The organism is Halogranum amylolyticum (assembly GCF_900110465.1).
Classification (GTDB): Archaea; Halobacteriota; Halobacteria; order Halobacteriales; family Haloferacaceae; genus Halogranum; species Halogranum amylolyticum.
This window is the reverse complement of record NZ_FODV01000005.1, coordinates 53183-161822: the sequence shown is the minus strand read 5'-3', so window position 1 is coordinate 161822 and position 108640 is coordinate 53183. Positions and strand designations below refer to the sequence as shown.

Sequence of the window (108640 nt, the reverse complement as noted above, 5' to 3'; positions counted from 1 at the left end):
CCGACACCGTCCGCGTCATCGAGGGGTACGCCGACGCCATCGTCCTCCGCCATCCGAGCGAGGGAGCCGCGAAGTTGGCGACGGAGTTCGTCGACGTCCCCGTCGTCAACGCTGGCGACGGCGCGGGTCAGCACCCGAGTCAGACGCTCTTGGACCTGTTCACGATCCGCGAGAACGCCGGGCTCGACGACCTCACCATCGGCATCATGGGTGATCTGAAGTACGGGCGGACGGTCCACTCGCTGTCGATGGCGCTGACTAACTTCGACGCTCGTCAACACTTCATCAGCCCCGAGAGCCTTCGTCTGCCCCGGAGCGTCCGTTTCGACCTCCACGAGGCGGGCGCACAGGTCCGCGAGCACACCGAACTCGACGAGGTGCTCTCGGAGCTGGACGTGCTCTACGTCACCCGTATCCAGCGCGAGCGGTTCCCCGACGAGAACGAGTACCGCCAGGTCGCCGGCGAGTACCAGATCGACCTCGACACGCTCGAGGCCGCCAACGACGACCTCACGGTGATGCATCCGCTGCCGCGCGTCGACGAGATCGCCCCCGAGATCGACGAGACGACGCACGCGACGTACTTCGAACAGGCACACAACGGCGTCCCGGTCCGAATGGCGCTGCTCGACTCCCTGCTGGAGGACGACCGATGAGCGAACACGAACTCCGCGTCTCGAAGATCCGCAACGGCACCGTCATCGACCACGTCACCGGTGGGCAGGCACTCAACGTCCTCGCCATTCTCGGCATCGACGGCGCGTCCGGTGAGTCCGTCAGCATCGGGATGAACGTTCCCTCCGACCGCCTCGGCAAGAAGGACATCGTCAAGGTCGAAGACCGCGAGTTGAGTCAGTCGGAGGTGGACGTGCTCTCGCTCATCGCGCCGGAGGCGACCATCAACATCGTCCGCGATTACGAGGTCGTCGACAAACTCCGCGTCGAACGCCCCCAGACCGTGACGGGCGTACTCTCGTGTCCGAACCGCAACTGCATCACACAGGCGAACGAGCCAGTCGTCTCGAAGTTCGACGTCGTCGACGACGGCGTCCGCTGTACGTACTGTAGCGAGATCATCCGCGAGGACATCGCCGACCACCTCGACGTCGCCTGAGCGCCCCGAGCGCCGTCGGCCGTCCCGACGCGTCTGCCTCTCGGCCGTCCCGACGGTGTCCGGCTGACGGCCGTCTGACGCGCTCCAGAAACGTTTTGACGATGTACTCCCTCAACTCGCCCATGTCTCACAAAGCGAAGTTCGTAGTCGTACTGGCAGTCGTCGCGATGGCGTACGTGTTCACAACCGCCGGGGCAGAACCGGTCGAGGTCGAAGTCGAAGCGTAGTCCGAGACGCCCTTTCTCACGCGGTCGACGCTCGTCGGGAACGAACGACTTAGGCACGGGGCTCTCCAAAGCCACGATATGTATGGGGTCGTCACGCGGAACGCACCGGAGGTCGAGTGGTCCGAGTTCGACCGCGGTTTCTACGAGGTCAAGGACGTCACCGGCCGCGCGGCCGCGCCGCTACCGAACGCCGTCAACATGGTGTCGTGTTTCGGGGACAACGCCGCCGCCAACGAGGATCCGGAGCTCGTTCCCGTCGACGACGCGGGCGAACTCGCCACCCGCGACCGGACCTACTTCGACTGGGCGTACATCTGCCCGACCCACGAGAAGTACCGCGAGGGACTGCTCGAGATCGTCGAGGACTGCGCCGAAGAGAACGGCGACGTCCGACTCGACGACGTCGGCTTCCCGCGCGAGGAGTACTGCCACTGCGAGCGGTGTGCGCGACTGTTCGCGGAGAGCGACTACGAGGACCGCTTGGCGTGGCGCGCGTCGGTGATCTCCGACTTCGTCGCCGAGGCGGCCGACCGCATCCCCGGGCGGACCTACCTCACGCTCTACCCCGACCCGTATCCGGGCCATCTCTACCGGCGGGCCGGCCTCGACGTCGACGCGCTCTCGGAGTACGTCGACGAGTTCGTCGTCCCGCTGTACGACACCCACTACGGGACGACCTACTGGCTCGAGACGATCGCCAAGGGGTTCCAGAGCCTGTTGGGCTGGACGCCCGAGCGTCCCGACGAAGGGACGCCGTTCTCCCTCGAACTGTACGCCGTCGACGTCGACATCGACGACCTCGTCCACGCGACGGAGGTCGCAGACGCCTACGCGAAGGACGTCTTCTTCGGCTACGACGCGAGCAACGCGGCGGCGACGCTCAGACGGATGAAAGCCGACGAGCGGGCGGGGAAGACGTTCGGCGACGACTCGTAACCTCCTCGTTCACACGGCGACTCATAAAAGACACAGAATGTTCGGGAAGGGGTTCGGAATGAATCATTGCGCTTGCGTCCGTCGGTTTCGGTAGTGCTTCGAGGCCAAACGTGTCTCGGAGTATGGGCCTTCGTAAGTAGGCCCCGAACAGACCGTTCCGACCGTCGTATGGCGGTCGAACGTCGGGGACGGATGACACCACGCCTCTCACGTCGGCTTCCCCGACGATGAAGCGGGGGGAGTCCACCGACAATTAAAGTGGTATGAGACGGCGTCGAACGAAGACCACGAGTCGGAAAACCACGCAGGAAACCCCTCCGTGTGCCCGACCTGCCATCGTGCAACCCGCCCTCGACGGCGGATGAAGTCGTTCGAGACGGCGTCGCCGTCTCGTGATGACGGAAGACGCACCGCGTCTTCCGAACCATGTGGGACGAAACCCCTTGCGGGGGAAAGCCCATGACTTCAGTCGTGGGTAACTTACGCGCCGCCCGAGAGGAACCAGACGACGACGATACCGAGAATCGCGACGAGGATGGCGACGGCGAAGAGACCGTACAGCAGTCGGCGTTGACCGGCGGTCGGTTGGGCCATACTCGTGCCAAGTGCGGGAGTCGCTTAGTTCGTGCGGTCAGCGTTCGTGTAGCCGGTGTGTTCGTCGGGGCACGCCGACCGCGCCCGACGAAACTTCTATGAACGATTGTGATAATTGTTATCACATGGCGACCAAAGCAACTGCTCCGAACCTGTCGAAGTGTCTCAAATGCGGCTTCACAGCACCGGCGGGCGGCACCGAGTGGGACCACGTCGAGTCTCCGCCGCTGGGTCGAATGACACGTTGTCCGGAGTGTGGGTCGACGAACGTCCTCAGCGGACGGTGAGTCGGCGAACGTTCTCGGCAGACGGGAACCGCGAACGTCCTCAGCGGACGGTGAAGGGGGGTTGTAGGGCGTAACCCACTTCAGCCCCCGCCGAGACTCAACCCCTATGAGCGACGAGTCACGCCGCGTCGTCGTCGACACCGACACCGCCGGCGACGACACCCAGGCACTCCTGATGTCTCTCACCTCTGACCGCGTCTCGGTCGAGGCGGTGACGATCGTCGGGGGGAACGTCGAGTTCGAGTACGAAGTCGAGAACGCGAAGTACACGCTCGAACTCGCCGACGCCGCCGACGAGGTCCCCGTCTACGAGGGCGCACGGGGGCCGCTCGTGAAAGACCACGAGTTCGCCGACCACGTCCACGGAGAGGGCGGACTCGGCGGCGACCTCTTTCCCGACACCGACGTCCCCTCGGCGGACGGCTACGGACCGGACGTCATCGTCGAACAGGCACGCGAGCACTCCGGAGAACTCACCTTACTCTGTATCGGGCCGCTGACCAACGTCGCGCTCGCCTGCCGGCGGGAACCCGAGTTGAACGACCTGCTCGACGAGGTGTGGGTGATGGGCGGCGCCGTCAACACCCTCGGAAACGACACCCCGAGCGCGGAGTACAACTTCTGGGTCGACCCCGACGCGGCGAAGGTCGTCGTCGACGAACTCGACGTCACGCTGGTCGACTGGGGACTCTGCATGGAGGAGGGGACGTTCGGTCCGGACGTCCTGGAGCGTATCGAGGCCATCGACACCCCCTACGCCGAGTTCTACCGCGAGATCACGACCCACGTCCGGGAGTACACTCGCGAGAAACAGGGTGTCGACGCGGTCACCCAACCGGACTCGCTGGCGGCGGCGCTCATGCTCGCGCCGGAACTGCGCGGCGAGGTCGGTCACTACTACGTCGACGTCGACGAACGCGAGGGGATGACCCGCGGCTACAGCCTTGTCGACGAGAACGGGATGCTCGGCGAGGAACCGAACACCCACGTCGTCGAGTCGATCGATACAGAACTGTTCACGGAGATGTCGATAGCGATGCTGAAGGGCGAGACGCCCGAGTCGGTGCTGTAGCTACAGTTCCTCGAGCGGTTCGGCGTTGTCGAACGACGGCGTCGGCCCGTCGCCTGGCGCGGCCCACTCGGCGGCATTCGCGAGCACCTGTTTGATCTCGTCGCGGTAGTAGATGGGGTACGTCTCGTGGCCCGGTCGGAAGTAGAAGACCCGTCCAGACCCGCGGGTGTAGCAGCAGCCCGAGCGGAACACCTCGCCACCCTCGAACCACGAGTTGAACACGAGCGTCTCCGGCGCGGGGACGTCGAAGCGTTCGCCGTACATCTCCGCCTCCGGCATCTCGACGTACTCGTCGAGCCCGTCGGCGATGGGGTGGCTCGGTTCGACGACCCACAGCCGCTCCTTCTCGCCCGCCTCGCGCCACTTCAGCGAACAGGTCGTCCCCATCAGTTTCTTGAAGATCTTCGAGTAGTGCCCCGAGTGGAGTACGAGTAGCCCCATCCCGTCGAGGACGCGTTCGTGGACGCGCTCGACGATGTGATCCGCCACCTCGTCGTGGGCGCGGTGCCCCCACCACGTCAGCACGTCGGTGTCGTCGAGGACGCCCTCCGTCAGCCCGTGTTCGGGGTCGTCGAGCGTCGCGGTGTGGGTGTCGAAGCCGTGTTCCTCCAGTCCGTCCGCGATGGCCGTGTGGATACCGTCGGGGTACACCTCGGCGACCTCGTCGCTGTGTTTCTCGTGTCGGTACTCGTTCCAGACGGTGACGCGTGTCATCGGTCACATCTCTCGGGGGGAGGTCAAGTGGGTTGTGGACCCGGCCGGGTTCCGCGTCGCCGTCGTTCTCGATACTCGTACTGGAGTTAACAAAAGTATATAGACAGTCACTCCGTTTACACCCGGTGAGTTGTCAGAATGGGCGTGCCGAAGAGAGAAGGTGTAGTCATCACGTTGCCACTGCAAATCGATTCGCCCTGACGCGGGAGGTGAGTGTGTAAGAGAGGATGCGGACTCGATTCACCTCAGCGCTGGTTCCTCGGCGACTAGCGCGCTGAGGAGCTTATTCTCTCCCGCCCGAAGATGCTGGTGGAAGGTGGCGGGTGCGATGTTCATCGACTCGGCGATCTCCTCCCCAGTACTCGTGCGGGGCCATTCGAAAAAGCCCGCATAATAAGCAACCTCGAGAGCGGTCCGCTGGCGGTCGGTGAGGTCGTCAGTGAAGACTTGATGGATACGTTCAGTCGTCTGGTCGCGCTGGGGGACCTGTCGTTGAGCGAGCAGCTCGGGGGCAAGGTACGTGTCTCGGACGATGTCAGTCATCTGTCGGACATCCATGCCTAGAGGCACTTCGACGATCAGCCGGAAGTCACCGTCCTCGATTGTCGCCGTCTGGATGCGGCCGCCATGCGCCGCAACGGTCGAGAGAACCGGAGGCTCGACGAGCCGTAGCTTGTAGCGAATCTCGTCGGACGTCTCGGTCACCACGGTGAGTTCTGCGAAGTGGGGGAGTTGGTCGGCGAGTGCCTCCAGCGCCTCGAAGGCGTCCCCGGTGGTCGTGCCGTACATGAGGAACTCATCGTCGCCGAGAGGAACGGCCTGGTCGAAGGTGATCCGGCTCTCCTCTGGGGCGGAGACACCGAAGTCGTCGAGGACGTCGTGTGCCAGGAACTCCAGTTCGACGGCTTCATCGCTCATCAGCGCCTGCCTGCGCTCGTAGGCGTTGATGGCGTGGCCGACGACCTCGCCGAGCTGTCCGACGATACTGCGTTCGTCTTCGGCGAAGGCGCCGACCCGCTCGGAGTAGACGCCGAGCACTCCGTAGAGGGTGTCCTTGTGGACGATCGGAATCGCGGCGAACGAACGGAACCCGTACGTCTCGGCAGCGTCTCGCCAGGGCTCGAAGTCCGGGTCGGCGAAGACGTCACCGGAGACCTGGAGTTCGCCGGTCCGGAACGCCTGGCCGATCGGCTCGTGGAGGGCCGACGAGAGTTCGACGTCATCCAGATAGCCCTCGACTCCGGCTTCCACGCGCGGGGTTACCTGCTCTGTGGTCGGATCGACCGCGGCGATCCACGCGAACTTGTAGGAGTCTGACGCGACGAGCTGCTGGCAGGCCGCCTGCTCGATTTCCTCACGAGTGGATTCCTCGATGACCGCGTCTGCGATCTTCCGAACGACCTTGTTGAAATCGTTGAGCGCGGCGAGCTGTTCACGCTGACGCTTGAGTTCCCGCTTGCGCTCGACCCGCTCGGTGACGTCGTGGGTGTAGGCGACGATTCCCTCGATTTGGGGGTCGTCGAGCAGGTTGCGCCCGCGGGCCTCCAGCCAGCGCCAGGAGCCGTCGGCGTGGCGGAGCCGGAACTCCGCAATCGGGCGGTTCTCGCCCTCGTCGACGGTCTCGGCGACCCGCTCCCGCATCGTCTTGCGATCCTCGGGGTGGATGTACTCGAAGACGTTATCACCAACCAACTCTTCGGGATCGTAATCGAGGACGTATCCGACCGAGGGCGTAATATACTGGATCGTCCCGTCAGGGTCCAGCACCGCATTGACGTCGGTCGATTCCTCGAACAATGTCTCGTAGCGTTCGAGTTCCCGTTCGCGTTCCTTGCGCTCGGTGATGTCCCGGAAGTACACCGACAGCCCCGTCTCGGAGGGATAGACGTTGGCCTCGACCCAGAACGCCAGGGGTTCGAAGTAGATCTCATAGTTGGTCGGTTCGTTGGTCTTCAGGGCTTCGTGGAGGCTCTCCCAGGCGGGCGTCTCGGTGGCCGACGGGAACTCCTCCCAGACACTTTCACCCAGCAGTTCTTCTTCGGTGTGCTGGAGTAATTCTTCGGCCTGCTCGTTGACGTACGTAAACCGGAAGTCGGTGTCGAGCGCGTAGAACGCGTCGTCCACCCGCTCGAATACGTCGTCGATCTCGTGTTTGAGGTGTTGGGCCTGCGTTTTCAGTTCAGTGATGTCGGTTATCAGTCCCTCGAGTATCGGTGGCTCCTCAGATCCATCCCCGACGGCGCGGCCACGCTCCCATACCCAATGAGTTTCGTCGTCGGCTGTCCGGATGCGGTACTGAACCGTAAACTGCCCGTCGTGTGCGAGGTCCTCTTGAACGGTGTGCCAGACGTGATCAACATCGTCTGGGTGGACGATGTCGTCGCCAAAGCTGATTCGGCCGGTCTCCAGCGCCTCTGGGTCGTATCCCGTCAACTGGCGACAGCCGTCGCTGACGAACTCCATCGGCCACCCTGTCTCGTTCCGGCACCGATAGATCATCCCCGGCACGTTCTCAACGAGTGTCGAGAACGACCGCTCAGTCTCGGCGGCCCGCTTGGGGGGCCGCCACCAGACCTGTTCTTCTGTTCCGACCGTCTTGGTCCTCAGGAATCCCTGATCGACCAGCTCGTCCAGTCGGGCGGCACCACGTCGCTGCGAGACATCAAGGCGCTCGGCTACTTCGGTCGCGGTCAGCGGTTCGCCCAGATCAGCAGATTCCTCAAAGACCGTGAGAGTGTCTCGTAAGCCATCCGTTAACACGTCCGAGACCATTACTATCACAACTACCTCCGCAGGGATGAAAGCACGGATAGGTCAGTTGCATCCTCCGGCAACCGTACCACCTCTCTCTCTCTTCTCTGCAGTTCCGCTTGCTGAACGCAGCCTCTGTAGCTACCAATCCGATTCTTCTATAGTATAGTAGCTCGGGTGAGTGATGACTTACACTCGTTACTGTAGCTCGTGCAACTATCTACACCCCCGACCGCACGACAGCGGCCGGTCAGGTGTGTGATGGCTTGCACTCGTTACTATCGACACAGGATGGTCTGTGACCGACTTACGCTCTCTATTCAGCACGCCGATCTCGGCAGGTAAGACTCTTGTGACGTCATAGAGTACGAAGACTTCCGTTACTCGCTATTGGGGATCCTCGTGGGAGTCAGTAGTTCGCTCCCGCAAAAATCGACGACGACCCCTTTCTACCGCCCGTCGCCTCGGTGGGTCAGACAGAACACTCCGCGGAATCCGTAACAGCGTTCAATAGCCGAGCGGTCGTCTCTCTGGTGTCGGGCGACGACCCTCCGAGCGACGACACGTCGCGACGAGAGGCGTCACTCGCAGATAGGTGAAAGACGATGGTACAAACGTTCGATATCACAGACGACGAGGTCGGAAAGAAAGTAGTCGACGCCGACGGGGAAGCCGTCGGGATGGTGACAGAGGTACGACACGGGACGGCCTACGTCGACGCAGAGCCCGGTCTGAAAGACAAACTGATGGCCAAACTGGGCTGGGAGCACACCGACGAGGACGCCTACCCGCTCCAGAAGTCGGAGATCGATGCGATCACCGACGACGAGATCCGACTCCGTCAGATGTGAGCGACACGACTCCCGGGAGTCGCGACTCGCGTTCCGGACACCGACGTCCGTTTTTTCCCCGATAACCGCCCGTCGAGCGGATCGCCCGTCTCGCCCGCGAGTCAGACGTCCGCCGTCTCCGAGGATGTCGTCTCCGTCTCTACGTCTGCCTCCGCCGCATCGTCCGACTCGCGTACCACCAGCACCGACACGTCGGACCCGCGGACGACGCGCTCGGTGACGCTCCCCAACAGGTAGCGGTCGACGCCGGTCCGCCCGTGGGTCCCCATCACGACCAGTTCGATCCCCTCGTCCGCGACGTAGTCAAGGATCGTCTCGACGGGGGTGCCCGTGAGTACGGCCGTCGCGACGTCGACGCCGCGGTCGGTCGCCGCCCGTTCGATTCGTTCGACTGTCTCCGTTCCTTCGCGTTCGAGTGCGGCGGCGACGAGCTCCGATCCGCTGCGCAGTCCGGCGATGGCCGACTGGTTGACCACGTAGAGGGCGTGGAGTCGAGCACCACACCGTTCGGCCAGGGCGAGGGCGTGGTCGAGCGCCTCCGCCGCTGCGGGGCTGCCGTCACTCGGGAACAGTATCTCGTCGTACATTCCTGCTAGTACGGGCGCAACACAGTAGAAACGACCGGTGGGACGGAGCGATCGAGTAGGCGGCCGAGGGTTCGACTACGTGGGACGCGGGTTACGCGCTCTCGCCTCGCTCGCGCGCCTCGCGAGCCGTCTCCTCGCAGGTCCGTAGCGCCTCGTACCGGTCGGCGTCGTCGAGCGAGACCGTCTCGACCACCGTCCAGCCGTCGTCGCCGAGCAGCAGCGCCTTCACCCACGCGTCGGTCGCGAGCAACACCGCGTCGGTGGGACCGTCTTCGTCGACGGCGATAGCCAGTTCGACGGCGTCCGAGCGGTTCAGCGCGGTCACCTCGCCCTCGTCGAGCGGTCGCGGTGGCAACGAGTCCAACAGTGTCATATCGGAGAGGGCGGGTGCGAGCGTGTTGACGCTTGCGAACTGCGTCTCGCTGGCTGGTCGTCGACGACGAGACGACAGATGGATGATCGGCGCGACTGCCGCGCCAGAGTCGCTCTCGTCCTCGAAGTCGAAAGCTTTCTGCCCCGGGGCGGTGGATGGCCGGACATGTCGCACGCTGACGACTCGGCCGACCGCGCCGGGCGAGTCACCCTCGCTGTCGTCGCCCTCACCCTCCTCGCGCTGGCCGTTCGCCTCGTCGGACTCGGAGCCCGGTCGTTCCACTGGGACGAGGGACGGGTCGGTTACTGGACGCTCCGGTTCGCGGAGACCGGCGCGTTCGAGTACCGACCGGTCGCCGGCGGTCCCTTCCTCTATCTGGTCGATCAACCCGTCTTCGCCCTGCTCGGTCCCTCCGACTTCTCCGCCCGCCTCGTGGTCGCGCTCGTCGGCGGACTGCTCCCGCTCGCCGCGCTCCTCTTCCGACGCCGACTCGCCGCGGACGAGACCGTCCTCTTCGCGGGCGTCCTCGCACTCAGCCCCACGCTCGTCTACTACTCGCGGTTCCTCCGCGGCGACCTTCCGCTCGCGGCCTTCTCGCTGGTCGCCTTCGGCTGTCTGGTGAGCCTCGTCGACACCGGTCGTCGGCGCTACCTCTACGGGGCGACGCTCGCCGGTGCACTCGCGCTCACCACCTCGGGATTCGTCGTCGGCTACGTCGCCTGCTGGCTCGTCGCCGGCTGGCTCGTCTTCGACCACGTCCGCGTCTACCGCGAGGAGGGTGGAACCGCACTCGACCGCGTCTCGCGTTACGGCCGGACGCTCGTCGCGTGGGCGACGCCGCTGGCGCGGGCGTTCCTCCTCGCCGTCGGCGTCGTGCTGTTCTTCTACGCCCCGCGGAGCGCCGACGGTACCGGCCCGGATCTCTGGAACCCGGCGACCTTCCCGGCCGTCCTGGAGGAGGCGTTCTACGGGTCGTTCCGGAAGTTCGTCGGCGTCCGTCTGGAGTACCGCGACGGCCACGAGTTCATCTCGTACCTCGTCGCCCACTTCGAACTGGTGGTCACGCTGGCCGCGCCGATGGTCGTCCTCGGTCTGTTCGGGTTCGCCGTCGAACGATACGCGGGCCAGAACCGGCCGGTCGTCGCCTTCGCGAGTTACTGGACCGGGGCGTCACTGCTGTTCTTCCCGGTCATCACCGAACTGACCGCGCCGTGGGTCGTCGTCCACAGCCTCGCACCGCTGACGCTGCTATCGGGGGTCGGCGCGGCGAAGGTCGTCCGGTTCGCGCAGGCGGCCGTCGGCCACCGCAACGCCTCCCGAACGGGCGTCGCCGCGCTGTTACTGCTCGCGGTCGTCGCACAGGCCGGCGCGGTCACCGCGTCGAGCGTCTACGGCCCGAGCGACCGGGACAACCGGATGGCGCAGTACGGACAGCCCGCGGGCGACCTCGGAGCGATGGCGACCAACGCCTCCGCGGCGATCGCGGGCAACGACGGGACCGACGTCGTCTACGTCGGCGAGCGGTTCTACCTCACCGACGACGCGTCCGCGGACTACCCACCGGTGCCGGAGTCGTGGGGGAACCGCCTGCCGCTGCCGTGGTACTTCGAGCGGATGGACGCCGAGACGTCGAGCGTCTCGAACGCGACGCGACTCGACGCGCTCGACGAGACGCCGCCCGTCGTCGTCGCCGAACCCAAGTTCAGAGCGGCGCTCGACGCTCGACTCGACGGCTATCGGGTGACCGAGTACGAACTCGCGCTGTGGAACCGGGAGATACTCGTCTACACGCGTCGGTGAGTACCGTCGGAGTCGCGAACGGCGTGCTCGTCGCTCGTGGCGCGGCCGAGAGAGGAGAGAAAGAGAGTGTAGCGAAGCGACGGTCGACCCGGTCTACCGGAACCCCATCGCCTCGATCTGTTCTTGGTACCGATTGCGGATGGTGACCTCGGTGACCTGCGCAACGTCGGCGACCTCGCGTTGCGTCTTCTTCTCGTTGCAGAGCAGCGAAGCGGCGTAGATGGCGGCGGCGGCGAACCCGGTCGGCGACTTCCCCGACAGCAGTCCCTTCTCCGCGGAGACGTCGATGATCTCCGTCGCCTTCGCCTGCACCTCCTCGGAGAGGTCGAGCGCGGAGGCGAACCGCGGGACGAACTGTTTGGGGTCGACGGGTTTGAGTTCGAGCCCGAGTTCTTGGGAGATGTAGCGATACGTGCGACCGATCTCCTTCTGCGGGACGCGCGACACTTCGGCGACCTCGTCGAGACTGCGTGGAATTCCCTCCTGGCGACAGGCGGCGTAGAGCGCACTCGTGGCGACGCCCTCGATGGAGCGTCCGCGGATGAGGTCCTCGTTGAGCGCGCGTCGATAGATGACCGAGGCGACCTCTCGCACGGAGCGTGGCACGCCGAGCGCGGAGGCCATCCGGTCGATCTCCGACAGCGCGAACTGGAGGTTGCGTTCGCCGGCGTCCTTCGTGCGAATGCGTTCCTGCCACTTGCGCAACCGGTGCATCTGGGAGCGCTTCTCCGAGGAGAGCGACCGCCCGTAGGCGTCTTTGTCCTTCCAGTCGATGGTCGTCGTCAACCCGCGGTCGTGCATCGTCTCGGTGATGGGCGCGCCGACCCGGGACTTCGACTGCCGTTCCGAGTGATTGAACGCACGCCACTCCGGGCCTCGATCGATCGACTGCTCGTCGATGACCAACCCGCAGTCGTTACAGACGAGCTCCCCTTGATTGGCGTCCGTGATGATGTCAGTCGAATCGCACTCCGGACAACGTACGGTCTCGTCCGCTTCCTGTTCGACCTCTTGCGCTTGCTGACGCTGACGAGTTGGACGCTCCATTATAAGGTTTGTGGACGAGAGCGAATTTAAACCTTTGTACCACTCGGCTTCGACACACGTATTTTTCGGAATTTTTTGCCGGTAAGTCGGTCCAAGAATAGAAACCTGTCGGTGTGTGACTCGGGATTTATATAGTGGGATTCCGAACGGTTCCGAACGATGGCTCGCGCGCGTCTCCTCCTCTGTCTCACACTCCTCGTCGTCACGGCCGGTTGTGCCTCGCCGACGACTTCCGACCCGTCGACGGCTACCAGTCCGTCGACGGCGACGTCGGTCGCGTCACCAGTCACCGAGACCACGGCCGGAACGACTGGGTCGCCGGTACCGTCGACTCGCCCGGTCGCCACCGCCACCGTCGTCGACGTCGTCGACGGCGACACGATCAAGGTGCGGTTCGAGGACGGCACGCGCGATACGGTCCGCCTACTCGGCGTCGACACGCCCGAGGTGTACTCCGAGAACACGCCCGACGAGTTCGAGGGCGTCCCCGACACCGACGCCGGTCGACAGTGTCTCGGTCGGTACGGCGAGCGTGCGAGCGAGTTCGCGACCGACCGACTGGCCGGCGAGACCGTCCGACTCGGCTTCGACGAGAACGAGGGACGTCGCGGCTACTACGATCGGCTGCTCGCCTACGTCTACCTCGACGGCGAGCAGTTCAACTACCGTCTCGTCGCCGAGGGCTACGCCCGGATGTACGACAGCAGTTTCGTCGAACGCGACCGGTACGCCGACGCCGAACGAGCGGCACAGGAGGCGAACCGGGGGCTCTGGAGCTGCGTGACCGCCGTCGCCGACGGCGGGACCACCACGACCGCGAGCGACGGCGAGACGGCCGACTTCGGTGACGCACCGCTCGACGTCACCGTCCACGCCGACGCCGCCGGTCCGGACGGAGACAACCTGAACGACGAGTACGTCGTGCTGACGAACACCGGATCGACGACGCTCGATCTCGGCGGGTGGACTGTCGCCGACGCGGCCGACCACGTCTACACCGTCCCGGACGGAACGACGGTCGCACCCGACGAGTCGGTGACGATTCACACCGGTGAGGGAAGCGACACCGCGGGAGAGCTCTACTGGGGACGAGCGTCCCCGGTGTGGAACAACGACGGCGACACGGTGACCGTTCGTGACGGAGACGGAACTGTCGTGACGACCGAGACCTACAGTTAGGAGATGTGTACACTACGCTCGTAAGGGGGGAGGGGAGCGTGTGACTCCCCTGTTGTGGTATGTGACAGGCCCACATTAGTCACTAGCATTATTGACGTTGTTTTTACTCAGTAATGATACGTTTCCTTCCGAGATATAACTTACAGACATTCACAAACACTTTTGTATAACCTCGAAATATGTATGAGTAGCATGAGCACGACCCATTCTCCAAAGGTGGAACGGGCGGTCTCGGCGTGTCGGCCGGCGGACGTCACCTCGGTGCGACTGGACGCGACGGCACTGGAGTCGACGGCGCCGTCGTACCTGCGCGATCTGAAGGCCGAACTCGCCGACGAGGGGTATCAGCCGGCGACGCTGGCCGTCACGGCCTGCTTCGACGAGGACTGCTCGCTCGCGACCCAGACGGAGGCCGACCACCTCCGCGAGTACGTCCGCGCCGCCGCGTTCCTCGGTGCGAGTCGCCTCGCCGTCGACGTCGACACCGTCGCTGCCCCCGAGAAGGTACGTCCGGCGCTCGACGCGCTCGCCGAACGCGCCGACCGGGAGGGCGTCCGACTCACACTGACGGACGACGCCGACCTCTCGCTCTCTCCCTGATGGCGACGAAATCCGCGCTCGAGGCACAGCTGTCGGTCGTCGCCGGCTTCGAGAACCCGCAGGCCGCGCTCGAACAGTATCCGACGCCGCCGGAGCTCGCCGCCCACGTCGTCCACGTCGCGGACCTCCAGGGGGACGTCGAGAGTCGGACCGTCGTCGACCTCGGGACCGGAACGGGGATGCTCGCGCTCGGTGCGGCGCTCCGCGGCCCCGCCCGCGTCGTCGGCGTCGAACTCGACCGCGCGGCGCTCGAGACGGCCCGCCAGAACGAGAAGCGGGTCGGGACGGCGGCCCCGATCCACTGGATACAGGCCGACGCCACGCGCGCACCGCTCTGTCTCGACGACCCCGTCACCGTCGTGATGAACCCGCCGTTCGGCGCCCAGGACGGTCACGAGGGGGCCGATCGGGCGTTCCTCGTCACCGCCGCCGCCGTCGCCGACGTCTCGTACTCCGTCCACAACGCCGGGAGTCAGGAGTTCGTCGAGGCGTTCGCCGCCGACAACGGCGGTGACGTCACTCACGCGTTTCAGGCGACGTTCGCGCTCGACCGGCAGTTCGACTTCCACGAGGCCGACCGCCGGGAGATCGACACCGAGGTCTACCGGATCGACTGGACCTAGTTGTACGTCTCTTTGGTCGCCACGCGAACCGTCGTCCCCGTCTCGGTCCGAGCCATCACCTTCCCCCCCTCGTTCGTGAACTCGACGTTCGCGAGCGTCACCGACTCGTTCGTCGCCGGGAGCCGACCGCGCGCCGTCTCGTTCGCGCTCTCGACCAGGAGGGTGTAGCCGTCGTCGTCGGCCGCGAGCGAGACGTTCCGTCCGGCGAGCATCGGTTCGGCCCGCCTCGACTCCGAGGCGAAGACGGGTGTCTGCTCGCCGTCGACCCCGAGGCTGACGCGGTAGACCGACCCGTTGCCGACCACCTCCCACCCCTCGCGAGTGGCCACGACGGTCTCGCGCCAGCCGAGCCCGCCGACGCGGACGGGGACGGTGCCGTCGAACGCGAGTCGCGACTTCGGGACGGCAGTGATCCAGATGTCGCGGTCGGCGCTCCGGACGATGACGCCCGAGGTGTTGACCGTCGTCGTCTCGCCGAACGCCTCGACGTCGGCGACGGCGACCATCCGGTTTTGGACGTTCTCGGCGTAGGTCACGTCGTAGTCGCGGACCGTGACGCGTTGCTCCGAGAGGTCGTCGTCCGCGACGGTGAGGAGGTTGACGCCGGCTCCCGGTCCCGCCAACGACGCCGTGACGAGAATGAGGGCGACGAACGTCACCTGTCGCCGCGAGAGCCGTGAGAACGACCCGCGAAGCGAGGTCGCTCGTCCGACACCGGCGGCGTCCCAGCGGGCGAACGGACCGTCGTCCGCACGGACGGCGAGCGTGACGAGCGTCGCCAAGAGGACGACGAGCGCCAGTCCGCCGGCGCGATAGAGCACGAACTCGCCGTTGCCGCGGAACCAGTAGACGGCCCACAGCGACTGCGAGACCGAGAAGAGCAGCACGCCGGTCCACAGGCGGAGCGCCGACGGGTGGTCGTCGCGACGGCGCTCCGAGAGCCACAGCGCGACGACCACGCCGAGCAGGAAGCCGAGTGCGTGTCCCTGCAGCGCGATGTCGGCGAACCACGGCGTCGAGAACACCTCCTGGCTCGACACGCGGGAGACGGGACGGAGGAACGCGCCGTAGGTGAGACGGAGCACTTCCCCGGCGACGAGCGCCAGCACGGTGCCCAGCGGGTAGTAGACGAGCGCGAACCCGGCGAACGCGAAGACGACGCCGGAGAAGCCGACGACCGGACCCAGTCCGAAGAACGAGGTCGCGAGTCCGACGAGAACGACCGCGACGGGAAAGAGGACGAACGCACGAACGTAGGGGTTCGTCCGCCACGACGAGAACGACGACTCGCCGCGTTCACGCGGGAAGTGGCCCCACGCGTACTCGACGAGCGGCGCGAACGTGAGTGTGCCGACGAGGTTGCCGACGAGGTGACCCGGTCCGGAGTGTGAGAACGGCGCGGTCACCATCCCGAGCAGGTAGGTGTAGGACCACGCGGTGAACGGGATCACCGTCGGCGCGTACCAGTGGTCGAGCCCGCCCTGCACGAAGAGGTAGACCGCGAGAACGAGACCGCTGCTGACGACCGTCCCCCACGGGACGCCGGCGACGAACCGCGAGCGGAGCTGTCGCCCCCAGCGCCCTGTCGGCCGGTCGAGCCACCAGACGACGCCGGCCGACAACGCGAGTGCGACGACGACCGCCGCCTGCTGGACGGGGAGGGTCTCGAGAGTCGGGACCATAGCTGACACTACGGCCCCCCGTTCTTGAATATCGCGGTGGGAGAGCGACAGCGACGGCTCTCGACGGCGTCGTCGCGTCGGGCGGCGACTGTCGCCACCGACAAAGCACTCCGAACTACAGTTTGGACTCGGCGTCTTCGGCGAGTTCTTCCATCCGCTTGCCGACGCGGCCGGCGCTGGAGAACTCGTCTTCGCTCATCGCGCTGGCGAGCGCGTTTCCGAGCACGAAGACGGCGTGTTTGTGCTCGCTCTTGGACTTGTGGACGTGCGAAGGGTCGACGCTGAGTTCCTCGTACGGTTCGAACAGCGAGCTGTCGACGTTCTCCTGCGACCGGAAGTACTCCATGATCGTCACCATTTGCTCGTGTAGTTCAAGCAGGTCGTCTTTATGCATAGGGAGCGATACGCACTTTGTCGTTTTAAGAATTGTTGCGTCCCTCTGCCACGGGGCAGAGAGAGGTCGTGTGCAGTCGTCTCACGGGTCAGAAGACGTACTCGTCTTCGTGACCCATCATACCGTCGTCTTCGAACCCCGGTTCGTTGTTGTCGTCCATAGGGCCGCTCGTCTTGTACGCCTTCATCCCGGTCGACAGGAGGTCTTCGATGGCTTCCTCGCGGTTCAGGAACTCGCCTTGTTCGACCATCTGGGCGATCTGCATCTCGAGATGTTCGGGGATGTTTAACTCTACTTTCGGCATCTGAACGTCCGACGCTTTGGATAGGGCGTATTTATAATTGACGGGCGGCGTCCCCTGTGAGTGGTCGCCACGAGAAAGAATGTTTCCGCCTGGCAAATCTGAGTTCACGAACCGGTTACGCACGATACAGGATGGAAAAACTCGTGGGAAGTCGTTAACCATAGGTAAACTGGGACCCAGGCTTCGATATGGCCGAGAACGTCACCGACGTCTATCGGGAGTTCGGCGGAGACAGACTGCCGCCGGGGCAGCGAAAGACGGACCGATTCCCCGTCCTGTCGAAGAGCGGGACCCCGTCGTGGGACCGCGAGACGTGGCGCTTCGAGGTGTGGGGCGCGGTCGACGACCGACTGGAGCTGACGTTCGAGGAGTTCACCGACCTGCCGACCGAGACGCAGGTACAGGACTTCCACTGCGTCACCGGCTGGAGCAAGTTCGACTGCGAGTTTACGGGCGTCTCGTTTCCGACGCTGGCGGAGGCCGCCGGCGTCACCGAGGACGCCGAACACGTGATGTTCCACGCGCTCGACGGCTACACCACCGACCTGACGCTCGAGGAGTGCATGCGCGACGACGTACTGTTCGTCTACGAGTACGACGGCGAGCCGCTCCCGTCCGACCACGGCGGCCCGCTCCGCGTCGTCACCCCGCACAAGTACGCCTACAAGGGGGCGAAGTGGGTCTCGGGCGTCGAGTTCCTCACCGATCACGAGTTGGGATACTGGGAGAAACGCGGCTACTCGGACACGGCGAACCCGTGGGAGGAGGAGCGGTATAGTTAGGGTAAAGGGCACGCGGCCCTGACAGCTTTTTAATGGGAGCGCCGCAACGCGACCCGGCGACCGTCGGCGAAGGGTTGGTCAGTCGGGCCGTGCAGATTCAGACGCCGCCGTTCCGAGCAGTTCTCGGCGACGCAGCCGCCCCTCGGACGGTCTGGAGCGCACCTGATGAGGCGACCGTCGTCGGCAGCGAGACCGCAGCGACGCTCACCGCCGAGGGACCCGACCGGTTCCACCGCATCCGCGACCGGGCGGAGCGACTGTTCGAGACGGGCAACGTCCACGCCGGCACCGAGGCCGCCTGTCCGCGACTGTTCGGCGGGTTCGCCTTCCACGACGACGGGGCTGAACGCCCCCCGTGGACCGACTTCCCCGGCGCACGGTTCGTCCTCCCGCGGGTGCAGGTGACTTACGCCGACAACGGGACGTGGCTCACCGTCAACGCCGTCGGCCCCGACGCCACCCCCGAGGCGGTCGAAGCGCGTCTCGAACAGGAACGCGAACGCCTCGCGAACCTCCCGGACCCCGGTCCCGTCGCGGACCCGCCGGGCGTCGTCGACCGCACGCGAACGACGGAGCTCGACGACTGGCGCGCCAGCGTCGAAGCCGCCGTCGACCGTATCCGCTCGGGCGAACTCCAGAAGGTCGTGCTCGCCCAGGCGCTGGAGTGCTCGCTGTCGGCCGACCTCTCGGTGCCGGACATCCTCGATCGCCTCGCCGAGAAGTACCCCGACTGCCACCGCTTCCTCGTCGAGCCCGCCTCGGGCGCGGCGAGTTTCTTCGGGGCGACGCCCGAGCGACTCGTCACCCGTCGCGGCCGAACCGTCGAGACGGGCGCACTCGCCGGCACGACCGGCCGCGGGGAGACCCCTGCCGAGGACGAGTGGCTCGCCGAGGAGCTGATGGAGTCGGAGAAGAACGTCCACGAACACGAACTCGTCGCCGACGCCATCCGCGACCAACTCGCCCCGTTCGCCGCCTCGATGTCAACCGGGGAGCGCACGGTCCGCCGACTGGCGACGGTCCAACATCTCTGGACGCCGATCACCGCCGAGCTCGCCAGCGATTACCACGTGTTGGACCTCGTGGAGGCGCTCCACCCGACGCCCGCCGTCGGCGGCCTCCCGCCGGAGAAGGCGCTCGACACGATCCGCGACACCGAGCCGTTCGACCGCGGCTGGTACGCCGCCCCCGTCGGCTGGATCGACGCCGCCGGCAACGGCTCGTTCGCGGTCGCACTCCGCTCTGCGGTCGCCACCGAGGACGTCGCGACGCTGTTTGCGGGCGTGGGTGTCGTCGCCGACAGCGACCCCGACCGCGAGTGGGACGAGGTGCAGTTGAAGTACCGACCGATTCTGGACGAACTAGAGCGCTAGAACCCCTGTTTGTACTCGCCGAACTCGTCGCGCAGGACGTTGCAGATCTCGCCGACTGTCGCGTAGGCTTTCACCGCGTCGACGATGTGCGGGAGGAGGTTCGCGTCGCCCTGTGCGGCGTCGCGGAGCGAGGCGAGCGCCGCGTCGACCGCCTCCGAATCGCGTCGCTCGCGGACGGCTTCGACGCTCTCGATCTGCTTCTGCTCCTCTTCTTCGGCCACCTCCTCGATGTCCATCTCCTCCTCCTCGTCGACTTGGTACTTGTTGACGCCGACGATGATGCGCTCTTCCTCTTCGATCTCGCGCTGTCGGTCGAAGGCGACGTCCTGGATCTGCTTCTGGACCCACTGGTTCTCGATGGCCTCGAGCATCCCGCCGCGCTCGTCGATCTCGTCGAGGATATCGAACGCCTCCGCCTCGACCTCGTCGGTCAGCGACTCGACGTAGTAGCTGCCGGCCAGCGGGTCGATGGTGTCGGCCGCGCCGGACTCGTGTGCGAGGATCTGCTGGGTGCGGAGCGCCGTGCGGACGGACTGCTCCGTCGGCAGCGACAGCGCCTCGTCTTTCCCGTTGGTGTGGAGACTCTGCGTTCCGCCGAGCACCGCAGCCAGCGCCTGGTAGCCGACGCGGACGACGTTGTTCTCGACCTGCTGGGCCGTGAGCGTCGACCCGCCGGTCTGGGTGTGAAACTTCAGCTGCTTCGACTTCGGGTTCTCCGCGCCGAAGCGGTCCTCCATGATCTTCGCCCACATCCGTCGGGCGGCGCGGAACTTGGCCACCTCCTCTAGAATGTTGTTGTGTGCGTTGAAGAAGAAGGAGAGTTGCGGAGCGAACTCGTCGACGTCGAGACCCGCCTCGATGGCCGCCTCGACGTACTGAATGCCGTTCCCGAGCGTGAACGCGATCTCCTGAGCCGCCGTCGACCCCGCCTCGCGGATGTGGTAGCCCGAGATGGAGATGGTGTTGAACTTCGGCGTCTCCTGAGCGCAGTACTCGAAGATGTCGGTGATGATGCGCATCGACTCCTCGGGCGGGTAGATATAGGTGTTGCGCGCGACGTACTCCTTCAGCACGTCGTTCTGGATGGTGCCGCGGAGTTGGTCGCGGTCGACGCCCTGCTTGTCGCCGACGGCGATGTACATCGCGAGCAGCACCGAGGCGGGCGCGTTGATCGTCATGCTCGTCGACACCTCGTCCAGCGGGATGCCCTCGAACACCTGTTCCATATCCTCCAGCGTGTCGATGGCGACGCCGGACTTCCCGACCTCGCCGGCGGCCATCGCCGCGTCGGAGTCGTACCCCATCTGTGTCGGGAGATCGAACGCCATCGACAGCCCGGTCTGTCCCTGATCGAGCAGGTAGAGGTACCGCTCGTTCGTCTCCGCGGCGGTGCCCATCCCGGCGTACTGCCGCATCGTCCACAGTCGGCCGCGGTGCATCGTCGGGTAGACGCCGCGCGTGTACGGTTCCTCGCCGGGGAAGCCGACGTCCTCGAGGTAGTCCTGATCGGCGACGTCGTCTGGCGTGTACAGTCGATCGACCTCCTGACCGCCGGTGTCGGTCGTGAACTCCTCTTCGCGCTCCCCGAACCGCTCCAAGGTGGGTTCGAGCGTCTCTTCTTCCCACTCCTCTTTCGCGGAACGAATCCGTTCCAGGTCGTCGGGGTCGAACATTGTCGAAGATGAGGATTGGGCGCTACTTAACTGTTGGATGACGGCGACGTGACTGGTTCGCCCGCCGTGACGTCTCGACTCGAGACCGACGTAGTAATGAGGTTCCCGTTCGTTCCGTTCGGTGATGAGTCGTTCCCGCCGACGGTTCCTCGAACTCGCTGGCGTCGGAACGGGACTCGTCGTCGCCGGCTGTACCGGTTCGACCGACGGGTCGACCGAGACGGCGACGTCCCCGACTACCGACGCGACGACCCAGCGACCCGAGGAGACGGAGACGAACACCCCCGAATCCGAGCCAACCATGAGCACAGTCTTTCACTTCGCGAGCGACGTCGACGAACAGAATCACGCGGTTGCAAACGTGGCGAACCTGCTGGCGGACGAGTCGACCGACGTCGAGAACGTGGTCCTCGTCGCCAACGGGAGAGGGATCGAGCTGCTGACCGAGTCGGGGTCGGAGGAGGTCGACCGGGTCCGAGAACTGCTCGACGAGGGCGTCTCCTTCCGCGCCTGCGAGAACTCGATGAAGGCGCTCGACGTCGACGAGTCGGAGCTCATCGACGGCGTCGAGACCGTCCCGGCGGGCGTCGGCGAACTCACGAAACTGCAGGTCCGCGACGACTACGCCTATATCGAGACGCCGTGAGCGGTCAGTCTCGGTTCGAGACGCGAACGTCGGTATACTTGTGTTTCGAGAACCCCGCAGCGCCGGTCTTCGGCACGTCGACCCACGGATAATAGAAGCCCTCACCGATGGGGTGGTACTTCGGGAGGAGGACGACGTCCTTCCAGTTTGCTTCCTCCATCGTTCGGCAGGCCTCCGCGCGGACGGCCTGGTCCGACTCGCTCGCCGTCCGGTGGGCTTCGATTCGTTCCCACGCAGCCTGTGCGCTGTCGGCGGCGGTGGATCCCTCCCAGTGGGTGAACGCCTCTGCCCCGTTCGACGGTGCAAGGAGTTGGACGAAGTTCTCTGCCGCCGGGTAGTCCATCCCCCATCCCCACGAGAACATCTCCAGTGATCCCTGCTCGCCACGGGTTCCGAGCGTGTTGAACGGCGCCTGTTCGAGTGTGAGCTCCACACCGACGCTCGCCAGTTTGTCGCGGAGGCGACGACTGGTCGCCTGCCACGCCGCGCTCTCGTAGGTCGTGAACGTCACCTCTGCGGGACTCTCGGGCGTGTAGCCAGCCTCGGCGAGCGTCGTCCGGGCCTCTTCGAGTCGCGTCTCGTCGGCACCGTAGGGGTACTCCTCGGCGTGCTTCTCGTAGCCAGCGACTCCCTCCGGAAAGAGGTTCGGCGGCGTGAGGTGAGTCGCCGTGATGCCACGGTTCTCGTGGACCTGGTCGAGGTCGGTCTGCTGGTTCAGCGCGTACGCGACCGCCCGTCTGACGGGTCTCTCGACCCGCGCTGCGTTGAACCCGATGTAGAACGTCGTCATCTGCGGAACCTGTAGATACTGAACCGTCGCACCGTTTCGCAGCGGACCGTAGTGGCCGACTCGACGTCCCGCTTCGTCGACCGTGTCGACGGTGACCTTCGTCTGGTCGAACTTCTCGTCGGGGATCCAGAAGGCGTCGGCGTTGCCGTTGAGTGCGTAGGTGAATCCGCTCGTCGGATCGCTGATGACCTGCCAGTGGATTCCTGCGACGACAGGACCGCTCCTGTGGTAGTCGCTGCGCGCACGGACCCGGTACTCGGTTCCCTGCTCCCATACGTCGAGCGTGAACGGCCCGGCGCCGACCGGCTCGGAAGTGGCGAACGTCTCCTGTGGGATTCTCCCGTCGTATCCCTCGACGTCGCCGACGGTACCCTCGGGAACGACGCCGAAGGCGGGATGCGCGAGGACGGCGAGCGTATCGTAGAACGGTTCTGTGAGTCGCATCCGGACCCGGTGGTCGTCGAGTGCATCGACGGCGAGACTGTGAGGAACGTACTCGTCGCGAGTCCCGTCCGCCGTCTCGACTGTCCGTGTTTCGTGGCCGATGCCGAGGAGATCGAGAACCGTCGACCGCCACTGGGAGTGTGGCGAACCGGCGAGTCGCTCGAACGTGTAGACGACGTCAGCTGCGGTGAGCGTCGAGCCGTCGCTGAAGGCGACGTCGCGTTTCAACTCGAAGGTGTACGTCGTCCCGTCGGCCGAGACGCCGACGTCCTCGGCGAGGAGAAGCTCCGGTTCGAGCGCAGCCTTCGGATAGTGGACGAGTCCGTCGTACAGTTGGGAGACGAGTTTCGTCGACGCCGAATCACGCGCCTGAGCCGGGTCGAGGGTGCGGAGGGGTTGTCCGATCATCTGGAAGGTCCGGGACGTGGACTCCTCGGCTGTCGGTGCGGATCCGAGACAGCCCGAGAGCGAGAGTCCAGAGACGAGACCACCTGTCGCTTTGAGCGCCGTTCGACGCGAGAGGGCCGTTCGTGTCATAGATGTAGGGGACCGTACGACGGCCACGACCGTTCGACTGCTCCGACGTTCGCGGCGTCGCAGGTTGTCCGCCGAGTCACCCTACGTGGTGAAAAGTCTCGCTAAGTTCGGTTCGGTGTCCTCCATTGAAATCAATAGCCTGCGCGGGGATAGAGTGGGAACTACACACACGAGAGTCAAGATCACGGCCCCATGTCATCATGGCGCTTGGAAAGCCTTGAAGCACGACTCGGATGAGTGTTCACACATGACCGTACTCCCAGACGACCTCGCACGGTTCGTCCGCGCCACCGGCCCCGCCCACGACGAGATCCAGGCAGAGATGGCCGACCACGCCGACGAACGGGGGTTCCCCACCGTCGGCTCCGAGGTCGGCGGCACGCTCCAGCTCCTCGCACGTCTCACCGACGCGCGTCGCGTCTTCGAGTTCGGGTCGGGGTTCGGCTACTCGGCGTACTGGTTCCTGCGCGGGATGGACGACAACGGCGAGGTCGTGCTCACCGAGGTCGACGCCGACGAGTTGGCGATGGCCCGCGAGTTCTTCGAGCGCGCCGGCGTCGACGACCGCGCGTCGTTCGAGGAGGGCGACGCCATCGACGTCGTCGACGGTTACGACGGCCCGTTCGACCTCGTGCTCGTCGACAACGAGAAGCATCGCTACGTCGAGGCGTTCGAAGCGGTCCGTGAGAAGGTGCCGGTCGGCGGTGTCGTCGTCGCCGACAACGTGATGGCGGGTCCCGTCGACTTCGAGTCGCTCCTCGCGCACGTCGACGGCGACGGGCTGGGTGACGCCGACGACGCCACCTGCGGCATCGCCGACTACCTCGACACCGTCCGCGACGACGAGGCGTTCGAGACGGTGACACTGCCGCTCGGCGAGGGGATCGCAGTGAGTACGCGCGTCCAGTAGTTCGGGGTTGCTTGTATATACAGCAATCAAGCATTTACGCTAGCCGGGATGAATTTTCATTGTCTCGGTTCGATGGGCGCAACTCCCGTTAGGAGGGGGTTCACATCGACGTATATTATGAGCAACAGCATACGCGATAGCTACGCTTCGGTCGTACAGAACATAGGAATTTCCGAGTTCTTCCGGAAGTACGGGCTCGCCTTCGTGATGGTCGCCAGTTACTTCGGGTCCGGGTCGGTCTTCATCGCCAGCTCTGCCGGGGTACGGTACGGCTACGGCCTGCTGTGGGCCGTCGTTGGCGCCGTCCTCCTCGGGTTCATGGCGCAGGACATGAGCGCCCGGCTCGGCATCTTCGGCGAACCGCTGATGGTGTTCGCCAGACGGAAGTTGGGGAGGACGGTAGCGACTGCGGTCGCGGTCCTCCTCTCGGTTGGGTGTGTCGCGTGGACGCTGGAACTGACCGCTGCCGTCGGGAAGGGGATCTCGGTCCTCGCAAACGGCGCAGTAGGCTGGCAGCCGCTGGCGTTCGTCGTCGGTGGGGCGGCTATCGTCGTCGGCATCCTCGACTACGGATGGGTCGAGCGAGTGATGACCGGGATGATGCTCGGACTGCTCGTCGCCTACGTCATCGTCGCGGGAGCGGCGTCGCCGTCGCTGTCGTCGGTCGCCACCGGGTTCGTCCCGAACGTCCCCGACGTGGGTGCGGTGACGCTCGCGGCCGGTATCCTCGGCACGACCGCGCTCTGGCCCAACTTCTTCCTCGAGTCGAACCTCGTGGGACAGAAGGGATGGGACGACGAGTCGGACGTCTCGTCGATGCGAACCGATCTCGGTATCGGCTACGCCGTCGGTGGGCTGACGACCATCGCCATCGTCGTCGTCGCCGCCGCGGTGCTCCGTCCGGCGGGTATCACGGAACTAGCGACGTTCCTCACGCCCGGTGAGGCGCTCGCCACGGTGCTCGGTGACTGGGCGATGGTCGCGTTCATCGTCGGTGCCGTCGCCGCCGCGTTCAACAGCATCATCCCCATCATGTGGGCACCCGCGTACATGATTCCGCAGGCGTACGGGATGGAGGTCACCGCCAACGACCGCGCGTTCAAGATCATCTACGCCGGCCTGACCGCCCTCGGCAGTCTCTCGCCGCTCGTCCATCTGACGCTCGGACTGAGCGTCGTCGACATGATCATCCTCTTCCCGGCCTACAACGGTGTGGTCGGTCTACCAATCACGGCCGCGCTGCTCCTTTGGGCCGTCAACGACAGCGAGACGATGGGGAAGCACAAGAACGGCTGGAAAATCAACGTCGCCAACAGCCTCCTCCTGATACTGGCCGTCTATCTGGCCTACTCGTCCGCAGAAGGCGTCTTCTCGGCGATCTTCTCGGGGAGCTTCTAACGACCACTCGTTTTCTTTTGGGACGATGATACTCGGATTCAGTGTGGGTCTCGCGGCCGTTCTCGTCGTCGTGGCGTTTCTCTCCGGTATCGGCATCACTGCGGTCGGTCCGGGCGGCATCTTCCTCACCGTGGCCCTGTTCGCGCTCACGTCGGTTACGCCGGCGACGGTCGTCGGCACCGCCAGCGCGACGTTCGTCGCCACCGGTCTGCTCGGGACGTTGACCTACATCCGTTCGGGCGAACTCTCGTCGTCGAGCGGCTGGCGACTGGCGACCGTCCTCTCGGTGACCGGCATCGTCGGCGCGCTGCTCGGCGTCCGGTTGAACGGCATCCTGCCGACGGAGCTGTTCGGCGTGCTCCTCGGCGTCTTCGTCTCGGCGACCGGCGTCCTCATCTGGTGGCGGACGCGGACGACCGTCGAGGCGACGCTCGACCCGACGACCGTCCGCGGCGTGGCCGTGGCGAGCGTCCTCGGACTGTTCGTCGGCACCGCCGGCGGACTGCTCGGCGTCGGCGGTCCCGTCCTCACCGTCCCGCTGCTCGTCGCCACCGGCATCCCACTGCTGGCGGCGCTCGGCGCGGCACAGGTGCAGTCGGTGTTCATCGCTGGGTTCGCCACCGCCGGCTACTTCGTGCAGGACGCCATCTCGGTCGAACTGGCCGTGTTGGTAGGCGTCCCAGAACTCGTCGGCGTCGTCGTCGGGTGGCGTGTCGCTCACATGGTCGACGAGACGCGACTGAAGCGGGTGTTGGCGGTCGTCCTCGTCGTCGTCGGTCCCTATCTCGCGCTCTCGGGGTAGCGTGACGTCACCGGTTCACTCGGTCTCCTAACCGCCGCCGTAGCCGAGTACTCCTTTTCCGCGCTGTGAGAGGGCTCTCCCGATGAACAGAAACAGAACTGTCACGCCGATGCTGGCTGCGACCTCCAGCGCGCCCGCACCGCCGGACGACTGCACCACCGACCAGACGAGCGTGAGGGCGTACAGGCCGGTCGCTACCGCGGCGAGATAGAACGCGAGACCGAGAAAGGCGAGGAAAGTTCGGATAGGGCCCATCGTCCTGACTCGTCGGCGAGGTCGGGAAACGTTTGTGGCCGGTCGACCCTCGGGCTGCGCTCAGGCGCGCTCGTAGTCGACGACCGTGACCGAGTCGTCGAGGGTCAACTCGAGGACGTCTCCGTCGAGCTCGATGCGGAGGTGGAGTCGCGGTTCCTCGCCGTCGACGAGGGTCTCCTCGGGATCGAGTAGCGGGAGCACCTCCCAGACGTACGTCTCCCGGAGGTCGATACCGGCGTCGAACAGAAACGACGTGACGGCCGGGTGGTTCATCACGACGCCGCCGACGTTCAGGTTCGTCCGGTCGCCACACTGCTGGCAGGTGAACCGAACGTCGAGTGCGTCCCGATACGCCGCCGGCTCGTCGTCCGTCAGCGCAGTGAGCCTTGCGTCGACGTGACCGTGACAGCGCTTACAGAATCCAACGCTGAGTTCGTGCGTCATCGTCAACAGGTGGTTGCTGAACACCTCCGGCATCCGATCCGGTTCGACGGTCGAGACCGAGACCGGCGAGATCGGCAGTTTCGCGATCAGTTCCTCGCACTCGGTGCAGGTCACGACGACCTGTCCCTCGTCGTACCGTGCCGCCAAGTCTCCCGAACAGAACATACAGCATCCGGCAGGAACCGGGCCGAGATCCAGCGTATCTGCCTCGGTGAAACTCCCCGACACGGCAACTCCGATCGCCTCTCGTCCGGCGTGGGTGAGCCGGTAGCCGTCGTCGGTCTTGCGGACGAACGACGGATGGAGGACGTTCAGATGATAGTTGAATCGGCCGGAGTCTCGGATACCGATCTCCGAATGCAGGTCGGCGAACGTGATCGGATCCGGATACTGTTCCCAGAGTTCCAGCAGGATCTCGATACGCAACTCGTTTGCGACCAATCCAAACACTTCTTCGAGTCGCTCGATAGGGACTTGTTCGTCTGCGACGCTGTCTCGGCGCTCGTCTCGTTTCATCAGTGCTGTCCTCTCCGACGCCTTTCCTATCGGATAGGATTCATAAAATCGTTTCTGAGAACACTTACACTGTCACGTCCGCTGGTTCTGACACGTGTCCGGTCGCCCTGCGACGGACGCAGTCCCCACTGGCCGGAGCGTGTGACCGACCGAGACCGGCGACAGCCGCTGCTCCGCGCTCGCGTCCGTACGGCGACCGCTGACCACCGCTCGCCAAAGATCATGAGTGACAACACTGAGACGACAGACGACAAGTCGAACGGAGCTTCGCAACCGGGCGACGAGATACGAACGGACGGCACGGGTATCGTCGCTCCCGACGACGAGACGCCGACGTGGCGCGAACGGAAGACGCGAAAGGCCGGTCTCCCCCGGTTGACGTACGAGTACTTCGAGCGGTCTCGCCGCGAGGACCAGGACCTTCGAACAGAGTCTGATTACGTCGAACGGGACGTCCTCGGCTTCCCGGCGTGGCCTCACGAGATCATCCGGAACCTCTCGATCGCCGCGTTCTTCGTCGGCATGATCTTCTTCCTGTCGGCGACGATGCCGCCACACATCGGTGAGCCCGCGAACGGCAGTGTGACCCCGAAGATCATCCTCCCGGACTGGTATCTCTACTGGTCGTTTGGGTTGCTGAAGCTCGGGCCGCTCAACCCCGGACTGGCCGCACTCGGCGGCGAGAAACTGCTGGGAGACCGTCCGTACGGCGTCCTCGCGAATCTCGTCGTCGTCGGCGCGATCGCCGTCGTCCCCTTCCTCAACAAAGGGTCCGCTCGGCGGCCGGTCGAACAGCCGTTCTGGTCGGCGGTCGGAGTCGGCGGCGTCGTCTTCGCCTTCACACTCAGCGTGTACTCGGCGAAGAACCTCGTCCCGATGGACCCGAGTCTCCTGTTCGACCTGACGTTCATCCTCCCGGTTCCGGCCGCCCTCATCAGCTACGCAGTGCTGAAGACGATGCGTGAGGGGTATATGTACGACCTCAACCGTCGATACTACCGGCTTCGACCGCCGAAGTAGCGCGCGGTCCGGCGTCCGAGAGGTCGTGGGTCGCGTTCCCTCGCAAACCGTGAGCGAAGAGACCGCCGGTTACTGCTCGAACCCGTCCTCGAAGACGAACCGTCCGTCACGCTGGACGACGTCGCCGTCGAGTTCGATGAACGAGTCTTCGCTCATGTCGACGATCATGTCGGTGTGGATGGCGCTGTCGTTGCCCTCCTTGCCCTCCGGGACGTTCTCGTCGATGGCGCGACCGATGGCCATGTGGACGGTGTCGCCCATCTTCTCGTCGAACAGCATGTTCTTGGTGAACCGGTCGATACCGCGGTTCATCCCGACGCCGAGTTCGCCGAGGCGACGCGCACCCTCGTCGGTGTCGAGCATCGACGTCAGCAGGTCCTCGTTGCGGTCGGCGCTGTGTTCGACGACTTCACCGCCTTCGAAGACGAGTCGGACGTTCTCGACTTCGCGGCCGTCGGTGACGAGCGGCATGTCGAACAGCACCTCGCCCTCGACGCTCTCGGGGTTCGGCGCGGTGAACACCTCGCCGGCGGGCACGTTGTGCTTTCCGTGGTCGTTGGCCGCACGCATCCCCTCGACGCTCATCCGGACGTCCGTCGTGTCGCCGCTCACGATGTGGACCTCCGACGCCTCGTCGAGCAGTTCGGTGAACTGCTCCTGGTGGTCGTACTGCTCCTGCCAGTCGCGGTTGATGGCGTTCCAGACGAACCCCTCGTAGGCGTCCGTCGACATCTCCGCGGCCTGTGCGTCGGCCTCTGTCGGGAACTGAGTCAACACCCACCGCTTCTCCATCCGAATCTCGTGTGTCTCTTTGTTCTCGCGTCGAATCGCGCTCATCTTCTCGGGGGCGACGTCGCTCAACTCGTGACTGTTGCGGTTCGCACGGATGGAGATTACCGCGTCCATCGCTTCGGTCATCGCCCGGTCGACGGCGTTCTCCGCGATGTCGTCCTCGTCGATGGCGTTCAGGTACGCCCGCATCGCGCGGGAAGATCCGAGACTCCGCGTCACGTTGGCACCGCGTTCACCGAGTTTCGCCGAGATGGCGACGACGAGGTCCTCGGCCTCCGGCGGCGCGGTGACGACGACCTCGTCGCCCCGCTCAGCTTCGATGCTGTAGTCGACCAGAATCTCCGCGTGTCGTTCGATTCGGGGATCCATACTCGGTGGTCTCTACCCCGACGTTTCAGTCTTTTCAGAAGCCGGTTTCTGTCGGAGAGCTGTCAACGAATGCGTCGAAAAGAGAGGGCCGAAGTCGGCGGGTCGACCTAGTTGTTCTGGACCAGTTCCACTCCGAACGACTCGCTGGCCGGTTCGTCGTCCGGCGAGAGGTAGCCGAGTGCGAACGCGCTGTAGACCGCGCCGCCCTCGAGCGTCACGTCGACCGTCGTGACGACCTCGCCGTCGTTCGAGTCGGTGTCACCGCGGATCTCGAGGGTGTAGTCGCCGGCGGGGACTTCCGCCGTTCCCGTCTCGCCGAACGCGACGCCGTCGAAGACGACCGTCTCGCCGTCGCCGGCGGTGACGTCGACGGCGGGTGCGTCGGGTGAGGCGTGGACCAGCGTCACCCGTGCGGACTCCGAGGCGGGGTCGCTGAGGTCGTCCTCGACGACGAGCGGCTGGAACTCCGTATCCTCGCTCGTCAACTCGCCGATCGCGGCGACGGTGTACGCCCCTGCGCCGACCTCGACGTCGCCCTCGAAGGCGACCGTCTCCTCGTCGCCCGCGGCGGTGATGGTGACCGTCCGCGTCCCGGTCGGAACGTCGAGGTAGTCGCTCACCGTGCGGAACGGGACGTCCTCGAGGACGACGTCGCCGTCGACGTAGACGTCGACGTTCGGCGCGTCCGGTGAGGCGTGTGCCACTCGCACCATCCCGGTCTCACCGTCCGGCGTCCCGGTCTCCGTCTCCGTCCCCTCGGGCGTCCCCGTCTCGGTGCCCATCGGCGTCTCCGTCTCGGTGCCCGCCGTGGTCTCTGTCGCTCCGTCTCCACCGTCGCCACCCGCACAACCGGCGAGTCCTCCGACGAGGACGAGACCGCCAGCAGCCTTGAGTACGTTTCGTCTTTGTGAGTTCATGTCGTCGACTCGAGTATAGTCGCTCTTGGAATCTGAAGGTTGTCCCAAATTCGGCCCGAAACAGTTCTGAATACCGTGACTAACTGTGTGGGTAAATACACAGTCTTTAGAAATAAACAGTCTCGAGACGGAGGTTTTCTCTCGTCGACCGCTCGGAGCGAGTGAACGCTCACTCGACCGTCGGGACGAAGTTCGGAGGACGCACACGCGGTTCGCCAGCGACGCGCGCGTCCGCGCTCTGCTGAATCACTCGACGTGTGGCTTCGGCATCAGATCCTCGAACGGCTGGGCGTCGACCCACTCCAGTAGCTGCACCAGTTGGGCCGTCGCCGCCTCGAACAGCCGTTCGCCCTTCTCGGCCGACGCGTCCCGCTGGTCGCCGAGGACGCCGTTGTCGGTGTTGTCGATGGCGTCGTAGAACGTGCTCGCGCCGTGGCGGATGGTGTCGGCGTCCTCGGGAAACCGCCGACAACCCCCCGTCGCGGCGTCCTCGATGCGGTCCTCTCGGACGTGTTCGCGGTCAAGATGCAGCAGCATCGACGTCTCCTTCGGCCCGCCGTGTGGGCCGGGCGTCTCGAACAGCTCCTCGACGAGTTCCGGGATCGACTCGTCCCACATCCACTCGACGCAGTACGCCTCGCGGTCGTCGCGGAGGCGGCGGCCGACCTCGCGCAGATGTTGGACGTTGCCGCCGTGAGCGTTGACGTAGACGACCCGGTCGACGCCGTGGTACGTCAGGTTCCGGGTGAGCGACTCGACGTAGTCGCGGAACTGCGGCGCGTCTACCCACATCGTCCCGTGAAACTGGCGGTGGTGCGGACTGACGCCGACGTTGACCGTCGGCGTACAGAGGAACCCGGTACGGTCGGCGACCTCCCGCGCCAGCGACTCGGCGATGACGTGGTCGGTCGAGAGCGGTAGATGCGGTCCGTGCTGTTCGGTCGACCCCAGCGGGACGACGGCGACGGACTCCGATGCGACGTAGTCACCGAGATCCGGCCACGTCTGGTCTGCGAGATACATGGTCGAAACTCGGAACGAACCTACAAGAAGGTGGGTCAGTCCGACGGGTTCGCCGGGTTCGTCGTCGCGTTCGATGCTCCCGCGGCGTTCAGACCGCTTCGTGCACGGTCGACGAGCAGTCCGAGCGCGACGGCGTGGAGCGTCCCGGCGACGGTCGTACTCAGCGCGGGACCCACCACGGGAACGAGCGCCGAGAGCGAGTAGACGACGCCGAGCGCCACGAGGAGGCCGAACACCGACCAGCCGATACCCGCCACGAGCGTCCAACTCCGCCGCGCGGCGGTCCGGAACCCGTCGCCCCGGATCAGGAGCGCCGGGAGGGCGAACAGGCGGACGCTCACGTAGTACGCCGGGACGAGGAGCACCAGACCGACGACGGCGCTCGCGCCGGAGAAGTTCACCGACGGCACCGCCGCGAGCGCGACGACGAACGCGCCGTACCGGACGACGCTGCCGACCGACAGCGGGACGTCGGTGACCCGGGCGACGACGACGCCGCCGGCGACGACCACCGCGAGCACGGAGAGCAGTTCGAGGCCGACGACCCACGCGAGATACTGCAGTTTCAGATCGACCAGCGCGTCGAGCGCCGTCGTCGTCCGCGACGTCCCCGTCGGGTACAGCGACGCTCTGACGGTGAATCCCTCCGAGAGCGAGTAGGGGGTGACCTGCACGGGGACCGGGTCGCGGACGCGGAGGTAGTCGACGCCCGCCAGCACGAGACCGGCGACGAGGAAGGGAAGGAGGAGCACAGGCGAACGCCCCGCCCGCCGGGCCGCGTCGCCGAGGAGTCCCGTCGCGGTGAGTCGCCGGTCGCGCGGCGTGGTCGGCGTCTGGGCATCGACGTCGGTCGCACCGTCGTCGACTGCGCTCATCGCCCCGCCTCCAGCGCGTAGACCGACCGATAGCCGCCGGCGAGGAACAGCACGCCGTCGCTCACCGCGGGTGTGCCGACGCCGTACTCCGCCTCGAAGCGCCAGTGGACGTCGCCGGTGTCGGCGTCGACCGCCACGAGTTCGTCGTAGCCGCGTGCAGAGACGTAGACGACGCCGTCGGCGACGACCGGGACCGTCTCGCCGGCGACGTTCGGCGTCCGCCACCGCTCCTCGCCGGTCTCCAGGTCGACCGCGTGGACGAACCGCTCGTCGGTGTTGGAGGTGACGAAGACCGTCCCCTCGGCGACGGCGACGGCCCCGTCGGTGACGTTGCCGCCGTGGTCGTACCGCCACCGTTCGCTCCCGTCTTCGCGGTCGAGCGCCGTCACGCCGGTTCTGTCGGGGACGAGGACTCCCTCGGCTGTCGCAGTCGGGGGGAGGACGCTCTGCTCTTTCACTTCGCTACGCCACAGACGCTCGCCCGTCTCCGTGTCGTACGCAGCGGCGCTGTTGGGCCAGTAGCTGACGTAGAGCGTGCCGTCGAGGACGGCGGGACGGCCGGGGTGGCCGCCGTAGCTCTCTCTCCCGACCTCTGTCGACCAGTGCTCCCGGCCGTTGCTCGGGTCGACGGCGGCGAGTCTGTCCGCCGAGGCGTCCGCGACGTAGACGACGCCGTCGACTGCGACGGGCGGCGAGGCGGTGGGTGGGCCGAACGTGGAGAACTCGGGTTCGTCGCCGCCCTGCCACCAGCGCTCGAAGCCGACCCGTCGGCCGAACAGTTCTCTGCCGCCTCGCGCGTTCAGACCGACGTACCCCCGAGCGCCGGCGAGAACGAGCGTCTCCGAGGTGTACGCCTCGGCAGGTGCGACGGCGGGACTCGACCGGTAGGGGCCTTCGTGGTGAAAGCGGACGTCGCCGCGTTCCGGGCCCAGCGCGGCCACGCCGCCGCCGACGACGTACAGCGTGTCGTCGACGAGGATCGGCGAGGCACGTCCGCCGCGGAAGTCGTCGAGTTCGACGCGCCACTTCTCTCGTACGGTCGGTCCCGGTCCCGTCGCATCCGGGTCGTAGCCCGTTCCGGCGGGGTCGCAGCGTTCGAGCGGCCAGTCTGTGAACGTCGACTCGGACGTAGCCGACTGTGCGTCGCCGGTCGTCGCGAGCAACGAACTGGAGAGACCGCCGGCGACGACGGCCGACCCGACACCGAGGAGCGACCGACGGGAGGGAGAATCGAGGACCATATCCCCGGCTACAGAGCAACCGGACAAATAGCTGACGTCGGCGGCGCCGAAAGCCGCGGGTTCGTCACCCTTTTTGTACCGGCACCCGACTCTCCAGGTATGTTTGGAGGCGGCGGTATGAACCCGCGGAAGATGAAGCAGATGATGAAGCAGATGGGCATCGACGTGACGGAGCTCGAAGCCGAGGAGGTCATCATCCGAACCGAAGACGAAGAGCTCGTGTTCTCCGGTGCGCAGGTCACCCGGATGGACGCGCAGGGACAGGAGACCTACCAGGTCGTCGGCGAACCCGAGTCGCGCCCCCGGGGTGCGGGCGGCGACGCCGGCGGCGCGAGCGCCGTCGAGGCCGGCGAGCAGGACGAGAGCGCATCCGAGGCAGATTCGGAGATCCCCGACTCGGACGTCCAGATCGTCGCCCAGCGCGCGGGCGTCGGTAAGGACGAGGCGCGCGAAGCGCTCGAAGCCGAGAACGGCGACCTCGCGGCCGCCATCTCGCGACTGGAGTGATCCTCCTCGTCCACGGCGACCGGGAGTATCTCCGTGCACCGGGTGGGGAGCTCCACACCGACCTCGGCATCGTCGACATCCCCGAAGACGTCGAACCCGGACAGGTGCTGGAGTCACATCTGGGCGACGAGTTCGTCGTCCGGGAACCGCGCGGACCGGACCTGTTCAACCACTTCGAGCGCACCGGCGCGCCGATGATGCCTCGCGACGTGGGTCTCGTCGTCGGTCACACCGGGGCGGCGATGGGTGACCGCGTCCTCGACGCCGGCACCGGGACGGGCGTCCTCTCGGCGTACCTCGGGCGTCTCGGCGCCGAGGTGACCACCTACGAACGCGACGCCGAGTTCGCCGACGTCGCCCGCGAGAACATGGAACTGGCCGGCGTGGCTGACCGCGTCGACGTCCGCACCGGCGACGTCACCGACCACCTCGAGGAGCTCTCGGGGTTCGATCTGCTCACGCTCGACACGGAGAACGCGCCGGAGGTCGTCGAACGCGCGCCGGACCTCTTGGTCTCCGGCGGCTTCGTCGCCGTCTACTCGCCGTTCGTCGAGAACTCCCGCGCCTCGGTGGAGGCGGCGCGCGAGGCGGAGCTGACGGACATCGAGACGTTCGAGACGATCCAACGACAGATGGACTTCGGCGAGCGAGGGTCGCGCCCGTCGACGGCGGGCGTCGGTCACACGGCCTACCTCACGTTCGCTCGCTACGAGTAGAATACAGACTATCGTCAGCAACAGACTTTCTTTCATTTGTCTGTAGTTGGCAAATAGTTATGTTCTCTGCTCACCTACTCTTCTTTGACCATGAGCGTCAACGACACGTCATCCGACTCTGAATCGATGTCTGGAGCGACCCGAACGTGGCCCGAACTCGCCGAGGGACTGTACGAGCGACTGACGGGCAGAGAAGCCGAGATCAGCTACGAGTTCGAAGAGATGGAAGTCGACGTCCCCAGCCACGCGGGTGACGATGCCGACCACGCCCATTGGCGACTGAACGGAACACTCCGAATCCGAACGCGTGACCAGAGCCAGAAAGGCAAGCGCGGCCAGTCGTGAGTATCGACGAGCGCTCGCGTTCCGAACGCGCGCTCGACGTCACCGCCGATCTGACGATCAGCCTCGCCGGCACTGATGTCCACATCACGGGGTACGGTGACCTCGTCGTCGTCGACGCACCGGACCTCCGAACGGCTCTAGAGTTGCTCCGTGGGACCGACAACGTCCCGTCACAGCTCGTCGAACGAGGGTTGGTCCGAAGTGACGTGACTGTCGACGTCAGAGTCCGCGGTGGCAGCATCGCTCGCGCCGGTCCGGATATCCGACCAGGCCTCGTCTCCCGCGTGCTCGGCGTCGACCCTGCTCGGGTGGACCTCGGGGGCGTCGTCTTGGCGGCACTCGGGCGGTGAAGGTGCGGTCCACGAAACGAACGACGGCTAGTTATCCAAGACAGCTAGTTATCCAGACAGTGACCAGCCTCGAACCGTTCGTCTGCGAGGAACACTGTTTCGTCACGGACTTCCACCTCGATCGCGTCGAGCATCGATCCGCGGCACGGCCCGCGAGTACAGAAGCCGTCGTCGCAGTCGAAACGAGCACCGTGTTTGTGGCAGACGAGTTGTCCGTCGTTGACGAGCGCGCCGAACCCCTTGTCCAACCGAACCTCCGGTTCGTGCGGACAGGAGTTCTCCCACGCGAGAACGTCGCCGTCGGTCCGCTGGAGAATGCCCTCGACGCCGTACTGTCCGTCGTACACCTCGAATCGGAGCGTTCCGTTCGTGGGGATGTCTTCGACCGCGGCGAGATAGTGGGGATCGCTCTTGGGGTCGGTGGTCTCCTCGCTGGCGAAACTGTCGGTGTCGTCGACACCGTCCCCGTCTTCGCCGCTCGTCTCTGAAGCCGTCTCGTTCCCTCGCACTGCGAACCGGAACGTGGCATCGTCGACGTCGAGTTCTCCTTCGTCGTCGTGAACGCGGACGGTCCGCTCGTCGTTCTCCGTCTCGAGTGTCACTCGAGCAGGGTCGCGCATGAGGCAAAATTGTTAGGCCGGCCTAAAATAGCTGTCGTCATCACGGAACGCGTCGTTTCGAACGACGCGTCGCTTCGAACGGCCGGTTCCGAGCGGGCGCTCAGTCCTCTTCTTCCTCTTCTTCCTCTTCTTCCTCTTCTTCCTCTTCTTCCTCTTCTTCCTCTTCTTCCTCTTCTTCCTCTTCTTCCTCTTCTTCCTCTTCGACCGCGATCTCCGCTTCCACCTCGATGGACACGCCCTCGGCGTCCAGTTCTGCCTCGACCTCTTGTTTGCCGCTCGTCTCGATCTCCAGTTCCTCGGTGTCGACTTCGACCTCGACTTCGAGGTCGACGGTCACGTCGCGCTCGGTCATGGGAGTTCGTCACCGTTCGTGAGTGATAGGTGTGTCGGCCGCGGCGAACGTTCCAATGCCATCGATAGTCACGCAGTTCTAAGACGGTTGCCGCCGTACCATGTGTGTGATGAGCAAACAAGCAAAGGTCAGACAACAGGCAGGAACAGTCGAAACGAGTCCGGCGCTCCGACTCGATCAGGAGAAGGCCGAACAGCTCGTCGACGCGCTGAACACGGACCTGGCGGCGACGTACGTGCTGTACCACCAGCTGAAGAAGCACCACTGGAACGTCGAGGGTGCGGAGTTCCTCGAGGTCCACGAGTTCCTCGGGGAGGCCGCCGAAGAGGCAGAAGAGGCGGCCGACGAACTCGCAGAGCGCGTGCAGGCGCTCGGCGGCGTCCCGATCTCGGGGATGAAAGACCTCCAGGAGGCGGCACCAGTCTCGCCCGAGGACAACGACGTCTACGACGTCCGGACCTCGCTGTCGAACGATATGGAGATGTACGGCGACATCATCGAGACCGTCCGCGAACATATCGAACTGGCGACGAGCCTCGGCGACCACGCCACCGCCGAGATGCTCCGTCTCCACCTCGTCGAACTCGAAGAGTTCGCCCACCGAATCGAACACTACCTCGAAGACGATACGCTCGTGCTCGAAGAGGCGACGCACTGAGACCGGACGGAGAGGTCGATCCGCTCACGGGCGTTCGACGGCCCGGATCAGCTCGAACAGTTCGTCGCGGAACCGTTGCGGGGAGAGCTGCTCTCGGACGGCGTCGGTCGTCTCGCCCGCGGGGTCGTGAACGTGTGTCGGATACGCACCGCCCGCCAGGAGGAAGTCACCGTCGACCTGCCAGACCGCGAGCCACCCTTGGACGCGGAGTTCGACTCCGTCGCCGAGCGGATACGCTCCCTCGTAGGCCGCGAGTCGCGCGTCGGCACCGTCGACGGAGAAGGATCGCTGGCTCGTCTGCTCGACGCTCGTGAACCCGCGGTCGCGCAGTCGCCCGGCGAAGTCTTGGGCGACGCGATCGGTCACCAGCCGTCGGAGCGCCTCCGACTCGGGTGGCTGCGGCCGGAGAACGACGTGACTCGTCAGGAAGAACCGTCCCGGCCCGTCGACTCCCGTCTGCTCGCGGAGCGCCGCCGCGAGGTCGGGGTCCTCGTAGACGGTCGTGTGTGCAGTCACCGTGACGAACGTGACGTCGAACGGCGTCTCGGTCCGCTCGTCGACCAGTCGCCAGCCGTCTAACAGTTCGGTAGGGACGGCTGGCGTCGACGACATCTAGTGGTCGTCCTCACGCCACTTGTGTTCGCACTCGGTACAGACGAAGAAGCGTGTCTCCGACTCGTCGGCAGAGCGGATCTGCTGCATGTACCAGTACGCGCGGTCGTTGCCACACTCCGGACAGTGGACCGTCGTCGTTGGCAGCCCCTTGTCCTCGGCGTCGCTGACGTCGACGACCTCGCTCTCTTCTTGCCCCTGCGTCGTCACCATCTGTGCCTCCTTGGCGCTGTCGCGAAGCTTCTCGTACCCACAGCTCCCACAGACCCACTTGTCACCGTTCGTTTTCATCATTGAACCGCACTCGTCGCAGAATTCCATATTTGGCTAATCACTCTCCTCTCGCACTTAAACCCCCGGATTCGGTCGTGTCACGGACGTCGGACCGGACGACCGCTCAGGCGTCACCCTCTGACTGTCCGGGTTCGCCCACCGCCTCGATAGGGAGCGTGTTGTTCAACTCGGCGTACAGTTCGTCCGGGTTGTGGAACGACTCCGCCCGTGCGTCCGAGACGAGTTCGCCGAGGTTGGCCTCGCCGTCGGCGAGCTGCACCCGCGTGTCCGAGAACTCGGCGGCCGCCTCCTCGCGCGAAACGGGGTACTGGAGGGTCTCAAAGAGCGATTCGACTCGGCTGAGCTTCACCGTATTCATAACGATTTTTTATTCGGGTCCCGAACACTTAGCTTCGCCGGTACCATCAGCCTGTTCGGACTGTCAAACCGGCTGAGACGATCCGAGACCGGCGATCTGACGGATCTCTCTCATCCGGTCTGCCGTTCGTCGGACCTCTCGTCCACCCACGTCCGTTCGCGGGTCTCGGTCTCGACGGAGAAACTCCCACAGACCGGACAGACGTGATACTGGACCCGGTGGCGTGTGCCACATCGCTCACATTCGTAGGCTGCGTCCGACTCGCTCCCGAGCCGACGTGCGAGCAACGTGATGGGATTCATGGCTCCACATCGGACAGTTTCGTCTTTGTTATTCAGATGGTAAGTCTACTTTCTCGACTCGAACTCGGCGTCGCGAGAGGTAACCCGTGGCTACTCGAACTCGGGATCGCGGTTCTCGACGAACGCGGCGGTCCCCTCCCGCTGGTCGTGCGTGCCGAACAGACCGCTCCACGCCCGGCGTTCGTAGGCGAGGCCAGCAGCCTGCGGTTCTTCGTGGACCAGATTCAGCGCCTCCTTCGCGGTCTGCATCGCGTACTTCGGCTTGGCGGCGAGTTCGCTTGCCATCTCGGCGACGTGGTCGTCGAGTTGGTCGTGAGCGACGACCTCGCCGACGAGTCCGTACTCGTAGGCGTCGCTGGCGTCGATACGCTCGCCGAAGAAGACGAGTCGCCGTGCGCGCTCGTCGCCGACGAGTCGCGAGAGTCGCTGCGTGCCGCCCCACCCGGGGACGATACCGAGGTCGATCTCCGGTTGGCCGACGACGGCGCGCTCGCTCGCGACCCGGAGGTCACAGGCCAGCGCCACCTCACAGCCGCCGCCGAAGGCGTAGCCGTTGACGGCGGCGATGACCGGGGCCGGGAACGACTCGATTCTGTCGCAGACGCGGTGGCCGAGTTCGGCGTACGCCTGCGCCTCCGGCGTCGTGAGGTCCTGCATGTAGCTGATGTCCGCCCCCGCGATGAACCCCTCGTCGCCCGCGCCGGTGATGACGAGGACGCGCGCTCCCCGCGACTCGGCCTCGTCGAGCGCCTCCTCCATCGCCTCGAGCGTCTCGACGTTGAGCGCGTTCAGTTTGTCGGGGCGGTTCACGGTTAGCGTGGCGACGCCGTCGTCGTCGACGTCGAGTGTCAGGGTGTCCCAAGACATGTGCGAGCGGTCGTCGGGAACCGTCATAACCGTTGGGCAGGCGGCGGTCACTAGATACGGAACTCGTAGTCGAGCGTCGACCGGAATCTCCCGAGCGCGTCGGTAGCGGCGTGCAACTCGTCCGACGTCTCGAAGCGGAGTCATGTCGGCGGGTCGGTGCCGACGTGTTCGAGGACCCGCCGCACGAGTCGGTGGGTCGGGGAGGGCGTCGTCGGTGGGAAGTCATCGGTTGCAGCGCCGTCGGTCAGGTTGACCGTTCCAGAACGTAAATATGTCCTCGACGCAGACACGCAGACAATGGCACTCACCGAGGAGGAGGAAGAACGGCTCGGCGACATCGTCCGCCTCCAGCCGACGAAGAACAAGGAGCTCCAGAAGCGGTGGGAGTTAGAGAGCGGCAGCGAGGTCCACCAGTACCTCGAGAACCACCTCAAAGAGTACTACTACCGCGACGACAACAGCCTGATCCGGGCGACCGCGGAGGCGGCGGAACTGCTCGGTATCGACCCCGGCGTCGAGAGCGAGGACGAAGAGGAGGGCGGCGTCCCGAGCGTCATCCGCGTCCCCGAACTCGAGTCGCAGGTGTTCCAGGTCGTCGCCGGCCCCGACGAGCGCTCCGAGAGCGTCGTCAGCGTCCTGAACAAACTCCGCGAGCGGTTCGACGTCGACCCCGAGGCACAGGAGGTCCGCAGCGCGCTCCAGAGCCTCCGCCGCAAGGGCGTCGTCGAGGTCGTCTACCGAACCGTCCCGACGTTCAAACTCGCCGTCGAACGCGACGCGGTCGAGGTCGAAGTCGTCTGAGCTGTCACTCTACCTGCCCCGTCCGGATCCCACCCACACCCAGCGCCGCAAGTCCCCGTCCACAGGCGTAGCCGACGACGAACAGTGGTGCGAACGAGAGATACGCACTCCAAACGCCAGGCTCGACGACGTCGTCGAGACCGCCGAACTCTCCGAGTATCTGACTGTAGAACGTGAGAAACACGCCGATGGCGGTGAGCGCGACGAGACGTCCGACCGACTCGCGGCCGCCGAGGAGAACGTTACGGAACGGGTTCGAGGGCATGCGGGCGGCTTCTCGACAGGGGACTAACCGCTTTACGTTCCACTCACTCGACGTCCCGCTCCCGAACCCACTTACGTCGCCGTTCCAACAACTGCTTGATACCCTTCCCGGGACCGCCCTCGATGGGCCACCCCTTCGTCCGCCACTGCGGCGGTTCGGGCGAGAACTCCGGACAGGACCCCGAACACTCCGCGGCCGTCTGCCCGCGCTCTTTCGCCGCGCACCACGGCACTAGCGCATGGCCCTCGCGTCGCAGTTCGAAGTGGCGGCAGTCCGGCCGCATCGTGTCGTGGAACGACCGCCAGCCCTTCCCGTAGGCGCGTTCGGCGATGGCGAGTCGCTTCTCGGCCTTCTCGTCGGCCTCGAATCGCTCGCCACCCGTCGTCGGGTCCAGTGAACTCGGATACCACGCGACGTCGCCCACGTCGGCGTGGACCCCCTCGGCGAAGTCGAGTGTGAGAATCCCCACTTCGACGGGCATCGACTCCAGCAGTGCGGGTTCGACGCTGTCCTCCGTCGCCGTCGTCGCCACCCACACCTCGTCGGCGAGCGCCGTCTCGACGTCGTGGGCCAGTTGGTCGGAGAGCGCACGGGCGGCGCTGGCGTCGAGGTCCGGTTTGTGCTCGACGGCGACGATCCGCTCGACCCAGTCGGGGTAGGGCGCGACCCGCCGGATCTCGACCTTGTTGCCGTTCTTGCGCTTTTCGACGACGCCGCGGGCCGCCGCCCGGTGGACCGCCGCGAGAACGTAGCGCCACGGGTAGCCCGGGTGCGGGAGCGCGTCGCGGTACCACGCCCACTCGGTCGGGGCGTTACGAACGACGTGCAGCAGGTCCGAGTCCAGTGCGTCGGTCCCGAACTGTCGGCGGGCAGCGAGCGCTTCGGGGTCGGCTTCCACGACGACGGTGTCCCAGCGTCGCTTCTGTGTGCCCAGTTGTCTGGAGACGACGACGGCCGAGTCGCGTCGCTCCTCGGGCGGCCACGCCAACTCGGCCCAGCGACACGCGAGGAGTTCGAAACCGAACTCCGCGTCGCCGTAGGTCACGGGCGGGTCCTCCCGATATCGAGAGCGCCGTCGCTCGTCGCGGCGACCGCGAGGGGTGGCGAACGCGACATGGCCCGGTCAGCCGAGGTACGTCTTCGACCCGTCCTCTTCGTCCTCCTCCATCAGGTCGTCGAGGTACTCGTGTGCCTTCTTCAGGATGTCGCGCGGTCCGTCCTGCGTGATGGTGTTGATCGCCTGTTCGTAGTCGCGCCACTGGAGGTCGCGGTGCTCCTTCGAGAGCTCTGCGCTGGCCTCGAACGAGCGGGCGATGAACAGGTGGACTGTCTTGTGGATCGTCTTGCCGTTCGCCTCGAACACGTAGTCGTACTCCTCGCGGAAGCCGTCGATGAGGCGGAAATCGCCGATCCCTGCCTCCTCTTTGACCTCTCTGATCGCCGTCTGCTGAAGCTCCTCGTCCCCCTCGACCCCGCCTTTCGGGAACTCCCAGTCCCCGGGACGGCTCTTCAGGAGCAGATACTCCCGTCGGCCGCGGGTATCGCGGAAGAGGATGGCTCCAGCACTGACCGCTTGTACCGTCATTGCCGGATGTAATTCGCGGGACGTTAAGAGAATATCGGACTCTCGACCCACGACACGGGGTGATTCCAGAGACTGTCTCGCATGGACCTATGTGCTGGTGTCACGACCCCGGACGGTGTAGATGCGTTTTTGTGGCTGCGTGACCGCAGTTGATGGTAGTTACCCAGCCTATGACCTTCGTAACCAAACTCAGTTTTCAGAGCGGTGACCGCGCCGTCCTCGACGACGTGGTGTCCGACCTGAAAGCCATGATCGAACGCAAAGGCGCGGAGTGTAAAGGACCGCACTCTGAACCGCCAGAGCGGATCCGCGTCCCGCAGTACCGAGATCTCGGAGTCGGCGACGAGTTCTCCTCGTGGGACTACACAGTGTACGCCCGCAAGCTCGAGATCCACGGCGCCGACCACATCGCCCGCGAGGTGGGCCACATGGAGTTCCCCGCGAGCGTCCACGTCGAGATCGAAGTCGAACAGAAGAAACCGCTCGGCCACCGGCAGAACTGACTTCCCGTTCTTTCGAGCGCTATCGCCCGGGCCAGCACGAGCGCTATCGCCGGATTCACGACCGCCGACCGAGACTGCGACGACACTCGCGTGATCTGGGCGGTGAGGAGGTCGGCGGGAGCGACGTCGAATCGGACTGGGAGTCGTGGTCGCCGGAGACACCCCGGTGTGTCCGCGTCCTACCGGACGACCGTCACTGGAACAGGCGACCGACGGAAGACCGTCCTCGCGACGTTTCCGATGAACAGTCGGTCCGCGAGGCTCCCCCCGTGGCTCCCGATGACGACCGTATCGAAATCTCCGGCCCGACCGACGATTGCGCGCGCCGGGTGACCCATCTCGACGGCGGTGTCGACCTCGATGTCGTATTCGGCGGCTACCGCTTCGGCACGGTCGAGCACGTCGCGCGCGTGCTCTTCGGCCGCCGCTTCGATGTCGTCCGCCAGAGCGATGCTGGTCGCTCCGCCCAGCATCGTCGACGGTTCGCCCACCACGTGTATGACGGTTATCGCGGCGTCCGGGTGGGCCTCGAGCGCGTATCTGAGTGCACGCTCTGCCATCTCAGAGTCGTCTATCGGGACGAGAACACGCGAAATCATACGGTATCTACAGTGGATGCGAGAATAAGCTCTTGGTACGTCATCTCGTCACACACGACGACACCCGAATCACCACCAGAACGTAAAGAGTACCCAGAAGGTGACGTACGCACCACCCGTCGAGAGGACCGGGACGAGGTTCTGCATCAGGATCACCCGTCCGGTCGTCGAGGGGTCGAACAGGTCGGCAGCGGCCGGAATGTCCTCCGGTTCCTCTTCGCCGATCTGGGGGGCCGCTTCACCGGGATGCTCGGCTGCCAGCGCCCCGACGGAGACGTCCGGTTCCTCCTCGCCCCGGATCGCCTCGGAGACGGTCACCGTCCGGGTCGCTCGCCCCCAGCCCAGTCCGATGATAGACATCGTCGCGATAATCACGAACGAGGCGGGGATACCGACCGCCGAGAGTCCGATCACGATCCCGGAGGCGACGACAGCGACGACGATCGCTGCCGTCAACGGGAGGTCGGTGAGGTCGTTTCCGAGGGTGTCGAGCGTGCGGCGAGCGATCGTGAGCGCGCCGACGGTGACGGCGGCAGAGCCGAGCAGAATCAACGGATTCATCTCGACTCCGGCGCCGTACAGCGGTGCGATCGCGTTGGCGATGTTCGAGGTTCCCGACGAGAAGGCCATCAGACAACCGATGGCGACGAGGATTCCGGTGCCGACGAGTTCCCGCTTGGTCGTGTTCGGCCCTAGTGTCGGTACCGGAACGGCTCTCGAACGGTCGGCTTCGAGCAGTGCACCCTCACTGGTCGTGACCGCGATCCAGCGGTTGAGAGTCGGGTAGACGTATCGGCCGATCATCACCGACAGCCAGAATCCGACGAGAGGTGCGACGACCCACCAGACCGCGATCTCGCCCATCACGGCCCAGTTGAGTTCACCCGTCGCGACCCCCAGACCGGCGATCGACCCGACTGCAGTCATCGACGTCGACGCGGGGACGCCAGCGTAGTTACCGACGAACAGCGCTCCACCGATGAAGAAGAGCACGACGATGCTCGTCTCGACAGTGAAGACAGCCGGGTCGTACATGAGGTCCCGTCCGAGCGTGTTGACCACTCGCCGACCGATGGTCCACGCACCGACCAGGAAGAAGACCGACATAAGCATCCCGGCGACCAGTTTCGAGAGTACACCCGCGCCCACTGCCGGTCCGAACGCTGGACCCGTAGTCGACCCGCCGATGTTGAACCCGACGAACAGCGCTACCACGACACCGATGCCGATGAGGATCTCGACCATGGTCAGGAGCGTGCCCCTCTCCCGTTGTACGTCTCGTCACTGTCACTGCCCGTCGAACACGTCGATCGCAGTCCGCGGCTCACTCTCATCCGGTCTCATCTCCCGACTCCGCGTTGCTCTCCGTTTCGTCGCGTCTCTCGTCCGCTGGACGACCTCCCTCCTCGCCGACCTGCTCTTCGATCTCGTCTTTTCGTGGTCGTCTATCGATCCGTTCGTTGACCGCTCTGAGCTGTTCGACTATCGATTCGATCTCCTCGGAGAGCGTCTCCTCGACGTTCTCGGTCACTTCCTGTGTGACCTTCTCTCCGACGCTCTCTGTCACCTCTTCGGCAACTCTCTCTTCGACACTCTCGGTTACTTCTTCGGTAACCTGCTCTCTGACGTTCTCCCTCACTTCCTCGCTGACTTGCTCTCCGACGCTCTCGGTCACCTCCTCGGTGAGAGTCTCCTCGATATTCTCGGTCACCTCTTTGGTCATCCACTCCGGGTCGAAGCGTGCCATCTTCCAGACGACGTGGATGATGTAAGAGACGAGGGCACCCAGCCCGAACGCGATTCCCACACTGGTCCCGACGGTGAGGATGAGCACGATCGAGAGGAAGAGTACCACCCCGTACGAGAGGTCGATGATGAAATCGACGCGGTTGGGATTCATCACATCACACCCGGTGATTTGCTTAATTTTCGCCCGTAGAATAACTAAACTGCGGAAGAATGTGCCTTTTCGGGACTAAATTCAATCGTTCGCGACGAGAGAGAAGCCGATCCGATGGTCGTCACGGAGACACTGACCGTCGTCGGACGACCTCGCCCGACTGCGGGCATACTTGTGTCTCGCCCGTCGAGTAGAGGTATGGCTGCCTCACACGTGCTCGTTCCGTTGGATGGGTCACCGCTGGCGGACGAGGCACTGGTTCGTGCACTCGAACTGTTCGACTGCCGGATCACCATGTTGAACGTCGTCACGCCGCTCGATAGCTCGATGAGCGAGAGTGGGGTAATCGACACAGACACGTCTCGGCGCGAGACTGCCCACGAACGGGCCGACGAGCTGATTGCGAGGGCGAAGCGACGGGCCGCAGACGAAGACCGGAGTATCGAGGCGACGGTCGAGACGGGCACTCCAGCCGAGACGATTCTGGCCTACGTTGACGACCACGACGTCGACCACGTCGTCATGGGGAGTCACGGCGGCCCACAGACACTCGCCAGCCGTCTTCTCGGGACGGTCGCCACGACCGTCGTCAGCGAGGCACCGGTGACGGTGACCGTCGTCCGATAGGAACTACACGACGAGGACCGACGCGAACAGTCGATAGAGACCGAACCCCAGAACGACCGACGCGACGAGCGTGAGGAGCCAGAAGACCAGCGTGGTCCCTATCTTCCGTCGAGAGACGCCTGCGGATCCGCCGGCGAGTCCGCCACCGATGACCCCGGAGATGATGATGTTGTTGAACGAGATGGGGATGCCGAGTACGATGGCGATCTGCGCGACGATGAACCCCGGGACGAGCGCAGCGATAGAGCGCCGGATGCCGAGCTGTGCGTACTCACGAGACGTCGCCTGAAGAAGCCGCGGGGAACCCATCCACGCACCACCGAGAATGCCCACAGAGCCGACTGCCAACAGGAGGATTCCCGGCAGTCCGAGTTCGGTCTGATAAAGGTTCTCCAGCGGACCGGTTGCCAGCCCTACCTGACTTCCACCGCTGGTGAACGCGACGATGCTCCCGAGGACGAGCAGGAACGTCTTGACGCCACGGTCGACAGAAGCCTGCGTCCGCCGGCGGATGACCCGAAAGCTCGCCGCCGCGGCGAGGAGCGTCGTGACGACGGCGACGACGTCGACCTCGGCGACGGGCGGGACTCCCACGACACGCGAGACGAACCCGGCTATCGAACCCTGTTCCGTACCGGCGGGAGCGGGAATGACGCTCAGTCGGATGTTCGCGACGATACCGCCGACTACTGCTGCCAACAGGGGAATACTCACGGTCTCGGGAACGTCGTCGCGCCGCAACAGGGTGGCCGTGGAGTACGCTAGCCCGCCGGATACGGGCGGGACCAGCAGCCAGAAGACGGCGATGCGGCGGTAAGTGTCGAACGCGGGCGCACCACCCAGCGACAGACCGACGCCGACCATCGCGCCCGTCGTCGCAAACGCGGCTGGAACGGGGTATCCGGTGTAGATGCCGAAGGCCATGAACGCTGTCGCGGTTAGCAGTCCTGCGGTCGCTGCCAGCGACGTGATGGCGACGCCGCTGATGAGTCCCGCACCGATCGTCTCGGAGATACTTCCGCCCTGCGTGAGCGCGCCCAGCGCGGCGAGAATGCCGATGAGGAACGCAGCTCGCATCGTCGAGATCGCGTTCGCACCGATGGCGGGTGCGAACGGTGGTGAGTTACTGTTCGCTCCGAGTGCCCACGCCGTGCCGAGGCTGGTGATCGTGGCTAACAGGAACAGCGCCCAGAACGTCACCCCGACCATCGCCCTACCGTTCCTCCGCGCCCGTGGTTCGACCCACCGACCACGTCGCCTTCGGCGTACGACGTGCTGGTGCGGTCGTGCGGACGAACGGTCGATAGCCGACGCTGTTGCACTCGTGGGCGGTCACTTCATCTGCGGACATCCCGACTGTGGAGACGCGGGCCCCCGAGCTATCGTTCGACTGATGTATATCGCCACGGATGCGCCGTACAGCCATAGCCTGCTCCTTGGACCCGTCGACTAAAGTAGTTAGTCGAAGTCGAAGTCAGGTCACGACGACCGTCCGCCCGGCACTGACCGTCGAGACGGGATATCGAAAAGCGGCGTCCGTCGCTACTCTTCCTCGTCGAAGACGGAGAGTAACTCGCCGCTCCCCTCGTGTCGCTGGGTGTCGAACTCGGTGACGCGGATTCGGACACGCCTGTCGACGAGGGGGCGTCCGTCCTCGACGTCCAGCAGGCTGATGACCGTGTCGCCGATGCGGACGATGGGCGTCGATCCGTTCGTCCCGGTGACGAACACGGTGAGTTCGTCGCCGACCGCGTAGTCGGGCGTGCTCGTTCGGAACGTCCAGCCGGCCAGCAGTTTGTCGAAGTTCATACGCGACTCACCTCCTCGCTCTGGCGGTCCGGAACGTACTCGCGGCCGAAGCCGGTCCACGCGGCGATGATAAAGACGCCGACGAGGAACCAGCCGTGGAACACGTACGGAAACACCGACGCCGGGTTCACCAGCATCTCCTGGGTGAACCACGGCGTCGCCTGCGAGTTGACGAGGTTCTGCATCGCGCCGTAACCGGCGAGCAGGCCGCCGCCCCACGGGAAGATGTACCCCAGCGCGGAGGTGTTGGCGTCGAGGATGTTCGCGCGGCGGTAGCCGTTGATGTTGAACCGTTCACCGAGGTTGCGGATGTACGGTGCGATGGCGATCTCGGCGGCGGTGTTGATGGTGACCGTCGCGTTGACGAGCGCCGTCCCGAGCACCATCGTCAGCTCCGCGCGTCGGACCGTCGTGGCGACGCTCTGGACGAGGAAGTCCTGGATCGCGTCGAAGCCGCCGCCGGCGCGCATGATCTCGGCGCTGGCGACCAGCAGGACGGTCAGGACGATGAGTGGGAAGAAGCCCGACGCACCCGTGTAGAGGCTGCCGCCGACGCCGGCGTCGGCCGGCGCGACGGGGACGATGAACGCGCCGACGAGAGGGATGGCGTCGAGCTGCGACACGAGCGCGGCGTTCTCGGGCGCGTTGAACGCGATCATGTCGCTCGGACCGGCGAGACCGAGCACGAGGTTGAGCACTACGGAGACGACGAGTCCCCACGAGACGGCTTCGATGATGTGTCGACCGGCGACGGCCGTCGCGATGACGACAGCGATGGAGAACAGGTGGACGAGACCGACTGGACCGACGCCTGCGGCGACGTCGCCGCCGACGTTCATCGGCTGGCCGGCCATCTGCGCGCCGGCGACGAGGTAGCCGACGAACGCGAGCGCGGCGGCGACGATGGCGTACTTTACGCGCGAGGCAACGACGCCGCCGATGTCGGCGTTCTGCGTCACCGCCGAGACGATCGTCGTGTCGCTCACCGGTGCGAGGTTGTCGCCGAAGACGGCTCCCGAGAGGATAGAGCCGAACATGAGCACCGGGTCGGCCCCGATGAGGATGCCGGCCGGGAAGACGAGACCGGTGAAGGCGATGGCGGTCCCGTAGCCGGTGCCGATGCCCGTCGCGAGCAGGGCGGCGAAGAGGAACGTCAACGCCGGGAACAGGGCGGCTCCGACGCTCAACGCCGTCGCGGCCCACACCAGACCGTCGACGAAGCCACCGACCTGGATAGTCTGGGCGAACATACCGGCCCAGAGCCAGGCGACGATAGCCGTCGCGGCCACCCGTCGCGTCATCCCCTCGAAGATGACGTCGGCGTAGTCCTTCCACGGCCCCTTTACGAGGAAGAGCCCGACGATAAGGCCGACGAGCATCCCGATGACTAGTCCTGTCGTGTCGCCGATACCGAGCAGCCCAGACTGGACGATCGCCCAAACGATGAAGAAGGTGATCGGCAGGGCGCTGACGAGTCGCCCCCCGCGGAACCTGAGCTGCGTTTCGGTCGACGGATTGGATTCGACGTCGCTCATCTATTGGTGGAAATACCGATGACTGTATAAAACCGTGCGGAATTCAACTTTTGTCGCTCGGAGATGCACTCCCGTCTGACGACGTGTACGAAACGTCGACACCTCGCCGTCACTCGTCCACTGGGACGTCACTACTTTTGACCGCCTCTCGAACCCGAAGACGGGGTATACGCTCGTATCTTTATCACCGAGGGCACCATCCCACCAGCCATGAGTCAACTCTCCGAGGAACTCGTCGAGTTCCGTCGCGACCTGCATCGACATCCCGAACCGGCCTGGCGAGAGTTCTACACCACCGCTCGCATCGTCGACGAACTCGAGAGACGCCCGCTGGACGAACTCTACGTCGGCGCGGAGGTGCTCGGCGGCGAACGACTGTCGGTCCCGGACGACGCGGAACTCGCGGAGTGGCTCGAACGGGCCCGCGCTGCCGGCGCACGCGAGGACGTCCTGACCAAACTCGAGGGCGGGTACACCGGTGCCGTCGCCGTCCTGAAACGCGGCGAGGGGCCGACGGTCGGCCTCCGCGTCGACATCGACGCGCTCCCGATCCGCGAGTCCGACGCGGACGACCACGCGCCCGTCGCCAGCGGGTTCCGCTCGGAGCACGAGGGCTACATGCACGCCTGCGGCCACGACGGCCACGCGACGCTCGGCCTCGGCGTCGTCGACGCCGTTCTCGACAGCGACTTCGAGGGGACGCTGAAACTGTTCTTCCAACCGAGCGAGGAACTCATCTCCGGTGGGAAGCCGATGGCCGAGAGCGGCCACCTCGACGACGTCGACTATCTGCTCGCAGTTCATCTCGGCCTCGACCACCCGACCGGCGAGATCGTCGCCGGCATCGACGGCTTCCTCGCGGTGCATCACTTCCGTGCGGACTTCTCCGGTCACCCGGCGCACGCCGGAGCCAAACCCGAGGAAGGCGACAACGCCGTACTCGCGATGGCGACGGCGATCCAGAACCTCTACGGTATCTCGCGACACTCCGACGGGGCGACCCGGGTCAACGCCGGTCTCGTGGGCGGCGGGACGGCGACGAACATCGTCCCCGAGGAGTCGTTCATCGAGGGCGAGGTGCGCGGCGAGACGACCGAACTGATGGAGTACATGCGCGAGAAGGCCGAACGCACCCTGCGCTCGGCCGCCGAGATGCACGGCTGTGAGGTCGAGGTCACCACCGAGGGGATGGCTCCGAGCGCCCGCAGCGACGACGCCGTCAGGAACGCCGTCGCCGACGTCGCCGGAACGACCGAGGGCGTCACCTCCATCCTCCCAACCGACGCCCTCGGCGGCAGCGAGGACGCGACCTACCTCATGCAGCGCGTACAGGAGCACGGCGGGAAGGCGGCCTACGTCGGCGTCGGCACCGACCACCCCGGCGGCCACCACACGAGCACGTTCGACGTCGACGAGGACTCGCTCGGCATCGGTATCGACGTGCTCTCGGGGACGATTCTGCGACTAGCCGAGGAGCGTCCCTGAGTCGGAGGACGGCCTCCAGAACCTGTCGTCCGGTTCGCTGTTGTACGGGTCTCAGTCCGACGAGACGGCAGTATCCGAACATCTGTGCCACAGAGACTCTCGTCGCCCCGGCCCGTGGTAGTAACAGCAGCTTACGGTATGGTTAGAAATATTACAAGTATGTGTGGGGTGAGTAATGTATTTCTAACTAATAGAGGTCAGCTATGACAACAAAGTATGATGAGGTTCTATGAGGACCCAAAGCTAGCGATACTACAACGAGTGCTGTGTTCTATAACTTCGGAACAGTCGTCTAGTACGACGAACGACGGTGTCGCCTCGCGCATTCACAGACGTGGATACAGTGAACAGCATGAGCATTGAGATCACCAGAACCGACCCGGCAGAGCTAGACGAGTGGAACTCTTACGTCGATCAATCGCCACACGCGTCGGTATTCCATCACGGGGAGGCACTGGCGATTCTCGCTGAGCAGTCGGGGGCGACTCTCCACCCCTTGATCGGCTACAAAGGCCAGGAGCCGGTCGGTCTCTTGCCACTGTTCGAGACTACCCTCGGACCGTTCACAGCCGTGTACTCACCGCCGCCGCATCTGGAGGTGTTCTCGCTCGGACCGGCTCTTCTCAACTTCGAGAAGCTCAAACGGCGGAAGTCCGAGCGCCGCCACCGCCGGTTCGTCGAGAGTATCCTCACCTGGCTCGACGACCATCTCGATCCAGACTATGTCGATATCCGCACTGTCGATCGGTACGACGACGTACGCCCGTTCAAATGGAATGGCTTCGATGCAACACCGACCTACACCTACATCGTCGACATCACTCGAGACGAGGAAACCCTGTTGACGAGTTTTAGCCGGGACGCTAGAAGTAACATCTGTAACACCGACGAGGATGCCTACGAGATAGAGGAAGGAGACGCCGATGCAGTGGACTTCGTTATCGAGCAGATTCGTGAACGCCACGACGAGCAAGACAAAGAGTATCGCGTCACGTCTCAGTTCGCTAAGTCGCTCTACCACCGGTTACCAGCGGAGACAATACGACCGTACGTGATCTCCGTCGAGAACGAGCGAGTCGGAGGCGTGTTGGCGCTAGAGTGGGGCGATACTGTCTACCGCTGGCAGGGCGGTGCGAAACACGACGTGGACGTGCCGGTCAACGATCTGCTCGACTGGCACGTCGTTCGGGAGGCGAAGTCGCGTGGACGGAAGCGCTACGATCTCGTTGGAGCGAACCTCCCTCGACTCTGTAAGTACAAGTCGAAGTTCGGCCCAACAGCGTCAGCGTACTACACCCTCCAACGGCGATCGTCGCGGATGTCGATCGCCACCGAGGCGTACCAGCGGCTTCCAGACAGTTTCCGGGTTCTCGCTGAGTGACGGCCACCCGCGACTGAAATCGTGTGGCTCCCACGAGCGGAGGTCAGGTAACATCGTTCGAGGCTACCCGCGAAGTGAACGAGCGGCTTTTTCGTCCAGCGGAAGGCGCTCCGAGCCCTCCGAGCTTGGCGGTGAAACCGCGAAGACGGGTTTCTCGGGGGTCGAGGCGGCCGACGTCGGCGTCGGGTCCCGACCACCCGGGTGGCCACCACACGAGCACGTTCGACGTCGACGAGGACTCGCTCGGCATCGACGTGCTCTCGGGCGTGATTCTGCGGGTGGCCGAGGAGCAGCCCTGAGTCCGTCGACACGTCTCGTGTATCCCCACTCTCTCGGGAGATGCGCGGTCGGGCTGTTCTGGGGGATCCGTGCTTCGGTGTTCGGGCTCGGATGCCTGTTTGGTCCGTCCCTGTGCCGTGCGAGAGGGGACGAACCCCAGTACACCCGCCGATGCGACGAGACCGAGAACGGATCGCCGGTCGTAAGTCATGTGGCGAACACACCTCGAAGAGGTATAAAGAACGTTGAAAGATAGTAAAAACAAACGTTCGAACCTATCGAACTGGTGGCTAGTCGGCGGCCTGGTTTCCTGCTTTCGGCTACTACCGTCGAACTCTCAACGGCGGTCCTCTACTGTACCACGAGCGAAACGAGTCTCGCCGCCTTTTCGATCGAAGAAAGACGCGAAGCGTCTTTCGAGTCTTCATGGGAGGACCGTGAAGACTGCATCTTTTCGAGGTGGGCGAGACGGCAGCACCGTTTCGCTTCCAGACGGGGCCACTCGTGGGTCGCCCGCGAAGAGCGGTACGTGAATCGAACCGACAAAGAGGTGGGGTTCCTAGTACTTCGCTTCCGCGCCCGTCGTCTCGTAGATCCGGTCCATCAGGTCGTCACGGTGGGTCTGCCAGCCGGCGAGCGCGCTCGGGCGACCCGGATAACGGTTGTAGTGGTCGATGAGTTCGTCGGCGAGTTTCCGCGTCTTGTAGAAGTCGTAGATGACGTCCCAGTAGTCACGGCTCTGGATCGCCGTCTGCAGTTTGACCTTCCAACCGAGGCTGGTCTTCCCGGAGTAGAGCCCCTCGGCGAGTTTCTCGCCGGGGAGCACTGCCAGCAGGCTCTCTAGATCGTCGACTTCGCCGGCGGTGACGAGGATGTTGTAGACGTCGAGCCCGGCGTAACGGCCGCCGAAGTGGTCCATCACGCGCTCGTTGTAGCGCCACAACATCTCCTCGCTGACGTCGCCCGCGGCGATGGCCTCCATCGCCTGCTCGGCGGCGTACTTCCCGGCGTAGGCCGCACCGGCGATACCGCCGCCGGTGGTCGGGTTGACGTGGCCCGCGGCGTCGCCCGCGGCGATGAACCCCGGCGCGACCGCCGAGTCGTAGGGGCGGCGCGTCGGCAGCGCCGCGCCGAGTTTGTCGGTCACTTTCGCACCCTCGAACTCGGGGCGGTTCCGGAGGTCCTGTTTGAGGTCCTCGACAAGCTTCATCGGCTGTTCGTTCATCTGGAAACCGAGGCCGGCGTTGATCTCCGTCGACGTGCGAGGGAAGTACCAGATGTAGCCCGCCGCGCGCTTCGTCGGCTTGAACACGAGCGCGTCGTCGTAGTCGACGGGTTCGTCGACGTGGAGAACCTCGCGGTAGGCCGAACAGAACTGCGAGTACGAGACGTTGGTGTCGAACGTCGCGTTCGAGAGGTCCGCCTTGTCCTGCAGGAGCGAGAGCGCGCCGGCGGCGTCGATGGTGATCTCGGCCTCGTACTCGACGACGTCGCCCTTCCGCTTGCCGCGGACGCCCGTCACGCGACCGTCTGCGGTCTGCTCGACGTCCTGAACGACGGTGTCGTAGTGGAACTCCACGCCGGCCTCCTCGGCCCCCTCGATGACGAGTCGGCCGTACTCCCAGCGGTCGAGGACGGCGAGCTCGCCCGGTATCGGAATCTCCAGGGCGGTGTCGTGGCTCGGGATCTCGAAGCGGCCGTGGGTGACGCCCGTGTTGGTGAAGGCCGGTTGGATCTTCGACTTCGGAATCGCCTCCGGGAAGGCGTCGGCCCCCTTCAGCGCGTCGCCGCAGGCGATGTGCCCCGCCTCTTCCTCGTCTTTCCGCTCGACGACGACGACGTCGATCCCCTCGTTTGCGAGCGTCGCCGCCGCGTAACAACCGGCGGTGCCCGCGCCGACGACGACGACGTCGTACTCGTGAGTAGTCATGCCTCTCACTCCTAATCCCGGAATCAAAACTCTTTATCACCGAATCGGTCGGTCGCGCGTCGACGGATTCGAGCGGTGGGCGTCCAGTCGTTCGAGCCACCGGCGCGACGGCCACGCCCGGAACCGACCGTCAGTCGTCGCCCGACTCGTAGTGTTCGCCTGCGGCTTTCGGCAGTCGGGTCTTCCCGAACAGCGCGAGGACGACGATGACCGCGACGTACGGGATCGTCCGCACGAGCGACTGCGGGACGGCGATGATCGCCGCCGCCTGGAGGCGGAGTTGCAGCGCGTCCAACCCGGCGAAGAGGAACGTCGACAGCAACGCGCCGACCGGGTTGTAGTTGCCGAACAGGTAGGCGACGATCGCGATGAACCCCTTGCCGTTGACCATCGTCTGCCCGTTGCCGACGAACTGGCCGAGGCCGAGCGACAGCGCCGCGCCGCCGATGCCCGCGAGCAGCCCCGAGATGAGCACCGCCGTGTAGCGGACGCGAGTGACGTCGACGCCGGCGGTGTCGAGCGCCTTCGGGTTCTCGCCGCTGGCGACGACCCACCGGCCGAACGAGGTGCGGGTCAGCGTGTACCACGACACGGCCGTCGCGACGAACATCAGGTAGACCATCGGCGTCGTGTCGAACAGCGCGCCGAAGAAGGGGATGTTCGCGAGGCCGGGAACCGTGATGGTCTCGAACGTCTCGACGCTGGCGGTGTTCGGGCCGCCGTAGATCACCTGCGAGGCGAACGGTGCGAGGCCGAGTGCGATGAGCCACACCGCGAGGCCGGCGATGATCTGGTCGGCGCGGAACTCGATGCAGACGACGGCGAACACCGCTGCCAACAGCACGCTGACCGCGACGCCGACGACGAGGCCGCCCCAGATGTCGGCCGTCGTCGCCGCCTGTTCGCCGGCGAGGGTGTCGGTCGCGAACACCGCAGTGAACGCCGAGATGATGAGCAGCCCTTCGAGACCGATGTTGATGACGCCGCTCTTCTCGGCGAAGATCCCGCCGAGTGCGGCGAAGGCGATCGGGACCGACAGTCGGAGCGTCGCCGACAGGGCGCTCTTGGTGAACATGACCCGGAGGATGCGCCCCGGCGTCGACGCGGGTGCGACGATCCCCCAGAGCAGGAAGACGGCGACGGCACCGAGCACGGCGATGCCCGCGACGCGCCGCGTCGAGAGCTCGGAAGTGCGGTCGAGTGCGACGTTACTCATCGGAGCCACCTCCGGGCGTCGCGGCCGACTCGTCGGCGTCGACGCCGCCGTCGGTCGCCACTGCCTGTGGCTCTCGGTCGTCGACGACGAACTTCCGCCCGAGGAGGCGGAAGAACTCCGGCATCGCCACGAAGAGGATGATGAGCCCCCGGAGTACGCCGACGAGTTGCGGCGGAACGTCGGTGCTCACGTCGACGATGATGGAACCGCTCTTCAGGATGCCGAAGAGCAGTGCCGCGAAGCCGACGCCGAGGGGATTGTTGCCCGCCAGGATCGAGACGGTGATTCCGTCGAAGCCGTACGCCGGGACGCCGGTCTGGTAGTTGCCGAGGATCATGATGACGTACATCGCGCCGCCGACGCCCCCGACAGCACCCGACAGCGTCATACTCGAGACGATCGTCTTCGCGGCGTCGACGCCGCCGTACTCCGCTGCCTCGGGCTGGATCCCGCTGGTTCGGATGTCGTAGCCGAACGACGTGTGTTCGAGCAGGTAGTACGACGCGACGACGAGCGCCAGTGCGATACCGAGCGCGACGAGCGAGAAGCTGTCACGCGGATCGAAGAGGATCGGTGGGATGGAGGCGTAGTTGGGCAGCGCGACCGTCTCGTTGGCCGCGCTCTGCGGGTCCTTGAACGGGTTCGCCACGAGATACAGCGCGACGCTCGTCGCCACGAAGTTCAGCATGATCGTCGTGATGACCTCGTTGGCGTCGGCGTACGCCTTCAGCGCACCCGGTATCGCCGCGAACAGGCCACCGGCGAGCGCGCCGACGACGAGACCGAACGGGACGAGCACGAGCGTTCCGAGGACCCCCGAGACCAGCGACGAGGCCCAGAGGACGGTGAGCGCCGTCGCGAGCGCGCCGACGACCAACTGCCCCTGCATCCCGATGTTGAAGATTCCCGCGCGGAACGCCAGTGCGACGCCGAGACCGGTGAAGATGAGCACCGTCGTCTCGCGAAGCGTCACCGCCATCTGGCTGTTCAGCGGCGACCAGCCCTCGCGGAACGGCGGCCGGATCTGACCTTCGAGCGGTCGGAACAGCGGGTTGATGGGGTCGCCGAGTGCGCCCAAGAAGAGGCTGTCGTAGACGGCGAAGGGGTCGTAACAGAAGCCGACGCCGAAGAACGTCGTCGCCGCCGTCGTACACGTCGTCATCCGTCCGGCGGCGAGGATGAGGAGGACGCCCACGAACATCGAGAGGACGAGCGCCGCGGTGCTGATGAGTATCCGTTCGAACGCCGACGCGCGGACGAGTCGTTCGAGCGCGCTCCGCCCACGCGCCCGCCAGTCGTCGGCGCTCATCGCTCACCACCTCCGGCGGTGATGCCGGCGTCGTCGCTCGCCGTCTCCTCGTTCGAGGCGTGGCCGCCCGCGGGGACCTCACGGAGACTCACCGCGGTCGACTCGTCGGGCAACGGTTCGCCCGCCATCAGGAGCCCGATCTCCTCCTCGGTCACCGTCTCGGGGTCGACGACGTCCATGATCTCGCCGTCGTGCATCACCGCGAGGCGGTCCGAGAGCCCCTGGACCTCCTCTAACTTCGAGGAGACGAGCAGCACGGCCTTCCCCGCCGATCGGAGCTCCAGCAGGCGGTCGTGGATGAACTCCGTCGAGCCGATGTCGACGCCGCGGGTCGGGTGGGTCGCGACGACCAGCGAGGGGTCGCGTTCGAGTTCGCGGCCGACGATGAACTTCTGCTGGTTGCCGCCGGAGAACGATTCGGCCGTCGCGTCGCGGTTCGGCGGGCGAACGTCGTACTCGTCGATGATGTCCTGTGCGTGGCTCCGTGCACGGTTCCATTCGATGCGACCGTGTTCCGCGAACGGGGGGCGATGCTGGCTGCCGAGGAGACCGTTCTCGGTGAGATCGAACTCCATCACGAGGCCGCGTTCGTGGCGGTCCTCGGGGATGTACGCCATCCCTTCGTCGATACGGCGTTGCCGTGGCCACGACGTGATGTCGTCGCCGTCGAAGGCGACGCTGCCGGTGGTCGGTCGGCGGAGACCCGTGATCGACTCGATCAGCTCCGACTGCCCGTTGCCGTCGACGCCGGCGATGCCGAACACCTCGCCCTCGTGGACCGTGAAGGAGACGTCGGAGACGGCCTCGACGCCGCGTTCGTCCTCGGCGGAGAGACGGTCGACGGTGAGAACTGACTCACCCCGTTCGACGTGCGGTTTGTCGACCGTCTCGAGCACTTCGCGGCCGACCATCATCTCCGCGAGCTGTTCGCGCGTCACGTCCCCGGTGTCGACGGTGCCGACGTTCTTCCCGTCGCGGAGGACGGTGACGTCGTCCGCAGCGTGCATCGCCTCCCCCAACTTGTGGGTGATGAAGATGATCGTCTTCCCCTGCGCGGTCAGTTCATCGAAGACCGAAAAGAGGTCCTCGACCTCCTGCGGGGTGAGCACCGCCGTCGGCTCGTCGAGGATCAGGACGTCCGCGCCGCGGTAGAGCGACTTCAGGATCTCGACGCGCTGTTGGACACCGACGCTCACGTCGGCGACGGTCGCGTCGGGGTCGACGTCGAAGCCGTATCGGTCGCAGAGATCGACGACGTCTCGGCGGGCGCGGTCGGCGTCGACTGCCAGTCCGCCCCACTTTCGCGGTTCGTTTCCGAGGGTGATGTTCTCGGTGACGGTCATCGGGTCGACCAGCATGAAGTGCTGGTGGATCATGCCGACACCGGCGTCGATGGCGTCGCCGGGCGAGTCGAAGCGGCGCGGCGCCTGCGTGTATCGGTGTGCCGCGTCGTCACTCGCCGTCTCGAGTCCATCGCCGTCGACGTACACGTCACCGTCGGTCGGGTCGTACAGTCCGTAGAGAACGTTCATCAGCGTCGTCTTCCCTGCACCGTTCTCGCCGAGGAGTGCGTGTACCGATCCCCGCTCGACGAGCAAGTCGACGTCGTCGTTGGCGACGACGCCGGGGAAACGCTTGGTAATTCCGTCGAGATGGACGGCTGGTTCCATTGGTTGTGGGCTTGTCGAGTGTATGCTTAAGAGCGTGGATTTATCACGGTTCAACTACCGAACCGGTCTCGAATCGGGAGACCGAACGACTAGTTCAGGCTCGAGGGATCGGTCGGCACCGAGATCTCGCCGTCGATGATCGCCTGCCGCGTCTCGTCGACGCTGGACTTCACCTCTTCGGGGATCTCCGAGCCGAGCTGGTCGCCGTAGACGGCCGCGACACCCTCCTGTTCGAGGCCGAGCGTCGTGGTGCTACCGCCCCCGAACGAGTCGTTGACGACGTTCTCGATGGAGGTGTACACCGCGGTGTCGACTCGCTTGACCATGCTCGCGAGGATCACGTTGGCGTAGCCCGACTTCGTCAGCGACTGATCCTGGTCGACGCCGATGGCGAACTTGCCGGTGTCCTGCGCCGCCTGGAAGACACCCGTTCCGGCGTTGCCGGCGGCGTGGTAGACGATGTCGACGCCGTCGTTGTACATCGCTGTCGCCGCCTCGTTGCCCGCCTGCGTGTCGTTGAAGTTGCCGACGTAGCTGACCTGTACCTCGACGTCCTCGCTGGCCTCGGCGACACCCGCGCGGTAACCCGCCTCGAACTTACCGATGAGATCGCCCTCGACGCCGCCGACGAAGCCGACCTTCGACTGGTCGGGCACCGTCTCGCCGGCGCCGGCGCTGAACTGCTGTTGGGTGAGGAGCCCGGCCATCTGGCCGACGAGGAACGAACCCTGCTCCTCCCCGAACACGTAGCTCGCGACGTTCGGTTCCTCGACGACCTCGTCGACGAGCATGAAGTTCTGGTCGGGGTACTCCGGTGCGTTCGACGCGAGCGCCTCCTTCTGCAGGAAGCCGATACAGCAGATGAGGTCGTAGTTCCCCGACTGCGCGAACTGTTGTTGGAACGTCTCGAACTCGTTGACCTCGCTCGGCTGGACCTCGTTGTGAGAGACCCCGAAGTCGTCGCCCGCCTGCTGGACGCCGGTCTGCGCCTGGTCGTTGAACGACCCGTCGCCGAGGCCGCCGGTCGCGTACACCATGCCGACGTTGATATCGGACGACGCCGACCCCCCGCCGCCGGACTCGTTGCCCGACTGGTTGCCCCCCGCACCGCCGTCGCTCTGGTTGCCGTCCCCGCCGTCGCCGCTCTCCTCCGGACCACCCGTACAGCCTGCGAGTCCGGCAATTCCTGCGACTCCTGTCCCCTTGATGAAAGTGCGTCTATCCATATCTATGGACACCTTAGGTGTCACAAGGCGGAGTAGTGGCCATAAACCCGTCGCTCTGGGGTCGACCGAACGGTGACCGAGACGAACTGTCGGTAGTCGAGACGGCTGTTCCGGACGAGCGACGGCTACGACGCGTCGGCGACCGCCTCGTCGACGACCGCTCGGACGTCGGCGACGAGCGCGTCGACGTCGTCGCTCTCGGCGTAGATACGGACGTAGGGTTCGGTCCCGCTGGGTCGGACGAGCGCCCACGAGGCGTCGGAGAACTCCAGTCGGACGCCGTACTCGGTGTCGACCTCGGCGTTGGGGAACGCGGCCGGGAGCGTCGTCTCCAGCGCCGTCATCGTCGACGCCTTCGCCGCGTCGGGACAGGCGACGCTGACCTTTCGGTACGGGCGTTCGGTGACGGGTCCGCGGAGCGCGTCGAGTCCACCGTCGGCGACGAGGCGGGCGACGACGGCCGCGCTGGCGACGCCGTCGATCCAGCCACCGAAGGCGGTGTGGATGTGCTTCCACGGTTCGGCCGCGAAGACGACGTCGGCGCCGTCCGCACGAGCGGCAGCGATCCCCTCGTGGAGCGCGCCGAGACGGACGCGCTCGACGCGCCCGTCGGCCGCCCGGACGCGCTCGTCGATCCGTGCCGAGGCGTTCGGCGTCGTCACGACCACGGGGTCGTCGACGTCGGCCGTTCGGACGTAGTGTTCGGCGAGTATCGCGAGGACGGTGTCTTCGTGGACGACGTCGCCGTCGGCGTCGACGATGACGATGCGGTCGGCGTCGCCGTCGTGACCCAGCCCGAACGCGAAGTCGCCGTTGGCGACGAACTCCCGGAGATCCGAGAGCGTCTCCGGCGTCGGTTTCGACTCGCGGCCGGGGAAGTGACCGTCGACGTTGGCGTTGAGCGCGACGACCCGCGCGCCGAGTTCGCGCAGCACCTGCGGCGTCGCCAGCGCGCCCATCCCGTTGCCGCAGTCGACGGCGACACGGAGACCGTCGAGGTCGGCGCCACGGCTCTCGGCGAAGTCGGCGACCGCCTGTCGGTACTCGACGAGCGGCTCGACACGCTGGCTCTCGCCCCACTCGTCCCAGGCGACCGGGCCGGTGCCGGCGTCGACGCGGGATTCGATGCCGCGCTCCGAATCGCGGTCGTACTCGACCCCATCCGTGAATACCTTGATCCCGTTGTCCGTCGGCGGGTTGTGCGAGGCGGTGAGCATGACGCCGCGGCGCCCCTGTGAAGCGAACGCGAGTGCGGGCGTGGGTAGCATCCCCGCACGGTGGACGGTCGCTCCGGCCGACTCGAGGCCTGCCTCCATCGCGGCGGCGAGCGCCGGACCGGTGACCCGGCCGTCACGGCCGACGACGAACTCGTCTCCGTCTGCGGCCGCGGCCCGCCCGACGGCGAGTGCCAGTTCCGGCGTCACCGTCTCGGTGACGCTTCCCCGGATTCCGGCAGTTCCGAAGAGTTCCATATCTGCTCGTTTCGCTGGCGACACTTAGAGTACCGCGGTTCGGGAACTGTCTTGAGGTTGATGAGTCAGGGCCGGGGTTCAAGTAGGATGCCGTGACCAGCGCGTCACGTGACGTAGTCAGCCACCGCGAGGCGACCTGCGGACGTACGGCACATCGCCTCGCGTCGCCACACCCCGATCTGCCGTCTGTTCGCCCCCCTGCCAGAGTCGACGGCGGCCGGATTTTTGACGCCGGCCAGTGTACGCTGACCCATGTCCGACCGAACGCGAGCGCACGTGTACGTGACCGGAACCGTACAGGGCGTCTTCTACCGTGCTAACACTCGGGAGACCGCCGAGGAACACGGCGTCGACGGCTGGGTACGGAACCTCGACGACGGCCGCGTCGAAGCCGTGTTCGAGGGACCCGAGGCAGCGGTCGAGTCGATGGTCGAGTGGTGTCACACGGGGAGTCCGGCCGCGAACGTCGACGGAGTCGACGTCGAGTACGCTGAACCCGAGGGGGAAGAGGGGTTCCGCATCCGCCGCTGACGCCGGGTACGGAACCTCGCGCCTCCGTCGACCGTCAAACGACTCTCGGGTGGACCCCCGGCCGCGCAGAAATCTTCTTTACGACGGTTTCCATTCGGATAGCCACACAGTCTCGAACTCATGAACATCGTCGCCATCCCGTGGCTGTCGCTGACCGCTCTCGGCCTCCTGCTGACGAGTGCGACGGGGTATCTGATCGTCCGCGGCCCGTTCCTCGGTGGCCCGACGCTCGGTGCGCGCCTCCTGCTCGTCGCACTCGGCGGCTTCGTCGTCGGCCTCGTCGTCCTCGCACTCGGCGGGTCGAAACTCGCACGCGTCTACACGGGGTTCTGACCGATCGAGTCGTCGGAGTCACTCCCCCCAGCCTCCCCCTACAAGACTGTTCGGCGTCGGTGCGCGTCCGACGCCACGGTGCGAATCCCATTACAGACACCTGCACAAACGGGGAGGCGTGACACTCGACGGATCCGACGCACCCGACTTCACACTGCAGAGCACGGCAGGCGAGGAGGTCTCGCTCTCGGCGACGCTGGAGAGCGGTCCGACTGTCGTGTTAGTCAACCGCGGCGCGTGGTGTAGCTTCTGTGCCGAGCATCTCCAGACGTTCAGCGAAGTCTCCTACGACCTCTGGTTCAACGACGGCGTCGACGTGCTCCCAGTCGTCACCGACGACGTCGGCGCGCTCACCGACATGCGCGACCGGTTCGATCTAGATATCCAACTGCTCGCCGATCCCGACGGCGAGGTCGCAGAGCAGTACAGCGGCACCGAGCAGACCAGTCACGGAGTGACCGGTATCGCCGCGACGTACGTCGTCGACGAGGACGGCGTCGTCCAGTACGAACAGATCGCCGACCACCCGGCCGACCGCACGTACGGCAACTGGGTGCGCTACTTCGTCCGCAACGACTACGAAGACGTCTTCGCGTAAGACGAAGACTGTCCGAGTTCTCCCTTCCTTACTCGTTGTCGGCGCCCCCGACAGAGCTGTGACACCTCGGGGTCGTCGAGTAGTTCCCCTGCTTTGCCCTCGTAGGCGACAGTTCCCCGATCGAAGACGTCGTCACGGTCGGAGATCACCGATCCTCCGCGGGCGTTCTGTTCGACCATCAGGATGGAGGTTCCGAGTTCGTTGACCGTCTGGACGTTCCGGAACACGTCTTCGACGATCGACGGCGCTAACCCGGTCGACGGCTCGTCGACGAGCAACAGTCCCTGTTCTATCACGAGCGCACGCGAGAAGGCGAGCACCTGTCACTTGCCGTCGGAGAGCGTCCGCACCTTCGCGGCACGCCTCTCGTCGAGGATCGGGAACCGGTCGTCCAGTCGACCGACGACATCGTCGAGACCGGAGTCGCGGGTGTCGAGGCGGTCACCCGTTGGGGTCGAGCAGCTTCGCCTCCGCCTTCCGCAGATGCTCGAGCAGCGTCGTCTTCGCGACCCCACACTCGTCGGCCAGTTCGCGGGTCGAGACCCCACGGGGCCAGCGGTAGTAACCGCGGTCTCTCGCCAGGTCGAACACCTTCCGCTGGGTCGTCGTCAGCGTCCGCCGTCGCCGCTCGCGTTCGGAATCGCCTCGCTCCGCGGCGGTGATGCGGACGACGTCGATCTCTGCGGCGGCGGCCTCGCGAACGTCGTCCAAACGTGGTTCGACGTCGCGCCTGTCCCCGGCGAAACACACTTCCCAGAACTCCCGACCGCCCTCGATGCGGACCGGCGCACCGTGGACGAACCCCTGTTCCCGCAACACCGGACAGATCATGTCGCGGGGGTCGTACTCGAGGAAGAACTCGCGGACGACGCTCCCCGGCGGACCCCCCCGTCCGTGTCCGCCGAACCGCTCTTGTAACTCCCGGACCGTCCCCGCGTGGGGCGACTCGCGGACGGCGTCCAACAGTGCTTCGACCTCGACGTCGCTGTCGGCGTAGGCGGTGAAAAGCCCGTTCACCAACCCGTCGGCCGTCGTCGGGGTGGAGTAGATAGCGTGTGCCAACACGCTGCCGTCGGCCCGAGCGGTCGCCTCGAGCGCCCAGCAGTTCGGATGCCACAGCTCCAGCGTGAGTCTGGTGCCCGCGGCCTGGCCCTGCTCGCTCATCGAGGTGTCGTTCGTGGGGTAGCGATATGTACGTGTCTATTTGACACGTTAACGACAAACGCACGTTCGCTCACGACAGCCATCGAGTCCGTCTGCGACGTCGCCCCGAGTCACCGTCTGCCGTGGACGTCTGTGTCGATGTGTGCACCGGACTTCTCGCACCGATGGCCGACGACGCGCCAGCCGCCGGTGGCGTACCGCGACGTCAGCGACTCGCGGGCACCGCAGTCGGGACCCTACTCGTCGAGCCCGTCAGGGTCGACGACGGACATGATGCCGCCGCGGATGATCTGCACGAGGACGGCCGCCATCGCCGTGTCCGTACTCCAGATAGCCGTCTCGTCTCGCACGTCGGGGAGGGCGGCGTCGGCCAGCACCGACAAGAGGACGGTGGCGTCGTCACAGAGCAACACCCGTCCCATGAAGTCGGTCGGCGTCTCTCTGACCGGTTCGACGACGAGGATCGAGTCGGCGGACGCCGCCTCGAAGTGGGCCCGGACGTCGGGGTTCTCGCTCACGACGACGACGTCGACGCCGGCGGCCGCCCGGTCGCGGAGGACGTCGAGCAGGTCGTCGGGGACCGACGACAGGTCGACAGCCGCGAAGAGAATCCGGTCGGTCGCACCCCCGGCGAGATCGACGGTCCGGTCGTCGACCGACTCCCGCCCGCGGACGGTCCACACGTCGTCGCGCGTCTCCTCGCCCCGCTTCTCGCGTTGGACCGTCTCGAGGTAGTCGAACGCCTGCTTGCGTTCGCGTTCGAGTCGTTCTTCGAGTCGGTTGCGGGCCGCCTCCAGGCTCACGGGACGGTAGCGCTTCGGAGTCGACTGCTGGATCTCGACGAGGCCGCGCTCCTCGAGTTCGTCGGCGGCCCCGTACACCTGCGACCGCGGGATGTCGGCGACGCGGTGGACCTCTCGGGCGGTTCCCGTTCCCAGCTTCTGCAGGGCGACGAACATCCGTGCCTCGTAGTTCGAGAGGCCGAGCCGTTCGAGCGACTCGACGGCGGCGTGTTCGCTGTCGGTCATTCGCTCCCTCCGTCGGTGGCGACCGTCCGTCCGGCCGTCGGGTCGTCGGTGGGCGACTCGTTCGGGTAGCCCATCGGGACGCTCGGGTCGTCGTTGGCGAAGCGGTCCCAGACGACGAGCGCCGAGGGGAGGACGAACAGCGACGCCACGAAGGAGTAGACGATACTCAGCGCCGTCAACACGCCGAACTGGCCGAGCACGCTCAGAAGCGAGAGCACGAGCACGCCGATCCCGAACGTCGTCGTCAGCATGCTGCCGGCGAGCGCACCGCCCGTCCCGCGGACGGTCCGGTCGAGCGCGGTGAAGAGATCGTGTTCGCGGCGCTCGTCGGTGAACCGGTGGACGACGTGGACCGAGTAGTCGATCCCCAGCCCGATGGTGAGCGAGAGGATGGTCGCGGTGAAGGCGTTGAACGAGATGCCCAGCAGGCGCATCGTTCCCGCGACGAACGCGACGGCGACGGCGATGGGCAGCGTGTTGACCACGCCGAGCGACGGCAGCCCCTCCAGTATCCAGTAGATGACGATGAGGAACACCACCGTCGCGCCGAGCGCGAGCGCGAGGCTGGTGACCGCCGACTCGAAGATGAGGTCCGAGACGGCCTTGAACACGACGGTGTTACCGGTGGCGACGGCACCGCCGCGGAACCGGTCTGCGACCATCCGGCCGTCCTCGGTCACCTCGGACTGCGAGGCGTCCGCGGACACCGAGTAGACGACGCGCGTGCTCCGGCGGTCCTCGGCCAGGTAGTTCAGCGCCTGATCGCGGGCCGGCGACTCCAGCAGGCGGTCGTACACCTTCCCGAGGTTATCGTCGGGGACGCCGTTGCCGTTACGGTCGTTCCGCTGGACGAGGCGACGGAACTCGGGGTCGCGTTCGGCCTGCGACTGGACGACGGTGACGATGCTCTCGGAGTCCGCACGGCGATCCTCGCTGACGAACGACTCTGGTGGATCCTCGCCCGCTCGATGGATCTCCTCGAGGGCGGTGTCGCGTTCCATCCGTGTCTCGTAGTACACCGTCACCGACCCCCCTTGAGTGGTCTGGAACTTCTCTTCGAGGAAGTTCAGCGTCGCGACGACCGAGTAGTCGCTCGGCGCGAACGGTTCGGGGAGTTGCTGCAGGTAGCCCGGCACCTCCTCGGGCGGGAGGAAGTCCTCCTGCGTGAACGTCGTGTCGACGTCGGTGGCGTACCAGCCGGCACCGGCGCTAGCGACGAGCGCGAGCACGAGAAACAGCACGGGAGTGTACTTCGCGACGACGACGCCGCCGCGGAGCACCTCGCCGAGGCGCGACCCCTCCGCGCCGAGCGGCGACTGGCTGAACACCGGCAGCGGGTAGGCCTCCGCCTTGCGGTCGAGCCACACTTTCGCCGCCGGGAGGAACACCCCGAAGATGAGGAAGGTGAAGACGATCCCCACCGCCGCGACGATACCGAAGTCCCGAATCGGGGGGAGGTCGCTCGCGAGGTTCGAGAGGAAGCCGATGACCGTCGTCCCCGTCACGATGAAGAACGCGACCAGCAGCTGGTCGGTCGCCTCGGTCATCGCCTCGTCGATGCCGAGACCGTCCTGTCGGTCCTCGCGGTAGCGGTTGACGGCGTGGATACCGAAGTCGATACCCACTGCGAGCAGCAACGGCGGGACCGCGATCATCATCTGACTGAACGGGATGCCCGCCAGTCCGAGGAACCCGAAGGTCCAGACGATCGCCATCAGCAGCGCGAACGACCCGAGCAGCAGGTCGAGCAGGTCGCGGTAGGCGACGACGAGGAAGAAGATGATGAACAGCACGGCCGCGGGCGTGACGATGAGCAGCGAGTCGGTGATGACGTTGCTGAACTCGGCGGCGGTGATGCCGCTGCCGAAGACGGTGATGTCGCCGCCGACCGTGTCGACGACGCGCTCCGACTGTAGCTGGATGTCGGTGAGCGGACTCGACCCGCTCTGGCCTGCACCACCGCCCCCACCCGCACCGGGAACCTCGTGGGTGACGACGCCGATAGTCGCCGACGCCGAGGCGGATCTGCGGTTGAAGTCGTTGCTCAGCGTCCCGGTGAAGCCGGGGTTGTCGGCGTTCTGCCGGACGGCCGAGCGGATCTGTGTCGGCGTCGCCCGCTCGACGGCGTCGATCTGCCCTTCGAGCGTCGTCGCTTCGGGGTCGAGCGTCTGCGCGACGATCCTCGCGGCGCTGGAGGTGCTGCTCACGCGGAGGTCCTCCTTCTCCTGGAGTCGTTCCTGCGCGCGGAGCATGTACAGCAGTTGGTCCTTCGCGAGGACGTTGTCGCCGCGCTGGATGAGCTGCGTACTGCCGGTGTCGGCGGCGAACGACGAGCCGAACTCGTCGTTGATCGCCTCCAACGCGTCGTTCGCCGGGATGTCCGAGGCGAACTGCTCCGTGCCGGCCTCCGTCGAGACGTTACCGAGACCGACCGCGAACACGCTCGTCAAGAGCAGGAAGGCGACGATGACCCGCCCGGGGCGCTCGACGATGCGTTCGTCGGTCCAGTCGATGAGTCGCTGGTAGTCCATCTACGAGTTCCGACTGTAGAGGTAGCCGACGACACCGAGCAGGCCGAAGACGACGACGCCGACGACGATCGGCAGCGGGATGCCGCCGTCGTCTTCGGCTTCGGTCACCGTCACCGGCACCTGATACGTCTCGGAGATGAACGTGTCACCGTCCGGCGTGTCGTAGCGGAAGTCGAGTTTGACGGGGTACGTCTTGGCGATGGCGTCGCCGCCGACGCTCGTTCCGAAGACGATCGTCTCGCTCTCGCCGGGTTCGAGCTGCTCGATAAACGCCTCGTCGTCGCTGGCGGAGATGGGTGCGTCGACGAACAGCTTCGCGGAGATGTCCGACAGCGTCTCCGCGCGGTTGTTCGTCACGGTCATCGTCATCTCGCCGTCGTCGCCGGCGGCGAACGTCGTGTTGACGCCCTCGACGGAGAACTCCTTCTGTTTGCCGTCGACGGCGGCCTGCACGTCGAGCGGGTCGCTCGTGCGGGACTCGCCGTCGGTGTTGCGGTACTCGACGGTCAGCGTGAACTGCCGAGGGCCGGCCGTCGCGGACTCCGAGATCTCCGTGTCGAAACTGAAGTTCGCCCGCTCGCCCGCTTCGACGGTGCCGAGGGCGTACTCCGTCTCGATCGGGTTGACGTTGGGGTTCTCCGTCTCGAAGCGGAGGACGGCGTTGCGGACGGCCGTCTCGCCCTCGTTGACGATTTCGCCGCTGAGCACGCCCTCCTGTCCGACGCGGAGCGTGCTCTCGGTGTTCTCGACGGCGAACGACTGCTCGTCGCGCGGGGTCACCCCGAACGAGAGTGCCTTCGAGGACTGCGCCGCGCCGTCGCCGTCCTCGTAGTTCACCGTCGCCGAGAGCGCGTAGTTCCGCGGTGACGCCCCGGGGGCGACGGTCGCGTCGTAGGTGAGCGTCCGCGTCTCGCCGGGCTCCCACGAGCCGACGTAGTTCGACGCCGTGTTCGACTCCGAGAAGGTGAGATCGGCGTTCTCGGAGGTCACCGCCACGTTGGCGTCGCTGGCCGTCTCGCTGCCCGTGTTCGTGATGCTGACCGAGACGGGGCCGCTGTCACCGACGGCGAGGTCACCGCTGGCCTCCTCGATCTCGAAGCGCGCGCTGTCGACGACGTTGAGGTTCACGTTGACCGTCCGGCGCTCGGTCTCCTGGTCGTAGTCGCCGCTCTGCGGGTCGTACGACTCGGTGTAGGCGTAGGTGATCCGGACCGGGATCTTGTAGTTGCCGGGGTCGGCGTCTTCGTCGACGTGGATGGAGAACGTCGCCGGCACCGACTGGCCGTCGGGGATGCTCCCGATGGCCTGCTTGTTCGTCTTGATCGTGATGGGCGGGTCCTGGTTGCCGAAACTCCCCTCCTCGCGGAGTTCGGCGGTGACCGCCTTCGCCGTCGTCACCTGACTGTTGAGCGACGGGTTCGAACTCTGGCTGATGTCGCCTTCGTTCTGGAGGTTGACGGTGAACTCCACCTCCTCTCCGGCGACGACGCGGTTGTTCGGTGCGGTGGCGCTCAGATTCGGTTCCCCCTCGACGACGGCGAGTGCCGACGTCGGGACCAGTACGAGACCGACGATAAGGATGGTGAGTAGCTGTGTCTTCTTCATGTTCGCTCCGCCCGCGACCGAGGAGTGTCGGACCCGGGCTGATTGGTGGCCACTGAGTCCACCTGTGGCCGTTACTCGCCTCCTTGTCTTTCCTCCCATATAACGTGTTGTAAATTTCTACAAACAGGACTGATGTTGCTCTCGAACATCGCTACCGTCCGCGTCAGTCTCCGGTTCCGACCGCTCAGAAGGGGGAGACGCATCCGTCGTCGCGGTCCCCGACACCGTCGGAACCGGCGTCGCCGCCGTCGAGACTAGTGTCGACACTCTAGACGAGCAGGACGGACGAAGTGCCGTCGCTCCAAAACAATCGTATCAGCCGGCACGGACGGACGCTGGTGTCCGCCTCACGCCGGCCGAGAAGTTCTCTGGTGGGCGCGGCCGCGGGGTGGTTGTGGCTCACACATGACAGGCTGGTTCACAGGGCGGGTCGCGCCATCGATACGTACCGGACATAGTGTTAAAAATCCTTTGGACTAGTGGATATTAAGACGCTATATTGCCGATTCGGGTAACAAACGCCGGAGTACACTCGGTGAGAGTGTCGCTTCGGCCACTGAAACTCTCCGCGTCGACGGCCTTCCGTGTCGACGACCGTTCGTCTGCAGAGGACTCCCCTCCGACCGACTGACGTCGACGTCACCTGGTGACGTTCGTGTCCGATAACGGATATATTCGTGGGCGTCCTAACGGGCAGTATCGGACACCGAATCGCCGCCATCGACACGTCTCTAAGATCACGACTTCAACGCCATTTATGACCGACGCACCACCGACCACCGGCCTGCATCACGTGACGAACATCTGCACCGATATGGACGAGACCCAGGCGTTCTACGAGGACGTCCTCGGCTGGCACACCGTCAAGCAGACCCAGAACTACGACGACCCGGGGACGAAGCACTACTACTTCTCGTCGACACCGGCGGGCGAGCCGGGGACGACCGTCACCTACTTCGAGTATCCCGACTCCCGCGGCCGACCCGGTCCCGGCGCGAGCCACCACTTCGCGTTCGGCGTCGAAGACGAGGAGGGGCTCCGGGAGTGGCGCGAACGCTTGGTGGACCACGGCGTCCGCGTCTCGACCGTCAAAGACCGCACCTACTTCAAGAGCATCTACTTCACCGACCCCGACGGACTCGTCTTCGAGTTCGCGACGGCGGGGCCGGGGTTCGGCGTCGACGAGTCCGAACCGGGGACGACGGAGATCGACCCGTTCGCAGACGAGGAGACGAACGCGGGCGACGGAGGAGACGCGTAGATGGAGGGGAGTCCCGACGAGTTCGGTGCGTACCGACTGCTCGCCGGCGGCGTCGTCCCGCGCCCCATCGCGTGGGTGTCGAGTCGGAGCGCCGAGGGCGTCGACAACCTCGCGCCGTACAGTTTCTTCAACGTCGTCGCCTACGACCCCCCAGTCGTGATGTTCGCGCCGGTCGGCACGGGCGATGATCTGAAGGACACGCCGCGGAACGTCCTCGACAGCGAGCAGTTCGTCGTCAACGTCGTCACCGGGGACCTCGTCGAGGCGATGAACGCGACGAGCGCGACGCTCCCGGAGGGCGCAAGCGAGTTCGACCACGCTGACATCGAGGCGGCGGAGGCGACGACCGTCGACGCCGCACGCGTCGCCGACGCGAAGGTCGCCTTCGAGTGTGAACTTTACGACGCCGTCGAGGTCGGCGGGTCGACGATGGTGCTCGGCGAGGTGGTGTACGCTCACGTCGCCGACGAGGTGACGGTGGACGGCAAACTCGACGTGACGAAACTCGACGCCGTCGGTCGTCTCTCCGGCAGTTACTACGCGACGACCCGCGACCGGTTCTCGCTGGAGCGGCCGGACTGACTACTCTCGTCGCGTCGCCAACCGTTCGATGCGCCGCAGTGCGCGCTCACAGACGACGGCGTACCCGGCGGCGAGGAGCGGCACCTCGAACACGGCCCGACACCGATGCTCGCCGAGCGGGTCGACCCGGTGACCCGTCGCCGGAACCGTCGCGACTCGCCACGTCCAGCGGTAGTTCTCGTCGTCACAGCGGTCGATCTCGAACGGGATCCACACACCCGCGACGCGGACGCGACCCGTCGTCCCGGTCCGAATGCGGTCGGCCGCGCAGTCGACGGCGGCGACGCTCGGCCCCCACTCGGACCACTGGGAGGGGTCGATGAGGACCTCCCAGACGGTGTCGGCAGGTGCGTCGACGGTACGGGCGACCTCGAGACGGCGACCGTCGGGCGTTCGACGGAGGGAGACGTCGGTTCTGCTCACGTCCGAACGTCGTGCGGCCGGCGTGTAACTCTGTCCTTAAGGAAATATGTGTGGTAATAACCCTCTATATTTCCTTCGAGAAAGAGTTAATATGTCGTCCGTGCTAACGAGTTGCACGATGACGGAAGAGAACACCACAGAGACGATGAAAGACGTCAGCCACACACCGCCGGCCGGCGTCTCGGTGACGAACGTCTGGCAACGAGGCCGAACACCCGAAGCGACCGACGCAGCGACCCCCGCAGACGACTGATCGCGACGCGGCGACGCCTCGGGCACGTCGCCGTCCCTTCGGACATCTCTCGTTTCTCGTGCCGTTCACCGAAACTCTGGAGCGGTCGGTGCGACCGCTCGAAGGGCCGACGCAGGCACTCGGAGCGAGCAACCCGAACCGAGTCACGCGGCGACGACGTCGACGACAGTTTCCGCATCGACGACGAGGTTGTACGCCTCCTCGTCGTCGTTCCACAGACAGAGCACGTTCTGGAAGCCCAACACCGCGCCGTAGGGTGCGAACTGTAGCTCCTCGTTCAACACTGACTGCCGGGTGAGTACGGCGTAGTGTTCCACCTGTTCGCTGCCGTCGCCGATCTTGAACACCTGGTTGCCCCCCTCGGAGAGGTCGCGGCTCAGTTTCACGGCGAGGAGATCGATGCGTTCGGTGACGTGTTTCTCCATGTCGGCCATCCGGGCGTGTCGCGTCCCGTCGGCGCGAATCTCGAACCGACGCTGCCCGTCCTTGCGGAGGATCGAGTGGGAGAACTGCACGTCGACGTTGACGAACGTGCCGGAGTCGTCCTCGGCGTCGCGGTCCTCCGCTTCGTCGAGGCGACGCTGGAACCCCGGCACCGCGAGGTCGTCGCGGACGTCGAACGACCAGCCGCGGTCCGACGGTTCGTCGCCGTCCCAGAGACGCAGCGTCGGCGCGTAGACGGTGACGCCCGACCTCGGACCGGTGACGGCGCGTTCGACCTCGCGGAGTCCGGTCGACGTGTTCAGGTCGGCCGGTTCGACGGCGACGAGCGACCCGTCGTCGGCGACGACGCCGAGGTAGTTTTCGACCACTGTTTCGGGGTCCTCCAGTTCCGAGAGCACGTTACCGAAGAACACGAGGTCGAACTCCTCGAACTGGCTCGTGTCGAACGCCTCCGCCGTCTCGCGGTGGACGGTCGTGTGGAAGTTCTCCCCCGTCTCCTCCAGCAGATGTTCGAGCACGTCGGCGTTCGCGCTCGGTTCGAGCGCGTGGTAGTCGACGAGCGCGTCGTCGCCGACGTAGTCGTGCAGGCCGAGCGCCGGTCCGCCCGTCCCCGCACCGACGTCGAGCACGCGGAGTTTCCGGGGGAGCAGTCCCTTCTTCGCGAGGTCTTCGAGGACGTAGCCGACGACGGCGTAGTTGTCGGGGAGGTGGTAGATGGCGTAGCCGAGTGCAGCCACCTCGTCGTACTCGACGGGATTCTGATAGAAGTAGTCGGTCTTCAGTCGCCGAATCGACTCCCGAAGCGCGTCGCCCGACTCACCCATGTGCCAGTTCGCGCCGTACTCACGGACGAGCAGATCTTCCAAGGCGAACCCGTAGTCGTCGGGGAACGCTTCCGGTGCCCACCGCTGGACGGCGATCGCGTCGTCGTCGACAGGGACGAACGTCCCGTCTTCCCGTTCGAGCAGGCCGAGGTCGAACGCCTCCTCACGGAGCGTCTGTTTGACGACGGCAGGGTGGGGGTTGCCCTCGACGTACTCGGCGATCTCCTCGGGGTCGATGGGGCGGACCTGTCGGAGATACTTCGCGTTGTCGCGGACGGCTTCGCGATCGATCATCGCTCTGCCCCCGGAGACGGGGTGAACCGCTCTGCGACGTCGTGATACAACGCCTCGAACTCCTCGTCGTCGGCCGCGGCGAGTTCGGCGGCGGCAGCGGCGACGTCGTCGGCCCCCTCGAACACCGACTGGATCTCGGCGTACACCCGCGGCGACCCGTCGGCGACCGTCTCGACGAGCTCTCGGAGACCCGCAGAGATGGGCGTGGTGAACTCCTCGCGGACGTCGCCGGCGGCGAGCGCGTAGGCCAACACGGCCGTGTGTGCACCCGCCTGTACCGTCTCCATCGCCTCGTCGTGTTCGTCGACGGTCGTCTCGAAGACGTGGTTGTCGGCGGCGGCCATCCGTTCGCGGACCGTGTCGGTCACCGGACCGGGTTCGTCGGCGACGACGGCGACGTTGCCGGGGGCGTTCCGCGGGGCGAAAAGCGGGTGGAAACTGACGCGCTCGCAGTCGGGCGCGTGCTCCCGCATCGCGGCGACCGGAGCGGCCATCACGCCGGTGACGTCGAAGACCGCTCGCTCGGCCAGCGGTGCGTAAATCTCGACAGTGTCGATGACGGCTGACATGGGGACCGCGAGGCAGACGGCGTCGAACCGTTCCTCGGTGTCGACTGGGACGACGCGTCCCGCGACTGCCTCGGCCGCCGTCTCCGCCGTGTCGGCGTCGCGGTCCAGAAAGGCGACGTCGGCGTCGACGGTGTCGGCGACCCAGCGGCCCATCGCACCCGCACCGACGATGAGCAGGTTCATTGCGCGAGGATAGCCCGTCACGTTTCAAAAGGAGTTCGGTGCGGGCGGACCAGTCATCCGTGAGACGGCCAATCTCGTGTGCGTTTCTCCCTCACAACTATCGAAGAGAAGACATATGGGGTGGCCGGATGGAGCGTTCCTCATGGTCGTCCTCCAATCGTTCTCGACTGCCCTCCAGTCGGTCGGTCGTCGGCCGACGCTCGCCGTACCTGCCGCAGTGCTCGCCACGATCTCGGTCGCGAGTACCGTCAGTCAGGGCTCGCTCTGGTCGCTCGTCACCTCGCTACTGAGCCTCCTCGTGACGCCGTTCGTCATGGCTGGTTTCATCGCACTCGTCGACGACGCACGAACCGGTGGCCGACGCGACGCAGACTTCTTCGCAGCCGGGCGGCACTACTTCCTCACGTTACTCGGTGGAAACCTACTCGTCGGACTCGTGATGGTCGTCATCGGCGGAATCATCGTCGCCGCGGGGGTAGCCGTACTGGGCGGTTTCGCTGCCGTTCTCGGCGGTGACGTCACACTCACGCCGGTGACTGTCGCGATCGTCGGCGTGCTCGCGGTCGTCGGGTGGCTCGTCTCGCTCCTGTTTCGGTTCTTCGCACCGGCCGCCGTCGTCGAGGACCGGCGCGTCGGCAGTGCCATCGGCCGGAGCGTCGAAGTCGTCACCGACAACTTCCTCGCCGTCGTCGGCTTCGCCCTGTTCTCGGGGCTCGTCTCGCTTGTGCTGAACTTCGGTCCGATGTGGTACTTCGTGTTCGACGCAACGACCGTCGACGGGGTTGTCGCCGCGGTGCAGGCGGGCTATCCCGGAGCGACGGCACCCGTCGCACTCGTCGTCCTGTTTCTCACGTCTACGGTGTCGACGCTGCTTCTCCAGTCGTACCTCGTCTGTTTCTTCGGTGCGTGTACGAGACGCGCCCACGACGGCTGACGCCTGCAACTGTCACGACTTCGCAATTCGGCGACTTCGACGGTCACGACTTCGCTACGACGTCGTAAACTCTCCGCGCGTGGTCGCGCGTGCACGAACGGTCAAGTAACCCCCTGTCGAACGCGTGGACATGGCTGACACACCACTCGATGGACAGGTCGCGTTCGTCACGGGGACGAGTCGCGGTATCGGCAAGGCGCTGGCACTCCGCCTCGCCGACGCCGGCGCGAAGGTCGTCTCCACCGGCAAGAGTGTCGAACCCCACGAGAAGCTTCCGGGGACGATCGTCGAGACGACCGAGGAGATCCGCGAGCGCGGCGGCGAGTCCATCTACCGCCAACTCGACGTCCGCGACGAGGAGAGCGTCCAGCGCGCCATCGACGCGACCGTCGACGAGTGGGGGCAGTTGGACGTCGTGATCAACAACGCCGGCGCGATCCATCTCGCGCCGTTCGAGGAGACGCCGCCGAAGCGGTTCGACCTCCTGATGGACGTCAACGCCCGTGGCGCGTACACGACGACACACGCCGCGCTACCGCATCTCCGTGAGAGCGACCACGCCCACGTACTGACGATGTCGCCGCCGCTCGGGATGGAGGCCGCTCCCGGCAAGGCGGCCTACGCGCTCTCGAAGCTCGGGATGACGTTCATCGCCAACTCGCTGGCCGAGGAACTCGCGGGCGACGATATCGGCGTCAACAGTCTGTGGCCCGTCGCCGCCATCGAGACCGAGGCGACGAGACAGTTCGACCTCGGTCGACCCGAAGACTGGCGTACACCCGAGGTGGTCTGCGACGCGACGATGGAGATCCTCACCCGCGACCCGACCGAGTGTACGGGCAACCAGTTCTACGACGAGGACCTGCTCCGGGAGGCCGGCGTCGAGGACTTCTCGCAGTACGCCGTCGTCGAGGGGACCGACCCCGGGCCGACGTCGGCGTGGCTGTTCGACCCCGAGTACGAACGGCCCGAGTAGTCAGAAGAGACCGAGAAGGCGACCGTTCGACTACCGACGACTACCCGACGACCAGTTCGATTGGGTAGTCGGTCAGGTTCTCGTAGCCGTCCTCCGTGACGACGACGAGGTCCTCGATGCGGACGCCGCCGACGTCGGGGTCGTACAGGCCGGGTTCGACCGTGATGACGTGACCGGCTTTCAGTTCCGCGCCGTTCGTGCTCACGTGCGGCAGTTCGTGGACGTCCAGACCGACGCCGTGGCCGGTGCTGTGAATGTATCCCGTCTCCGTCGTCGGGTCGTCCCGGAGCGTCGGTAGCCCGGCGTCCTCGTAGACGTCGCAGGCGGCGTCGTGGACGTCCTCGCCGGTCGCGCCGGGTTCGACCGCCGCGAGCGCGGCGTCGAGCGCCTCGTGGGTGAGGTCGTACCACTCGCGAACCGTCTCGCTGGGGTCGCCCTTGCAGAAGGTGCGCGTCATGTCGGCGTGGTACTTCGTCGCCTTGTTCCGCGGGAAGATGTCGACGATGATGGGCTCGTTCGCGTCGAGCGGGCCGCTGCCACGGTTGTGGGGGTCGGCGGCGTCGGTGCCGCAGGCGACGATGGTCTCGTCGAGCGCACAGCCCTCGCGGAGCAGCGTGACCTCGATCTCCTCTTTGACGCGCTCGCTCGTCAGCGGTTCGTCCTCGTGGTGGAGGACGCCGTCGACGACGTCGGCGTCGGCGACGAGCTCTTCGGCGGCTTGCATCGCTCTCTCGTTTGCCTTCTGCGCCTGGCGGACGTGCTCGATCTCCTCGTCTTGCTTGACCGCGCGGATCGTGGTGACGACGTCTTCGGTCTCGGCCTCGACGTCGACGCCGAGGTCACGGAGTTCGTCCGCCGACCCGAGCGGGAAGCGCCGCGGGGTGACGACCGACTCGACGTCGTACTCCGCTAAGAACTCCGCACGCGCGCGGGCCTCTGCCTCGTAGCGGCCGTACTCCTGCATCTTCTCGCGCATGTCGAAGTCGGAGCCACGTCGAACCTCGTCGGCGCGGGCCTCCTTCTTGGCGCGGCCGTACTCGAGGCCGGAGACGAGGAGGTACGTCCCGTCGGGCGTGTAGAGCGTGAAGAACGGGTCGGGTGCGTCGAAGCCGGAGACGTAGCGCTGTGTGGAGTCGTCGCTGGCGGCGTCGACGAGATAGCCGTCGGCGTCGACGTCCGCGAGATAGTCGTCGAGTGCGGAGAAGTCCGGTTGCATGGTTCGACGTGGCACGCCGCGTGCGTAAATCGGTTGCTGTCCGTCGGTCGCGGTGAGCGGTTCACCGTCGTCACGTCCGGCAGACTCACCGCCTTCGGTAGCCTGATACGGGTACACACTGACACACGGGTATGGATATCGAACTCTCACAGTCTCGCGTGCACGGACGCGCACGCGCACCGCCCTCGAAGAGTTACACGCACCGAGCGATCCTCGCCGCCGGCTACAGTGCCGGTGCCCTCGTCTACGACCCGCTGAACAGCGCCGACACCAAGGCGACGATGCGAGCGGTCGAGGCGTTCGGCGGCGACGTCGACCGCGACGCGACGGAGGACCGACTGGACGTCACCGGGTTCAACGGTCGTCCCGACGTGCCCGCGGACGTCGTCGACTGCGCCAACAGCGGGACGACGATGCGGCTGGTCACCGCCTGCGCCGCCCTCGCCGACGGGATCACGGTCCTCACCGGCGACTCCTCGCTCCGGTCGCGTCCGCAGGGACCGCTGCTCGACGCCATCGACGACCTCGGCGGTCGCGCCGAGAGCACGAGAGACAACGGTCAGGCACCGATCGCCATCAGAGGTCCCATCTCGGGCGGGTCGGTCTCGATCCCCGGCGACGTCTCCTCGCAGTACATCTCCGCACTCCTGATGGCCGGTGCCGTCACCGAGGAGGGGATCGACGTCGAACTCGAGACCGAGCTCAAATCCGCCCCGTACGTCGACATCACCCTCGAGGTACTCGAGGCGTTCGGCGTCGACGCCGAACAGACCGACGACGGGTTCTCGGTCTCCGGCGGTCAGTCGTACGAACCGACGGACGGCGAGTACCACGTCCCCGGCGACTTCTCGTCGATGTCGTATCTCCTCGCCGCCGGTGCCGTCGCCGCCGAAGAGGGGAAAGATGTCGTCGTCGCGGGTGCGTACCCGAGCGCACAGGGCGACAGCGCCATCGTCGACGTGCTCGAGCGGATGGGTGCGGACGTCGAGTGGAACCGGGACGACGGCTACATCACGGTCCGTAAGTCCGATCTCTCGGGCGTCGAAGTCGACGTCGGCGACACGCCGGATCTCCTGCCGACCATCGCCGTACTCGGGGCCGTCGCCGAGGGGGACACCCGGATCGTCAACTGCGAGCACGTCCGGTACAAGGAGACCGACCGGGTGAGCGCGATGGCCGAAGAACTCGGTGCGCTCGGTGCAGCCGTCACGGAGGAAGCGGACGTACTGACGATCCACGGCGACGAGTCAGAGCTGGAAGGGGCCGCCGTCGACGGTCACGGCGACCATCGCATCGTCATGTCGCTCGCCGTCGCCGCGCTCGTCGCCGACGGGACGACCACCGTCGCCGGCGGCGAACACGTCGACGTGTCGTTCCCGGACTTCTTCGACGTACTCTACGATCTCGGGGCGGACGTCCGACGTACGTAGACCAGTTCAACTCTCTTTCCCTTCTCCTCCGTCGAGGACGGCCGTCCGCTTGCGTCTTCTGCAAACGCTAAATGCCCGGAACCCACACCCACGAGTAATGAACGGAAATCGCTTCGGTCGACTGTTTCAAGTCACCACCTACGGAGAGAGCCACGGCGAGGCGATGGGCGTCACGGTCAGTGGCTGTCCCGCCGGTCTGGAACTGAACGAGGAAGACATCCAGCGCGACCTCGACCGCCGGAAACCCGGACAGTCCATGATCACGACCTCCCGCGGCGAACCCGACGAGGTCACCATCAACTCCGGTGTACAGGACGGCTACACCACCGGCACGCCCATCGGGATGGTCATCCAGAACAAGGACGCCCGTTCCGGCAAGTACGAACCCTACGTCACCGCGCCGCGACCGAGCCACGGCGACTTTACCTACTCTGCGAAGTTCGGGACGCGCAACTGGGGCGGTGGCGGGCGCTCGTCGGCGCGCGAGACGGTCAACTGGGTCGCTGCCGGCGCGATCGCCAAGAAGATCCTCGCCGAACACGACGTCGAGATCAAAGCGCACGTCAACCAGATCGGCGATATCGAGGCTCCCGAGGTGACGTGGGAGGAACTCCTCGAACACTCCGAGGAGAACGACGTCCGCTGTGCGCACCCCGAGACGGCCGAGGAGATGCTCGACCGCATCGACGAGTACCAGTCAGAGGGTGACTCCATCGGCGGCAGCATCTACTTCGAGGCCCGCGGCGTTCCGCGCGGACTCGGCGCACCGCGTTTCGACTCCTTCTCGGCCCGCCTCGGTCAGGCGCTGATGTCGGTTCCGGCGGCATCCGCCTTCGAGTTCGGTCTCGGGAAAGAAGCCCGCGAGTGGACCGGCAAAGACCGCAACGAGGATTGGGAGTTCGACGCCGACGGTGACCCGGTCCCCGTCGGCAACACTCACGGCGGGATTCAGGGCGGCATCACGACGGGTCAGCCGATCTACGGCGAACTGACGCTCCACGCACCGACGTCGATTCCGAAGAAACAGACGACGGTCGACTGGGAAACAGGTGAGGAGAAGGAGATCCAGGTCGTCGGCCGCCACGATCCGGTACTGCCGCCCCGCGGCGTCCCGGTCGTCGAGTCGATGGTCCAACTCACTGTTCTGGACTTCATGCTCCTCGGCGGGCACATCAACCCCGACCGGATGGACGGCAAAGTGGGAGAATACCGAACGGACTACCACCCGCGCAGTCCGGACAACGTGGAAGAGTAAGTCAGGTCAGCTTTCGTTTGAGACCGACGACTCCGAGGAGGGCGACCCCGAGACCGGCGTAGAACTCCTGGGTCCAACTCAGCCCGGGAACGACGCCGGTCTCGTCTGCACCTGTCTGTACCGACTCGTTCTGATACTCGTAGTTGTCCGTGCGCCACGGTGCCTTCACGGGTTCGTACGACTCGTTCCAGACGATGGTGTCCTCACCCGCCTGTCCGACGAACTCGACTTGGTCCATCGCCCCGTCGGGCCGCGAGAGGTTCTCCGTGTAGAGTCGCGCCTCTCCCGCGACCTTCGCTCCGCGCTGGTCGAGCAGTTCGACGGTGATAGTCCGGTTCTCGCCGGGTGGCAGCGTCGCGTCGTAGAAGCTCCCGTCGGTGCCTTCGGTGAAGACCATGAGCTTCGTCCCGTACGCCTGGATGCTCGGATTGGAGACGGAAACTTTCGCGACTGCGGAGGGCTCTCCGTCAATCGTGCCGTCTGTGACTTCGACGTTGGTGATGTGGGGTTTGGGAATCGACTCGTAGAGAATAGTTCATAAAGGTTTATTTGGTAGAAAAGGGAATCCGAATCTATCGGCTATCGCTGCAGATGGTTCGAGACCCCTAGATTCATCATTATCATTTCTTGCTAATCCATAGCAAAGTCTTTAGTCTGACCCTCGTAACAATCGGACACTGTGGCCCGACACGGCGGGCCGTGACATCAAATATGACTGAAGACGAACTCATCTGGCGAATCGCAGGAGGATCCGGTGACGGGATCGCCTCGACGAGCCAGAACTTCGCGAAGGCCCTGATGCGAGCGGGGCTCCACGTGTTCACCCATCGACACTACCCCTCGCGCATCCGCGGTGGTCACACGTACACCGAGGTACGTGTCTCCGCCGACGAAGTAAAGTCACGCGGCGACGGCTACAACTTCCTCCTCGCGCTCGGCGACTCGTTCGCTCGGAACCCGCAGGAGAACGCCTACTACGGCAACGAGGAGATCAAGCCGTTGTCGGAGAACCTCGACGAACTCCGCGAGGGCGGAGTCATCATCTACGACTCGGGTCTGCTCGACGCGAGCGAGATCGAGGACTTCGACGAGCGCGTCGAAGAGAACAACTGGCACGTCTACGACCTCGACCTCCGCAGTATGGCTCGTGACCACGGTCGCGAGGTCATGCGGAACACGGCCGGTGTCGGTGTGACGTGTGCGCTCACCGGCATCAAGCTCGAATGGATCGAGGATCTGATGAGCAGCTCCATGCCGGAGAAGATCCTCGAACCCAACATCGAGATCCTCAACGAGGCGTACGAGATGGTTCAAGAGGAGTACGACGTCGACGCACACGACGTCAAGGTTCCCTCCGGCGAGCACGACGAAGAGCAGGTGCTCCTCTCGGGGTCCGACGCCATCGCCTACGGCGCACTCGACGAGGGCTGCCGGTTCATCGCGGGGTATCCGATGACCCCCTGGACCGAGGTCTTCACCATCATGTCGCAGAACCTCCCCGAGGTCGGCGGCATCTCTGAGCAGGTCGAAGACGAGATCGCGGCGGCCGCACTCGCGATCGGTGCGAGCCACGCCGGCGCGAAGGCCATGTCCGGGTCGTCCGGCGGCGGGTTCGCGCTGATGGGCGAACCGCTCGGCCTGGCCGAGATGACGGAGACTCCCGTCGTCCTCGTCGAAGCCATGCGCGCGGGTCCGTCGACGGGTATGCCGACGAAACCCGAGCAGTCCGACCTCGAACACGTCCTGTACACCTCGCAGGGTGACTCCCAGCGCATCGTCTTCGCGCCCGGAACCGCCGCAGAGGCGTACAAACAGACGCGCAAGGCGTTCGAGATCGCCTACGAGTACCAGATCCCGTCGATCATCCTCTACGACCAGAAGCTCGGCGGCGAACTCGCCAACGTTCCCGCCAGCGTCTTCGACGAGGAGCCGAACCCGTCGCTGGGTTCGACACTGACGGAGGCGGAACTCGAGGACGCGCCCCACAGCGACACGGGCAAGTACAAACGCTTCCAGCACGACGTCGACGACGGCGTCAGCCCGCGTTCCATCCCCGGCCAGAAGGGTGGGCGCTTCCTCGCCACGGGTAACGAGCACACGCCCGAGGGACACATCTCGGAGTCCGCCGAGAACCGCGTCGCGCAGATCAACCGTCGGACCCAGAAGAAGGAGGCTATCCGCGCCGAACTCGACTCGGCGAGCAAGGACGACAGCCACCAGACCTACTACGGTCCCGACGACGCCGACTACGGGCTCATCACCTTCGGTAGCCAGCAGGGTACCGTCGAAGAGGCCGTCGACGTCCTCAACGAGAACGGTCACTCGGTCAAGGCGCTCGGCGTCTCCGACATGATGCCGTTCGCAGAGGAGGAGGTCGCGGAGTTCATCGAGAGCGTCGACGAGGCGCTCGTCGTCGAGATGACCGCGTCAGCCCAGTTCCGTGGTCTGATGCAGAAAGAGCTCGGACTGTACGGCGAGAAGCTGTCCAGTCTCCTGAAGTACAACGGCAACCCCTTCGAGCCGGCAGAGGTCGTCGAAGGGTTCGAAGTCAACATCATCGAGGGCGACGAACTCGACCACAACCGGACGAAGTTCGTCCCCGCGGCAGGTGACTAAACATGAGTGCATTCAGCGCAATCGGTGAAGAACGCGAGATCGACCGTGAGGAGTTCACGCCGGGCCTCGAACCGCAGCCGACGTGGTGTCCTGGCTGTGGTGACTTCGGTGTCCTAAAGGCACTGAAACAGGCCCTCCCCGAAGTCGGCCGCACGCCCGACGAGACGATGCTCGTCACGGGTATCGGCTGCTCGGGGAAGCTCAACAGCTACCTCGACAGCTACGGGTTCCACACCATCCACGGCCGCTCGCTGCCCGTCGCTCGGGCCGCGAAGCTCGCCAACCCCGGCCTCGAAGTGATCGCGGCCGGCGGTGACGGTGACGGCTACGGCATCGGTGGGAACCACTTCATGCACACGGCTCGTGAGAACCACGACATGACCTACATCGTGTTCAACAACGAGATCTTCGGCCTCACGAAGGGCCAGACCTCGCCGACGAGCCCGAAGGGTCACAAGTCGAAGACGCAGCCGCACGGCAGCGCCAAGGAGCCGCTCCGCCCGCTGTCGCTGTCGCTGACCTCCGGCGCGTCCTACGTCGCCCGGACGGCGGCCGTCAACCCGAACCAGGCGAAGGAGATCCTCACCGAGGCGATGAACCACGACGGGTTCGCCCACGTGGACTTCCTGACGCAGTGTCCGACCTGGAACAAGGACGCCCGCCAGTACGTCCCGTACATCGACGTACAGGACTCCGACGACTACGACTTCGACCCGACCGACCGCCGCGAGGCGGCCGAGATGATGCACGAGACCGAGGACGCTCTCCACGAGGGGAAGGTCCTCACCGGTCGGTTCTACGTCGACGAGGACCGCCCCTCCTACCAGCAGGAGAAACAGCGCATCGGCGAGATGCCCGACGAGCCGCTCGCGGAGCGCTACTTCGACGGGGACTACGAGTGGGAACGCTCGTACGACATGTTCCTCGACAAGCACAAGTAACGCCACGCGGCGTTCACGGTGTACCCTTTCTTTCGAGCACGGAGAGTCGCTGTCCTCCATCGCTGAGCGAGAGCCGACCTGTTTTCCGGAGGGAGACAACGCGTTTCCGGTTCGCAAGGTATTTTTTCTGGCAACAGAAACTGGTTCGTATGAGCTCCGTCTCCACAGAGGACCGCATCCTCGCCGCCCTCGAAGCGGATGCGCAGGCCTCCTACGCCGACATCGCCGAGAGTGCGGGGGTGTCCAAGCCGACGGTCCGCAAGTACATCAACAAACTCGAAGACGACGGCGTCATCGTCGGCTACTCCGCCGACGTCGACCCGAAGAAACTCTCCGGACAGTCGATCGCCCTCGTCGGTATCGACGTCGAGAGCGAGCGCTACGTCGAGGCGACGCGCGCACTGAAGGACCTCGACGCCGTCGAGACGCTCTACACCTCCTCGGGGGACCACATGCTGATGGCCGAGGTGCGCGCTTCCGACGGCGACGCCCTCGGCGACGTCATCAGCGGCGACATCCTCTCGATCGACGGTGTCACCGCCGCCCACCCGTCGTTCCTGCAGGAACGGCTGAAGTAAAGTGACGTGTGGTGACGCCGCTCCGGGCGTTCACTTTCACTCCGCACCCCGAAGTTTCAGCATCCCCGCCCTCCCAGAGACAGACGATGAGTGGAGAGACGCTGCCCGGCACGCCCGGCGCCGACGAGCGGCGCATCGTCCTCCACGTCGACATGGACTGTTTCTACGCCTCCTGTGAGCGACTCCGAGATCCCGAGCTGGCGGACGAACCGCTCGTCGTCGGGATGGGATACGACGCCGACGAGACGCACGGTGCGGTCGCCACCGCGAGCTACGAGGCGCGGGAGTTCGGCGTCGAGAGCGCCCAGCCCATCTCGACGGCGCTCGAACTGCTCCCGCGACGCGACGAGGAGCGACTCGACGACGGCGACGCCGACGCGGGCTACTACCGCCCCGTCGATCTGGAGTTTTACGAGGAGATCGCCGACCGGGTCAGGGAGGTGTTGCACGACTGTGCGGACGTCGTCCGCGAGGTGAGCATCGACGAGGCGTACCTCGACGTGACGGGTCGGACGTCGTGGCAGACCGTCGACGGCGACAGTCGGACGCTCGCAGAGGGGTTCGCCCGTCACGTCAGAGAACGGATCGACCGCGAGGTCGGCGTCCCGGCGAGCGTCGGCGTCGCCCCCAACATGAGCACCGCCAAGGTCGCCAGCGACCACGACAAGCCCGACGGGCTCGTCGTCGTCGAACCCGGCGAAGTCCAGCAGTTTCTCGCACCGCTCCCGGTCGAGTCGGTCCACGGCGTCGGCCCCGTGACCGCGCGCGAACTGGGCGAGTTGGGGATCGAGACGGCGGGCGACCTCGCGGCCGCCGACCCGACGGAACTCCGGAACCGGTTCGGCGAGCGTGGCCGAGAACTGTACGATAGGGCTCGAGGGTACGACGACCGAGAAGTGACGCCGACCGGCCGCCCCAAGAGCCTCTCGCGGGAGTCGGCGTTCGTCGAGGCGACGGACGAGACCGACGCGAAGCGCGAGAAGGTCCGTGCGCTGGCCGCCGACGTCGCCGAGCGTGCCCGACGGCGCGGGGCGATGTACCGGACGATCGGCGTCAAGGTCGTCACCCCTCCGTTCGACGTCAACACTCGCGCTCGGTCGCTCTCCGGGCCGGTCGACGACCCGGACCTCGTCGAGTCGGTCGCACTCGACCTCCTCGCGGAGTTCGCCGACGACGAGGTCCGGAAACTGGGCGTCCGCGTCTCGAAGCTCAGTTTCGCGGCCGAAGAGCAGGCCAGTCTCGACGGCTGGGAGGGGTCGAAGCCGGCACAGACGTCCGAGGGGAACGCCAGTCGGTCCGACGACGCGGCCGAGGTGACCGAGACGACAGGCGACCTCCGGCAGTGGCTCGACGCCGACGAGCACGACGACGCGGCGGCGGCCGATTCCGGTCCCGGACGACAGCGGAACGGACAGGCGTCGTTGGGTGAGTTCGAATGAGCGACGGGATCTTCTACTGGTGGGTACAGGACGCAACTGTAAACAGACGGTCCCTGCTCGTCCTCCTCGGCGGCGCGGCAGTCGGGTGGACGGGTGCGACGGTCGCCGACGGCGACGACGACGCTCCCTCCGACGGTCGTAGTGGTGGGAACGCGACGGCGACCCCCCGATCGGCCGGGGCGGCCACGCAGTCGCCGACGACCCGTGACCCGACCCCGACAGCGACCGACCGGCCCACGTCGACGCCGACACCCGAACCCACGCCCACCGCGACGGAGTCGCCGACGCCGACGGCCGAACCGACCGCGACGACGAACCCTGACCTCCAGCGCAACCTCGACGTCCACTCCCGCGGGTTCGACGACGACGACGCCTACCGAGTGCTGTACAGCGTTCGTAACGAGAACGACGTCGCCGTCTCGGTGACGTTCGAGGCGACGGTGCGGTTACAGAACGGGCGGCGACTCCGGAGCGAGCGGACGGCGACCGTCGAACCGGGACAGGCGGCCACCGACGAGTTCGTCTTCGACGAGTACTCCTCGTCGCCGTCGGGCTATCAGTTCCGACTGCGTCGCACCGTCGAAGCGTGAGCAGTCGCGAGACGACAGCAGGAGTTATGGGGCCACGGTCGGAGTTGCCACCAACCGAATGACAGACGAGGAAACTATCACCGTAGCGGAGGTGAGCGACGGCCCCGGCGGGGACGGCGACGACCCGGTCGGAACGCCCGTTTCGCTTCCGGTCGTCGAGATTCTCACCGGACGTGGGTTCATCACCGGCAAGTCGGGAGGCGGAAAGTCTAACTCGGCGAGCGTCGTCATCGAGAACCTGCTTGACTCGCAGTTCCCGGTGCTCATCGTCGACACCGACGGCGAGTACTACGGGCTGAAAGAGCAGTACGAGATCCTCCACGCCGGCGCGGACGACGAGTGCGACATCCAGGTCAGCCCCGAGCACGCAGAGAAGATCGCGAACCTCGCGCTCGAACAGAACGTCCCCATCATTCTCGACGTCTCCGGCTACCTCGACGAGGCCGACGCCGAAGAGATGCTGCTGCAGGTCTCCCGACAGCTGTTCGCCAAGGAGAAGAAACTGAAGAAGCCGTTCCTGATGCTCGTCGAGGAGTGCCACGAGTACATCCCCGAGAAGGGTGGGATGGGCGAGGCCGGCAAGATGCTCATCAAGATCGCCAAACGCGGCCGGAAACACGGCCTCGGGGTCGTCGGCATCAGTCAGCGTCCCGCGGACGTCAAGAAGGACTACATCACCCAGTGCGACTGGCTGGTGTGGCACCGCCTGACTTGGCGCAACGACACGAAGGTGGTCGGACGGATCCTCGGCAGCGAGTACGCCGACGCCATCGAGGACATGGGGAACGGCGAGGCGTTCCTGATGACCGACTGGAGCGAGTCGCTCCGGCGCGTCCAGTTCCACCGCAAGCAGACGTTCGACGCGGGCGCGACGCCCGGACTCGACGACTTCGAGCGCCCCGAACTGAAGTCCGTCAGCGGCGATCTCGTCTCCGAACTGCGGGACATCTCCGACGAGAAGGCGCGTCGGGAGAGCGAGATCGCCGACCTGCGACAGGAGTTAGAGGAGAAGGAGGCCACCATCCGCCAGCTCAGACGCGAACTCGAGGAGGCACAGGACATGAGCCGCATGGCCGACACGTTCGCGCAGGCGATGCTGCAGCGTGCGGAGGCACCGTACCGGGGCGGCGACGGACGAAACCTGAACCGGCCGGAGCACCAGCGCGGACTGGGCGACTACGAGGGGGACGCGGCAGACGAGCAAGAGGCTCCGGCAGCTCCGGACACCACGGACGAGCGAGACGGTACAGAGACGCGAGCGGTCGAGACGCCCGCGGACGTCGACGGTGCCGACGATGTGGGCGACACGCCTGCAGCCACCGAAGCGACCGACGCGACGGAGGCGTCGTGGAGCGGCTGGCCGGCCGACGACCGGGGAGCGGCCGGCGAGTCCGACGACCACGAGGAACCCGACGGCCGTGGCTACCCCGGGTTCGAGGAGGAAGCAGAGCGATCCGGGAAGACGGAAGTCGACGAGACGACCGACGAGGGGCCGGTTCGCGACCAGCGGGACGTCGTCAGAGAGCTCACGAGCCTCATCGAGTCGCTCGACCCGGTCTCGCGGAGGATGCTCCGTCACTACCGCGAGCAACGCGTCAGCGACCCGGTCGACGCCCACGTCGCCGCCGGCGGCACCGGCGACAGTCAGCGTGCGTACGGCCGGAACCGACCGCTCCGACAACACGGGTTCGTCGACCACGCCGGGCGGGGGCAGTACGCCTACGCGCTTCCGGAACTCGTCCGCGAGGAGTACGCCGACAGACTCGACGCCGACGAGTTCGGCGAGACGGTCGACGCTATCGAGGCGGCGTTCCTCCCTGCAGACGACTCGACGTCGAGCGACGTCGACGACGTCGGCGATGGACCCGACGTCGACGGTGACGACCCGACGCCGTGGCCCGAACGCTGAGTCGACGCCACGCCGACGTCGACGGCACGTCGAAAACGAGAGACCGCTGGTTTTCCGTGTTACAGTCCGGAGACGAGGTCTTCGAGCGCCGCCTTCGGGTCGTCGGCCTTGGCGACGCCGCTGGCCAGCAGGATGCCCGTCGCACCGAGATCCTGCGCCGCGACGACGTCATCGCCGCTAGAGACGCCCGCACCGCAGAAGACGTCGACGTTCTCGTCGACGGCGGCGGCCGCGTCGACGGCGTCCTCGACGATCCCCGGATCAGCCGTCGACACGGAGACGTCGCCGCCGATGAGCTCCGGCGGTTCGACGGCGACGGCGTCCGGCGAGAGCGCCGCCGCGGCGCCGACCTGCGTCGGGTTGTTGGCGCAGACGATCGTCTCGAGGTTGGCCCGGTCTGCCGCGTCGAGCGACGCGTCGATGTCGGCGAGCTTCATCCGCTTCTCGGAGTGGTTGAGCAGCGTCCCGACTGCGCCGGCGTCGGCGACGGCCTCGGCGAGCGTGCTCCCGGTGTTGCTCCCGTGCTCGTTGGGCGAGACGTGCTGGGCCCACGTCTCGACGCCGGTGTCGGCTACCTGCGAGAGGTGGGACGCCTGTGGCGAGACGGCGATCCGGACGCCGGCGTCGTCGGCAACGTCGCGTGCGGCGGTCGCGACCTCGAGCGGGTCACAGGGGTACGCCTTCAGGTTCACCAAGATGAACATACCGAGAGATTCGACTGCGGCGGTAAATAGCTTGATTTACCCGCAGACTCCGTGTGGTTGCGGCCTCGCGTTCGCGACTCGGCGTCCCGACCCGGAGCCGTCGGAGTCGGTACTGAGCGAGGTGAGGACAGAACGAGAGTGACGCCAAACGGACGCGTGGGATGACAGGCGAACGGACACCTGCCGAGAGACGACGTGTCGCCGACCGGCGGTCGCGTTACGCGCTCTCCTCGGTGGTGGTGGTCGTCTCGTTGCCGAGCAGGGAGTCGTCTTCGGTCGTCGTCCCGTTGCCGGTCGTCTCGTTCGCAGTCGTCGTCTCGTTGCCGAGCATCTCGCCGTCCTCGGTCGTCGTCTCGGCCGTTTCCGTCTCCGTCTCCGTCTCCGTCTCCTCGGGCGCTTCGGTCGTCTCCTCTTCGCCCATTCCCGGTTCGGTCGTCTCTTCCCCGCCCGCTCCGGGTTCAGTCGTCTCCGTGTCCTCGCCGCCGTTACCGGCACAGCCCGCGAGGCCAACGAGCGACGCGGTCGCGACCGCGCCGAGCCCTTTCACTGCCGTTCGACGGTCGAGTGTGAACGTCGTATCGTCTTTCATATAGGGGTCTCCAGGCCGCGTTGGCCTGTCGCAGAGAACGGTCTACAAACGAAAAGGCGTTCTAACCGAACCGTCGAAACCCTCTGGCGGTGCCGTCGTTCAGTCGTCGGCCGGGAGGTCGGCCGGACTCCACCTGCGTCGTCGGTTCTCGACGCGGCGCCGGACGTCGTCGGCGAGTCGCGTGAGGACGGCACCGCCGTCGCGCTCACGGTCGACCAGTCCGTCCTCGGCCAACCGCGAGATGTGGTGCGACACCGTGCTCGGCGCGCGGTCGAGTTCGGCCGCCAACTCGCTGGTACTCGCGGGTTCGACGCGGGCGATGGCCTCGAGGACGTCGACGAGGACCTCGTCGGCGAGTGCGGCGGTGAGCGCCGGGTCGTCGTGGCACCTCGGGAAACACCGATGTCTCCCCCTGATCTTCTCGCCGAACACCGCCCCCTCCCGTTCGAGTACTCGCACGTGGTAGCGAATGGTCGACCGGGGGATGTCGGTCTCCTCAGCGAGTGCCGCGACGTACGTCCCCGGCGAGTCCACGATGGTTCGGAACACCGTCGACCGGACCTCGTTGTCGAACCTCTCGCCGTCGATGCGGATGTGGCTCCCGGTCACGAGCCAGACTGCAGGCACCAGCACGCCGAGCGTCGAGCTCCTCGCGACGGCGTTCGCGAGGACCTCCCCGATCACGGAGCGCCCTGAGACTACGCTCGCCGAGAGATCACGCATGGGTCCTGGGCGCGCGGGACGTGGCGATATCCGTCGGTCCGAGAGGTCCGCTGTCACCGGCGTCGCCCGAACGACGGTGGAGGGGCAGGCGGTGTCTCATCACTGAGATATCACTATCCTCCCACAAATGGGCGTTGGCCGTTCCGCCGGAGGGTCGTGACCGACGGACAAACGGCTCGAGCGATGAAAACGGGGTCCGGGTACGAAGAGGGGGAGTCGCGAGTCGAGAAGCGTCGGCGATCCTCTTTCGTCCGCGCGTTCAGTCTTTCCGCTTGACGACGTCGCCGAGCGTCGTCGTCGTCGACGATCCTCCGGACCAGTCGGCGTCCTCGTCGCTCGACCCTTCGGTGAGCGAGATACCGAGTTTCTTCTCCAGTTTCTTCTGGACGTCGTCGCTGGGGAGGGTATCGCCGCGTTCGAGTTTGCGGATGAGACTCGCCTTCTCGTTCAGCTGACCGGCGAGGTCCTCCTGGCTCAGACCCTGCTTCTCGCGGGCCGCTCGGATCCGCTCGTCGTAGTCCGCCGCGATTTCGTCCATGTCGTCGAACATGTCGCGGCGACGGCGCGTACTACCGTCGGACGACGAGGACGAACTCCCCGACGACCCCGAGGACTGATCCGTCTTCGAAGACGACGTCGAGTACTTCGTCGACGTAGAACTCGCAGATTCAGTGCGGACCTCGGTCCCGAAGTCCTTGCAGCTGTCACAGAGCTGCAGTTCGGCACCTTCGACTTTCGTAGTGGTGAGTGACGGCTTGTCGGCACCGCACATCTCGCACTGGGGCATGGTCTGTGGTAGAGGAGCCCGAGGTATAAAACGCACGCCCCGCCGCCGTCACGCGGCCGATTCTCAGATGTCGCGGAGTCGACGACGGCGTCGACCTAGAGATCCGACCACGCACCCCAGAACCGCTGGAGTGCGGTGACGTGGCCGACGACCGCGAACAGCACGAGCAGGAACCCGACGAGCGTCAACCCCGCGACGAGTTCGCCGGGAGCGATCGCGGCGAGGGCGCCCGTCACCCCGACGAGCGCGAGGCGGTCGGCGCGACCGAGCAGACCGCCGTACTCCCGACCCAACCCCACGGCCTGGATCTGCGTGCCGAGGTACGAGGTCATGAGGACGCCGGTGACGGCGGCGAGGCCGAGCGCGTAGTTGTCGATCCCCGCCGCCAACCCGGCGAGGATGACGATGTCGGCGTAGCGGTCCAGCACGTGGTCGAGCAAGTCACCGCCGGCGGAGGCGACGTCCTGTTCGCGGGCGAGCGCGCCGTCGACGAGGTCGAGCCACCCGTTGCAGAAGACGAAGAACGCCCCGAGGGCGTACCAGAGCGGAGTGGCGACGTAGAAGGCCGCGCCGGCGGCGACGGCGAAGCCGAAGGCGATGACGCTCACTCCGTCCGGCGAGAGACCGGCGCTGTCGGCCAGCGAGACGAACGGGCTGAGCAGTCGGTCGGCGACGGAGCGGTACTGGTCGAGCGTCATAGATAGTCGAGGAAGTTCACCGTCCCGGCGCTCGGTTCCCGCTCGTCGTCGAGGACTGCCCGGATCTCGGCGGCGACCGCCTCGGGCGTCCGGTCGGTGGTGTCGATCTCGTACACCGACTCCTCGCCGTGGAACTCGACCGCCTCGGAGAGGATCACGTCGAGCGCTTCGCTCTCGGCGTTTTCTTTCGCTTTTGTTTCCGACTCGCCACGCTCCCGAAGCCGTTCTTCGAGCACGTCGGGACGACAGCGGAGGACGACCACCTTGTCGGCGTCGAGGTGGTGGGCGAGGTGGGACTCCACTAACCCGTCCCAGTCACCGAGCCACTCGCGGACGGCGTCGAGGTCGGTGACGAGCGTGTCGCGGTCGGCGTCGCGTTCGGTCCACAGCTCGTGGTCGCGGATGGCGTCGTTGAGGTGAACGATCCGCTCCTCTGTCTCCAACGCGTCCACCGCCGTCGTCTTCCCCGTCCCTGGCGTCCCGGTGACGACGACCCTCACGCCTCCGCCACCTCGGCGAGGATTCCGTTGAGCACGTCGACGGCCTGCTTCGTCCCCTCCTCGGTCCCACAGGAGATGCGGATACAGGTCGGGAGGCCGAAGCTCGAACAGTCGCGGACGATGACTCCCTCGCGCTGGCTGGCCTCGGCGACGGCGGTCGCGTCGCCGACCTCCGCGAGGACGAAGTTGCCCGCGCTGTCGTAGGTGGGTGCCTCGAGGTTGTCGGCGAGATACTCCCGTGCCCACCGCGCCTGTTCGACCGTCCGCTTGACGTGGTCCTCGTCGTCGAGGGCGGCGAGGGCGGCCCGACAGGCCACCTCGTTGGCGGCGAACGGGGTGTTCACGCGCGCGTAGGCGTCGGCCCACGCATCGGGCACCGCCGCCCACCCGATGCGGAGACCGGCGATCCCGTACGCCTTCGAGAACGTGCGTGTGATCGCGAGGTTGTCGTACTCGCTCAGCAGGCCGATGCTGCTCGGGCGCTCGGAGTACTCTCCGTACGCTTCGTCGACGACGACGAGCGTCTCGTCGTCGACCGACTCGGCGATCTCGCGGACGGCGTCGCGAGAGAACTCGGCGCCCGTCGGGTTGTGCGGCGTCGTCAGATAGACGATCCGCTCGCCGTCGTAGTAGTCGAGCACCGTCTCGGACGTCTGTGCGAAGTCGTCCTCGGCGGTGAGCTCGTACGTCGCCACCTCGCCGTGGTGGTAGCGGGCGCTCATCCCGTAGTAGGAGAAGCCGGGCGTCGGCACGAGCACGCGGTCGTCCGGTTCGAGCATCGCCCGCGAGAGGTAGTCGAGCGCGCCGTCGGCGCCGGCGCTCACCCACACCTGTTCGGGGGCGAGTTCCCACTTCGCGGCCAGTTTCTCGGTGAGGTCGGCGTGCGAGGTAGTCGGATAAACGTCGATCTCCGGGGCCGCCTTCCGTGCCGCCTCGACAGCCTTCGGACTCGGTCCGAACGGGTTCTCGTTCGACGACAGTTTCGTCAGCGCCTCGGGGTCGATGCCGAGTTCGCGGGCGACCTCCTCCGTCCCGCGGCCGGGAACGTACGGAGCGTGGTCTGAGAGGTCCCGTGGTTGCATAGTCGTGGGATGCAGGCGACGACTCTTAAGGGTGCTTACACCGACCGACCGCTACTCCTGTGGCTGAATAACCTCGACGACGTAGCCGTCGGGGTCGGTGACGAACGCGACGTAGAGGCCGAACTCGTCGACGGCGAAGGGGCCGCGTTCGACGCGGTCCTCGCCGAGTTCCTCGACCAGCGCGTCCACGTCGTCGACGTCGACGGCGAGGTGGTTCAGTCCCGAGGGGTCGACCTCGCCCTCGGCGGGGACGAACTGGAGTTCCATCTCGTCGCCGTGGCCGTAGAAGACGTTGGTGACGCCGCCGGCCTCCAGTTCGGCGACCGGTTCGAAGCCGAGGACGTCGCCGTAGAACGCGCTTGTCGCTTCCATATCGGTGACGTCGATCGCTGCGTGCAGTAGGCTCATACGCCGAGTCGCTCGGCTTCGGATAAAGGTCTACGCGCTGGGGCAATTGTCGAAAGGGGACAACAGAAGAGTTCGGACGTCGAGTCGGTGTCCTCTTCGGTCGTCGTCAGCAATGCGTTGCTGAATAGCGAGCGCATGTCGGTCATCTATCGACTGACCTCTCCCAGTCAGACGACCTGCGAAACGCGTAGATATTTGTTAACACACAGCATATCCGAACGGGGGTTACCAACCCATGGCGACGGCCGCACAAGAGGTCGAACAAGAGTATCGAGAGTTGTGGAACGGACTTCTCGAAACTCGAGGTAGTCTCCGAATCGATCGACGTTTCCGTTCCCTCGATGTCCGACGGCGAGGTTCACGGACGCGACGCGTTCGAAGCGTACCTCCGTGATCTCCGGACGGGGTTCCCCGACTGGCACGTTACGGTGGACAACATCCTCGCCAGCGACGGGGTGGTGATGAAGGAGTGGACGGTAACGGCAACTCACGAAGGAGAGTACAACGGGATTCCACCGACCCACCGCCGGATGGAAATCAGCGGTATGGCGAAGATACTAACTGAGAACGGGAAAGTGCAAGAAGACCGGCTCTACTACGATCTTCAGGAAGTGTTCGACCAACTTGGCCTCACCAAAGAGCAAGACTGACCCTCTGCTGACCACAACCTCTCTATTCAGCACGCCCCCAGAACCCTACTTTCGTATTGTCAGAGTCGGCGTGCTGAATAGAGAGTGCATCTTAGTAGTCGAGATGGAACCGTCCGTACAGAGGACCAGAAGTACTGTTCACTCGGCTGGTTCGATGTTCTGGTTCAGCCTAAACCGGTTCTCCGGATCCCACTCTCGTTTGAGTTCGCGGAGCCGATCGTATCGTTCTCCGTACGCGTCCGGGACCCGTTTGGAGTCGTCCCGGTCGAGGAGGTTCACGTACACTCCGTCGGAGGCATACGGTTCCAACGCCTCGTGGAAGTCCCGTGCCCAAGCGATGTGCTCGTCGTCCCGTGTCGGATCCTGCCAGCGCATGCCAATCGTGAACGAGAACGCCTTGTCTCGGTGGGGGAAGGCCGTCGCGTCGTGGTCGGGACGGCTGATCGCTCCGCCGAGCCAGCCATCGGTGAACACCGACGTGAACGGTGCCGACGAGTCACAGTACTCGACTATGGTGTCGATCGCCTCGTCCGTGAGTTCGTCGAAGAACCGCGACTTCCAATAGTTGCGAGCGCCCTCCTCCCACCGGTCGTCGACGAAACTCTGTAACGCCGTGTATGGCATGGGTTGCACTGCGTCGGCGATCGGATCTCCGAAGTTCTGGAGCGGGGCAAGTACCTCACTTCCCTCGTCGATTTCGCCTGCGTAGGAGGGGAACAGGACGAAGATGGTCTCACCATGAAGCGATTCAGGGAGACCCAGCTCGGCAGAGCCTTTCGAGAAGAACGCGTAGCATTGGATCTCGTCTCGCGCCTCGCGCATGAAGTCGCGGTAGAAGCGGAAAACATCGGCAGCGTCCTCGTAGCGGTAAATGATCGGTCCGGCCAGCACTTCGGGACCAACCTCGTGAAGGTCGAACTCGAACGACGTCACGATACCGAAGTTACCGCCACCACCGCGAACCCCCCAAAACAAGTCTCGATTCTCGTCTTCACTCGCATGGACCAACTCACCATCGGCGGTCACGATCTCTACGGAACGAAGGTTGTCGGAAGCGAGACCGTACTTGCGGTCGAGGTGGCCGAGTCCGCCGCCGAGCGTCAGTCCCGCCACGCCTGTCGACGAGACGATACCTCCAGTGGTAGCGAGACCGAACGCCTGAGCCTCGTGATCGAACTCACCCCATGTCGCTCCACCCCCGACACGAGCGGTTTGAGAGTCCGGATCAACCCGTACGTTGTTTATAGCCGAGAGATCGATTAGCAGGCCGTCGTCGCAGACGGCTTTGCCAGCGATGTTGTGACCTCCACCCTTGACTGCAGTCAGGAGACCGAGCTCTCGGGCGAAGTTCACTGCCCTGATCACGTCGGCAGTTCCCTCGCATTTCGCGACGAGTGTGGGCTCTTTGTCAATCATCGCATTCCAGACCGTGCGAGCTTCGTCGTAACCCTCGTCGCCTGGTTGCAGGACCTCTCCACGAAGTTGATCCCTGAACGATTCGACGGTCGATGTTTCGAGATCGGTGGTCGCAGCCATGATTACGCTCCGTTCTGCCTCTGATGTGGGTCGGGAGAACTATCGAATTATCCCGTGAGAATTCTCCCACGCCGTGAGTGCACCTCCAGTGTACGAACATTGATACCATATAGCACGAAACAGTAGCCTATGCTCGAGGACGCCACTAACCATCCAGACGACGCTCTGGAAGACATGGCGCACCTTTCGCGGTCGGCAAACCGTCTCCAACTCCTGAAGGTGATCGCGACAGGGTCGTACACTCCTCGGATTCTCTCCGAGTCGACCGATATCCCACGTTCGACCCTTCGCCGAATACTGACCGAGATGGTCGAACGTGGATGGGCCGAGCGAACGGCCGACGGCGAGTACGTGGCCACCCGATCGGGCAAATACGTGTCGGTCGAGACTGAGCGATACGTTCGAGCCTTAGACGCGATTCGAACACTCGGGGAGGCGGTGTCTTGGCTGCCGGAAGAAGAACTGACCATCGGCCTCCACCATTTCAGCGACGCGACCGTCCGAAGGCCAGAGCCGAACGCCGTCGGTGCAGGCGATACACGACTAATCGATCTGTTTCGGGTCTCCGACGTGTTTTCGTGCCTCGTGAATACCGCGCCGACCGTGGGTCTGGAACAGGCAATGGTCGAGAGTGTAGTCGACGGTGACCTGCAAACAAAGCACGTCATCACTGCCGACGAACTCGACGTCCTCCGCCAGGACACAGACAGGTCCACTCGTTGGAAAAAGTACGTGGGGGCAGGCGCCAACCTCTACTGCTACGATGGCTCCATTCCCTGCATCCTGTTTATTTTCGACGAGACAGTACTGATAGGGAATCGTCGACTCGAGAGCATCGCGTTCGTCGAAACCGAAAACGAGGTGGTGCGTTCGTGGGGTCACGATCTGATCGAAGCGTATCGGAAGCGTTCTGAATCGCTCGACACAGCCGCGTTCGATACTGACTCAGCAGGTCTATCCGGAAGTGAACCGTGCTGAACACACCCTCTCTATTCAGCACGCAGCTCTCACCAGGTGGGGTCTCTGCGACGTCGAGAGACGAGGGCTTTCGCTGATCCCTGCGAGAACGCGGTCAGACCGACGACGGTCGCCGACTCCCCGTTTCGGGGTTGACGTCTTCACCGTCTCCGACCGGTGCGATCCAGTCGAGGAACGCCCGGAGTGCGCCGGTGAACGTCTCGGGGTCGTCGAGGTTCGAGGCGTGGCCCGCTCCGGGGATCTCGACGACGTCGACGCGGGCGAGGTGGGCGGCGAGTCGCGCCGCGTGCTGCGTGACGAACGGGAGTTCCTTCTCGCCGTAGACGACGAGCGTCGGGACCGAGATGGCCGTGAGGTCGACGGTCACGTCGTGGAACCGCGTCATCGAGCGAACGATCTTGACGAACTCGTCGGTGGTGACCGTCGGCCCCGCCGCGCGCAACGCTTCGACCTTCTCGTAGTCACCGCCGGCGCCGCCGAAGAACCGCTCCGTCAGCCACACGTTGGCCTTCTCGACGCGTTCGAGGCCGAGGAGTCGGACCGGCGGGATCAGCGCGTTCAACACGACGCGACGCAGGAACCACTCGCCGCGCGTGAGGATCGGCGGCGTGAACGTGTCGGCGAGCACCAGACCGGCGATCTCGTCGGGGTACGTCGCCGCGTACGTCTGGGCGATCAGCCCGCCCAGCGAGAGGCCGCAGAGCACCGGTCGGTCGAGCTCTAGCGCTTCGACAAGCGCGCGAAGGTCCGCGGCGTAGAGCGTCGTCGAGTACTCCGCGAGCGGCGACCCGCCGGTCCGTCCGTGGCCGCGGACGTCGTAGACGACGGTCCGGTAGTCGTCTTCGAGCGCTGCGACCTGCTCGTCCCACATCGCGTGGTCGACGAGCGCGGCGTGGACGAACACCACAGGCCGTCCCTCGCCGCGCTCCTCGTAGTACGTCTCGATCCCGTTCGTCTGCACTGTCGGCATGAGAGGAGAGATACGCGCTCTGACGTGATGAACTCGCGGGCGACCAGCACCCCCGTCCCGCTGTCCGCTCTACTCGTTCACCCCGTTTTGCTCACGTCCGTGGCCTTCGAACGCGCTCTCTCGATGACTGCTGGCCGACCGACGAGATCGAAAGTGACGGTCTCGCCGTCGTAGTCGACGTCGGCGACGCTCCCGTGGTCGTGTGCCCACGAGAGCAACGCTTGGGACTTGCCCGTGTTCGGGACGGTGAGCGTCGCCTCGGCGGTCGGAACCGCCGACCGGACGCGGGCGAGGAGCTCGTCGACACCGGTCCCCTCGGTCGAACTGACGGCGACCGGGTCGGCGTCGAACCCCGAACACAGCTCGTGGAGTCGGTCGACGTGCGCGGTCGAACACTGGTCGACCTTGTTCAACACGGGGAGGATCACGCCGTCGGCGTCGTCGAGCACGTCCCGGCAGGTGTCGACCTTCTCGCGGACCTCCGAGCGGGGGTCGCTCGCGTCGACGACGAGGAGGACGACGTCGGCGTGGTAGACCGCCGACAGCGTCGACTCGAAGGCGTCGACGAGCCACGGCGGCAGGTCGCGGACGAATCCGACCGTGTCGGTGACGAGTAGCCGTCGACCGTCGGTCGAGACGCCGCGAGTCGTCGTCTCCAGCGTCTCGAACAGTCGGTCGGCGGTCGCGGCCGTCGTCGCTTCGTCGGGATGATCGGGGTCGGTCGCTCCGTCACCCTCGACGGCGAGGTCGTCGGCGAGTCGTCGCAGAAGCGTCGACTTCCCGGCGTTGGTGTAGCCGGCGAGTGCGACGAGGTCGCGACCCGCGTGTCGGTGGTGCGCTCGTCGGTCGCTCTCGACGCTGCCGAGCGAGTCGAGTCTCCGTTCGACGCGCTGGATGCGTTCCTGGATGTCGAGCACACGGCGGTGCTCCTTCTCGTTCATCCCCGCAACCGTTCGGCGTTCGTTGGCCGCCTCGGCTTCGAGGCGGATCTCCTGGCGGACTCGGGGCAGCTCGTACCGGAGTTCGGCGAGTCGGACCTGCAGTTTCGCCGCTCTCGTCCCCGCGCGCTGGGCGAAGATGTCGAGGACGAGTCGGTGACGGTCGACGAACGGCGTCCCGTCGGGCGCGAGTGCGCGGAGGTTGTGTGCCTGCTGCGGCGAGAGCGGGTTGTCGACGAGGACGGTGTCGACCTCGTGCTCGGCGACGCGGCGAGCTAGCTCCTCGGCCTTCCCGCGGCCGAACTGGTAGGCGGCGTCCTCGGGGCGGGTCTGAGTGAGTTCGCCGACGACGGTGTACCCCGCCGTCTCGGCGAGGGCCGTCAGTTCGGCGGTCGTTCGTTTCTCTCTCGGGTCGTGTCGGGCGGCGACGAGTGCTGGCTGCTGTCGTGACTGTTGCATACGCGTCTGTGGTGCCGACCGCCGTGACGAGACGAACGTGACGGAGCGTCCGAACTGCCCGCCGGCCGGCCGCCGCGGTCAGGTGCGACGGCGAGGGTCGGAGACCGGTGCGTGGTCACACGGGGTGACCGAAGACGAGGGGTCGAGTCGCCGTCCAGCACGAGGGCTGTGTCCGTCGAGCGACGCGACCGGAGGACAGTTCAGTCGAGGAGCATCGGGCTCTGGAGAGTGATTGGACGGGTGACACAAGAGTGCTGTGGTGGTTCGACAACCGGTGGCGCACCGTGGAGTTGGGGAGAGGCGAGTCAGAGCGTCGTCTCGAGCGCGTCAGCCGCCCGAAGCGACAGTGCCGCGATCGTCAGCGTCGGGTTCATCGCGCCGCCCGTCGGGAAGACGCCGCTGCCGACGAGCCAGAGGTTCGAGAGGTCGTGCGTCCGGAGGTCGGCGTCGACGACGCTCTCGGCCGGGTCCGTCCCCATCCGCGTCGTCCCCATGTGGTGGAACGCCGGTCCCGTCTCCGCCGGGCCGACCGACCACTCGACGTCGACGCCGAGCTCCTCGAACACGCGTCGCTGGATCTCGTTCGCTCGCTCTATCGCCGCCTCCGTCTCGCTGTCGACGGACCAGGTGACGTTCGGAACGGGGTTGCCGTGGTCGTCGGTCCGCGAGTCGTCGAGCGTGATTGCGTTCTCCTCGCGCGGGAGCTGTTCGACGAGCGCACCCATCGCGACGTGAGAGCCGTACGACTCCCGTAACTGCCCGAGCAACTCGTCACCCCACGTCTTGCTCCGCAGCGCCTCCATCACGGGCGAGGGGCCGGCGTAGTTGAGAAACTCCAGTTTGAGGCCGTTCACCGGCTCTTCGTCGTCGTAGAACTGGTGACATTCGCTGGTGTTGAACCCGACGTGGTTCTGTCGCGTCGGTCGGTCGAGTCGGCCGCCCATGCCAGCGAAGACGTGGTCCATGAAGTACCGGCCGACGAGCCCCGAGGAGTTCGCGAGGCCGTCGGGGTACTGCGGCGACGCCGAGAGCAGGAGCAGTCGCGGCGTCTCCACTCCGCCGCAGGCGACGACGAACTGGTCTGCCTCCTGCCGGTGCTCGTCGCCGTCGGGTGTGCTGTAGATGGCGGCCGTCACCGACTCGCCGGCGTCGTCGTGTTCGAGTCGCTGCACCGGGACGCGGTCGACGACTCGCGCGCCCGCCGCCTCGGCCTTCTCGACGTGGCGCTCGGCGGTGTACTTCGCACCGGAGGGACACACCGGTTTGCACGTGCCGTAGCCGACGCAGGCCGACCGACCGTCGTATCCTTCTGAGTTTCGGGCGTTCGGAACCGAGTGCATGTCGATGCCGAGTCGCTCGCAGGCCGCCGCGAAGATGCTGTCCGAGTGCGACGGCGGGAACGCCGTCATCGGGTACGGTTCCCCCCGCGGTGGCGCGTAGGGGTTGTCGGCCGCGCCCGCGACGCCGAGTTCCCGCTCGGCGGCGGCGTAGTAGGGTCGGAGGTCGTCGTAACCGACGGGCCAGTCCGCGCCGACGCCGTGTCGCGACGCCATCTCGAAGTCGCGTTCGTGGAGTCGCATCACCATCCCCTGCCAGTGGAGCGTCGTGCCGCCGACGCCCTTGACGCGGGCGGCGTTGAGCGGGTAGTGGCGCTCGCCCGACGAGGTGAACGCGTCGCGCTCGCCACCCATCTCCCAGATGGGCCCACCGTTGGGGCGGACGTGTGCCTCCAGTTGCTCGACGCGTTCGTCCATCTCGAACCGTCGCCCGGCCTCCAGCACCACCACCTCGTGGCCCGCCGTCGCCAGTCGGTGGGCGAGTATCGATCCGGCGGGGCCGCTGCCGACGACGCAGACGTCGGGCCGGTCCGAAGGAGTTCGGTCGACGCCGTCGCCGTCAGCCATCGTCGTCATCACCGTCTTCCGGTTCGCCTTCCATCGACGCCCGCTGGTAGCTCTCGTGGCCGCCGGGGTGGCCGATGGGGTTCTCGATGCCGACGAGTCGACCCCCTGTCGGCGACGAGTAGAAGGCGTACAGCAGGTCGTCGACGACGAACTGTCGAACGCGCTCGGAGATCGGTCCCTCCGGGTCGGGGTCGGCCGTCTCGACGCCGAGTTCCCGCAGGAGTCGGTCGCGGACGACCGGGTCGAGCTCCGAAAACGGTGCGTCGTACCAGCTGTCGGCGAGGCCGTCGAGCTCCCGCGTCGTCTCGACCATCCCCTCGAGGTACGACTGGCGTCCCTCGATGCGCCCGAGCACGAACGTCTCGACGAACGGTCGGTGGCCGTCAACCTGCGAGGGGTACAGCACCTCCGCGGCCGCCGTGAGCGTGTCGAGCACGACCGGCGGTGGCGTCTCCTCTGGGTCCGGAGGCGCCGTCGACGGAAGGTCGTCGAACGACAGGTCGAATCGCTCGTCGACGGCGACACCGGCACCGACGCTCCCGGCGGCCGCGAGCGCGACGAGCGCGTCACGGCGTGTCAGCTCCATCTGATCGCGGATTAGGCTGGCCTAAACTTAAGCACTGTCGTTCGGGGACGAGCCCCCATATGAACTCGTTGTAATTACAGCCACGCTGCTTAGAGTTGGTTCCAGCGAAATGACGAATCCGGGAGACGGACCAAGAGCCGTAACTCGGAGTTCACAATGACATTAGGACTCGAGGTGGAGTACTGGGTCGTCGACGAGAGCGGTCATCTCTGTGATGGCCGTGACCTCGTCGACTGCCACGAGCACGTGAAACCCGAGTTCGTCGGGCCGCTGCTCGAAGTCAAAACTTCACCGCACGAGAACGTGACCGCGCTCGGACGAGAGTTACAGGACACTCTCCGGACCGTCCTGGATGCGGCCGAAGCGACCGGGCGGCAACTCGTCCCACTCGGGACGCCGCTCACCGAACACGACACCCCCGCGACGACCGACAGGGGAGAACTGTACGAGGAGATCTACGGTGAGAACGTCACCAGTCCGAAGAACTGTGCGGGGACTCACATCCACTTCGAGAAGACCGACGTCGCACGGCAGATCGATCTGTTGACCGCGCTCGACCCCACCGTCGCGCTGGTCAGTTCCTCGCCCTACTACTGTGGCTCTCGGACGGCCGCCTGTGCGCGAGCGCAGGCATACCGGAAAGCGTGTGGCGAACGGTTCCAGCAGTACTGCGACCTGTGGCCCTACCCCGACGACGTCGACGCCTGGTGCGAGCGGGTCCAGGAGAACTTCGACGAGTTCGTCGACATCGCCACCGACCGCGGTGTCGACGAGCAGACGGTACGCGAGCACTTTTGCCCCGAGGACACGGTACTCGCGCCAGTCCGCCTCCGACACGAACTGCCGACCGTCGAGTGGCGCGCACCCGACGCCGCGTTGCCGAGTCAACTGCTCCAACTCGCCGAGGGCGTCGACCGACTGATGACACAGACCCAGACGAAGCCCGTCACGCGGGGTGAACCCGGCGTGTTGGCCGACCAAGTTCGCGTCCCTCGCTTCGAGGAGCTCCGTTCGCTCAGCGACGAGGCGATCCACCGAGGGCTCGAGTCGACGCGCGTCTGCGAGTACCTCGATGCGATGGGGTTCGACACCGAACGCTACGACCCCCTGTCGGCGAAACTGTCCGGACCGGACGAGATCGGTCGAGACGAGACGCGGCGACTCCGGCTCAACTGTGCGGCTCGACTCCGTGCGGACGTCGAGTCGCTCGACGAGCAGAGTCGCTCCCATCCGTCGAAGCCGCGAGTTCAGTACTCCGCACCCTGACGCGCCGTCTCGACGTTCCGCTCAGGGAATCCGGACTGCGTGTTCGAGCGTCCCGACGCCCTCGACCTCCACCTCGACGCGGGCGCCGTCTTCGAGCGGTCCGACGCCTGCAGGCGTCCCCGTCGAGATGACGTCCCCCGGTTCGAGCGTCATGTAGGTCGTGATCTCCTCGATAAGTGTCGGCACGTCGAAGAACAGCTGGTCGCGACTCCCCTCCTGGCGGAGTTCGCCGTCGACCCGGAGACGGACCGCGGCGTCGTCGGGGACGTGTTCGGGGTCGGCGACGACCGGGCCGACGGGTGCGGCCCCGTCGAACGCCTTCCCGCGGACCCAGTTGGTCTCTCTGTTCTGGTCGTCGCGGTTCGAGATGTCGTTCAGACAGGTGAAGCCGGCGACGACGTTCATCGCGTCTTCGGAAGCGACGTGACGACACTGTTCACCGATCACGACCGCGAGCTCCGCCTCGTAGTCGAGACGCTCCTTCCCGGCGGGGAGCGTCACCGTGTCACCGTGGCCCGCGAGCGTGTTCGGGGGTTTGAGAAAGAGCAGCGGGCGGTCGGGGACGTCGTTGTCCATCTCGGCGGCGTGGTCGGCGTAGTTGCGGCCGATGCAGACGATCTTCGAGGGTTCGACCGGCGGGAGGACGTCGACCTCGTCGTGGTCGTAGCGCTCGCCGCCGAAGGTGATAGCGTCGTCGTGCCACTCGCCCCGTCGGACCGCCCCTGCGGGGTCACGGAATCGAACGTGATGCATAAACGTGGCTGTGTCTCCCACATCGCTTAGTCCTTGTTACCACGGCGAAGGCGTCGTCCTCGACACGGCGATAGTGACGAAGGCGACGCGGACGACGATAGCGGGGGCGACGGCGCAGCCTCGACATCGGGACCGCCGAACGGCCAGAACCCTCATTCGACGTGCCACCGAACTGTGAGGTATGCTCGTGTACCTGCATCAGTACAGCGAGGACGAGACCAAGGAGACGGTCCGAGAGGGTGACGAGGTCGTCGACGTCTCGACCGACGAGTACTTCGACACCGACAGCCTGGCGGTCGACGAGTGGGAGCGCGTCGACTACGGCGAGCAGACCGTCCTCCGGAAGCCGACGACCTACGAGGACGTCACGCGAGTGTCGCTCCCGGCGGACGTCGAGGAACCCTCGGCGCTCCCCGGTGAGACGATCCAGCTCCGCATCGACGGCGAGACGACGTACGTCGAGAACGCGGAGATCATCGAGATCACCGACGAGACGCCCTGACAGACGGACGACCGTCGACGACCTCCGGCAGCACTGTACCGCTCGCTATCTTTTAGTGACAGCCGGGTGTATGGTCGCACGAACCATGGAACTCACCTGGCACGGTCACTCTACCTGGTACGTCACCGTCGGCGAGACGTCGCTTCTCATCGACCCGTTCTTCGACAACCCGCAGACGTCGATGGACCCCGAGGAGATCGACGACCCGGATTACGTGCTCCTCACCCACGGCCATCAAGACCACGTCGCTCACGCTCACAAGTTCAGCGACGCGACGCTGGTCGCCACGCCGGAGCTCGTCGAGTACGCCAAGGAGAACTGGGACTTCGAGGACGCCGTCGGCGGCATGGGGATGAACCTCGGCGGCACTGTCGAGTGCGGCGACGCGTTCGTGACGATGCACCGCGCGGACCACTCGAACGGCATCGACACGAGCTACGGGACGAGCGCCGGGATGCCCGCCGGGTTCGTCGTCAGCGACACGAAGCCGACACAGGTCGCAGACGAGGAGAGCAACACGTTCTACCACGCCGGCGACACCGGGCTGATGACCGAGATGCGCGAGGTGATCGGTCCGTATCTCGAACCCGACGCCGCCGCCCTCCCGGTCGGCGACCACTTCACCATGGGGCCGTGGCAGGCCGCCGTCGCCGCCGACTGGCTCGGCGTCGACTACGTCTTCCCGATGCACTACGATACGTTCCCGCCGATCGAGATCGAGATGGACGACTTCGAGCGCGAGCTCGACGCCGCGGGTGTGAGCGCCGAACTGCACGCGCTTGACGGCGACGAGTCGTTCACGCTGGAGTAGCGTCCGAACCGCAGACGGTGTTCTTTCGGTACACACGAGCGACCACCGCTTGGGTTACCTTTAGTACGGTAGCAGACGACGTTTCGCCTGCAATGAGCGACATCGAAACCACCACCGTCAGCGAAGAGGGGTTCGGATGCAACAGTCAGGTCGGCGACTTCGACATGTCGATCGACGCCACGGGTGAGACCGGCCCGGACCCGAACTCCGCGCTCGTCGCGACGTACGCCTCCTGTTTCCTGCCCGCCTTCCGCGTCGGCGGCCAGCAGCGCGGTGAGGACGACCTCGGCAAGATCCAGATCGACTCCAGCGCCGACCTCGACGACGACGACGATCTGACGGCTATCCGCTTCGACATCCACGTCGCGGCCGACCTCTCCGACGAGGAGCTCGACGAGATCGTCGAGCGCGCCGAGGACATCTGCCACGTCCACAGCGCACTCCGTGAGGGGCTCCACGCCGACATCACCGTCCACGGCAACGCGTTCTAACTGGACGCCGTCGACGCAGCTCACAGATTCTTTGACCGTCGTTCGACCCGAGAGCGACGCCGAAAAGCAGCGTTATCGTCGGTAGCTTCGATACGTCATCGCCTCGCCGTCGACGATGACAACCTCGCGCTCCTCGTCGTCGTAGCTCGGCGACGGCTCCACCTCGTCGCGGAAGGCGTACGGCATGTTACGTTCTTCCATACCACAGCTATGAGGAGGGGTGGTATAAATATCTTCGTCAGACAGCCGACAGCCGTGTGAGAGAACGGCGACGACCGAAGGCGACGTTCCGGGACTCATGACAAATTTAAGATGGCTTGTCGAGACCGTGCTGAACTCAGAACGCGTATGTCCCACCAGAACTGATATCATGGCAACATAGTCGGCCCCGAACTCGTTGTTCGGCGTTCTCTCCGTGGAGGGGTAGGAGAACGACAAAATGAAGATGAAGTGAGACGCCACGAAGGAGAGGGACAGATGCCGACAGACCGATATCGAAACCAGCGGTTCCGAGCCGTCTGGTTACAAGAGCGCAGATAGAACCCATGAGCAAATCTCTGCTCGGCCCAGGGGAAGGGATGGCCGGGCACGTCTTCGGCCTCGATATGACACGGCGTGTGAGTGGTGACGATACGAACGGGGCGTACTTTGCCCTCGAATTCGAGTTACCACCGGGTGAAGAAATTCCACCCCACATCCACCACAACGAGGAAGAAATCCTCTACGTCATCGACGGTGAGATCGAAAGCCGGGTCGGCGAGGAGACGCACAAAGCACTAGCGGGAGCGTGCCGTGCGATTCCACGAGGAACCGTCCACGCCCAGGCCAACCACGGGCGGGACCCTGCCACACTGCTCGTCATCTTCTCACCACCCCATCTCGAAGAGCTCTTCGAGAGGAGTGCTGAGGTGACCCCGGAAGAGTTCCAGGAACTCGCCGCGGACTATGGCATGGAACCGGTCGAATAACTCCTGAGAGCCGTCCGACAACGGTCACAGATCCGTGTCGGTCTCAGGGGTTTACTTGCGCACTGTTTGATTGCGAAGTGCCATTCTCTACATCGGTCGCGATGATACTGACAGGGTTCGGGTAGACCGAGTGCGAGCCTGCAAGATACACAGCGCAAGTCGGTTACTTGTCAGTTATCTGTTGGCAGTAGTTCTGAGTGACGAACATGAGGTAGGAGCTCAGCGGTTGTTACTTACTTTCTGTCACCCACTCGCCATCCACCTCCTCCTCTCGGATGACCTTTGCTCGGGCTGTAAATTGCTGTTCGCCGTAAAACGAAGAGTCTGTTGTGAACGGGAGCGCGATGGTACGCTTAGTAAGATCTGCGAGGATAACGAAGGTTTGCCTAGTCACGTGATTGTACGCGTCATCAATAAGAAGTTCTGCTCTGATGGTGACGTTTCCGGTGGTATCTCCTTGTTTTTCAACGACCCCCACTACGAGGGCAGTCTCTTCATCAGCTAAGTACGAGCGAACGTCCCGTAGAGTAAATCGCGGCTCTGGTTCGGTCTGAGTGAATAGGCAACCAGCAGTGCCCATACTAAGGATAATTCCAATGGTGGATAGGGCTGTACGCCGGTTCATACCAGACAGTTGAGATAGAGTTGATAATACTGTTTCTGAGACAGACCGGTATTTTCCACCTTTTCACCCATAACTTGTGGTGTATTTGCCCCTTCAAACGTGAAATAGAGTGCAGTAGGTTGCTGAATTCACTCTGTGTGTTGCACGCCGTTTTTGACAGCAGATGGGTAGTTTACGTCGACTGTGCTGAATAGAGAGCGCAAGTCGGATATTGTCCGCAAAGGCGTCAACCAATACATATGCTTATTACCTCGCTTACCAGCGATTCCCACGAAGGAGAAAATGGCTGGGAACCTACAGAGAGTAATGCGCGTGGTCTGTTGCGATTGTACTTTTGAGCAGGTCGTTCGCCCTGAAGATGGAATCTTGCCGTCCGATATCGTCATTGAACACGGGAAACGAAAGGGACACAAGCTCGAGGTATCACCGCTAACTGAATGAGCAAACGCCCCCGAATATGAGGGCGTTGCCGGAATGCCTTGGCGCAATTCACCCTCCTGAGGTCTTGGATGATGAATTGCAATTTACTGTTCTCTCGGTGCTCGGAAAAGAATGACGGCAAAAAATGCGGGTTGATAACAAGATCTCGTATTCGAGTAGATTGCCGAACTCACCCTCGATATTCAGCACACCGATTCTGACAACTCCCCGAGAGTCGACTGAGTGACTGTCTGAATTCTTTTGCTAATCCCTATCAGATCTGCCCTGTGAGCTTTCGCAGAGACGGCGAGACTCGCGACAGCGCGCGGCCGACCGCCCGGACGGTGCCGACCAGCGTCAGCAGCCAGACGAGGAGCGCGAACCACCCCCAGTACCGCGGGACGACCACGAGCGGTCTGAACGCGTTGACACCGGCCAGGTTGACGGTACAGGCCGTGTACATCCCCATTGGGAAGACCCGTCCCCACGCGAGCGGGTTGTACGAGTGGAGACGCCGCCCGAAGCCGAGTCGGGACCACGGGAGCGCGAGCACCCACGCCGGCGGTCGACCCTCGGCTCCGGCGGTGACGAACTTCCACACGTCGAGCGCCAAGAGCAGGGGAATCCACCAGGAGGCGATCGCCCACGCGAGGAACGTCACGCCGATCGTCATCTGGACGTACGGTTCCCAGGGGGGAAACGACGACAGACGAGGACCGAGCGTCGCTCCCGCTAACGTCGTGATCGCCGCCGCCCCCATCAGGATCCAGTAGGGGCCCGTCCAGTCGTCCGGGTTCATCCGCCCCTCCAGGAGTCGGTAGGTGACGATGGCGGCGACGACGAAGTAGAGCACGTACCCCGACCCCCAGTACGCCATGCTCACGGCGACGATCCCCTCTGCGTAGGCCGGGAGGACGTCCGAGAGGAGGCCACCGAGGACGGCGAGCGACTGCATACAGACGATGATCAAGAGGAACGCACCGTCGATCCGCTCGCTGACGTCCGACTCCCAGGTGCCGATGATCTCGGTCGCGAAGAGATAGTAGAGCAAGAGCGGGCACACCGCGACGGTCGTCAGCCAGAGCGCGGTCGCGACGGCGACGCGGTCCGAGAAGAGGAGCAGCTGTGCCCCCACGGTGTTCGTCCCGACGACGAAGGTGAGCGCCCCCCAGTGACGACTGCTGTCCCGGAGCTCGGCGACGACCTGTCCGGGGAACAGTCCGACCTTCACCGCGAAAAGCGCGAGCAGGAGGCCGTAACACACGACGTT

Annotated in this window: 117 protein-coding genes and 1 pseudogene (2 of these 118 cut by a window edge); 51 read left to right on the top strand and 67 right to left on the bottom strand. The window is 65.4% G+C overall.

Going from position 1 to position 108640, the window contains the following annotated elements; genetic code table 11:
• From pyrB to BSG17_RS11780, 5 genes are all read left to right on the top strand, one after another.
• Positions 1-656, top strand: the 3' portion of a protein-coding gene (gene pyrB / locus BSG17_RS11795; RefSeq protein WP_089824277.1) for an aspartate carbamoyltransferase. It extends 259 nt beyond the left edge of the window; 656 of the gene's 915 nt are visible here — the last part of the coding sequence; its start codon lies beyond the left edge, outside the window; it ends in the stop codon at positions 654-656.
• Positions 653-1114 (top strand): aspartate carbamoyltransferase regulatory subunit, encoded by a 462-nt coding sequence (gene pyrI / locus BSG17_RS11790; protein WP_089824274.1) that lies wholly within the window; start codon positions 653-655, stop codon positions 1112-1114. The genes pyrB and pyrI overlap by 4 nt, the downstream gene beginning before the upstream one ends.
• Before the next feature lie 305 nt (positions 1115-1419).
• Entirely contained in the window at positions 1420-2277 is an 858-nt protein-coding gene (locus BSG17_RS11785) for a hypothetical protein (RefSeq protein WP_089824272.1), read from the top strand.
• Between the two features lie 719 nt (positions 2278-2996).
• Positions 2997-3158, top strand: coding sequence for a hypothetical protein (locus BSG17_RS27000; RefSeq protein ID WP_170864787.1), 162 nt, complete (start codon positions 2997-2999; stop codon positions 3156-3158).
• Between the two features lie 106 nt (positions 3159-3264).
• Positions 3265-4230 carry a nucleoside hydrolase gene (locus BSG17_RS11780; RefSeq protein ID WP_089824271.1) on the top strand — a complete coding sequence of 322 codons (966 nt, stop codon included), beginning with the start codon at positions 3265-3267 and terminating at the stop codon, positions 4228-4230.
• Here the strand turns inward: BSG17_RS11780 and BSG17_RS11775 are convergent, their stop codons facing one another.
• On the bottom strand, positions 4231-4944 hold the full coding sequence (locus tag BSG17_RS11775; RefSeq protein ID WP_089824269.1) for a ThuA domain-containing protein: 714 nt from the start codon (positions 4942-4944) through the stop codon (positions 4231-4233).
• A 240-nt stretch (positions 4945-5184) separates the two neighbouring features.
• Complete coding sequence (locus tag BSG17_RS11770; RefSeq protein WP_089824267.1) at positions 5185-7716, bottom strand: PAS domain S-box protein; 2532 nt, start codon at positions 7714-7716, stop codon at positions 5185-5187.
• Between the two features lie 584 nt (positions 7717-8300).
• Between BSG17_RS11770 and BSG17_RS11765 the strand changes: the two genes are divergently transcribed.
• On the top strand, positions 8301-8546 hold the full coding sequence (locus tag BSG17_RS11765) for a hypothetical protein (protein ID WP_089824266.1): 246 nt from the start codon (positions 8301-8303) through the stop codon (positions 8544-8546).
• A gap of 101 nt (positions 8547-8647) precedes the next feature.
• Here BSG17_RS11765 and BSG17_RS11760 read toward each other — a convergent pair whose 3' ends face one another.
• Together BSG17_RS11760 and BSG17_RS11755 are read right to left on the bottom strand one after the other, a co-directional pair.
• On the bottom strand, positions 8648-9133 hold the full coding sequence (locus BSG17_RS11760; RefSeq protein ID WP_089824264.1) for a universal stress protein: 486 nt from the start codon (positions 9131-9133) through the stop codon (positions 8648-8650).
• 91 nt (positions 9134-9224) lie between these two features.
• Positions 9225-9506 carry a DUF7964 domain-containing protein gene (locus BSG17_RS11755; RefSeq protein ID WP_089824262.1) on the bottom strand — a complete coding sequence of 94 codons (282 nt, stop codon included), beginning with the start codon at positions 9504-9506 and terminating at the stop codon, positions 9225-9227.
• A 165-nt stretch (positions 9507-9671) separates the two neighbouring features.
• Between BSG17_RS11755 and BSG17_RS11750 the strand changes: the two genes are divergently transcribed.
• Entirely contained in the window at positions 9672-11306 is a 1635-nt protein-coding gene (locus BSG17_RS11750; protein WP_170864786.1) for a flippase activity-associated protein Agl23, read from the top strand.
• 93 nt (positions 11307-11399) lie between these two features.
• Here BSG17_RS11750 and BSG17_RS11745 read toward each other — a convergent pair whose 3' ends face one another.
• Complete coding sequence (locus BSG17_RS11745; RefSeq protein WP_089824258.1) at positions 11400-12353, bottom strand: transcription initiation factor IIB; 954 nt, start codon at positions 12351-12353, stop codon at positions 11400-11402.
• Positions 12354-12512: 159 nt separating this feature from the next.
• On the opposite strand from BSG17_RS11745, the gene BSG17_RS11740 reads away from it, so the two are divergent.
• The 3 genes from BSG17_RS11740 (at position 12513) to BSG17_RS11730 (ending at position 14755) form a co-directional block, all read left to right on the top strand.
• On the top strand, positions 12513-13532 hold the full coding sequence (locus BSG17_RS11740; RefSeq protein ID WP_089824256.1) for a lamin tail domain-containing protein: 1020 nt from the start codon (positions 12513-12515) through the stop codon (positions 13530-13532).
• Between the two features lie 192 nt (positions 13533-13724).
• A complete protein-coding gene (locus BSG17_RS11735; RefSeq protein ID WP_089824254.1) occupies positions 13725-14132 on the top strand; it encodes a DUF7961 family protein in 408 nt (135 codons plus the stop codon).
• The gene (locus tag BSG17_RS11730) at positions 14132-14755 is read left to right on the top strand and encodes an METTL5 family protein (protein WP_089824252.1); all 624 of its coding nucleotides are present in this window, start codon (positions 14132-14134) and stop codon (positions 14753-14755) included. Before BSG17_RS11735 ends, BSG17_RS11730 begins: the two co-directional genes overlap by 1 nt.
• Here BSG17_RS11730 and BSG17_RS11725 read toward each other — a convergent pair.
• The 3 genes from BSG17_RS11725 to BSG17_RS11715 form a co-directional block, all read right to left on the bottom strand.
• The gene (locus BSG17_RS11725) at positions 14752-16437 is read right to left on the bottom strand and encodes a rhomboid family intramembrane serine protease (RefSeq protein ID WP_089824250.1); all 1686 of its coding nucleotides are present in this window, start codon (positions 16435-16437) and stop codon (positions 14752-14754) included. The genes BSG17_RS11730 and BSG17_RS11725 overlap by 4 nt on opposite strands.
• A 115-nt stretch (positions 16438-16552) precedes the next feature.
• Positions 16553-16831 carry a UPF0058 family protein gene (locus BSG17_RS11720; protein WP_089824248.1) on the bottom strand — a complete coding sequence of 93 codons (279 nt, stop codon included), beginning with the start codon at positions 16829-16831 and terminating at the stop codon, positions 16553-16555.
• Positions 16832-16919: 88 nt separating this feature from the next.
• Positions 16920-17135 carry a DUF7120 family protein gene (locus BSG17_RS11715; RefSeq protein ID WP_089824245.1) on the bottom strand — a complete coding sequence of 72 codons (216 nt, stop codon included), beginning with the start codon at positions 17133-17135 and terminating at the stop codon, positions 16920-16922.
• Between the two features lie 188 nt (positions 17136-17323).
• Between BSG17_RS11715 and BSG17_RS11710 the strand changes: the two genes are divergently transcribed.
• Both BSG17_RS11710 and BSG17_RS11705 read left to right on the top strand, forming a co-directional pair.
• Complete coding sequence (locus tag BSG17_RS11710) at positions 17324-17917, top strand: sulfite oxidase-like oxidoreductase (protein ID WP_089824243.1); 594 nt, start codon at positions 17324-17326, stop codon at positions 17915-17917.
• A 32-nt stretch (positions 17918-17949) separates the two neighbouring features.
• Positions 17950-19290, top strand: coding sequence for an isochorismate synthase (locus BSG17_RS11705; RefSeq protein ID WP_089824241.1), 1341 nt, complete (start codon positions 17950-17952; stop codon positions 19288-19290).
• Here the strand turns inward: BSG17_RS11705 and BSG17_RS11700 are convergent.
• On the bottom strand, positions 19287-20963 hold the full coding sequence (locus BSG17_RS11700) for an acyl-CoA mutase large subunit family protein (RefSeq protein WP_089824240.1): 1677 nt from the start codon (positions 20961-20963) through the stop codon (positions 19287-19289). The two genes, BSG17_RS11705 and BSG17_RS11700, sit on opposite strands and share 4 nt — an antisense overlap.
• Before the next feature lie 124 nt (positions 20964-21087).
• Here BSG17_RS11700 and BSG17_RS11695 point away from each other — a divergent pair, with 124 nt between their 5' ends.
• Positions 21088-21609 (top strand): DsrE family protein, encoded by a 522-nt coding sequence (locus BSG17_RS11695; RefSeq protein ID WP_089824238.1) that lies wholly within the window; start codon positions 21088-21090, stop codon positions 21607-21609.
• 4 nt (positions 21610-21613) lie between these two features.
• On the opposite strand, the gene BSG17_RS11690 is transcribed toward BSG17_RS11695, so the two are convergent.
• Positions 21614-23380 carry an ABC transporter substrate-binding protein gene (locus BSG17_RS11690; RefSeq protein WP_089824236.1) on the bottom strand — a complete coding sequence of 589 codons (1767 nt, stop codon included), beginning with the start codon at positions 23378-23380 and terminating at the stop codon, positions 21614-21616.
• Positions 23381-23627: 247 nt separating this feature from the next.
• Between BSG17_RS11690 and BSG17_RS11685 the strand changes: the two genes are divergently transcribed.
• The 3 genes from BSG17_RS11685 to BSG17_RS11675 all read left to right on the top strand — a co-directional run bounded on the left by BSG17_RS11685 (position 23628) and on the right by BSG17_RS11675 (position 26490).
• The gene (locus tag BSG17_RS11685) at positions 23628-24290 is read left to right on the top strand and encodes an O-methyltransferase (protein WP_089824234.1); all 663 of its coding nucleotides are present in this window, start codon (positions 23628-23630) and stop codon (positions 24288-24290) included.
• Positions 24291-24407: 117 nt separating this feature from the next.
• Positions 24408-25688 (top strand): Nramp family divalent metal transporter, encoded by a 1281-nt coding sequence (locus BSG17_RS11680; protein ID WP_089824232.1) that lies wholly within the window; start codon positions 24408-24410, stop codon positions 25686-25688.
• Positions 25689-25713: 25 nt separating this feature from the next.
• On the top strand, positions 25714-26490 hold the full coding sequence (locus tag BSG17_RS11675; protein WP_089824230.1) for a sulfite exporter TauE/SafE family protein: 777 nt from the start codon (positions 25714-25716) through the stop codon (positions 26488-26490).
• A 27-nt stretch (positions 26491-26517) separates the two neighbouring features.
• On the opposite strand, the gene BSG17_RS11670 is transcribed toward BSG17_RS11675, so the two are convergent.
• The gene (locus BSG17_RS11670; protein ID WP_089824229.1) at positions 26518-26745 is read right to left on the bottom strand and encodes a hypothetical protein; all 228 of its coding nucleotides are present in this window, start codon (positions 26743-26745) and stop codon (positions 26518-26520) included.
• A gap of 60 nt (positions 26746-26805) precedes the next feature.
• Positions 26806-27705, bottom strand: coding sequence for a DUF7351 domain-containing protein (locus tag BSG17_RS11665; protein ID WP_089824227.1), 900 nt, complete (start codon positions 27703-27705; stop codon positions 26806-26808).
• 222 nt (positions 27706-27927) lie between these two features.
• Here BSG17_RS11665 and BSG17_RS11660 point away from each other — a divergent pair, with 222 nt between their 5' ends.
• The gene (locus BSG17_RS11660; protein ID WP_089824705.1) at positions 27928-28725 is read left to right on the top strand and encodes a cytochrome b family protein; all 798 of its coding nucleotides are present in this window, start codon (positions 27928-27930) and stop codon (positions 28723-28725) included.
• Positions 28726-28794: 69 nt separating this feature from the next.
• Here BSG17_RS11660 and BSG17_RS11655 read toward each other — a convergent pair whose 3' ends face one another.
• From BSG17_RS11655 to BSG17_RS11635, 5 genes are all read right to left on the bottom strand, one after another.
• Entirely contained in the window at positions 28795-29886 is a 1092-nt protein-coding gene (locus BSG17_RS11655; protein ID WP_089824225.1) for an aminopeptidase, read from the bottom strand.
• Between the two features lie 107 nt (positions 29887-29993).
• Positions 29994-30803 carry a DUF4397 domain-containing protein gene (locus BSG17_RS11650; protein ID WP_089824223.1) on the bottom strand — a complete coding sequence of 270 codons (810 nt, stop codon included), beginning with the start codon at positions 30801-30803 and terminating at the stop codon, positions 29994-29996.
• A gap of 246 nt (positions 30804-31049) precedes the next feature.
• Entirely contained in the window at positions 31050-31826 is a 777-nt protein-coding gene (locus BSG17_RS11645; RefSeq protein ID WP_089824221.1) for a creatininase family protein, read from the bottom strand.
• A 35-nt stretch (positions 31827-31861) separates the two neighbouring features.
• Positions 31862-32701, bottom strand: coding sequence for a hypothetical protein (locus BSG17_RS11640; RefSeq protein ID WP_089824220.1), 840 nt, complete (start codon positions 32699-32701; stop codon positions 31862-31864).
• Entirely contained in the window at positions 32698-33942 is a 1245-nt protein-coding gene (locus BSG17_RS11635; RefSeq protein ID WP_089824218.1) for an outer membrane protein assembly factor BamB family protein, read from the bottom strand. The genes BSG17_RS11640 and BSG17_RS11635 overlap by 4 nt, the downstream gene beginning before the upstream one ends.
• Positions 33943-34041: 99 nt before the next feature.
• Between BSG17_RS11635 and BSG17_RS11630 the strand changes: the two genes are divergently transcribed.
• The 4 genes from BSG17_RS11630 to BSG17_RS11615 all read left to right on the top strand — a co-directional run bounded on the left by BSG17_RS11630 (position 34042) and on the right by BSG17_RS11615 (position 35860).
• Entirely contained in the window at positions 34042-34449 is a 408-nt protein-coding gene (locus tag BSG17_RS11630) for a nascent polypeptide-associated complex protein (RefSeq protein ID WP_089824216.1), read from the top strand.
• Entirely contained in the window at positions 34446-35165 is a 720-nt protein-coding gene (locus BSG17_RS11625; RefSeq protein ID WP_089824214.1) for a tRNA (adenine-N1)-methyltransferase, read from the top strand. Before BSG17_RS11630 ends, BSG17_RS11625 begins: the two co-directional genes overlap by 4 nt.
• A gap of 90 nt (positions 35166-35255) precedes the next feature.
• The gene (locus BSG17_RS11620) at positions 35256-35510 is read left to right on the top strand and encodes a hypothetical protein (protein WP_089824212.1); all 255 of its coding nucleotides are present in this window, start codon (positions 35256-35258) and stop codon (positions 35508-35510) included.
• The gene (locus tag BSG17_RS11615) at positions 35507-35860 is read left to right on the top strand and encodes a hypothetical protein (protein ID WP_089824210.1); all 354 of its coding nucleotides are present in this window, start codon (positions 35507-35509) and stop codon (positions 35858-35860) included. The genes BSG17_RS11620 and BSG17_RS11615 overlap by 4 nt, the downstream gene beginning before the upstream one ends.
• 44 nt (positions 35861-35904) lie before the next feature.
• On the opposite strand, the gene BSG17_RS11610 is transcribed toward BSG17_RS11615, so the two are convergent.
• Together BSG17_RS11610 and BSG17_RS26995 are read right to left on the bottom strand one after the other, a co-directional pair.
• Positions 35905-36480, bottom strand: coding sequence for a Rieske (2Fe-2S) protein (locus tag BSG17_RS11610; RefSeq protein ID WP_089824208.1), 576 nt, complete (start codon positions 36478-36480; stop codon positions 35905-35907).
• 100 nt (positions 36481-36580) lie between these two features.
• A complete protein-coding gene (locus BSG17_RS26995; protein ID WP_089824206.1) occupies positions 36581-36832 on the bottom strand; it encodes a hypothetical protein in 252 nt (83 codons plus the stop codon).
• A gap of 109 nt (positions 36833-36941) precedes the next feature.
• Here BSG17_RS26995 and dpsA point away from each other — a divergent pair, with 109 nt between their 5' ends.
• A complete protein-coding gene (dpsA, locus tag BSG17_RS11600) occupies positions 36942-37490 on the top strand; it encodes a DNA starvation/stationary phase protection protein DpsA (RefSeq protein ID WP_089824204.1) in 549 nt (182 codons plus the stop codon).
• Between the two features lie 24 nt (positions 37491-37514).
• Here the strand turns inward: dpsA and BSG17_RS11595 are convergent, their stop codons facing one another.
• The 5 genes from BSG17_RS11595 to BSG17_RS11575 all read right to left on the bottom strand — a co-directional run bounded on the left by BSG17_RS11595 (position 37515) and on the right by BSG17_RS11575 (position 39923).
• Positions 37515-38102, bottom strand: coding sequence for a DUF6517 family protein (locus BSG17_RS11595; protein WP_089824202.1), 588 nt, complete (start codon positions 38100-38102; stop codon positions 37515-37517).
• Complete coding sequence (locus tag BSG17_RS11590; protein WP_089824200.1) at positions 38103-38423, bottom strand: transcription factor S; 321 nt, start codon at positions 38421-38423, stop codon at positions 38103-38105.
• Positions 38424-38499: 76 nt separating this feature from the next.
• Positions 38500-38754 (bottom strand): DUF5789 family protein, encoded by a 255-nt coding sequence (locus tag BSG17_RS11585; RefSeq protein WP_089824198.1) that lies wholly within the window; start codon positions 38752-38754, stop codon positions 38500-38502.
• A 110-nt stretch (positions 38755-38864) separates the two neighbouring features.
• Complete coding sequence (locus tag BSG17_RS11580) at positions 38865-39056, bottom strand: hypothetical protein (RefSeq protein ID WP_089824196.1); 192 nt, start codon at positions 39054-39056, stop codon at positions 38865-38867.
• 90 nt (positions 39057-39146) lie between these two features.
• Entirely contained in the window at positions 39147-39923 is a 777-nt protein-coding gene (locus tag BSG17_RS11575) for an enoyl-CoA hydratase/isomerase family protein (RefSeq protein ID WP_089824703.1), read from the bottom strand.
• 297 nt (positions 39924-40220) lie between these two features.
• Between BSG17_RS11575 and BSG17_RS11570 the strand changes: the two genes are divergently transcribed.
• Positions 40221-40724 (top strand): DUF5797 family protein, encoded by a 504-nt coding sequence (locus tag BSG17_RS11570; protein WP_089824194.1) that lies wholly within the window; start codon positions 40221-40223, stop codon positions 40722-40724.
• 4 nt (positions 40725-40728) lie between these two features.
• On the opposite strand, the gene BSG17_RS11565 is transcribed toward BSG17_RS11570, so the two are convergent.
• From BSG17_RS11565 to BSG17_RS11555, 3 genes are all read right to left on the bottom strand, one after another.
• Positions 40729-40989 carry a hypothetical protein gene (locus BSG17_RS11565; protein WP_089824192.1) on the bottom strand — a complete coding sequence of 87 codons (261 nt, stop codon included), beginning with the start codon at positions 40987-40989 and terminating at the stop codon, positions 40729-40731.
• Between the two features lie 43 nt (positions 40990-41032).
• Positions 41033-42034, bottom strand: a complete 1002-nt coding sequence (locus BSG17_RS11560; RefSeq protein WP_089824191.1) for a DUF5787 family protein — start codon at positions 42032-42034, stop codon at positions 41033-41035.
• Positions 42035-42112: 78 nt separating this feature from the next.
• Positions 42113-42574: a bis(5'-nucleosyl)-tetraphosphatase gene (locus tag BSG17_RS11555; protein ID WP_089824189.1), complete on the bottom strand. Its 462-nt coding sequence runs from the start codon at positions 42572-42574 to the stop codon at positions 42113-42115.
• A gap of 170 nt (positions 42575-42744) precedes the next feature.
• Here BSG17_RS11555 and BSG17_RS11550 point away from each other — a divergent pair, with 170 nt between their 5' ends.
• Complete coding sequence (locus BSG17_RS11550; RefSeq protein ID WP_089824188.1) at positions 42745-43077, top strand: uS10/mL48 family ribosomal protein; 333 nt, start codon at positions 42745-42747, stop codon at positions 43075-43077.
• Between the two features lie 179 nt (positions 43078-43256).
• On the opposite strand, the gene BSG17_RS11545 is transcribed toward BSG17_RS11550, so the two are convergent.
• The 3 genes from BSG17_RS11545 to BSG17_RS11535 all read right to left on the bottom strand — a co-directional run bounded on the left by BSG17_RS11545 (position 43257) and on the right by BSG17_RS11535 (position 45576).
• Positions 43257-43676: a universal stress protein gene (locus BSG17_RS11545; protein ID WP_089824186.1), complete on the bottom strand. Its 420-nt coding sequence runs from the start codon at positions 43674-43676 to the stop codon at positions 43257-43259.
• A gap of 69 nt (positions 43677-43745) precedes the next feature.
• The gene (locus BSG17_RS11540) at positions 43746-44921 is read right to left on the bottom strand and encodes an inorganic phosphate transporter (protein WP_089824184.1); all 1176 of its coding nucleotides are present in this window, start codon (positions 44919-44921) and stop codon (positions 43746-43748) included.
• A gap of 85 nt (positions 44922-45006) precedes the next feature.
• Positions 45007-45576, bottom strand: coding sequence for a hypothetical protein (locus BSG17_RS11535; RefSeq protein WP_089824182.1), 570 nt, complete (start codon positions 45574-45576; stop codon positions 45007-45009).
• Between the two features lie 198 nt (positions 45577-45774).
• On the opposite strand from BSG17_RS11535, the gene BSG17_RS11530 reads away from it, so the two are divergent.
• Complete coding sequence (locus BSG17_RS11530; protein ID WP_089824180.1) at positions 45775-46203, top strand: universal stress protein; 429 nt, start codon at positions 45775-45777, stop codon at positions 46201-46203.
• Positions 46204-46206: 3 nt separating this feature from the next.
• Here BSG17_RS11530 and BSG17_RS11525 read toward each other — a convergent pair whose 3' ends face one another.
• The 4 genes from BSG17_RS11525 to BSG17_RS11515 all read right to left on the bottom strand — a co-directional run bounded on the left by BSG17_RS11525 (position 46207) and on the right by BSG17_RS11515 (position 49547).
• On the bottom strand, positions 46207-47412 hold the full coding sequence (locus BSG17_RS11525; protein WP_089824179.1) for an inorganic phosphate transporter: 1206 nt from the start codon (positions 47410-47412) through the stop codon (positions 46207-46209).
• A 4-nt stretch (positions 47413-47416) separates the two neighbouring features.
• Positions 47417-47629, bottom strand: a complete 213-nt coding sequence (locus BSG17_RS25980) for a hypothetical protein (RefSeq protein ID WP_139246596.1) — start codon at positions 47627-47629, stop codon at positions 47417-47419.
• 116 nt (positions 47630-47745) lie between these two features.
• On the bottom strand, positions 47746-48012 hold the full coding sequence (locus tag BSG17_RS11520; protein ID WP_089824177.1) for a DUF7513 family protein: 267 nt from the start codon (positions 48010-48012) through the stop codon (positions 47746-47748).
• Entirely contained in the window at positions 48009-49547 is a 1539-nt protein-coding gene (locus tag BSG17_RS11515) for a Na+/H+ antiporter NhaC family protein (protein WP_089824174.1), read from the bottom strand. Before BSG17_RS11515 ends, BSG17_RS11520 begins: the two co-directional genes overlap by 4 nt.
• 210 nt (positions 49548-49757) lie before the next feature.
• On the opposite strand from BSG17_RS11515, the gene BSG17_RS11510 reads away from it, so the two are divergent.
• The 3 genes from BSG17_RS11510 (at position 49758) to BSG17_RS26990 (ending at position 52712) form a co-directional block, all read left to right on the top strand.
• Positions 49758-51032, top strand: coding sequence for an amidohydrolase (locus tag BSG17_RS11510; RefSeq protein WP_089824172.1), 1275 nt, complete (start codon positions 49758-49760; stop codon positions 51030-51032).
• Between the two features lie 352 nt (positions 51033-51384).
• The gene (locus BSG17_RS11505) at positions 51385-52413 is read left to right on the top strand and encodes a lipid II:glycine glycyltransferase FemX (RefSeq protein WP_089824701.1); all 1029 of its coding nucleotides are present in this window, start codon (positions 51385-51387) and stop codon (positions 52411-52413) included.
• Positions 52414-52544: 131 nt separating this feature from the next.
• Complete coding sequence (locus BSG17_RS26990; protein WP_170864782.1) at positions 52545-52712, top strand: hypothetical protein; 168 nt, start codon at positions 52545-52547, stop codon at positions 52710-52712.
• A 539-nt stretch (positions 52713-53251) separates the two neighbouring features.
• Here the strand turns inward: BSG17_RS26990 and BSG17_RS11500 are convergent.
• The 6 genes from BSG17_RS11500 to BSG17_RS11475 form a co-directional block, all read right to left on the bottom strand.
• Complete coding sequence (locus BSG17_RS11500) at positions 53252-54622, bottom strand: geranylgeranyl reductase family protein (RefSeq protein WP_089824170.1); 1371 nt, start codon at positions 54620-54622, stop codon at positions 53252-53254.
• Between the two features lie 130 nt (positions 54623-54752).
• Complete coding sequence (locus BSG17_RS11495) at positions 54753-55838, bottom strand: ABC transporter permease (RefSeq protein ID WP_089824168.1); 1086 nt, start codon at positions 55836-55838, stop codon at positions 54753-54755.
• Complete coding sequence (locus BSG17_RS11490) at positions 55831-57147, bottom strand: ABC transporter permease (RefSeq protein ID WP_089824166.1); 1317 nt, start codon at positions 57145-57147, stop codon at positions 55831-55833. The genes BSG17_RS11495 and BSG17_RS11490 overlap by 8 nt, the downstream gene beginning before the upstream one ends.
• Positions 57144-58817, bottom strand: a complete 1674-nt coding sequence (locus BSG17_RS11485; RefSeq protein WP_089824164.1) for an ABC transporter ATP-binding protein — start codon at positions 58815-58817, stop codon at positions 57144-57146. Before BSG17_RS11485 ends, BSG17_RS11490 begins: the two co-directional genes overlap by 4 nt.
• Positions 58818-58906: 89 nt before the next feature.
• Positions 58907-60043: a BMP family ABC transporter substrate-binding protein gene (locus BSG17_RS11480; RefSeq protein ID WP_089824162.1), complete on the bottom strand. Its 1137-nt coding sequence runs from the start codon at positions 60041-60043 to the stop codon at positions 58907-58909.
• A 125-nt stretch (positions 60044-60168) separates the two neighbouring features.
• Positions 60169-61515 (bottom strand): phosphohexomutase domain-containing protein, encoded by a 1347-nt coding sequence (locus tag BSG17_RS11475; RefSeq protein ID WP_089824160.1) that lies wholly within the window; start codon positions 61513-61515, stop codon positions 60169-60171.
• Between the two features lie 252 nt (positions 61516-61767).
• Between BSG17_RS11475 and BSG17_RS11470 the strand changes: the two genes are divergently transcribed.
• The 3 genes from BSG17_RS11470 to BSG17_RS11460 all read left to right on the top strand — a co-directional run bounded on the left by BSG17_RS11470 (position 61768) and on the right by BSG17_RS11460 (position 62977).
• Complete coding sequence (locus tag BSG17_RS11470; RefSeq protein WP_089824158.1) at positions 61768-62046, top strand: acylphosphatase; 279 nt, start codon at positions 61768-61770, stop codon at positions 62044-62046.
• 120 nt (positions 62047-62166) lie between these two features.
• Positions 62167-62379 carry a DUF8132 family protein gene (locus BSG17_RS11465; protein WP_089824157.1) on the top strand — a complete coding sequence of 71 codons (213 nt, stop codon included), beginning with the start codon at positions 62167-62169 and terminating at the stop codon, positions 62377-62379.
• A gap of 118 nt (positions 62380-62497) precedes the next feature.
• Positions 62498-62977 carry a peroxiredoxin family protein gene (locus tag BSG17_RS11460; protein WP_089824155.1) on the top strand — a complete coding sequence of 160 codons (480 nt, stop codon included), beginning with the start codon at positions 62498-62500 and terminating at the stop codon, positions 62975-62977.
• Here BSG17_RS11460 and BSG17_RS11455 read toward each other — a convergent pair.
• The 5 genes and pseudogenes from BSG17_RS11455 to BSG17_RS11435 form a co-directional block, all read right to left on the bottom strand.
• A pseudogene (locus BSG17_RS11455) lies at positions 62956-63405 on the bottom strand (hypothetical protein); the annotation flags it as partial. The gene BSG17_RS11460 and the pseudogene BSG17_RS11455 overlap by 22 nt on opposite strands.
• 13 nt (positions 63406-63418) lie before the next feature.
• Positions 63419-64141 carry a helix-turn-helix domain-containing protein gene (locus BSG17_RS11450; RefSeq protein ID WP_089824153.1) on the bottom strand — a complete coding sequence of 241 codons (723 nt, stop codon included), beginning with the start codon at positions 64139-64141 and terminating at the stop codon, positions 63419-63421.
• Positions 64142-64377: 236 nt separating this feature from the next.
• A complete protein-coding gene (locus BSG17_RS11445) occupies positions 64378-65169 on the bottom strand; it encodes a TrmB family transcriptional regulator (RefSeq protein WP_089824152.1) in 792 nt (263 codons plus the stop codon).
• Entirely contained in the window at positions 65166-67700 is a 2535-nt protein-coding gene (locus BSG17_RS11440; RefSeq protein ID WP_089824150.1) for an efflux RND transporter permease subunit, read from the bottom strand. The genes BSG17_RS11445 and BSG17_RS11440 overlap by 4 nt, the downstream gene beginning before the upstream one ends.
• Positions 67701-69305, bottom strand: a complete 1605-nt coding sequence (locus BSG17_RS11435; protein ID WP_089824149.1) for a COG1361 S-layer family protein — start codon at positions 69303-69305, stop codon at positions 67701-67703.
• Between the two features lie 757 nt (positions 69306-70062).
• Between BSG17_RS11435 and BSG17_RS11430 the strand changes: the two genes are divergently transcribed.
• Positions 70063-70566: a VOC family protein gene (locus tag BSG17_RS11430; RefSeq protein ID WP_089824147.1), complete on the top strand. Its 504-nt coding sequence runs from the start codon at positions 70063-70065 to the stop codon at positions 70564-70566.
• Positions 70567-71148 carry a flavin reductase family protein gene (locus tag BSG17_RS11425; protein ID WP_089824145.1) on the top strand — a complete coding sequence of 194 codons (582 nt, stop codon included), beginning with the start codon at positions 70567-70569 and terminating at the stop codon, positions 71146-71148.
• Here the strand turns inward: BSG17_RS11425 and BSG17_RS11420 are convergent, their stop codons facing one another.
• Positions 71149-71571, bottom strand: coding sequence for an SRPBCC family protein (locus tag BSG17_RS11420; protein ID WP_089824143.1), 423 nt, complete (start codon positions 71569-71571; stop codon positions 71149-71151).
• A gap of 118 nt (positions 71572-71689) precedes the next feature.
• On the opposite strand from BSG17_RS11420, the gene BSG17_RS28250 reads away from it, so the two are divergent.
• Complete coding sequence (locus tag BSG17_RS28250) at positions 71690-71824, top strand: DUF7989 family protein (RefSeq protein ID WP_280141170.1); 135 nt, start codon at positions 71690-71692, stop codon at positions 71822-71824.
• A gap of 143 nt (positions 71825-71967) precedes the next feature.
• Here the strand turns inward: BSG17_RS28250 and BSG17_RS11415 are convergent, their stop codons facing one another.
• Both BSG17_RS11415 and BSG17_RS11410 read right to left on the bottom strand, forming a co-directional pair.
• Positions 71968-73386 carry a small ribosomal subunit Rsm22 family protein gene (locus tag BSG17_RS11415; protein WP_089824142.1) on the bottom strand — a complete coding sequence of 473 codons (1419 nt, stop codon included), beginning with the start codon at positions 73384-73386 and terminating at the stop codon, positions 71968-71970.
• Positions 73383-74138: a prephenate dehydrogenase/arogenate dehydrogenase family protein gene (locus BSG17_RS11410; RefSeq protein WP_089824140.1), complete on the bottom strand. Its 756-nt coding sequence runs from the start codon at positions 74136-74138 to the stop codon at positions 73383-73385. Before BSG17_RS11410 ends, BSG17_RS11415 begins: the two co-directional genes overlap by 4 nt.
• 142 nt (positions 74139-74280) lie before the next feature.
• Here BSG17_RS11410 and BSG17_RS11405 point away from each other — a divergent pair, with 142 nt between their 5' ends.
• The gene (locus BSG17_RS11405; protein WP_139246595.1) at positions 74281-75072 is read left to right on the top strand and encodes a DUF7847 domain-containing protein; all 792 of its coding nucleotides are present in this window, start codon (positions 74281-74283) and stop codon (positions 75070-75072) included.
• Positions 75073-75202: 130 nt separating this feature from the next.
• Positions 75203-76048: an SDR family oxidoreductase gene (locus BSG17_RS11400; protein ID WP_089824137.1), complete on the top strand. Its 846-nt coding sequence runs from the start codon at positions 75203-75205 to the stop codon at positions 76046-76048.
• A gap of 40 nt (positions 76049-76088) precedes the next feature.
• Here BSG17_RS11400 and BSG17_RS11395 read toward each other — a convergent pair whose 3' ends face one another.
• The gene (locus BSG17_RS11395; protein WP_089824699.1) at positions 76089-77264 is read right to left on the bottom strand and encodes a M24 family metallopeptidase; all 1176 of its coding nucleotides are present in this window, start codon (positions 77262-77264) and stop codon (positions 76089-76091) included.
• A 131-nt stretch (positions 77265-77395) separates the two neighbouring features.
• Here BSG17_RS11395 and aroA point away from each other — a divergent pair, with 131 nt between their 5' ends.
• Positions 77396-78694 carry a 3-phosphoshikimate 1-carboxyvinyltransferase gene (aroA, locus tag BSG17_RS11390; RefSeq protein WP_089824134.1) on the top strand — a complete coding sequence of 433 codons (1299 nt, stop codon included), beginning with the start codon at positions 77396-77398 and terminating at the stop codon, positions 78692-78694.
• 97 nt (positions 78695-78791) lie between these two features.
• Entirely contained in the window at positions 78792-79949 is a 1158-nt protein-coding gene (gene aroC / locus BSG17_RS11385; RefSeq protein WP_089824132.1) for a chorismate synthase, read from the top strand.
• A 1-nt stretch (position 79950) separates the two neighbouring features.
• On the opposite strand, the gene BSG17_RS11380 is transcribed toward aroC, so the two are convergent.
• Positions 79951-80346, bottom strand: a complete 396-nt coding sequence (locus BSG17_RS11380; RefSeq protein WP_211609119.1) for a hypothetical protein — start codon at positions 80344-80346, stop codon at positions 79951-79953.
• A 314-nt stretch (positions 80347-80660) separates the two neighbouring features.
• Between BSG17_RS11380 and BSG17_RS11375 the strand changes: the two genes are divergently transcribed.
• The 6 genes from BSG17_RS11375 to BSG17_RS11350 all read left to right on the top strand — a co-directional run bounded on the left by BSG17_RS11375 (position 80661) and on the right by BSG17_RS11350 (position 88022).
• Positions 80661-82565 carry a 2-oxoacid:acceptor oxidoreductase subunit alpha gene (locus BSG17_RS11375; RefSeq protein ID WP_089824128.1) on the top strand — a complete coding sequence of 635 codons (1905 nt, stop codon included), beginning with the start codon at positions 80661-80663 and terminating at the stop codon, positions 82563-82565.
• Positions 82566-82567: 2 nt separating this feature from the next.
• Complete coding sequence (locus tag BSG17_RS11370; RefSeq protein ID WP_089824126.1) at positions 82568-83506, top strand: thiamine pyrophosphate-dependent enzyme; 939 nt, start codon at positions 82568-82570, stop codon at positions 83504-83506.
• A 149-nt stretch (positions 83507-83655) separates the two neighbouring features.
• Positions 83656-84084: an HTH-type transcriptional regulator LrpA1 gene (gene lrpA1, locus BSG17_RS11365; protein ID WP_089824124.1), complete on the top strand. Its 429-nt coding sequence runs from the start codon at positions 83656-83658 to the stop codon at positions 84082-84084.
• A gap of 86 nt (positions 84085-84170) precedes the next feature.
• Positions 84171-85523 carry a DNA polymerase IV gene (gene dinB / locus BSG17_RS11360; RefSeq protein ID WP_089824122.1) on the top strand — a complete coding sequence of 451 codons (1353 nt, stop codon included), beginning with the start codon at positions 84171-84173 and terminating at the stop codon, positions 85521-85523.
• Entirely contained in the window at positions 85520-86113 is a 594-nt protein-coding gene (locus tag BSG17_RS27490) for a hypothetical protein (protein ID WP_089824120.1), read from the top strand. The genes dinB and BSG17_RS27490 overlap by 4 nt, the downstream gene beginning before the upstream one ends.
• A 58-nt stretch (positions 86114-86171) precedes the next feature.
• Positions 86172-88022: a helicase HerA domain-containing protein gene (locus BSG17_RS11350; protein WP_089824119.1), complete on the top strand. Its 1851-nt coding sequence runs from the start codon at positions 86172-86174 to the stop codon at positions 88020-88022.
• Positions 88023-88081: 59 nt separating this feature from the next.
• Here the strand turns inward: BSG17_RS11350 and tpiA are convergent, their stop codons facing one another.
• From tpiA to BSG17_RS11310, 8 genes are all read right to left on the bottom strand, one after another.
• Positions 88082-88726, bottom strand: coding sequence for a triose-phosphate isomerase (gene tpiA / locus BSG17_RS11345; RefSeq protein ID WP_089824117.1), 645 nt, complete (start codon positions 88724-88726; stop codon positions 88082-88084).
• 217 nt (positions 88727-88943) lie between these two features.
• Positions 88944-89315: a hypothetical protein gene (locus tag BSG17_RS11340; protein ID WP_089824115.1), complete on the bottom strand. Its 372-nt coding sequence runs from the start codon at positions 89313-89315 to the stop codon at positions 88944-88946.
• Positions 89316-89414: 99 nt separating this feature from the next.
• Positions 89415-90038 carry a winged helix-turn-helix transcriptional regulator gene (locus BSG17_RS11335; protein ID WP_089824113.1) on the bottom strand — a complete coding sequence of 208 codons (624 nt, stop codon included), beginning with the start codon at positions 90036-90038 and terminating at the stop codon, positions 89415-89417.
• A gap of 259 nt (positions 90039-90297) precedes the next feature.
• A complete protein-coding gene (locus tag BSG17_RS11330; protein ID WP_089824111.1) occupies positions 90298-90825 on the bottom strand; it encodes a multiprotein bridging factor aMBF1 in 528 nt (175 codons plus the stop codon).
• Positions 90826-90920: 95 nt separating this feature from the next.
• The gene (locus tag BSG17_RS11325) at positions 90921-91523 is read right to left on the bottom strand and encodes a CDP-alcohol phosphatidyltransferase family protein (RefSeq protein WP_089824109.1); all 603 of its coding nucleotides are present in this window, start codon (positions 91521-91523) and stop codon (positions 90921-90923) included.
• Entirely contained in the window at positions 91520-92023 is a 504-nt protein-coding gene (locus BSG17_RS11320) for an adenylate kinase family protein (protein WP_089824108.1), read from the bottom strand. Before BSG17_RS11320 ends, BSG17_RS11325 begins: the two co-directional genes overlap by 4 nt.
• Positions 92020-93105 (bottom strand): histidinol-phosphate transaminase, encoded by a 1086-nt coding sequence (gene hisC, locus BSG17_RS11315; RefSeq protein WP_089824106.1) that lies wholly within the window; start codon positions 93103-93105, stop codon positions 92020-92022. Before hisC ends, BSG17_RS11320 begins: the two co-directional genes overlap by 4 nt.
• A gap of 51 nt (positions 93106-93156) precedes the next feature.
• Complete coding sequence (locus tag BSG17_RS11310) at positions 93157-93513, bottom strand: VOC family protein (protein ID WP_089824104.1); 357 nt, start codon at positions 93511-93513, stop codon at positions 93157-93159.
• Between the two features lie 341 nt (positions 93514-93854).
• On the opposite strand from BSG17_RS11310, the gene BSG17_RS11305 reads away from it, so the two are divergent.
• On the top strand, positions 93855-94163 hold the full coding sequence (locus tag BSG17_RS11305) for an ester cyclase (RefSeq protein ID WP_244531518.1): 309 nt from the start codon (positions 93855-93857) through the stop codon (positions 94161-94163).
• Between the two features lie 138 nt (positions 94164-94301).
• Here the strand turns inward: BSG17_RS11305 and BSG17_RS11300 are convergent, their stop codons facing one another.
• The gene (locus BSG17_RS11300) at positions 94302-95699 is read right to left on the bottom strand and encodes an FAD-binding oxidoreductase (RefSeq protein ID WP_170864785.1); all 1398 of its coding nucleotides are present in this window, start codon (positions 95697-95699) and stop codon (positions 94302-94304) included.
• Positions 95700-95828: 129 nt separating this feature from the next.
• Here BSG17_RS11300 and BSG17_RS11295 point away from each other — a divergent pair, with 129 nt between their 5' ends.
• A complete protein-coding gene (locus BSG17_RS11295; protein WP_089824100.1) occupies positions 95829-96677 on the top strand; it encodes a helix-turn-helix transcriptional regulator in 849 nt (282 codons plus the stop codon).
• A gap of 94 nt (positions 96678-96771) precedes the next feature.
• Here BSG17_RS11295 and BSG17_RS11290 read toward each other — a convergent pair whose 3' ends face one another.
• The 4 genes from BSG17_RS11290 to BSG17_RS11275 form a co-directional block, all read right to left on the bottom strand.
• Positions 96772-97647 (bottom strand): alpha/beta fold hydrolase, encoded by an 876-nt coding sequence (locus BSG17_RS11290; RefSeq protein ID WP_089824098.1) that lies wholly within the window; start codon positions 97645-97647, stop codon positions 96772-96774.
• Between the two features lie 77 nt (positions 97648-97724).
• On the bottom strand, positions 97725-99044 hold the full coding sequence (hflX, locus tag BSG17_RS11285) for a GTPase HflX (protein ID WP_089824096.1): 1320 nt from the start codon (positions 99042-99044) through the stop codon (positions 97725-97727).
• A 305-nt stretch (positions 99045-99349) separates the two neighbouring features.
• Positions 99350-100948, bottom strand: coding sequence for a GMC family oxidoreductase (locus tag BSG17_RS11280; protein ID WP_089824696.1), 1599 nt, complete (start codon positions 100946-100948; stop codon positions 99350-99352).
• Positions 100941-101534, bottom strand: a complete 594-nt coding sequence (locus BSG17_RS11275) for a gluconate 2-dehydrogenase subunit 3 family protein (RefSeq protein WP_089824094.1) — start codon at positions 101532-101534, stop codon at positions 100941-100943. The genes BSG17_RS11280 and BSG17_RS11275 overlap by 8 nt, the downstream gene beginning before the upstream one ends.
• Before the next feature lie 156 nt (positions 101535-101690).
• Between BSG17_RS11275 and BSG17_RS11270 the strand changes: the two genes are divergently transcribed.
• Positions 101691-102800 (top strand): glutamate-cysteine ligase family protein, encoded by a 1110-nt coding sequence (locus tag BSG17_RS11270; protein ID WP_170864784.1) that lies wholly within the window; start codon positions 101691-101693, stop codon positions 102798-102800.
• A gap of 21 nt (positions 102801-102821) precedes the next feature.
• Here BSG17_RS11270 and BSG17_RS11265 read toward each other — a convergent pair whose 3' ends face one another.
• Complete coding sequence (locus tag BSG17_RS11265) at positions 102822-103553, bottom strand: fumarylacetoacetate hydrolase family protein (protein ID WP_089824090.1); 732 nt, start codon at positions 103551-103553, stop codon at positions 102822-102824.
• Between the two features lie 181 nt (positions 103554-103734).
• Between BSG17_RS11265 and BSG17_RS11260 the strand changes: the two genes are divergently transcribed.
• The 3 genes from BSG17_RS11260 (at position 103735) to BSG17_RS11250 (ending at position 105357) form a co-directional block, all read left to right on the top strand.
• Positions 103735-104055, top strand: coding sequence for a hypothetical protein (locus tag BSG17_RS11260; protein WP_089824087.1), 321 nt, complete (start codon positions 103735-103737; stop codon positions 104053-104055).
• A gap of 85 nt (positions 104056-104140) precedes the next feature.
• Positions 104141-104866, top strand: a complete 726-nt coding sequence (locus BSG17_RS11255; RefSeq protein WP_089824084.1) for a metal-dependent hydrolase — start codon at positions 104141-104143, stop codon at positions 104864-104866.
• A 92-nt stretch (positions 104867-104958) separates the two neighbouring features.
• Positions 104959-105357, top strand: coding sequence for an OsmC family protein (locus BSG17_RS11250; RefSeq protein WP_089824082.1), 399 nt, complete (start codon positions 104959-104961; stop codon positions 105355-105357).
• Between the two features lie 72 nt (positions 105358-105429).
• Here BSG17_RS11250 and BSG17_RS28245 read toward each other — a convergent pair whose 3' ends face one another.
• Positions 105430-105558, bottom strand: coding sequence for a hypothetical protein (locus tag BSG17_RS28245; protein ID WP_280141169.1), 129 nt, complete (start codon positions 105556-105558; stop codon positions 105430-105432).
• Between the two features lie 344 nt (positions 105559-105902).
• Between BSG17_RS28245 and BSG17_RS11245 the strand changes: the two genes are divergently transcribed.
• Positions 105903-106325 carry a cupin domain-containing protein gene (locus BSG17_RS11245; RefSeq protein ID WP_089824080.1) on the top strand — a complete coding sequence of 141 codons (423 nt, stop codon included), beginning with the start codon at positions 105903-105905 and terminating at the stop codon, positions 106323-106325.
• 229 nt (positions 106326-106554) lie between these two features.
• Here BSG17_RS11245 and BSG17_RS11240 read toward each other — a convergent pair whose 3' ends face one another.
• Together BSG17_RS11240 and BSG17_RS11235 are read right to left on the bottom strand one after the other, a co-directional pair.
• The gene (locus BSG17_RS11240) at positions 106555-106950 is read right to left on the bottom strand and encodes a hypothetical protein (RefSeq protein WP_089824078.1); all 396 of its coding nucleotides are present in this window, start codon (positions 106948-106950) and stop codon (positions 106555-106557) included.
• A gap of 694 nt (positions 106951-107644) precedes the next feature.
• Positions 107645-108640 carry the 3' portion of a tellurite resistance/C4-dicarboxylate transporter family protein gene (locus BSG17_RS11235; RefSeq protein ID WP_089824076.1) on the bottom strand. It continues 198 nt past the right edge of the window, so only the last 996 of its 1194 coding nucleotides appear in the window; its start codon lies off the right edge, out of view — the gene reads right to left on this strand; the stop codon is at positions 107645-107647.

What these genes read in the sequence shown, in the direction of transcription:
- pyrI (WP_089824274.1), top strand. Translation starts at nt 653, where the DNA reads ATGAGCGAACACGAACTCCGCGTCTCGAAGATCCGCAACGGCACCGTC.
- BSG17_RS11785 (WP_089824272.1), top strand. Translation starts at nt 1,420, where the DNA reads ATGTATGGGGTCGTCACGCGGAACGCACCGGAGGTCGAGTGGTCCGAG.
- BSG17_RS27000 (WP_170864787.1), top strand. Translation starts at nt 2,997, where the DNA reads ATGGCGACCAAAGCAACTGCTCCGAACCTGTCGAAGTGTCTCAAATGC.
- BSG17_RS11780 (WP_089824271.1), top strand. Translation starts at nt 3,265, where the DNA reads ATGAGCGACGAGTCACGCCGCGTCGTCGTCGACACCGACACCGCCGGC.
- BSG17_RS11775 (WP_089824269.1), bottom strand. Translation starts at nt 4,944, where the DNA reads ATGACACGCGTCACCGTCTGGAACGAGTACCGACACGAGAAACACAGC.
- BSG17_RS11770 (WP_089824267.1), bottom strand. Translation starts at nt 7,716, where the DNA reads ATGGTCTCGGACGTGTTAACGGATGGCTTACGAGACACTCTCACGGTC.
- BSG17_RS11765 (WP_089824266.1), top strand. Translation starts at nt 8,301, where the DNA reads ATGGTACAAACGTTCGATATCACAGACGACGAGGTCGGAAAGAAAGTA.
- BSG17_RS11760 (WP_089824264.1), bottom strand. Translation starts at nt 9,133, where the DNA reads ATGTACGACGAGATACTGTTCCCGAGTGACGGCAGCCCCGCAGCGGCG.
- BSG17_RS11755 (WP_089824262.1), bottom strand. Translation starts at nt 9,506, where the DNA reads ATGACACTGTTGGACTCGTTGCCACCGCGACCGCTCGACGAGGGCGAG.
- BSG17_RS11750 (WP_170864786.1), top strand. Translation starts at nt 9,672, where the DNA reads ATGTCGCACGCTGACGACTCGGCCGACCGCGCCGGGCGAGTCACCCTC.
- BSG17_RS11745 (WP_089824258.1), bottom strand. Translation starts at nt 12,353, where the DNA reads ATGGAGCGTCCAACTCGTCAGCGTCAGCAAGCGCAAGAGGTCGAACAG.
- BSG17_RS11740 (WP_089824256.1), top strand. Translation starts at nt 12,513, where the DNA reads ATGGCTCGCGCGCGTCTCCTCCTCTGTCTCACACTCCTCGTCGTCACG.
- BSG17_RS11735 (WP_089824254.1), top strand. Translation starts at nt 13,725, where the DNA reads ATGAGCACGACCCATTCTCCAAAGGTGGAACGGGCGGTCTCGGCGTGT.
- BSG17_RS11730 (WP_089824252.1), top strand. Translation starts at nt 14,132, where the DNA reads ATGGCGACGAAATCCGCGCTCGAGGCACAGCTGTCGGTCGTCGCCGGC.
- BSG17_RS11725 (WP_089824250.1), bottom strand. Translation starts at nt 16,437, where the DNA reads ATGGTCCCGACTCTCGAGACCCTCCCCGTCCAGCAGGCGGCGGTCGTC.
- BSG17_RS11720 (WP_089824248.1), bottom strand. Translation starts at nt 16,831, where the DNA reads ATGCATAAAGACGACCTGCTTGAACTACACGAGCAAATGGTGACGATC.
- BSG17_RS11715 (WP_089824245.1), bottom strand. Translation starts at nt 17,135, where the DNA reads ATGCCGAAAGTAGAGTTAAACATCCCCGAACATCTCGAGATGCAGATC.
- BSG17_RS11710 (WP_089824243.1), top strand. Translation starts at nt 17,324, where the DNA reads ATGGCCGAGAACGTCACCGACGTCTATCGGGAGTTCGGCGGAGACAGA.
- BSG17_RS11705 (WP_089824241.1), top strand. Translation starts at nt 17,950, where the DNA reads ATGGGAGCGCCGCAACGCGACCCGGCGACCGTCGGCGAAGGGTTGGTC.
- BSG17_RS11700 (WP_089824240.1), bottom strand. Translation starts at nt 20,963, where the DNA reads ATGTTCGACCCCGACGACCTGGAACGGATTCGTTCCGCGAAAGAGGAG.
- BSG17_RS11695 (WP_089824238.1), top strand. Translation starts at nt 21,088, where the DNA reads ATGAGTCGTTCCCGCCGACGGTTCCTCGAACTCGCTGGCGTCGGAACG.
- BSG17_RS11690 (WP_089824236.1), bottom strand. Translation starts at nt 23,380, where the DNA reads ATGACACGAACGGCCCTCTCGCGTCGAACGGCGCTCAAAGCGACAGGT.
- BSG17_RS11685 (WP_089824234.1), top strand. Translation starts at nt 23,628, where the DNA reads ATGACCGTACTCCCAGACGACCTCGCACGGTTCGTCCGCGCCACCGGC.
- BSG17_RS11680 (WP_089824232.1), top strand. Translation starts at nt 24,408, where the DNA reads ATGAGCAACAGCATACGCGATAGCTACGCTTCGGTCGTACAGAACATA.
- BSG17_RS11675 (WP_089824230.1), top strand. Translation starts at nt 25,714, where the DNA reads ATGATACTCGGATTCAGTGTGGGTCTCGCGGCCGTTCTCGTCGTCGTG.
- BSG17_RS11670 (WP_089824229.1), bottom strand. Translation starts at nt 26,745, where the DNA reads ATGGGCCCTATCCGAACTTTCCTCGCCTTTCTCGGTCTCGCGTTCTAT.
- BSG17_RS11665 (WP_089824227.1), bottom strand. Translation starts at nt 27,705, where the DNA reads ATGAAACGAGACGAGCGCCGAGACAGCGTCGCAGACGAACAAGTCCCT.
- BSG17_RS11660 (WP_089824705.1), top strand. Translation starts at nt 27,928, where the DNA reads ATGAGTGACAACACTGAGACGACAGACGACAAGTCGAACGGAGCTTCG.
- BSG17_RS11655 (WP_089824225.1), bottom strand. Translation starts at nt 29,886, where the DNA reads ATGGATCCCCGAATCGAACGACACGCGGAGATTCTGGTCGACTACAGC.
- BSG17_RS11650 (WP_089824223.1), bottom strand. Translation starts at nt 30,803, where the DNA reads ATGAACTCACAAAGACGAAACGTACTCAAGGCTGCTGGCGGTCTCGTC.
- BSG17_RS11645 (WP_089824221.1), bottom strand. Translation starts at nt 31,826, where the DNA reads ATGTATCTCGCAGACCAGACGTGGCCGGATCTCGGTGACTACGTCGCA.
- BSG17_RS11640 (WP_089824220.1), bottom strand. Translation starts at nt 32,701, where the DNA reads ATGAGCGCAGTCGACGACGGTGCGACCGACGTCGATGCCCAGACGCCG.
- BSG17_RS11635 (WP_089824218.1), bottom strand. Translation starts at nt 33,942, where the DNA reads ATGGTCCTCGATTCTCCCTCCCGTCGGTCGCTCCTCGGTGTCGGGTCG.
- BSG17_RS11630 (WP_089824216.1), top strand. Translation starts at nt 34,042, where the DNA reads ATGTTTGGAGGCGGCGGTATGAACCCGCGGAAGATGAAGCAGATGATG.
- BSG17_RS11620 (WP_089824212.1), top strand. Translation starts at nt 35,256, where the DNA reads ATGAGCGTCAACGACACGTCATCCGACTCTGAATCGATGTCTGGAGCG.
- BSG17_RS11610 (WP_089824208.1), bottom strand. Translation starts at nt 36,480, where the DNA reads ATGCGCGACCCTGCTCGAGTGACACTCGAGACGGAGAACGACGAGCGG.
- BSG17_RS26995 (WP_089824206.1), bottom strand. Translation starts at nt 36,832, where the DNA reads ATGACCGAGCGCGACGTGACCGTCGACCTCGAAGTCGAGGTCGAAGTC.
- dpsA (WP_089824204.1), top strand. Translation starts at nt 36,942, where the DNA reads ATGAGCAAACAAGCAAAGGTCAGACAACAGGCAGGAACAGTCGAAACG.
- BSG17_RS11595 (WP_089824202.1), bottom strand. Translation starts at nt 38,102, where the DNA reads ATGTCGTCGACGCCAGCCGTCCCTACCGAACTGTTAGACGGCTGGCGA.
- BSG17_RS11590 (WP_089824200.1), bottom strand. Translation starts at nt 38,423, where the DNA reads ATGGAATTCTGCGACGAGTGCGGTTCAATGATGAAAACGAACGGTGAC.
- BSG17_RS11585 (WP_089824198.1), bottom strand. Translation starts at nt 38,754, where the DNA reads ATGAATACGGTGAAGCTCAGCCGAGTCGAATCGCTCTTTGAGACCCTC.
- BSG17_RS11580 (WP_089824196.1), bottom strand. Translation starts at nt 39,056, where the DNA reads ATGAATCCCATCACGTTGCTCGCACGTCGGCTCGGGAGCGAGTCGGAC.
- BSG17_RS11575 (WP_089824703.1), bottom strand. Translation starts at nt 39,923, where the DNA reads ATGTCTTGGGACACCCTGACACTCGACGTCGACGACGACGGCGTCGCC.
- BSG17_RS11570 (WP_089824194.1), top strand. Translation starts at nt 40,221, where the DNA reads ATGGCACTCACCGAGGAGGAGGAAGAACGGCTCGGCGACATCGTCCGC.
- BSG17_RS11565 (WP_089824192.1), bottom strand. Translation starts at nt 40,989, where the DNA reads ATGCCCTCGAACCCGTTCCGTAACGTTCTCCTCGGCGGCCGCGAGTCG.
- BSG17_RS11555 (WP_089824189.1), bottom strand. Translation starts at nt 42,574, where the DNA reads ATGACGGTACAAGCGGTCAGTGCTGGAGCCATCCTCTTCCGCGATACC.
- BSG17_RS11550 (WP_089824188.1), top strand. Translation starts at nt 42,745, where the DNA reads ATGACCTTCGTAACCAAACTCAGTTTTCAGAGCGGTGACCGCGCCGTC.
- BSG17_RS11545 (WP_089824186.1), bottom strand. Translation starts at nt 43,676, where the DNA reads ATGATTTCGCGTGTTCTCGTCCCGATAGACGACTCTGAGATGGCAGAG.
- BSG17_RS11540 (WP_089824184.1), bottom strand. Translation starts at nt 44,921, where the DNA reads ATGGTCGAGATCCTCATCGGCATCGGTGTCGTGGTAGCGCTGTTCGTC.
- BSG17_RS11535 (WP_089824182.1), bottom strand. Translation starts at nt 45,576, where the DNA reads ATGAATCCCAACCGCGTCGATTTCATCATCGACCTCTCGTACGGGGTG.
- BSG17_RS11530 (WP_089824180.1), top strand. Translation starts at nt 45,775, where the DNA reads ATGGCTGCCTCACACGTGCTCGTTCCGTTGGATGGGTCACCGCTGGCG.
- BSG17_RS11525 (WP_089824179.1), bottom strand. Translation starts at nt 47,412, where the DNA reads ATGGTCGGGGTGACGTTCTGGGCGCTGTTCCTGTTAGCCACGATCACC.
- BSG17_RS25980 (WP_139246596.1), bottom strand. Translation starts at nt 47,629, where the DNA reads ATGGCTGTACGGCGCATCCGTGGCGATATACATCAGTCGAACGATAGC.
- BSG17_RS11520 (WP_089824177.1), bottom strand. Translation starts at nt 48,012, where the DNA reads ATGAACTTCGACAAACTGCTGGCCGGCTGGACGTTCCGAACGAGCACG.
- BSG17_RS11515 (WP_089824174.1), bottom strand. Translation starts at nt 49,547, where the DNA reads ATGAGCGACGTCGAATCCAATCCGTCGACCGAAACGCAGCTCAGGTTC.
- BSG17_RS11510 (WP_089824172.1), top strand. Translation starts at nt 49,758, where the DNA reads ATGAGTCAACTCTCCGAGGAACTCGTCGAGTTCCGTCGCGACCTGCAT.
- BSG17_RS11505 (WP_089824701.1), top strand. Translation starts at nt 51,385, where the DNA reads ATGAGCATTGAGATCACCAGAACCGACCCGGCAGAGCTAGACGAGTGG.
- BSG17_RS11500 (WP_089824170.1), bottom strand. Translation starts at nt 54,622, where the DNA reads ATGACTACTCACGAGTACGACGTCGTCGTCGTCGGCGCGGGCACCGCC.
- BSG17_RS11495 (WP_089824168.1), bottom strand. Translation starts at nt 55,838, where the DNA reads ATGAGTAACGTCGCACTCGACCGCACTTCCGAGCTCTCGACGCGGCGC.
- BSG17_RS11490 (WP_089824166.1), bottom strand. Translation starts at nt 57,147, where the DNA reads ATGAGCGCCGACGACTGGCGGGCGCGTGGGCGGAGCGCGCTCGAACGA.
- BSG17_RS11485 (WP_089824164.1), bottom strand. Translation starts at nt 58,817, where the DNA reads ATGGAACCAGCCGTCCATCTCGACGGAATTACCAAGCGTTTCCCCGGC.
- BSG17_RS11480 (WP_089824162.1), bottom strand. Translation starts at nt 60,043, where the DNA reads ATGGATAGACGCACTTTCATCAAGGGGACAGGAGTCGCAGGAATTGCC.
- BSG17_RS11475 (WP_089824160.1), bottom strand. Translation starts at nt 61,515, where the DNA reads ATGGAACTCTTCGGAACTGCCGGAATCCGGGGAAGCGTCACCGAGACG.
- BSG17_RS11470 (WP_089824158.1), top strand. Translation starts at nt 61,768, where the DNA reads ATGTCCGACCGAACGCGAGCGCACGTGTACGTGACCGGAACCGTACAG.
- BSG17_RS11465 (WP_089824157.1), top strand. Translation starts at nt 62,167, where the DNA reads ATGAACATCGTCGCCATCCCGTGGCTGTCGCTGACCGCTCTCGGCCTC.
- BSG17_RS11450 (WP_089824153.1), bottom strand. Translation starts at nt 64,141, where the DNA reads ATGAGCGAGCAGGGCCAGGCCGCGGGCACCAGACTCACGCTGGAGCTG.
- BSG17_RS11445 (WP_089824152.1), bottom strand. Translation starts at nt 65,169, where the DNA reads ATGACCGACAGCGAACACGCCGCCGTCGAGTCGCTCGAACGGCTCGGC.
- BSG17_RS11440 (WP_089824150.1), bottom strand. Translation starts at nt 67,700, where the DNA reads ATGGACTACCAGCGACTCATCGACTGGACCGACGAACGCATCGTCGAG.
- BSG17_RS11435 (WP_089824149.1), bottom strand. Translation starts at nt 69,305, where the DNA reads ATGAAGAAGACACAGCTACTCACCATCCTTATCGTCGGTCTCGTACTG.
- BSG17_RS11430 (WP_089824147.1), top strand. Translation starts at nt 70,063, where the DNA reads ATGACCGACGCACCACCGACCACCGGCCTGCATCACGTGACGAACATC.
- BSG17_RS11425 (WP_089824145.1), top strand. Translation starts at nt 70,567, where the DNA reads ATGGAGGGGAGTCCCGACGAGTTCGGTGCGTACCGACTGCTCGCCGGC.
- BSG17_RS28250 (WP_280141170.1), top strand. Translation starts at nt 71,690, where the DNA reads ATGACGGAAGAGAACACCACAGAGACGATGAAAGACGTCAGCCACACA.
- BSG17_RS11415 (WP_089824142.1), bottom strand. Translation starts at nt 73,386, where the DNA reads ATGATCGATCGCGAAGCCGTCCGCGACAACGCGAAGTATCTCCGACAG.
- BSG17_RS11410 (WP_089824140.1), bottom strand. Translation starts at nt 74,138, where the DNA reads ATGAACCTGCTCATCGTCGGTGCGGGTGCGATGGGCCGCTGGGTCGCC.
- BSG17_RS11405 (WP_139246595.1), top strand. Translation starts at nt 74,281, where the DNA reads ATGGTCGTCCTCCAATCGTTCTCGACTGCCCTCCAGTCGGTCGGTCGT.
- BSG17_RS11400 (WP_089824137.1), top strand. Translation starts at nt 75,203, where the DNA reads ATGGCTGACACACCACTCGATGGACAGGTCGCGTTCGTCACGGGGACG.
- BSG17_RS11395 (WP_089824699.1), bottom strand. Translation starts at nt 77,264, where the DNA reads ATGCAACCGGACTTCTCCGCACTCGACGACTATCTCGCGGACGTCGAC.
- aroA (WP_089824134.1), top strand. Translation starts at nt 77,396, where the DNA reads ATGGATATCGAACTCTCACAGTCTCGCGTGCACGGACGCGCACGCGCA.
- aroC (WP_089824132.1), top strand. Translation starts at nt 78,792, where the DNA reads ATGAACGGAAATCGCTTCGGTCGACTGTTTCAAGTCACCACCTACGGA.
- BSG17_RS11380 (WP_211609119.1), bottom strand. Translation starts at nt 80,346, where the DNA reads ATGGTCTTCACCGAAGGCACCGACGGGAGCTTCTACGACGCGACGCTG.
- BSG17_RS11375 (WP_089824128.1), top strand. Translation starts at nt 80,661, where the DNA reads ATGACTGAAGACGAACTCATCTGGCGAATCGCAGGAGGATCCGGTGAC.
- BSG17_RS11370 (WP_089824126.1), top strand. Translation starts at nt 82,568, where the DNA reads ATGAGTGCATTCAGCGCAATCGGTGAAGAACGCGAGATCGACCGTGAG.
- lrpA1 (WP_089824124.1), top strand. Translation starts at nt 83,656, where the DNA reads ATGAGCTCCGTCTCCACAGAGGACCGCATCCTCGCCGCCCTCGAAGCG.
- dinB (WP_089824122.1), top strand. Translation starts at nt 84,171, where the DNA reads ATGAGTGGAGAGACGCTGCCCGGCACGCCCGGCGCCGACGAGCGGCGC.
- BSG17_RS27490 (WP_089824120.1), top strand. Translation starts at nt 85,520, where the DNA reads ATGAGCGACGGGATCTTCTACTGGTGGGTACAGGACGCAACTGTAAAC.
- BSG17_RS11350 (WP_089824119.1), top strand. Translation starts at nt 86,172, where the DNA reads ATGACAGACGAGGAAACTATCACCGTAGCGGAGGTGAGCGACGGCCCC.
- tpiA (WP_089824117.1), bottom strand. Translation starts at nt 88,726, where the DNA reads ATGTTCATCTTGGTGAACCTGAAGGCGTACCCCTGTGACCCGCTCGAG.
- BSG17_RS11340 (WP_089824115.1), bottom strand. Translation starts at nt 89,315, where the DNA reads ATGAAAGACGATACGACGTTCACACTCGACCGTCGAACGGCAGTGAAA.
- BSG17_RS11335 (WP_089824113.1), bottom strand. Translation starts at nt 90,038, where the DNA reads ATGCGTGATCTCTCGGCGAGCGTAGTCTCAGGGCGCTCCGTGATCGGG.
- BSG17_RS11330 (WP_089824111.1), bottom strand. Translation starts at nt 90,825, where the DNA reads ATGCCCCAGTGCGAGATGTGCGGTGCCGACAAGCCGTCACTCACCACT.
- BSG17_RS11325 (WP_089824109.1), bottom strand. Translation starts at nt 91,523, where the DNA reads ATGACGCTCGACCAGTACCGCTCCGTCGCCGACCGACTGCTCAGCCCG.
- hisC (WP_089824106.1), bottom strand. Translation starts at nt 93,105, where the DNA reads ATGCAACCACGGGACCTCTCAGACCACGCTCCGTACGTTCCCGGCCGC.
- BSG17_RS11310 (WP_089824104.1), bottom strand. Translation starts at nt 93,513, where the DNA reads ATGAGCCTACTGCACGCAGCGATCGACGTCACCGATATGGAAGCGACA.
- BSG17_RS11305 (WP_244531518.1), top strand. Translation starts at nt 93,855, where the DNA reads ATGTCCGACGGCGAGGTTCACGGACGCGACGCGTTCGAAGCGTACCTC.
- BSG17_RS11300 (WP_170864785.1), bottom strand. Translation starts at nt 95,699, where the DNA reads ATGGCTGCGACCACCGATCTCGAAACATCGACCGTCGAATCGTTCAGG.
- BSG17_RS11295 (WP_089824100.1), top strand. Translation starts at nt 95,829, where the DNA reads ATGCTCGAGGACGCCACTAACCATCCAGACGACGCTCTGGAAGACATG.
- BSG17_RS11290 (WP_089824098.1), bottom strand. Translation starts at nt 97,647, where the DNA reads ATGCCGACAGTGCAGACGAACGGGATCGAGACGTACTACGAGGAGCGC.
- hflX (WP_089824096.1), bottom strand. Translation starts at nt 99,044, where the DNA reads ATGCAACAGTCACGACAGCAGCCAGCACTCGTCGCCGCCCGACACGAC.
- BSG17_RS11280 (WP_089824696.1), bottom strand. Translation starts at nt 100,948, where the DNA reads ATGGCTGACGGCGACGGCGTCGACCGAACTCCTTCGGACCGGCCCGAC.
- BSG17_RS11275 (WP_089824094.1), bottom strand. Translation starts at nt 101,534, where the DNA reads ATGGAGCTGACACGCCGTGACGCGCTCGTCGCGCTCGCGGCCGCCGGG.
- BSG17_RS11270 (WP_170864784.1), top strand. Translation starts at nt 101,691, where the DNA reads ATGACATTAGGACTCGAGGTGGAGTACTGGGTCGTCGACGAGAGCGGT.
- BSG17_RS11265 (WP_089824090.1), bottom strand. Translation starts at nt 103,553, where the DNA reads ATGCATCACGTTCGATTCCGTGACCCCGCAGGGGCGGTCCGACGGGGC.
- BSG17_RS11260 (WP_089824087.1), top strand. Translation starts at nt 103,735, where the DNA reads ATGCTCGTGTACCTGCATCAGTACAGCGAGGACGAGACCAAGGAGACG.
- BSG17_RS11255 (WP_089824084.1), top strand. Translation starts at nt 104,141, where the DNA reads ATGGAACTCACCTGGCACGGTCACTCTACCTGGTACGTCACCGTCGGC.
- BSG17_RS11250 (WP_089824082.1), top strand. Translation starts at nt 104,959, where the DNA reads ATGAGCGACATCGAAACCACCACCGTCAGCGAAGAGGGGTTCGGATGC.
- BSG17_RS28245 (WP_280141169.1), bottom strand. Translation starts at nt 105,558, where the DNA reads ATGGAAGAACGTAACATGCCGTACGCCTTCCGCGACGAGGTGGAGCCG.
- BSG17_RS11245 (WP_089824080.1), top strand. Translation starts at nt 105,903, where the DNA reads ATGAGCAAATCTCTGCTCGGCCCAGGGGAAGGGATGGCCGGGCACGTC.
- BSG17_RS11240 (WP_089824078.1), bottom strand. Translation starts at nt 106,950, where the DNA reads ATGAACCGGCGTACAGCCCTATCCACCATTGGAATTATCCTTAGTATG.